This window comes from Kangiella koreensis DSM 16069 (assembly GCF_000024085.1).
Classification (GTDB): Bacteria; Pseudomonadota; Gammaproteobacteria; order Enterobacterales; family Kangiellaceae; genus Kangiella; species Kangiella koreensis.
Window position 1 is genome coordinate 1 of record NC_013166.1, and the last position, 115343, is coordinate 115343.

Sequence of the window (115343 nt, forward strand, 5' to 3'; positions counted from 1 at the left end):
TTAACATGTTACAGAAGTAATAACCCTTTGTATAAGGTGTCTTTAACTATAGGGATGAAACTTGTATAAGTATCGTTTTTTTGTGTTTTGTCATTCTGTTAACAGTTTTAAAGGTTTTTTATACAAGATATACCCACAATTTAATTAATTACTGGTTTTAAAGTTGTTTTTTGTATAGTTTTAATTCTGGCTTTGTTTATCATGATTTTTACTTCTATAGTAAAAATATATAGGTAAAGTTGTGGATTATTTTTCTATCTGGATCTACACTTAGCCATAATAATTGAAGTGACCAAAAGTGCGTTAGAAATTACATAATACTCAACGCTCTTGTATAACCAAGAACTAGGACTCTAATAATAATGACGGGTAATGTTTGGCGGAGTTGTTTACAGAAGTTGCAGTCAGAGCTGTCGGCTACTGAGTTCAACACCTGGATAAAACCGCTTCAGGTCAAAGAAACTGATTCTGAGATGGCTTTGTATGCACCCAATCCCTTTTTCGTTGATTGGATACGCCAACAATACCTTGATCGTATCAATGAATTTCTTATTCAGCGTGACAATAATCAGCAGAAACATATCTCGCTTCATGTCGGAAATGTTGCTCAAATTGTGAATCAGAATTCTAATTCACAAGCTGTTAATAATAACCATAATGCTGCAACTCCTTCTAATTCAAAGCCCGTTGCTCAAAACAACCATATCAACCAATCCTCTGGCTTTCAGCAAAACAATTTAAACCCCAAGTTCCTGTTCTCTAGCTTTGTAGAAGGTAAATCTAACCAACTTGCTCGCGCAGCAGCTCAGCAGGTGGTAGAGAATCCAGGGGAAGCTTACAATCCATTATTTATCTATGGTGGTGTTGGTTTGGGTAAAACCCACTTAATGCACTCTGTTGGTAATTCAATTCTCGATAAAAACCCTAACGCCCATATTGTCTATCTACATTCGGAACGGTTTATGGCCAATATGGTTAAAGCTTTGCAAACAGGCACCATGGATAAATTTAAGAACTTCTACCGTTCAGTGGATGCCTTGTTAATCGATGATATTCAATTTTTTGCTAACAAAGGTCGTACTCAAGAAGAATTTTTCCATACTTTTAATAATCTCATTGAAAAAAATAAGCAGGTTATTATTACCTGTGATCGTTTTCCGAAAGAGGTTGAAGGGCTTGAAGAGCGTCTTAAATCCCGTTTCGGCTGGGGCTTGACCGTTGCTGTTGAACCGCCAGAACTAGAAACCAGAGTAGCTATCTTAATGAGCAAAGCTCAAAGCTCTAAAATAGAGTTACCTAATGAGGTAGCTTTTTTTATTGCCAAAAGAATCCGCTCCAATGTGCGTGAGCTTGAAGGGGCTCTTAAACGAGTGATAGCTAATGCGCAGTTTACAGGTAGAGCAATTACCCTCGATTTTGTGAAAGATGCCTTAAAAGACTTGATTGCAGCCCAGGATAAACTGATTTCTATTGAAAATATTCAAAAAACGGTGGCTAGCTATTACAAGATAAAGGTTTCTGATCTATTATCTCAAAGGCGCAGTCGTTCAATTGCTCGTCCGCGTCAAATGGCTATGGCTTTGGCTAAAAATTTAACTAACCATAGTCTGCCAGAAATTGGTGATGCTTTTGGGGGGAAAGACCATACGACGGTTTTGCATGCCTGTCGTAAAATTGAGCAGTTAAAAGGCGAAAGCATCGATATTGAAGAAGACTTTTCAAATTTACTTCGGACTCTGTCCAGCTAATAACAAGGTGTCTATATGCGTTTTACCATAAGCCGGGATCAGTTGCTGGCGCCACTTCAATTAGTCAGTGGTGCTGTAGAGAAACGACAAACACTTCCTGTTTTATCCAATGTTTTAATGGTTGTTGATGATAGTAAGCTATCACTTACAGCTACTGATCTAGAGGTAGAACTTAAAGCGCAAGTAGACCTTGAGGGTGAATTTGAGCCTGGTGAGATCACTGTTCCTGCGCGTAAGTTATTAGACATTGTACGCAGTCTTGGAGATGGCGAAAACGTAAAGATAGAGCAGTCAGAAACGCGCTTAAAAGTGATTACTCCAAGTAGCCGCTTTAGTCTCTCTACCATGTCTGCCAATGAGTTTCCAAATCTAGACGAAACTGTCAGCTTGGCTTCTCTTGAACTTACTCAAGATGTGCTAAAAAGTTTGATTGAGAAAACTCAGTTTGCGATGGCGCAACAGGATGTCCGCTACTACCTTAATGGCATGCTGTTTGAGTTTGATAATGATAAATTAACAACAGTGGCTACCGATGGTCACAGACTTGCTCTCTCCCGTGCTAAGGCATCTATTGATGCGGATGATAAAATTAGTGCTATTATTCCACGTAAAGGTGTTACAGAGTTAGCTCGACTGCTAGAGCACAGTGACGATAATATCACCTTAAACTTGGGCTCCAATCACATTAAGGTTATTGGTCCTGACTATTCTTTCACATCCAAATTAGTGGATGGCCGTTTCCCTGAATATGAAAAAGTTCTCCCTCGTAATGGCGATAAGATCGTTATTGCCGATCGTGAGCTATTCAAGGAGTCTTTGTCACGTGCATCAATCTTATGTAATGAGAAGTTCCGTGGTGTCCGTTTCATGCTTACCAATGAGCAAGTTAGATTACATGCCAATAACCCCGAGCAAGAAGAAGCTGAGGTTGAGTTTGGTGTTGACTACCAAGGTTCGGACTTAGAAATTGGCTTTAATGTCAGTTACATGATTGATGTTATGAATACCATTAAAACGCCTCAGGTTAAGCTTACTTTTATTGATGCCAATAGCAGTACTTTGATAGAAGAGGTCGATGGTGGTGAAAGTGTTTATGTTGTTATGCCAATGCGACTCTAATAATTCCTCAATTGTAAATAAGCATCCTTGATGCATATCCAATCCCTTTCGATTCAAAACTTTAGAAATCTGCAGCCTTCGAGGCTGCATTTTTCTCCTCAACTCAATATCATTTACGGTAATAATGCTGCTGGCAAAACGAGCATCTTAGAAAGCCTGTTTATTCTGGGTCATGGACGCTCTTTTCGCACAAGTCGTCATTCTAAGCTGATTAACTATGAGCAAGATTCCTTTACCTTGTTCAGCGAGCTTTATTCTCATAACGTCCAACAACGTTTGGGGGTTCAACGCTTTCGCAACAATGATGTCAATGTGCGCCTTAATCAGGAGCCCCTTGCGAAACTCAGCGATCTTGTCAGCTTGATTCCAATTCAAGTACTGGCACCAGAACATTATGAACTTCTCACCAAGGGGCCCAGTGGCCGCAGAAAATTATTAGACTGGGGTGTGTTCCACGTGGAACATTCATTTCTTAAACGTTGGCAGGCTTGTCAGCGTATTATTTTGCAACGTAATAAGCTTCTTAAAGGGAGTCTTTCTTACAAGGATCTGGAAGCCTGGGATAGTCAGCTGATCCCTTTATCTGACCAGGTCAATCAGTACCGGCAAGATTACTGTGATTCGCTTAGTCCCTATTTTCATGAAATAGCCAGTCAGTTTTTGCCTGATGTTCAGTTATCTTTAGAGTTTTATAAAGGGTGGCAAGGGAAAGACCTTGAATCTTTGCTTGTAGAGCAATACTTAAAAGATAAAAAGCTCGGCTATACGCAGTCCACTATTCAGAAAGCCGACCTAAAAATTCTTTCAGGTAAAAGGCTAGCTGCTGATTATTTATCTCGAGGCCAACAAAAGCTGGTTACTACGGCCTTAAAACTGGCCCAATTAAGGCTTGCTCAAGAAAGAGGGCAGCAGTATCCTGTGTTTCTGCTTGATGATATTGGTGCCGAATTAGATGAAAACCACCAAAAGCTACTACTTAACTTCTTAGCTAAACAACCAGAGAAGCAACAAATATTTATCACTTGTGTGCATTTAGATCCTCTCAAAAGCCTCATAAACAGGTATAATAACGCCAGGTTGTTCCACGTGGAACATGGGGCTGTTTCAATAATAGAAGCCTCAGAAATGAATGCGCAATAAGCTCAACAGAACAATCATAAGGAATCCGTATGTCGGAAAATAACAGTTACGATTCGTCCAGTATTAAAGTATTGAAAGGTTTGGATGCTGTTCGTAAGCGTCCTGGAATGTATATTGGTGACACAGATGACGGTACAGGCTTGCACCACATGGTATTTGAGGTTGTCGATAACTCAATAGATGAAGCTTTGGCCGGCCACTGTACAGATATTTACGTTACCATCCACAGTGATAATTCAGTATCTGTTAGAGACAATGGTCGTGGTATTCCTACTGAAATGCATGAGGAAGAAGGCGTGTCTGCGGCCGAGGTTATCATGACGGTACTGCATGCTGGTGGTAAGTTTGATGATAACTCTTACAAGGTTTCCGGCGGTTTGCACGGTGTAGGGGTTTCTGTGGTTAATGCTTTATCAGAAGAGTTAAAGCTCACCATTCGTCGTGCTGGCAAGCGTTATGAGCAGATCTATGTCCATGGTGTGCCTCAAGCACCGCTTGAAGTAGTGGGAGACGCAGAAACCACAGGTACAGAAATCCGATTCAAACCTAGCGACAAAACCTTCACTAACACTGAATACCATTACGATATTTTAGCTAAGCGCTTACGCGAGCTGTCGTTCCTTAATTCGGGCGTGGGTATTCGACTTGCTGATGAGCGTTCTGGTAAACAAGACCACTTTATGTATGAAGGCGGTATTAAAGCCTTTGTTGAATACTTGAACAGTAAGAAAACACCTATCCATGAGAAAGTGTTCCACTTTACCCATGAGCGAGAAGAGGATGGGGTTACTGTTGAGGTTGCCATGCAGTGGAATGACGGTTTCCAGGAAAGTATCTTCTGTTTTACCAATAATATCCCGCAAAGGGATGGTGGTACTCACCTTGCTGGCTTCCGCGCTGCCTTAACTCGTGGCTTGAATAACTTCATGGAAAATGAGGGTTATAATAAGAAGGGTAAGGTTAATACTACAGGTGACGATGCCCGAGAAGGGCTTACCGCTGTTGTTTCAGTGAAGGTTCCAGATCCTAAGTTCAGTTCACAAACTAAAGATAAATTGGTGTCCAGCGAAGTAAAAACTGCTGTTGAGCAAGCTATGGGCGAACACTTGAAAGACTTCTTGTTGGAAAACCCAGGTGAAGCTAAGTCAGTTGTTAACAAGATGATTGATGCTGCTAGAGCGCGTGAAGCGGCAAGAAAAGCACGTGAGATGACTCGTCGTAAGGGTGCACTGGATATCGCAGGCCTACCGGGAAAACTGGCGGACTGTCAGGAGAAAGACCCAGCCTTATCAGAACTTTACATAGTGGAGGGTGATTCGGCGGGCGGATCTGCCAAGCAGGGCAGAGATCGTAAGAATCAGGCGATTTTACCCTTAAAGGGTAAGATCCTGAATGTAGAGAAAGCGCGATTTGATAAGATGCTTTCTTCGCAAGAAGTTGGAACCCTGATTACAGCCTTGGGTTGTGGTATTGGCCGAGAAGAATTTGATGCCGACAAGACCCGTTATCACCGCATCATTATTATGACCGATGCGGATGTGGATGGTGCGCACATTAGAACCTTATTATTAACCTTTTTCTATCGCCAGGTGCCACAGTTGATTGAGAGAGGCTACATCTATATTGCACAGCCTCCTTTGTACAAAGTTAAAAAAGGTAAACAGGAGCAGTATCTCAAAGATGATGATGCACTTGAAAATTACCTTACCCAAACTGCGTTAAATAATACCGAGCTATACATCAGCAAAGATGCACCGGCAATTAGTGGCGAAGGCCTCGAGCGCCTGGTGAATGAGTATCGTGATGTACAGACGACCATTCGTCGTTTAGCTCAATTGTATCCTTCTAATATTTTGAATAGCATGATTTACCATCCAACTTTGAAGACAGACGATCTCAAAAGTGAGCCAAAAGTTAAGGAGTGGATGGATACGTTAGCCGTTAAGCTGAATAAAGATCAAAAGAGCGGAGCTGTTCGTTTTAACTTCAATGTTCGAAAAGATAATGAGTTAGAGCACTATCTTCCACACTTTGTAATGTTCCATCACGGCGTTGAAAGTGAATACTTACTCTCAACAGAGTTCTTTGCTTCTGGCGACTACAAAAAAATATCGCTGCTAGGTGAAAAACTGGAAACCTTGATTGAGGAAGGTGCGTTTGTAAAACGAGGTGAAAAGATTCAGGAGATAGAATCGTTTAAAGAAGCGCTCGACTGGTTGATGTCCGAAGCGCGTCGTGGACAGGCAATTCAGCGCTACAAAGGTCTCGGCGAAATGAACCCTGGTCAACTCTGGGAAACCACTATGGATCCTGCTGGTCGACGCATGTTGCAAGTAACCATTGAGGATGCCGTCGCAGCTGATCAGTTATTTACAACATTGATGGGCGATCAAGTTGAGCCAAGACGAGAGTTTATTGAAAACAATGCACTATCTGTCTCTAACCTTGATGTTTAAATAAAGCTCAACTCATCAAGAACGCTAAATAAGAGACCGCCTATATGGCGGTCTTCTTTTTGTTGAATTTGATTATAAAAAGTAAGTACTCACTTTTTGTTTGTGTTTTGGCTGAGAAGCGACTCATAAATAGGCAAAGCTTCCTGATCTTGAGAGGATAATTCAGGGAAACTTAACGGTAATTGTCGAATATTTTGCAAAACAAGCTTAGACACAATGGCCCGCATAGCAGGCTTATAATCAGCAGGAATTATGTACCAGGGAGCCCAGGGTCGAGAGGTGTGGCTTAAAGCCTGCTGGTAGGCATATTGATATGTATCCCATAACTGGCTTTCTTCTATATCACCACTGGAAAACTTCCAGTTTTTTTCCGGATCTTTAATACGTGACAGGAATCGTTGATGTTGCTCCTGCTGTGAAACATTCAGAAAAAATTTAAGAATAATGGTGCCATTACGAGCAAGATGGGCTTCGTGATCATTGATTGACTGATACCGACCTGCCCAAAACTGATGATTGGAATTTATGGTTGCAAGGTTATCAAGGTGAATATTAGGCAAGTTTTGGTTCAATAGGTATTTTGGGTGAACCCTGACGACTAATACCTCTTCATAATAGCTACGGTTGAAAATACCAATACGACCACGTTCGGGCAAGGCTTTACTGGTTCTCCATAGAAAATCGTGGTCCAGTTCCTGAGCAGAAGGCTGCTTAAAATTATGAACCTGAAATCCGGCGGGGTTAATACCGCTGAAGACCTTTCTGATGGTGCTGTCTTTGCCAGCAGCATCCAGGGCCTGAAAGATGAGCAGGACTGAAAAACAGTTGTCCGCATACATTTTGTGCTGTAAGTGGTAGAGAGCATCAGAATTAACCATCAGTTGGGCTTTGTATTCTTCCTTTGATAATTGTTCAGCTGGTACTGTTGGCTGCTCGGTTAATATAAGTTTGCCATCAAATGGCATTAAATAAGGTGAATCAATACAGCAAAAGCTTGAAGGTCTTGGGTTATCAGAATTGCTCATTAGAGATGCTCCAGGGAAACTCTTACCTCAAGATCTAATAAATACTGCTAAATAACAAGGTTGAATTGTTAAACTTTTTAAAATGAGCTGTATATCATTGAGTTATGCAATAGCAGGAGTAAGATAAAAACGAATCGATAAGAAAAAGGAGTGAGTATGACTGTAGCAAAAGTTACTGAAATTATTGCTGATTCTAGTGAAAGTTTTGAAGATGCAGTTAAGCGAGGTATTCGCAGAGCTAATAAAACCCTCGATCAGGTAAAGTCCGCTTGGGTTAAAGAACAGCAGGTTGTCATTCAAGATGGAGAAGTTGAAAAGTTTAGAGTCGTGATGAAAGTTACCTTCTTACTGAAGGATTAACAACCTGACGCATCACTTGAAACAAAGCCCATGTTTAAGCATGGGCTTTTTTAATGGCAATAGCATTATTACTAATGCCTAAAGATAAAACGGGGTTACTTGCTACCCAGAATGGACCCAAGTAAACCGCGAACAATTTTACGTCCGATACCGGAGCTTATGGTTCGAACCAAGGTTTTGGTAAAAGCTTCGCCAACAGATTGCCGGTTTGAGCGACGAGCAGGCTTAGATTTCTTTCGGATGGCTTCAGCTTCTTTCATTTCTTTTGCTTGACGTTGCACCAGGTCCTGCTCTCGTTTAAGTAAAATCTCGTAAGCGGATTGTCTGTCAACAGCATCATCGTAGACGCCTTTAAGAATGGATTGATTAAAAGAGGACTGCCAGTCTGAATCGGATAATGGACCAATTTGTGAGCAAGGAGGACAAATCAAAGTCTGTTCAACAGGCGTTGGTCGCCCCTTTTCATCCAGCACGGAAACCAAAGCCTCACCAACGGAAAGTTGGGTAATAACCGACTGGGTATCCAGTTTGGGGTTGGGCCGGAAAGTATCGGCAGCGGATTTAACGGCTTTCTGGTCTTTGGGAGTAAAGGCGCGCAAAGCATGTTGCACACGATTGCCAAGTTGACCAAGGACAGAATCCGGAATATCGGTTGGGTTTTGCGTGACAAAGTAAACACCAACACCTTTCGAACGAATAAGCCGAACCACCTGTTCAATACGCTGCAACAAAATTCGTGGTGCATGATCAAATAACAGATGTGCTTCATCGAAAAAAAACACTAGCCGTGGCTTATCGGGATCACCAACTTCGTCGAGCTCTTCAAATAGCTCAGAAAGCATCCAAAGCAGGAAGGTGGAATAAATTTTAGGGTTGAGCATTAATTCACGGCTATATAAAAGATTGATAAAACCTTTACCGCTTTGATCAACCCTCATTAAGTCATTGATATTTAATGCAGGTTCACCAAAAAAGTGATCGCCGCCAGAATTTTCAAGAACCAGTAGTTTGCGGATAATAGCGGCCACTGTTTGAGGAGTAACATTGCCGTAGTCACGGCTAACTTGCTGGCGGTTATCACTAAGCCAGTTGAGCATCGAGCGCAAGTCTTTCAGATCCAACAGTAGCAAGCCCTCCTCGTCAGCAATATCAAAGGCAATATGCAGAACGCCGCTTTGAGTATCATTAAGTTCCAGAAGATTTGACAGCAACAAAGGTCCCATTTCAGAAATGGTGGTGCGTACTGGGTGTCCATGCTTACCATATACATCCCAATAAAGCACTGGGTTAGCTCGAGGCTGATAATCTGGTATTTGAATGCTATTGATACGTTCAGTAATTTTGGGGTGCGTGCCTGCAGCTTTAGCGATACCGCTAAGATCTCCTTTAATATCAGCCGCAAAAACGGGGACGCCTATGTTAGAAAAGGCCTCGGCCATCACCTGAAGAGTAACCGTTTTACCGGTTCCGGTTGCGCCGGCAATTAAACCATGACGATTTGCCATTTTAGGATTTAACAAGATATGCTGTTGTTCTTGATTGCCGCCAATTAGAATCATAGTATTAATCCTTATAAATACATTGGTTCAGAATAGATAATCAGAATAAAAAGGCAAGTAAAAGATTAAATAGCTAAGGAAGCGATACTTGATAAGGATCAAGAAAAAGCCTATGCAAGCGTGTAGAGTTAGCTTAACAAAGGAGAGGGTATGAATTTTAATCAATTGGTGGCCGAAGCCATTAGCTCTGACCAAGAGCAGGCGAACAATAGTGTATTATGCGATAAAAAAAACAAGCTGGAAGACACCAGGCTGACAACGGTTGATTTTAAAGAACAGATATTTATCACAGAGGATAAAAGCATACCTTTTGCAGACGTTCAATATATTGTCATTCAAAAACCTATCTATGAAACTCTGGAAGATTATCAAAAGCAAACGGGAAACTTGAACTACTCAAATTATCGAATTGAGATGAGCGATAAATTCACAATAACTGGCCAGTGTGTCTATTGTGAAAATGAAGATGGGCTCTGGAAAGTGTTGCGATTACACAAAAATCATATTTTTATCATTTTGATTTCTGAAAAAAATGTGACAAACATGGATATAATCCAGAGCAATGGCCGCTCTACATTTGGACGTGAAGAAGATCGCTATACTGGGGAAATAAAAAACATCGATCTAAGCACCGTAAAAATAGACGAAAAATGGGTGCGCAAATTCCCACCAGAGCTGCTTTTTAAATACCAGGCATTGCCTCTATTTAAGAAAAATAACTTTTTAGAAGTGGCTTTTACCAATCCCCAACAAATTGACGCTATGCAGGTTTTAAGCTTTATAGCGGGCTGCAATATCGAACCGTTAAAAGCGGAAAAACGTGAATTATTAGAATATTTAAGCGGCATCGTCCAGTTTCAGAATGAAAAAGAAGCTTTGGTGGAGTTGGAACGTGTGGGCATTGATGCCGGGAAAAATCTGGCAACTAATGAGATCGAAAGCTTAGGAAAAAAGAAAGGGATTATCAATTTAATGGCATCTATTATTACAGATGCTATTGAAAAGGGTGCTTCAGATATACACCTGCATCCAAGAGCAAAATACTTGCAACTACTCTACAGGATGGATGGTTCGTTAACACCTATTAGGAAATTAAACCTTTCTTTACACCAGGCTCTAGTCAGTCGCATCAAAATCATCGGCGGCATGGATATCTCTGAAAGACGTTTACCCCAGGATGGACGAATAGAATATGCAGGAAATGGTAAAAGTATCGACATGCGTATTTCGGTTATGCCAACGGTTTATGGTGAAAGTGTCGTTATTCGTATATTGGATAGTTCACAGGGACTGCGTGATATTAATGAGCTTGGATTAACAGAAAAGGACACAGAGCGATTTGTTAATTTACTACATTCAAGCTATGGAATGTTCTTAGTTACTGGGCCAACAGGTTCAGGTAAAAGCACAACGTTATATGCTGCTATTAATGAAAAAGTGAAAGAAGGACCGCATATAATAACTGTTGAAGAACCAGTTGAATATAAAATGGAAGGCGTTACTCAGATTCCGGTCAATCATAAAACTGGCTATAGCTTTGCGCGAGCCCTAAGGAATATTTTGCGACATGATCCAGATGTAATTATGGTCGGAGAAATCCGTGATGGTGAAACAGCAAAAATTGCAGTAGAAAGTTCACTAACTGGACATCTAGTATTAAGCACGCTACATACCAACAGTGCGGTCAGTACCATTACCCGTTTAGTAGAAATGGGCGTGGAGCCTTATCTATTGAAAGATGCGCTAGTAGGAATTTTAGCGCAACGATTGGTGAAGAAAAATTGTAAACATTGTCTGGTAGAAGAAAAAATACCTGGGTCTATCCTGAAAGAAATTCAAGCAGCAAAAAACGATAAATTTTACAAAGGTGCTGGTTGTGCAGAATGCTTCAATACAGGTATTGCCGGAAGGCGATCTGTATATGAATTACTGAGCATTACCCCAGAAGTAGCAAGAGAAATTAATGAAACTCTGGATATCAATAAACTAAACCAAATTGCTCAAAATCAGGGAATGGTAAGCTTAGCTCAAATGGCATTAGAGCTGGCACGTAAAAAAGAAATTTCAGCTTTGGAAGTTTATAAAATTAGAGCCAATGCAAGCCAGATAAAAACGCTTGAAGAAGAGTAGTTAAATAAAAAAAGGAGCCAATCGACTCCTTTTTATTACATAAAAGGGCTAAAGTTTGGCGTCAATATCAGCAAGTTTCTTCTCCAGTTCTTGCAGCATCAAACGTGTTCTCTGCAATACTTTTGTTTGTGCATCAAACTCTTCGCGAGTGACCAGATCAAGTTTTGCCAGTTGAGTCTGCAAGATTTGTTTAGCCTGTTTGGCAAACTCATCACCAGTATTTTTTACTGACTGAGGGATGGCATCTGAAAGCTTTGAGGCGATATCATCAAGTACTTTAGGATCGATCATTTGCTACTCCTTGATTACCAGAGTGGTGGTTTAACTCTTGCCAAGTAAAGAACGGCCAGGACACTGGCGAGCGCTAACGCAAAGAATGTTAATCGTTTTTTGCTTTCGGTGGCGTGGAACATTTTGATGCCAAACAGAATATAGGTAACGATAAGTAGGATTTTAACTGTCAGCCAAGGTTGATGATGTGGATACATTTTTGTTTGTACCATCAAGACTATTCCGCTGGCCAATAAAAAGGTATCAATAACATGTGGCAGGATTTTAACGACTTTTTTCTGCAGTAATTGACTGCCTCTGAATAACCAGACGCTACGAATCAAAAATCCCAGTACGGTCAATGCCGCCAAACTCATATGAAAATGTTTTAACGCTAACATGTAACTTTGGTTACCTCTATTTGATTACGGTTAATATAGGCTTCTAGTGCTGCTTCTAATTCGGGCAAGGTATTCACTGGCACCTGAGCACAAATGGTCACCTGCGCTGCAAAATCAGTATGCACTATTTCAGCCTGGGCTTCCTTGAGCAGGTATTCTACCTGCTTTTGTAGCTCATAAGCACAGGTTAGATCAAGTTTCTCGGTGTAGATACGAGAACCGAGCTTAATCTGATCCATAGCCTGTTTGACCGATCCACCATAAGCGCGAGCCAAACCTCCGGTGCCTAATTTAGTGCCGCCATAATAGCGTGTAACAACAGCCGTTATATCGCCGACATCACTATGCTGCAAGACATTGAGCATTGGCATCCCGGCGGTACCGCTTGGCTCGCCATCGTCTGAGCAGGCGATCAAGGTGGTGCTGGCTGGGTTACCGACAATGTAGGCCCAGCAATGGTGAGTTGCTTCTGGTTCTGTTTGGTTGAAATGGTTAATAAAGGCCTTGGCGTCTTCAACTGTTGGGGTAAATGCTACTCGGGCAATGAATCGACTGCCTTTTATAACTTCCTCAAATGAAAACGGGTGCTCAACGCTATGTTGAGGCACCCGGTAACCAGCAAGTGGTTCCTTAACAGCATCTGACATGGCAGGGGATTAATCCAAATGCTCACGAGTCAGATTACGCGGACCTGTTGCGGTGACTAGCACTTCATCTTCAATACGAATACCGCCGAAAGGCTTAAACTGTTCGATTTTGTCCCAGTTAATGCTTTTTGCGTGGTCGGTTTGCTTGAGATCACCTAGCAAGGAATCGATGAAATAAAGGCCTGGTTCAACGGTAAGAATATTACCCACTTCAATATCGCGGGTATTACGAAGGAATGGGTGCGACTTAGGTGGCGGAGCTGGATCGCCTTCTACATTAGCTTGGTGACCGCCGACATCATGTACCTGTAGACCAATGTGATGGCCAAGCCCATGCGGGAAGAAAGTAGAAGTAACACCAGCTTCAACCATTGATTCAGGAGACATATCACAAAACTTGTACTTGTTTAAAAGTTTGGCGATTTCATGGTGAGTTTCGATATGCAAATCAACGTAGGATTGGCCACTAGCCACTTTACTGCAAATGCGTTGTTCCAAAGCGTCCATATCACCGATCAGTTCAGCAAATTCATTTTGCTCGTAAGCATAGGTACGAGTGATATCAGCGGCATAGTTGTTATAACGAGCACCGGCATCAATCAGGAAAGTGCGATGATTATCAGGCGCCTGATTGTTATATAAGGTGTAGTGCAAGATGGCGGCATGTTCATTAAGAGCTACGATGCTGCCATAGGGAAGTTGGTGTTCAGCATGACCAGTTGCCAATAGGTAAGCTAAATGAATCTCAAGCTCCGACCCATTCTTGAAGAACATATCGCGGGCTGCCATGTGGCCTAAAGCAGCACGCTTGTTGGCCCGTGAAACACATTCAACCTCATAGTCAGACTTGATAGCGCGGTGCCAGTTGATTTCGTTCATGAAATAGCCTGGATTAACAGCGGCAAAACCATCTTCATCAAACGGACGCCCCATTTCACCAATATAAGCGACATTACCTGTAGTAGGCACGTGAGAAAGAACTTCATCTTTAGTGCGAGTCATCACAATATCAAAGTGCTCAACCCAGAAGCCTTCGGGATCGCCAGCTACATAGTGCCAGAAGTCAACAGGCTGGTAGTAACATAGCTTGCGAGTACCGTCCGCTGAGATAATTAACACGCTATCGTGCAGATCGTCCAGGGGGACAAAGCTATTAAAGTGGAAGTTAGACTTGAAGGGATACGACATGTCATCGAGGAAGATGCCATGCTGTGAGCCAGCCGGAATGACCAGGTGATCGAAATCATGATTTTCCATGGCTTTTTGATAGCGCTGGGTAACAACATCAATATGATGCTTGAATAAAGGCGCCAACGAAGAATCGTGCATATAGTATCCGAATGTGGTTAATCAATAGTGGCACCATTATTCCAGAAATCACGCCCGATCAGAAGGGTAGTCGGGGGCTTTCGTTTCCGATTAAACTTCGCTATGATTGGTCAGACCAGAAGTTTGAATTGTGTCTGCTGACCTGCAGCAGTACACTGGTTTCCTTTATTTTAACGTTTGATTTTAATAAATAAGAATCAAGCGTTTAAACAATTACCGCCAAAGCATTTTTTGCTGGAGCGCGTTGCACCGCAAAGGTCAACAGGCTCTAAGATTGGCAGCCAGCAATGGAGATTAAGAATGATATTTGAAGGTCAATCGATTCAATGCAGATTGCACCCAACTGGGATTGCTGAGGTCTGTTTTGATAATCAGAAAGAGTCGGTCAATAAGTTCGATCGTGCCACCTTGGAAGAATTAAGAGACGTGATTAAACTGCTGAATGATAACTCAGATGTAAAAGCAGCGATGGTCACTAGTGGTAAGCCAGTGTTTATTGTTGGTGCCGATATCACTGAGTTCGTACAGTTATTTGCCTTGCCTCGTGAAGAGCTTATGAAATGGACTGTTGAAGCAAACGATATATTTACAGGCTTTGAAAACTTACCATTCCCAACGGCCGCCGCGATTAATGGTATTGCCCTGGGCGGTGGTATGGAAATGTGCTTAAGTTGTGATATGCGTGTCGCTTCAAGCAAAGCACAGGTAGGATTACCTGAAACAAAGTTGGGATTGATTCCCGGCTTCGGCGGAACTACGCGATTGCCAAGAGTGATTGGTGCCGATAATGCTTTTGAATGGATTGCGGGCGGTAAGCCGAGCAAGCCAGATGCCGCATTAAAAATAGGCGCAATTGACGCAGTGGTTGATGGCGACAGTTTATTTGCGGCAACAGAAAGAATGCTGCTCGAAGCTATTGAAGAGAAGCTGGATTGGAAAGGCCGCCGTGAAGAAAAAACCAGTCCACTTAAGCTCAACAAAATTGAAGCGACCATGTCCTTTATGACCTCTAAGGCTTATATCGCTGGACAAGCGGGTCCACATTATCCTGCTCCGGTTAAAGCTGTTGAAGCTATTGAAAGGGGGGCTGGATTACCGTTAAAAGAAGCGATTAAGTTTGAGCATGAGGCTTTTCTTGATGTGGCGCAAAGCCCGCAAGCTTCAGCCTTGATTCAATTATTCCTTAATGATCAGGTTCTGAAGAAAAAAGCCAAACAAGCCTCTAAAGCGAAGAATGTTGATGTTAAAGCAGCAACCGTTTTAGGCGCCGGCATCATGGGTGGCGGCATTGCCTATCAGTCAGCTTCACGTGGCGTGCCAGCAATTATGAAAGACATTCGCCAGGAAGCGCTTGAACAGGGTATGAACGAAGCTATTCAACTATTCGGTAAAGGTGTCAAGTACGGCAAAATCAGTACTGAAAAAATGGCACAAGGTATTGCCAGTATCAAACCAACATTAAGCTACGAAGAAATCAAGCACACCAATATAGTTGTTGAAGCAGTTGTTGAAAATCCAAAAGTAAAAGAAGCGGTGTTAAAGGAAGTAGAAGAGGTGATGCCAGAAGACGCCATCATTTGTTCTAACACATCTACTATCTCAATTGATCGTTTAGCCGGTGCTTTGAAACGGCCAGAAAAATTCTGTGGGATGCACTTCTTCAATCCAGTTCATAAGATGCCATTAGTAGAAGTCATTCGTGGAAAAGACACTTCAGAAGAAACGATTGCCAGTGTCGTGGCTTATGCCAGTGCAATGGGAAAATCTCCGGTAGTGGTTAACGACTGTCCAGGTTTCTTTGTCAATCGTGTATTGTTCCCCTATTTCGGTGGTTTCACCAAGCTATTGCGCGATGGTGCCGATTTCCAGCAGGTCGACAAAATCATGAGTAAGAAGTTCGGTTGGCCAATGGGTCCAGCTTACTTGCTTGATGTGGTAGGAATGGATACCGGTAAACATGCTGCCGAAGTGATGGCCGAAGGATTCCCGGATCGGATGAGCAAAGAAGAAAAAGATGCGATTGATGTGATGTTCGAACATGATCGATATGGGCAGAAAAACGGCAAAGGTTTTTATGTCTACGGAACCGATAAGCGTGGTAAGCCGACCAAAGAAGCTGATCCAAAAGCTTATGAACTATTGAAAGAAGTCTGTGCTGAAACAAAAGACTTCAGTGATGAAGAAATTATTGCGCGCAACATGTTGCCGATGATTATCGAAACCATTCGCTGTCTTGAAGAAGGCATTATTGCTAGCCCGGCTGAAGGTGATATGGCACTGATATATGGTTTAGGTTTCCCTCCTTTCCGTGGTGGTGTCTTCAAGTATGTTGATGATAATGGCATGCAAAACATTGTTGATTTAGCAAACAAGTATGAACACCTTGGTAAAGCTTATGAGCCAACAGAAGGCATGCTGGCAATGGCTAAAGACAACAAAACATTCTACAACGCATAACCAGAGGGGAATTAATGATGAATGAAGTAGTAATAGTAGATGCCATTCGTACCCCAATGGGGCGTTCGAAAGGTGGTATGTTTAGAAATACACGGGCAGAAGAATTATCAGCGCGATTGATGCAAGGTCTGTTAGATCGTAATCAGGCGCTCGACCCGGCAGATGTGGAAGATGTTATCTGGGGTTGTGTGCAACAGACCTTAGAGCAGGGTTTTAATATTGCGCGTAATGCGATGTTGAAAACCAGTTTGCCACATACTGTCGCAGGACAAACGGTAAACCGTTTGTGCGGCTCTTCGATGCAAGCATTGCATTCAGCTGCCCGCTCAATCATGGTCGGCGATGGTGATGCGTTTATTATCGGTGGTGTAGAACACATGGGTCATGTGCCGATGAATCACGGTATCGATTTTGATCCGGAACTTGCAAAGTACACTGCAAAAGCGGCAGGCATGATGGGGCTGACGGCAGAAATGTTAGCTGTTATGCATAAGGTTTCACGACAGGAACAGGATGAATTCGGTTACCGTTCTCACCAATTGGCCCACAAAGCGACTATTGAAGGACGTTTCAAAAAAGAAATTTTAGCAATGGAAGCTCATGATGAAACAGGTGGTCTTCGCTTATATGATTTTGATGAGGTGATTCGTCCAGAGTCAACCGTCGAAGATATGGCAAAATTACGTCCAGTGTTTAATCCTAAAGATGGGACAGTAACAGCAGCAACCTCATCAGCTATTTCAGATGGTGCAGCAGCAATGCTGGTTATGTCTCGTGAAAAAGCAGATGCACTTGGTTTAAAACCGATTGCCAAAATTGTTTCCATGGGTGTGGCAGGTTGCGATCCATCAATCATGGGGTTCGGTCCAGTGCCAGCAGTTAACAAGGCACTAAAACGAGCAGGGATGAAATTGTCAGATATTGACTTGTTCGAATTGAATGAAGCCTTTGCAGCACAATCGATTGCAGTATTGGATGGTTTAGGTATGCGTGACAAATGGCAAGACAAAGTGAACCTTAATGGGGGAGCAATTGCTCTTGGTCATCCATTAGGTTGTTCAGGTGCCAGAATTTCAACAACATTGTTGCGATTGATGGAAGACAAGGATAAAGAGTTTGGTATTTCGACTATGTGTATTGGGTTGGGGCAGGGTATTGCGACTGTGTTCCAGCGGTTGAATTAAGCGTTTGCCTCAATAAAAAAGGCTCCTATGGAGCCTTTTTTATCAGAATAATAAGCAAGAAATCACGGTTTATTTTTGAGTTTATCTTCAGATCGACTTTGATTGCGTTCGCTATCAAAGAATATACTGCCGGTTACGCCGGCCAGGCCAAATAGAAATATCAGTACTGATACAAGGATGACTATTATCCACTCAAATATTGTCACGAGGCACCTCCTGTGCTTTTCTTTCATATTGGCGAATAAAAGAAAAGTTGGCAACTAAAAGAATGTAAAAGTTTAATTGTAGTCTATACTTGATTAAGTGAAGCGTAGGTGAACAGGAAAAGGAGAAATGTGATGCAGTCGAACTGTCAGAAGATAACAAATGTGATTGTGGTCAAAAATTTAGATAAAGGTATCTTATTTTGGGAGAATCTGGGTTTTGAAGTTGTTACTTCAGTCCCGCAAGATGATGAAATCGGCTTTGTGATTCTGAGTAATGGTAAAGCTGAAATTATGTATCAAACTACGGCCAGTATCGAAGATGATATTAATGAAAAGTTACCAGAATCTAAGACATTTTTGTTTGTAGAAGTTGAGGATATCAAAAAAACTCAGAAAGCTTTACAAAACGAAGAGCTATTAATTCAAGAAAGAGAAACTTTCTATGGGGCAACCGAAACGATTTGTCTCGACCCGTACGGGAATTGGATTTGTTTTGCTGAGTTTAAGGAAGGCAAGAAAGAGTAGATTGTGCTAATCGGCAAAAAGTGACTTCAGCATAGAGATGTTATCAGTAGCAAGCTGTTCCTGTTCTTCTTCGGTTAATGGCTTGCGTTTCGCATCCCAATCGAGATCATCTTGTGGAAGCTCCTCAAGAAATCGACTGGGTTCACAGGTCATGACTTCTCCATACTTTGAACGCTTCTTACATAAGGTAAACGTCAAGGTTCGTTGGGCGCGAGTGATACCAACATAAGCAAGGCGACGCTCTTCTTCAATGTCATCATTTTCAATACTGGATTTGTGGGGCAGGAATTCTTCTTCCATGCCAACCAGGTAAACGTGGTTAAACTCCAAACCTTTTGCAGCATGCAGTGTCATCAGCTGGACTTCGTTAGATTCTTCTTCTTCCTTTTCATTTCGGTCAAGCATGTCGCGCAACATTAAGTTAGCAACAGCAGCAGCGAATGGATTTGGATCATTAGAATTATCGTCAATCCCTTTTTCTACCCAGCCCAACAATTCTTGAATATTATTCCACCGGAATTCAGCAGCTTTTGGGGTGCTGGATGTTTCGTGAAGCCATGAATGATAGCCAATACGGGCGACTAGATCATGAATGACGCCGACACTATCGCCGCGCTCGGCATTATCTGCAGCTCGTGAAACTAGATCAGAAAAACGACGAACATTGTCTAAGCCTTTGCCTTGTAGATGTTGTTCTAGACCTATTTCATGACAGGCAGCAAATAAGCTGATATGACGAATTTGTGCATAGGTACCTAACTGTTCAAGGGTTGTTGGACCAATTCCTCGCCGTGGTGTATTGGCAATCCGAAGGAAAGCATTATCATCGTCCGGATTTGTGAGCAGTCGCAGATAAGCCATAATATCTTTAATTTCAGAGCGGGCAAAAAATGATGTGCTACCTGAAATTTTATAAGGAACGTTATTGGCGATTAAAGTTCTTTCGAAAATCTTAGATTGGTGGTTACCACGGTATAAAATGGCAAAGTCAGAATAGCGACCATTTTTTGTGCGTACTTTCCGGCTGATAATCTCAGTAACTACTTTTTCGGCTTCAGCATCTTCGTTCGGACAGGTAACAACTCTGAGTGGATCGCCATAAGGTTTATCTGACCATAACTTTTTTACAAACGCATGCGGGTTGTTATCAATTAAGACGTTGGCAGCTTTTAGTATGCGTCCATAAGAACGATAATTTTGTTCGAGTTTAATAACTTGAAGGTGTGGGTAATCTTTTGCTAGTTGATCGAGGTTTTCGGGACGTGCACCACGCCAGGAGTAGATCGACTGATCGTCATCACCAACCACGGTAAAGTGTCCAAATTGGCCAACTAGATGCTTAATCAATTCATATTGGCTGGTATTAGTATCCTGATATTCATCGACTAATAAGTAGCGAATTTTGTTTTGCCATTTTTCACGTACCTCAGGGTCATCTCTTAACAATAAAGTTGGAATCAAAATAAGATCATCAAAATCTACGGCATTGTAGGCCTTCATACTACGCGCATACTTTTCATACACTTTGGCAAATATCAGTTGTTCCTGATCCTTGGCCTGATTGTATGCTTGCTCAGGAAGAATGAGTTCATTCTTCCAGGCAGAAATTTGTTGTTGCAGTCTAAACAGCAGTTGCTTATCACTTTCAGCTTCTTTAAAGCCAAGATCTTTGATAAGAGCAAGCGAGTCCTGATCATCAAAGATCGTAAAGTTGGACTTCATACGGAGTTTTTTATATTCGCGACGAATGAAATTCAAACCAAAGTTATGAAAGGTTGATACGGTCAGACCCTGAGTGGCTTTAGCCCCAGCTAATTTACTGACGCGTTGTTTCATCTCGCGAGCAGCCTTATTAGTAAAGGTCACTGCAACAATATTGCGGGCAGGAATGTCCTTTTCTTTGATCAGGTAAACCATTTTGCGCGTGATAACGCTTGTTTTACCACTACCTGCACCGGCCAACACCAGGATGGGACCCTGAGTTGCTAAAAGTGCTTCGCGTTGTTTTTCGTTAAGTTGTGGTAAAGACAAAGTTGCGGGACGATTAATCAAAACTGGCGGCAAGTTTAGCAAGTCGCCGCCAGCAAAGACAATGGAAAATCAGAAAATCACGAGCGAATAAATGATCAGTTGGTGTCATTCTCAACAAACAGAGGCAGTTTCAAATAGTTACGGCCGTTTGACTCAGGAGCAGGTAATTCAGCTGCTCGAATATTGAGCTGAACCGATGGGTAAATCAGCTTTGGTACCGCCAGAGTTGAATCCCGTTTAGTACGTATTTGAACGAACTCCTGTTTACTATTATGAGCCTGCTGCAAATGAACATTGTCTTTCATGTGAGCAACACTAATGCCGGTTTCTGGCTCACGACCATCGGGGTAGTCGTGGCATAACCAGAGTTTGTGATCATCAGGGAATGAAATCAGGAATTGCAGGCTATCAAAAAGCTTGTCCGCATCGCCGCCTGGAAAGTCGCAGCGTGCTGTGCCGGTATCTGGGTGGAAGAAGGTGTCGCCAATAAATAGATTACCCTCAATCAGGTAACTCATACTGTCATTTGTATGACCAGGAGTGGGGTAGGCGGTAAAACTGTTCGAGCCAAAGGGAAGTTTTTCTCCGCTTTTCATCAATCGGTCAAACTGACTGCCATCAATAGGCATATCAATATTGAAGAAGTCGCTAAATTGAGTTTGCACCTCTTTGATGCCCTCGCCAATGACTATTTGGCCGCCCAAAGCCTGTTTAATATGCTGAGCAGCGGAAATGTGATCTGCGTGGGCGTGGGTTTCCAGAATCCATTGTAAGCTGAGTGAGTTTTGTTTAATGTAATCAATAAGTTGGTTAGCGGATTGATAGCTTACCTGACCAGAGCTCAAATCAAAATCTATGACTGGATCGATAATAGTGGCTATTTTTTGATCAGGATCAAGAAGGATATAACTCCAAGTGCCAGTATCATCATGATAGAAGGATTTAATTTCGATAGACATGCTATATTGAATCAATGAATTTGCTCACCAGCATAGATTATTGTTTGAATATTAGCAAATACTAATCTATACTATATTAGATTTCCCTAATAAATGCTTTAAATGGAAGGACGTATGAAACAATTTCTGCTTACATTTTCAATGACGAAGCCCAAGTGGATATTCATCATAACATTGCTCTTAACAGCAATTACCGGAGCCATGATACCGAATATTGTTGTAGATACGGATCCGGAGAATATGCTGGCCGAAGACCAGTCGTCACGGTTGTATCACAATGAGGTTAAGGACCGTTTTGATTTATATGACATCATTGTGGTGGGGGCGGTCAATAACAGTGAGCAAGGAATATATAACCCAAGGTCATTACAGGCTATAAAACAGTTGACCGATGGTATTGCTGAGATTGAGGGTGTGGTTGCCCCAGACATGATGGCACTTTCAACCGTAGATAATATCAGTCAAGAGGGCCCTGGCACGATACGATTCGAATGGTTAATGAGTGAAGCACCTGAGAGTCAAGGTGAAGCGGATTGGATTAACCAGCAAGTAGAACGCTTACCATTATTGCAAGACACCCTGGCATCGAGTGATGACAAAGCAACAGCAATTTATGTGCCTATTATAGATAAAGATGAAAGCTATCGGATTTCACAGGAAATCGAGGCTTTAATTGGGCGGTTGGATTCAGATGATGAATACCACATTACCGGGCTTCCGGTTGCCGAGGATACATTTGGTTATCAGATGTTTGTGCAAATGGGTATTTCAGCACCATTAGCGGCTTTAGTGATCTTCATTTTGATGTGGGTATTTTTCCGTAATTTAAAATTTATTGCCGCGCCAATGATTATCGCGATGGCCACTGTGATTATCACTATGGGCTTATTAATTGGAATGGGCTTTACCGTGCATATCATGAGTTCGATGATTCCGATTTTTTTGATGCCGATTGCGGTGGTGGATTCGATTCACATAATGTCGGAATTTTCTGATAACTATAAGCCGGGTCGTGACCGTAAAGAAGTAATCAAGGAAGTCATCGGTCATCTATTTACACCCATGCTGTATACCAGTGTCACATCAGCGGTGGGCTTCTTCTCATTGTTGTTAACACCAATTCCTCCGGTACAGATTTTTGGAGCTTATGTTGGCTTTGGTATTTTGTTGGCATTCTTGCTAACCATTATTTTTATACCAGCTTATTTGATAGCGCTAAAACCAAAAGCATTAGCATCATTGCAGACCGAAGCAAAGCAACAAGGTAGGCTGCAAAAAGGGTTAAAGAAAATAGGTAAAGGAAGTTTAGCTGCAAGCAAACTAGTCACAGTATTATTTATGGCTGTGGTGGCATTAAGTATCTGGGGAATAACTCAGATCCAAATTAATGATAATCCGGTGCGTTGGTTTAAAGCAGACCACAAAATACGAGTTGCTGACAAAGTCTTAAATAATCACTTTGCAGGAACTTATGATGCGTATTTAGTTTTGGAAGCCGATGAGTCAGAGGCAAAAGAAACTTGGATGCGTGCAGTTAATACTATTGAAGATAAGTCGCTAAAGAATGAAGTTATAACCATCATGCAAAATGACAATCAACTAACAACGCAGTTAAATCAGGTCATGATGTTGTTAGAGGATAAGTTGTTTGATGCAACTGGTGAGCAGGCTGAGGTTTTGGAAGACTTGATCATGCGGGCTGATGAAGCGCGCATAAAAGTTGCCTACTTCCAGCGGCCAGAAATTCTGCATGAAATTGAGCAATTGCAACAGGCATTGGCGGACAGTGGTTATGTAGGAAAAAGTAACTCGTTGGCAGATGTTGTAAAAACAGTGACTCGTGAATTAAAAACCGGTCAGCCGAAGGACTTTGTGATTCCAAATAACCAAAATGGTGTGGCACAAGCATTATTGCAGTATCAATCGTCACACCGGCCACAAGATTTGTGGCACATGGTAACCAAGGAGTACAGCTCAACGGCAGTATGGTTGCAGCTTACTAGTGGTGATAATCAGGATATGACGCAAGTAGTAGAATTTGTTGATCAATATTTTGCGGATAATCCTTTACCTGAAGGCGTCAAAGCACAATGGGCCGGTAAGAGTTATCTCAATATGGTGTGGCAGGACGAAATGGTTGCCGGAATGTTAGACAGTTTAATGAGTGCCTTTGTAGTGGTGCTGCTGATGATGATCATTTTGTTCCGTAGTGTTCTGTTTGGATTATTGGCCATGCTGCCGTTGAGCATCACGATATTGTTTATTTATGGTCTGATAGGTTGGGTCGGTAAAGATTATGATATGCCAATTGCGGTTCTATCGTCGTTGACTTTAGGTTTATCGATTGACTTTGCAATCCATTTCTTGGAGCGGGCAAGAGAAATCTTTAAACAAACTGGTGATTTTAAAAAGACCATGGTCAAAATGTTTGAAGAACCGGCATCAGCAATCAGCCGTAATGCGATTGTAATTGCCGTTGGCTTTACCCCACTACTATTTGCGCCACTAGTGCCATACATTACTGTTGGATTCTTCCTGGCGACCATTATGGCTGCATCAGCAGCGGTAACTCTGGTCTTATTACCGGTGGCGCTAAAAGGTACGCGTCGGTGGGCATTCAAACCACAAGATCAGGCAAAAATATAGGAGGCTTTTATGAAAAGCTTGCACAGTAACATGAAACACAAATTAATAGCATTGTTAGCAACAGGTATGATTTTACCATTGCTAATGGTTAGTTCGGAAGCATCTGAAGCAGAAAGTGAGTTAACTGTTGAAGAGATCATAAGTAGAGCAAACACGGTATCGTATTATGCTGGCGATGATGGCCGTAGCGATGCACGAATGATGATTATGGATAAAGATGGTAATCGCCAATTGCGACAGTTTGCTATTCTGCGTAAAGATATTGAAGATGAAGGGGATCAGAATTTTCTAGTGGTGTTCAGTCGTCCGTCTGATGTTCGCGGAACAGTATTTCTAGTCAATAAGCATGTAGATCGTGATGATGACCGTTGGTTATATTTACCCGGTCTTGATTTAGAAAAACGTATTTCGGCGGGTGATAAACGTACCAGTTTTGTTGGTTCAGATTTTTTCTATGAGGATGTATCAGGTCGTAATCCTGCGCTGGATAATCATGAGCTGCTGGAAGTGACTGATACTGCTTATATTGTGAAAAATACGCCGATGGATAAAGCAAATGTCGAGTTTTCCTACTACATTGCAAACATCAATAAAGAAACATTTTTGCCAATGACGGTGGAATACTTTAACAATAAAGGCGAAGTCTATCGTCGAATGGATGTTGCCGAAGTGGAAGAAGTGCAGGGTATCCCAACGGTTATGAAATCAAAAATATCTAACCTGGAAACCGGCAGCGTAACCTATATGGAATTTCGTCGTCCGGTCTATAACATTGGTGTACCGGAGGATGTGTTTACGTCACGTTCGCTAAGAAATCCTCCACGCGAATGGTTAGAAGCTGAGCAAGAGTAAGCTCGTGGCTTAAAGGGAAGAATGATGAGTAACAAAACCAAAATTGCGAAATGGCTATTTGTGGGTGGCTTACTGGCCGCTCACGGATTGCCAACCAGCATGGCCGCTGAAGAGGATGAGTGGGGTGATGTCTGGGAAGATGAATGGGATGAGAAGGAATCATCCAACTGGTCATGGGCTGGCTTTCTAGAGGCAGGCTATGGTCGACGACTGCAAACTGATCTATTGTTCGAGGACAAAGAAACCTTGAATGAGCTGCGAGGACACCTGGAAGCAGATTATAAAGGCGATGAAGTGGACTTCAGTTTTCGGGGTGACACCTGGTATGACGGTGTGACTGATGAGATGGAATTAGACATTCGTGAACTAGCCTGGAGTTTTTCTGCGTTTGGTAATACCGATTTCAAGATTGGTCGTCAGATTAGCACCTGGGGAACTGGTGATTTGGTTTTTTTAAATGATCTGTTCCCAAAGGATTGGCAGTCATTTTTCGCAGGTCGAGAAGACACTTATTTAAAAGCACCAGCAAATTCGGTTCGAGTTACTAGCTATTTTGATGCAGTTAACGTGGATCTGGTGTGGACGCCAGTGTTTGAAGAAGATCGCTATATCAATGGGGAAAGGTTTTCTTTGTTTAACCCGATAGTGGGCGACAATATTGGCGGCTTTGATGTTGTGAATCCAATAGAGCCCGATCACAACTTTGGCAATAGCGAAATTTCTTTGAGACTGTATAAAAATGTCGAAGGTACTGAGTATGCCTTATACGGTTATCGAGGATTCGATAAGCAGCCGGTTGGAATTACCAATAGTTTTCAACCAACCTTCCATCGTAAAGATATTTTTGGTGCAAGCGTTCGAGGTAGCATTGAAAGTGGACTTTATAATTTTGAAGTGGCTTATCATGATGCGGTAGAAGACAGTAACGGCACCAACCCCTTTGTGAAAAATTCACAATGGAGATTGTTAGCCGGTTACGAAACCGAGGCGGCAACCCGATTAACCCTAGGATTGCAATATTATCTGGAGTGGACACAAGATTATGATCAGTTGATCGCAAATTCACCGTTTCCACAGTTCGAAGGGGAAGAAAGGCGACATCTGGTTACAACGCGGATAACGTACAGAACAGCAAAGGATCAATTTGTATGGTCTTTATTTGCGTTTTATTCGCCCAGTGACGAAGACAGTTATTTACGCCCAAGTATGAATTATCGTTTCAGTGATGAATGGTTATTCACAGTCGGGGCAAACTTATTCAATGGACAGGAAGCTCATACCTTCTTTGGCCAGTTTGAAGATGCAAGTAACGCGTATTTGCGTGTGAGATATCAATTTTAGGAGGTAATCCTATGGCACAGAAAAAAATGACTGCTGAAAGAGTACTGATGGCTTTCGCTGGTTTTATGGTTTTATTATCAGTGGTGTTAACCTGGTACGTACATCCTTACTGGTTATGGTTAACGGTATTTGTTGGTGCGAATCTATTTCAGTCTGCATTTACTGGATTTTGCCCAGCAATGATGGTGATTAAAAAATTAGGTTTTAAAACAGAAAGACAGGCTGCTCAGGAATCTTAGTAAAGTAACTCTAGATGGGATAATTAACGGTAAGGGCGATTCATAAATCACCCTTACCGTTAAAAGGTCAATTAAGGCTTAACGATATTGCCGCCGGATTCAGCCCACTGTTTAATTCCACCTGCAACAGAAAAAACATTTTTAAAACCAATTTGCTCAAGAGCATGAGCTGAACAAGCTGATCGTCCACCAGTAGCGCAATAGATATAGATCGGTGTATTAAGGATTTCTTCTTCAGATAATCCTTCTAAAAAAGGATGGCTAAAAAGTTTAAACTCAAGAACACCACGAGGAATCGGTAAGGCGCCTTCAATAATACCTTCAGCATGTTCCGCTGGTTCACGAACATCAATAATTAAAGCATTAGAACAGTCTGTGCATTTGAAATCATCAATACTAACTTCTTTGATGTTCTGTTTGATAGAGCCTATGTAATTTTGTAAACAAGGTTGCATTAACAAGTCTCCTGACAATAAATCTCATGCAGTAAATGAATGATACGAGCGACTTCGGTCGAAGCTAATGAATAGTAAATGGTTTGCGAATGACGACGAGTCGTAACCAAATCACTTTTTCTTAATAAAGCCAGGTGTTGCGACAGCGCCGACTGACTCAGTTGTGGTAATAAATCGTTAAGCTCACCAACCGATAATTCTTTTTCAAGAAGAATACAAAGAATCATCAGTCGCTGTTCGTTGGAAATATTTTTTAGCAACTGTGCTGCTTCGGCAGAGTGCTTTTGCATTTCGTCTGTAAATGCCATGGTGCTTGAAGTCGTTCGTTGATCCATAATTAAATTCTGCCTTAAACTATACTAATGCGCAATTAACTGACTCTACAAAAAAGAAAGTTACACAGGTGAAAAATCACCCAGGGTTTTTAATTTTGGTTGCTGTTGTTTTGGTATGAAGTCGCCAGTAGCAGGATTAAAGTTATAGTCCTGCGACCAGTCTTCAGCATTTTCAACAACTTGGCGCAGCGCATCAACAATCGAGAGTGCTTCATCATTATTGTTAGTAGGATGAAGAGACACACGAACCCAGCCGGGTTTGTCAGTGAGATCGCCCTGATCAATTCTATTCGTTATTTCATGACTTTGCAGTTGATCAACATCAAGTAGTAAATGACCGTAGGTACCGGCGCATGAACAACCACCTCTGGTCTGTATTCCAAACCTATCATTTAGTAAACGAACAATTAAATTATGATGAATGCCTAGTACGTAAAAAGAAACGATACAAAGTCGTTCTTTCTGTTCTCCTTCGAGAATTTGTACACCTGGAATTTGGGAAAAGCCATCCAATAAGATTTTTGCTAACTCTTCCTCGCGAGCCTGAATCTTATCGACGCCCATAGCATCTTTAAGTTTAAAGGCTAAAGCTGCTTTGATGGTTTGCAGGAAACCTGGTGTTCCACCATCTTCGCGTGCTTCAATATTATCGAAGAAGCGATGCTCACCCCAAGGGTTAGTCCACGAGACAGTTCCGCCCCCTGGCTGATCTGGCACTTTGCAGTCATAAAGAGCCTGATCGAAAATCAAAATACCGCTACTGCCCGGGCCACCCAAAAATTTGTGTGGAGAGATAAAAATGGCATCCAGTTTCTGTTCAGGATCAGCAGGATGCATATTGATATCTACATAAGGCGCAGAAGCAGCAAAGTCCACAAAGCAGAGGCCATTGTGTTGATGCATGATTTTGGCCATTTCATGATAAGGCGTTTTAATACCGGTCACGTTACTGCAAGCAGTAAAAGAACCAATCTTAACCAGACGATCCTGATATTGCTCCAGCAACTCACGCATATGCCCTAAATCAGGACGGCCTTGCGCATCAGAACGAATAATTTCTAAAGTCACTTCACATTCGTGCCAGGTGGTTTGATTGGAGTGATGCTCCATGTGAGTCACCAGCACTAGTGGTTTTTCATGTTCTTTGATATCAAGACGTTCACGCCATTTCTCAGGAACGCGCAATCCCAACATGCGCTGGAATTTGTTGATCACTAAAGTCATGCCCGAACCTGCAGCAATCAATACATCGCTCTCATTGGCGTTAACATGACGCTTAATAATCTGCTGCGCATCATGGTAAGCATTGGTCATGGTTGTACCGGTCAGCGTAGTTTCAGTATGCGTATTAGCCACATAAGGACCTAGGGTATTGCTAATAAACTCTTCAATTGGACGATATAAACGGCCACTCGCGGTCCAATCGGCATATAAAATAGAATCACCATTCGGCGCAGCGTCGTAACTATGGTTCTCGCCAATGATTTCCTGACGGAAAGATGAAAAATGTTCAATGAGGTTCATTATAAGAATAATCGTCTGACAAAATATGCAAAGAAGCTAATATAGACAGGGATCTACAGATAAGCAAGTAACTGCTAGGCATAAAGCCACTGGCTAGACCAATCTAACCAGTGACGGGACCTTTGTAAGCACAATAAACCGATTAAGAGTCTTGGCTTTTCAAACGCTTATGCACTTCAAGCGCATCATAACTGTTATCGGACTCCGGACGGACACCTTTGCCCATTCGAATGGCAATGATGCTTTCGACCATACTTTGTGATGACTCCAGCTGAGTGCCAAACGTGGTCTGGTGTACGGGGTAGCTACGAGTTTTACAGCCGACCAGACCACAGTCACGAGTGACAACCATGGTCTCACTATGCGAAATACTGGGATCGGCATTTTGACGGGTATGGGTCAGAGTTTGCTGATCGTTTATCACAAACCAGTCATAGCCCTTTTCAAGAGTTAGCTGGGCGGCACGGCGCATGGCATAGTCCATCGCCTGCTTGGAGTCATCACCGCGCATTTTAAAATGCACTCGATAACTATTACTGTCCAACTGGCTGTGACTGTAGCCAAAGCCGTTGTCCGATGCCGGACTGTATACCGGGCTGGAAGCACAGGCCATTAGCAAAAAGGTAACCATCAGCGAAGTGATTAAAAATTTCATACAAACCTCCTTAGTGGTTTAAAGGTTGAGCCCAACCTGAGTCTATTGCTTCTTGTTCCTGCTCAGCGTTAAGAAAAGTACCTGCAGCCATGGATTCAACCAGGCTGTTAATAGGTTTCTGTGAGCTGGCGGTTTGATAACTACCAGCCTTGATGGGCTCATCAAAAAGTGTAGCCTCGAGTTGCCAGCTATTGCCATCATGGCAGGCAATACTGTGCTGACTATTTTCTGGTGTTTGCAAAACAAACTGGCGACATAGCTGTTGATCACTATTCATAAAAGAAACCCTGGCAGTCAACTGATAGCCTTCGGCTAGAGTGATAGATTGACCACTGACGTGATCATCTAAAGCGGTGGTTATCTGAGGCCAGTAAATGGTTGAATGTGTATCTTGAACTTGTGTGAGCAAACCAATCGCCAAGCCAAGGACTAGGGCTGCGGCGGTAGCTAACGGCGCTTGCGCCTGCCATGCAGACTTTGCCCGACGCCACAGACTTAAATCAACAACGGTATCATTAGCTTGTGAAAGATGTTCATTGTCTGCAACCAGCTTTTGAATAGATTCAGGCAGGGGTACCTCATCAATGTCATGATAAGTTGCAGAAACGATGGCATCGACACTGGCTAACTCGGCAAGACGAATAACCAAATCTTCATCATCCGCAAGTTGATCACGAATCAACTTCATTTCATGTTCTGGCAGTTCAGAATCCAGAAACGCAGAAAGCTTTTCGTCAGTTAGCAGCTCGTTAACATTCTGTGTCATGCAATAATCCTCATATCATGATCGTCAAACCATTGAACCATGGTATTTCTTGCTCTGGATAGTCTACTCATAACAGTGCCCACAGGAATATCCAGCATAGCAGCGACTTCTTTGTAACTTAAATCTTCAACTGCAATTAAAGTCAGTATCGATTTTTGTTCTTCAGGCAGTTGAGCTAGAGCTTTCTGAACCTGTTCAACAGTAAGCTGATTGGTCATAATCTTTTCACCATCAACAATGTCGTGTTGTTGCAACTCTGGTTTCTGTGTCGCATCCTGGCGCACTTTTTGTGAACGATGGTTATCGATCCACAAATTACGACAAACTCTGAAGGACCACTTGGTGAGATCAACGTTGTCCGGAAGTTCTTTCGTAAGAATTCGCTCAACGGTTGATTGCAACAAATCATCAGCATCGTGATGGTTACCCGTTAGCGAATAGGCAAAACGCCTAAGCATTGGGATAACTGTTTCAAGCTGTTGTTTCATTTGCAGTCTCCAAAGTCATTGCATGTTTCTTTACTACATAAAAAAACAGGCAAATAGACAATAAGGGTTTTCCCTTATATCAAACCAATATATGGCTCATTTAATATGTTGACGTCTCAAAATCGGAATTTATTCCAGGAGAATCGGAATTTTTTCACAACAATAAACGTCAACTTAATACAATAACGGTATTAACAACACTGAGTATGAAAATGAAAACATTCAAATGGTCAGGTTTATTATTGATGGCTGGTGCTATAACAGTTAAAGCCGCAACGCCAATTGATAATGTGGTACGCAGCGTAGAACAGCGAATCCCAGAAATACGGCAATTACCAGAAGATACAATAGATATTCAACGACCAGAAATTGAATTTAAATTACCGCAGGAGGCAATAGATGATGCAAAACAAGGATTGTCGGAACTGGACAAAGCAGCATTAAAAACACTAGATCCTTTGCAAGAGCTTCCCAAGCAATTGGCAATCGCTGATGTCAACGGTAAAACGGTCCTTATTGAACAGGAAGTAGAAAATGGCTGGCGGGCAGTGGCCAATGAATGGCTGTTAATTATTGAAGAACAAGAGTTAAAACAACTAAAGAAGATCGGCGCTGAAGTTGTGACTACAACCAGGTTGCAGCATCTAGATATGGTGGTTGTTGTTTTCAAAGTTCCGAATGAGATGAACTCAAGAAAAGCATTAGAAAAAAAACTGCCAGAAAACTGGAGCAGTCAGTTAGGGCGAAACCATATATATGAAGCCAACACACAACAAGCTACCGATACAGAGCACAATCATTCAGAAGAAATAGGAGTTAAAAAACCAGCATGCGATAAGCCTGTTTCAATTGGGTTGATCGATACCGCTATTGAAATAAACCATAGTGCTTTAAAAAAGGCGACTATAAAAGCTAAAAACTTCATGCAGAGCAACGTTTCAACCCCCTCAGGCCATGGAACTGCTGTAGCCGGACTATTAGTTGGGGGTCAGGACCAGTTAAAGCCGTTACTGCCTAAAGCAACACTTTACTCAGCATCAGTTTTTTATTCCCGTAATCAATATTCTCAGGGAGCTACATTGGTGAATTTAGTCCGAGCTTTGGACTGGATGGTAGCCAATAAGGTGCGGGTAGTTAATATGAGTTTGACCGGCCCGAATAATCCTGTTCTAAAAAATGCAATCCAGACAACTGCTGCACGGGGCGTGATTATAGTGGCAGCAGTCGGTAATCAAGGGCCTGCATCTCGCCCATTATATCCGGCAGCATATCCACAAGTTATCGGCGCAACAGCCGTGGACAGTAAGCAACAGATTTATCGCTGGGCAAATCAGGGAGAGCAAATAGATTTTTCCGCACCTGGCGTTTCGGTAATAACCAGCAGAGCAAACAATCAAATAGGCCACGAAACAGGAACATCAATGGCGGCACCGGTAGTGAGCGCTTTTGTAAGTTGTGAGGTTAGTGACGATACAACAAAGGATGGAGTTGTTGAAATATTGAGACAGAAAGCGATAGATTTAGGAGAGAAAGGCAAAGATAACGTATTTGGATATGGACTATTACAACCATAAAAAAGGCTCAACATCCATGTGGAGCAATTTAAAAATCAAATAAATGGTAATATTAAATATCCAGTCTGTAAATTAAACTCAGTTGAGTTGCGTCATAATCGGCAGAAGACAGGTTGGAATCTGCATCAGTTTGTTCGAGACGGGTAATCATCGAAAAGTGATCAGTAAAAAAGAGATCCCAGGTCAGGCTGATACTGTTTTTAGTGTCAGCGCGTGATTCTTCAATCTCTGGATAGATGCCGAGATAATCACGGCTTGAATAGCGACCGTTCAGTTTCAGACGGTTGCGTTTATCAAGCCAGTTAAACTCATGAGCAAAAGTTGCACGATAATTGGTGGCATCATAACTAAAGTGTTCGACTTGGGCTGTTTCTTCTTCCTGTTCGATACCCAATGAAAAAAAGCTAAGTCCCTGATTAAAAAAGAAGTATCCATCTGTAGCAACACTATCACCAGAAGCATCTCGATCGCTCAAATTATCAAACCTTTTATCAATATCCAAAAGCTCTGCCCTAAGATAGAAACTATTGGCAAATAATTTACCGGCATAAAATCCTGTACGTGTCATATCAAGAAAGCCATCACCGGCTAACTTTGCATCAATTTTGTGCTGGTTGGCACCCACAGTCAGTACGGAAAAATCGTAAGAGACATCACCAAAAACTCGACCGATATCAAGATCAAAATCTTCATTGTCCTGATAACTTTTACTCGTGTAATGATAGCCACCTTTGAGGGCTAAGCGTGATGTGGCTTGCCAGTCGCCTTCTGCTTCAAACTGAAGGTGAGTGGCCATATCACTTGCAGCTTCGTATTGGTCAATTTCCTCCACCGTGAGCTGAGAATCACGTTCCATACCAGTTTCCAGTGCGATGGAAAAGTCGCTTTGAGAGTCTTGTGATGCAGAAGCGATGCTAGCCATCAATAGTGGACTGACTGTCAGAGCGCATAGAGAAATTATATAACGCTTCATAGTTCTCTCCTCTTGAATGAAATTAGTAATAAAGGATGAGGAAAAGGCCAGCGAAAGCTGGCCTTGTGTGGGTTAGCGGTCAAGTGGAAGTTTGTCGGTGATTGAATCACGAATGTTGTCATCAATCGCATCTTCTACCGTTTCGGTAACCTGCTCTTTGATTGAAGAGTCAACTTGAGCATCAACCGATTGATTCAAGGCAGAATCGACAGTTGCACTCACCGAATCAGAGACACTGCCATTAACATTGGCCTGAGCTTCAGTATCAGACTCGGCATTGGCACTGCTTGAAGTTTCAGAGTTACTAGCCTGGGCCTGTGAAGAGCTGCTGGCGGAAGCATCAACAGTTAAAGATGCATCTGAGTTAGTATCGGCCTCATCAACTTCAGCCCGTGCATTGGATGTGGCATCGCCAGCAGTTTCAATGCCAACAGTTGCCGCAGAATTTGCTTGCTCTTCAACATTTTGAGTGGCTTCACCGGCTACGTTTAAACCGTATTCTGCAGAAGACTCGACAGTTGCTTGAGTTTCCTGTTGCATGTCGCTGGCTTGTTCTGCGGTTGCATTGGCTTGTGCCTCGGCATTGGCAGATACATCCGAAGCTGCTTCAGCACCTGTGTTAGCGGTTGAGTCCGCAGTATCTGCAACTTGTTGTGTTGCGTCTGCAGCAACTTCAACACCAGCTTGAGCTGATGCGTCGACCTGACCATCAACGTTTGCGTTTTGTGCAAAAACTAAACTTGAAGCAAAAGTTAAAGTAGAAAGTAATAAAGCTGATTGTGTAAATTTAGACATAATCATCACCTCTTGTTTTATATGCATGTCATAAAGGTGACGAATCATCGTCGAAGATTATTCCGACAATATTTGAAAAAGAGAAATGGTTCACAAAGAGACGGTGAGACAGAATTTAGCGCTCAGAAGCCGTATAAAAGAAAGAATCAATAGAGAACTAAATACAAAGGGCATGTCATCCTGAACTGTGACCAACGGGAATGCCTTGGGTAATTCAGGCCCCGCTCTTCGAATAAATGGATATCGATATATAGGAATTTAAAACCAGCACATTTGATAATTACAAACATGACTTACAATCAACGAAGGCTGTTTTATTTTAAATTAATAAGAGCAGATCCTGATTTTCATCAGGATGACAAAACTTAAGCTTGAAAAACTATTATTATTGAGCATTCCTCCAATTAACAAACCTCATGGCAACTGCGCCATATAACGCTCCATCTTTCTATAATTCAATGTCTCGCTAATATGATGTGGCTGAATCATTTCCTCATTCGCCAGATCGGCAATCGTTCGTGACACCTTAATAATCCGATGATAAGAACGTGCAGATAAATTAAGTTGTTCAAGCGCCTTATTCAAAAGCAGCTTCGCTGAGTCCGACAACCGACAATGATCATCAATTTCCCCTGCCTGTAACTGACCATTCAACTTTCTTTGTCTTTGGTATTGAGCAGTCTGACATTCTATTACGCGCTCACGTAGAAAACTGCTGGTTTCCTGTGGCTTGGTTTCTTTCGGTTTGCCATTGGTTAATTCCTGCTGACTTAAAAGAGGCACTTCAACCTGCATATCAATCCGATCCAAAAGTGGCCCGGAAATTTTACCAAGATAACGACGAATAACATCCGGAGTGCAGCGACAGGCGCCTTTCGGGTTACCGTAGTGACCACAGGGGCAGGGGTTGGTCGCTGCAAGAAACATGAAGTTAGCAGGATACTCGGCTTGATGGGCCGCACGAGAAATAGTGACTTTTCCGCTTTCCAGCGGCTCACGTAAGTTATCTAAAACCTGACGGGAAAACTCTGACAGACATCAAATTATTTGAGAATATATAAACCAAAATCAGTGGGTTAGCTTGATCTCAATCAAATTAAGTGAGAATCTTAATCATGCTAATTGAGAATGGCTTGCAAATAATCAATATAAATGAGAGTGCCCGACAACCATGCCATCAAGAGTCATAAAAGCAACATATTCGAGCCTTACTGGAACCTTTCCGAGTCGTAAGATGAATCGCCCTATTTCGTGGGAATCTTCTCTTGAGCGAGACTTATATTACCTCTTAGAGAATGACCCAGCAGTGACATCTTATGAGGAGCAGCCTATAGAAATCATCCGGGGTAAAAGGAAGTATACACCTGATTGTATGGCTGTGGTTGAAGGTGAATCCTTCATTTTTCCTTACTTAAAACCTGGAAATAACCTTATAGAAGTGAAATATAGAGAAGATCTCTATTTCAACTGGAAGAAGCATAAGCCGAGACTGAAGCTGGGTTTGAAGGAAAGTAGGGAAAACGGATGGTTCTTTAAAATTATTACCGACTATGAGATACGCGGACAATTCCTTGAAAACATTAAGAAGATAGATCATCAGTTAAGGAGAGTCTCTCAATTCGAAAATGAATTCAGAGAAGCTCTCATAGATGCCATGAAACAGGTAAAGATTTGTACTCTAGACCAACTACTCGCCTTATGTTTTCGGAACCAGGAGAGCAAATTAAGAGCTATGCCTGTCATTTGGCGGATGCTAGGCGATCAAACTCTTGGTATAGACATGTACCAGAAAATAACACCCCACAGTGAAGTTTGGCTAATGGAATAAAGCGCAATGAGAACGTTAAAGATAGAAAAAGATGCTGTTGTGAAATACAACAGTAAGATTTGTACGATAACTCATATTCTGAGTCTTAAAACGGTAATCCTTCGTGACAATGAAACCGGCGAATCAATTCGTGCAACCATATCCGAGCTAAGTGAAATTGATCCTTCTGAAGAACCGGTACAAACCGATAACAAAGAATTATTAACCCTCTCTGATGAGGAGTGGGCTTTGGCTGAACTGCGATATACGATTATAGAGCCCTTGTTGAAGGATGTTACGAAAAGAAACCTTCAGATTGTTCGAGAAATAGCTAAAAAAAATAAAATAAGCCCAGCTACACTGTATCGCTGGCTAGGAAGTTATGAAGGCACAGGACTTAAATCATCCCTTCTTAGACGTAAACGAAGCGATAAAGGCAAGTCAAGGTTAAGTCCAGAATCCGAGTCCATGATTGAAGAAGTTATAGAGAGTTACTACCTCACAAAAAATAAACGGAAGATATCCCAAGCTTATAATCACTTGAAAGTCATGGCAAAAAGAGCGGGCATTAAAGCTCCTAGCTCGGCAACATTCCAACGTAGAATTAGCGAATTAGCCACTCAAAAGACGGTCGAGTACCGAATCAGTAAGGCGGAAAGACGCGCTAAATTCAGTCATGTTGGCGAAGGCTACAAAGAAGCTGACCATCCTCTATCGGTAGTCCAAATTGATCATACGCCAGTTGATTTAATGCTGGTGGATGAAGAAGAGCGGATAAGTATTGGTAGAGCCTGGGTTACAGTAGCAATCTGTGTGTTCAGTCGCATGGTTTGTGGGTATTACCTGACGCTAGAGCGCCCAAGTTGTACAAGTGTGGCCTTGTGTCTGGAGCATGCCATATTAAGTAAAGACAAATGGTTAGCCGAGAGAGACATTGATGCGGAGTGGCCGGTGTGGGGAGTAATGGACAACCTGCATGCGGATAATGCTCCAGAATTTAGAAGCAAGGCATTGAATCGGGCAGCATCAAATTACAATATTAGTATCAATTGGCGGCCACTGGGCCGCGCAGATTTTGGTGGCCATATCGAAAGGCTGTTAGGTACCTTTAATAAAGATATCCATGAAATTGAGGGCACTACGTTTTCAAACATCAAAGAGCGAGGCAGATACAAATCTGAAGAGTTGGCTATTTTTACGCTCAATGAGTTTGATAAATGGTTAGCCACCTATATTTCAAAAGTTTATCACCAGTCTCCTCACTCAGGGATTGATGGCATGACACCGATTGCTAAGTTTAATGAGGGGATGCTTGGCGGAGACGATGGATTTGGTAGTGGGATCCCTGAAGTCATCTTGGATGAAGAGCGATTAAGAATGGACTTCCTTCCAGTATACGAAAGAAGTGTTCAACGATATGGAATTGAAATAGACGGACTCTTTTACTATCACCCTTTGCTTGCAAAGTGGATAAAGCAGAAGAATCCTCACTCAATAGACACTCATGGGAAGTATATTGTTAAACGTGACCCCAGAGATATATCCAGAGTGTATTTTTACGATCCTGATCTGAATGATTACTTAGAAATTCCCTGCCGTAATAGAGGTATGGTTTCAATGACATTATGGGAGTTGAAGGAGCTGAAGAAATCGATCAAAGAAAAAGGAAAGAAAACAGTAGATGAAGATGCGATTCTAGCGGCTCGCGAAGAATTACAAATCATGGAAGAATCAGCTAAAAAGAAGACCAAAAAACAGCGTCGTATGAACGAACGTAAACGAATAGCAAAAAAGCAGATAAAAAAATCAAAAGAAAGGGTCGAGAACGCTAAAGCAGATGTGGAGATTGATATATTTAATGTTGAGGTTGATGAGTTTGAGGAAATCCAAGGATGAATGATATCAGCATGACGGAAAGAAATGTGACGAGAATAAACAAGCTCAAAGAAGACAAGTGGATTGGATATACCCAAGCTACTTTAATACTGGAGAAATTAGAAGATCTCATGTTCCACCCTAAAGTTCATAGAATGCCAAATATGGTCATATTGGGTGAAACGAATAATGGAAAGACTTCAGTTATAAAGCGATTTTTGAAGCGACATCCAATTATCAATGACTCTTTTGAAGATGCGACGCAAGTCCCTGTGGTAAGTATTGAAATGCCACCCGAAGCTAACCAGGACAGCATCTATATTTCAATATTACGAGAGTTATATGTGCCCTTTCAACGAAATGCCAGAAAAGATGAAAAGTTTAATCAGATAAAGTCCATCGTAGAACGGCTGAACATTCGAATGCTGATGATTGATGAGTTTCATACCTTATTGGATAACAATGTTCTAAGGCAGACTCAAGTACTCAATACAATCAAATACCTTGGTAACAGTTTACAAATCCCAATAGTAGCTGCCGGTACCAAAGAGGCTCACCGTGCCCTTCTCTCGGATTCGCAGCTTTCCAATCGATTCAAACCCTATGAGCTTAGTAGGTGGAAGCTGGATATTGAATTTAGAAAATTATTAAAGAGTTTTGAAAAGCTAATAGACCTTGATAAACCCTCTAATCTAGATCAAAGGGATCTGGCTATTGAGATAATGAATATGTCTGAGGGATGGATTGGTGAAATTGCAGAGATCATAAAAAGTGCAGCAATCAATGCTATTAAAGATGGAACTGAGCAGATCACACTTGATGGCTTAAAGAAGCTGCATTGGATAACACCCACAAGAAGGCGTCAGCTATAAGTCACCCTATTAGACTTAGAATCTATGATGATGAGCTTTTAACCTCATATTTGTCAAGGTTAGCTCATTCCCAAGGCGTCGTTGTGCATACGCTGGCAGTGGCGCTTTGGGGGAACGGAAATCGATTGTCCCAGGACATCGATAGATCAGTGCCTACAGAGTATTTAAAAGTTCTTAGAGAGCACTATGGAGTTGATAGGCATCAAACGCTTGAAAATGATTTAGCCCAGCTAAGGTGTGATGATAGGAATACTTATCAAGATCCAAATCTATTGAACCTATGTCTTAGAGGCAGAATGAGAAATAAGGCAGGTCAACAGTACTGTCCTGCTTGTCTTGTAGAGCGTTGTTATTTTAGAAGATCATGGCGGCTATCAATCCATCCTGTCTGCACAGAACATCATTGCCTGCTATTAAATAGGTGCCCACACTGCTCGAGTGTTATAGACCCAACAAAAACCAGCCCTATGTCGAAAGATATTGGGTACTGTGCTTTCTGTTGGAATAATCTAAGGGTAGATAACACTGTTTTAGAGTTCGAAACACCCAAACTACTATTGGCAATACAGGATTCAGTAAAAACGGGCTGGTTCGAATATGAAAATTTGAGACTAAGAGCTTGTATATTTATGCAGGGATTATGGCGAATAGTTTATGCGCTGTACGGAATAAGAAGCGAGAAACTCAATATATGGGAAACGTTATGCAGCTCTTTCGGTACCAATTACCAGCCTCTTACTAAGAATAGACCATATTACAACTTTAAAGATGAGTCCCCAGAGGTGAGATTAAAGATATTAAGTGTGGTGGATCGACTATTGGTGGGTTGGCCCGATACCTTTATAGCAGTAGGTAAAGAATTGGGGCTAGGGATAAGTCATTTTGATCCCGCAAATAAAGGCATGCCCTATTGGTTAGATGAAATTGTACGTAGGGATCTAAACAAAGGCTGGTATAGGGTTAACACAGAAGAAATGCAGAGCTGCTTGTTGTATATGCAGAAAAACCAAATTCCTATCACTAGATCTGGGTTAGCAAGAGAACTAGGCTTAGATGTTTCAAAGAAGCTTAGTCCTAATGAAAAACTCCTATTCGAAGAGTTCAGAAGAAGACATTAATGTATCGTAAATATGTTGGGCTTTACGTTCCACATCAGTATTTTTGGGGTGGGTAAAGCGATGGGCAAATTTTGCGGTAGATCCTTCAAAGTCCGTTGCACGTGATTTGTAGGTTTGTCCAAATTTACTGTAAATAGAAAGTTGCTGAACAATGAAATCTTCTGAGTAATGAGGGCTAAATTCAGAGAAGAATAAAGTGGAGATCCCCGCATGTGTACTACCATCATATGATAGAAACTCAATCAGATAAAAGTAATACCCATTATAAATTAATGTGAATAGTGCAATTGGGCGTAAGTATTGGCTATGGCGTTCATTTTCGTAATATTGGCGTTCATAATAGCTATCTGGAAAGATCAGGCTTTTCTTAATATCAGGCACAAGAACAGGTAGAACAGTTGTATGTGGATAAAGCGGATGGCTGGTATTGAATAAAAGAGTAGATTGAAAATCATCCAGCTCCATAGATTGTAATTTCTGATTTACAAAAGGGATCACATCAAAAATAGACTCAATTGACTTGTCAATATTATCTTCATGATCTCGGATTACGGATAACTGGAAAGTCCGTTTATTGAATAACCCACTACCCTTTGCTGTTGAAAGAGCTTCTATAACCTCACTACCAGTATAAATAACAATAGTTTTGGTTTCTGGATTAACCAGGTACATCTTCTTTACTTGATCTATGCGAGAGTCTTGAAGCCCTTCAAATACGGGGTTATTAACATCACTTTCAAAGGCTAAAGGTGTCAGGTTAATAGCTGGTGGAGGAAAATTACCTAATAATGGCCCAGAAGTATCTTCCGGATCAGGGGAAGATAATGGATCAGCAGAATCACCAGGGCTACCCTCAACAAGTTGAGGTCTAGAATTGGTGATATAGCGAAACTTTGTGATAGGAGTATCTCTTATTCCTGACTGGTTATTGTTATCACGGTTAAAGATTAAGTTATGGTAAGGAAACTCTCCAGCACAGGAAAGAATATGAGTAACGAATATCCCCTCTTTACGATTAATGCAATTAATATTCCAGCGAGTCACTTGATTAAGTGGGGGATAACAAATTAAATGCTTATCTGTAGAGTTATCTGTTGAGTGAAAAGATTTCTCGTAAATGTTCTCAAATGCCCTTAATGCATAAGTGTCGAAGGCAATTCTACCGACAAAAGGTGCATCAATATTTCTTACTCTAGAGCGAAGCATCAAAAAGTGTTGGTTGAATTTTTCATAGGTATATTTTGGATTGAACAAACATTCTTCTGCTTTTTTGCCTGAAAAGGCTTGTTGAGCCAGACTTGTGGATGAAGAATAATAAAATCGAAAGACCTCTACGCAAGGAACATAGAGAGATTTGGTTACATGATTATGAGTAATACGGTATTTAAGGTATTTGGATTTTGCCAAGTCAGCAATCACAGGGTTAGATTTTGACTCAGGCAAGTGGATAATTGATCCAAGCTCAACGATTTCAAATTGGTCTGCTTGGATATAGAAAGCAAGATTCTCATGTTTTGGCTTTCGATAGTAATAATCACTTCGTTGCTTTTGATGCCAGGCTTGTCGTAACTGATACAGTTCAATGCCACCAATAGGAAGCTCAAAGAATTTGGCTTCATGAATTATTGTCTCGTTATTAACTAAAGGCGCGGCAATTAACTTCAATAACGGCTCAGACTCATTAACATCTCCATGTTTTAATGATCCATATCCTATGGTGGTCCAAGTGGGATAGCGACTGTCACCAATAGCTAATGAGATATTCTGAAGGTAGTAATCAAGTCCTTGTTTTAACATGATATTTATTGTTGTTCTAAAAGTTTCATACCATACAACTCGTTGGAAACAGATGCAATTAGTGACTGTAAGTTGATAAAGAAGCTTGGGTTGCAGGACAGGCGAATTCATATCCGTATCAATACGCAGAGAAGGCAACCCAAGCCGAAAGCATTATATTTAGCCTGGAATTGGAGGCTAGCAGATATTGCGTAATAACGTGTAAGAGATCTCTTATACAAGCAGCTTGTGTGTTTTAGGATTAGACTCGGCGATGTTCATCGCAATGATGAATTGTTCTAATCAAAATTTTCATATGTAACCAAATAACCATTACCATATTGCTCAATATAGGTCCCATACTTTAATTTGCCCGCCTTATGGCCATGTATTAATACTGGCCAACTATGTTCGGAAAAGAAGTCAAAAGGAACTTTTCTTCTACTCTTAATGGTGAATTTGAGATCGTCTGGCATTCCTGCTTCTAGTAGCTCAATCTGTACTGTTTCATATAAAGCAGCAGATGGTTCGGCATATCTTTGATTTGCAGGGTTAATAATACCAACAATGACTACGCCAAGCGTACAAAAGAATAAGCTTAAGAAGAAATGCTTCTTCTTATTCTTATGAAGCATAAGACTGAGGATTGATACAATTAAAAAGCTGGCAGCGATGGAGCTTAAACCATATATAAGCTCCTGATAAAACATGCCCAGCCCCCAGCTATGGGGGGCGGAGATATAGAAAATGATCCCCCCCAAAAGAAATGAGAGTAAAATTTGGAAAATTATTCGATCATTCAAATTTGATCCGCCATGAATCTAAAGTGCCGACAACGCCCTTTTTTTGGTCCGATACTTTTAATGACCATATTCCTTTACTGGAAACTTTATCGAGAGGTAAAGTCCAGATTTGGCCAGGAGAATATTGCCCTGGATTTACTAAGTTATAGTGTTTACCAGCAGGTGAAATCAATTGGATTGAAATGTCATTACTACTATCGTGAACGATGTCTGCATAAACACTGATACTGGTTGCATCGAGCTCCACAGGTACATTGATACTAGAAACAACGCCATAGCCTTTATTATCCGGGATATTATGACTGATCGAGTTTGTGAACTCAGTACCATTTAACGGCTCAACAGTTATATCAATACTATTGGATACAGTATTGTCGTTGCTGTCAGTGATGGTAGCAGTAATTATGTGATCGCCGACGGATAATACTGCCGTGACATGCTGGCCTATACCTAAGCTTCCATCAAGGTTTGACTCCCAATGAATGTTACCGGAAATATCACCATCTTCGGGATCATTAGCTGTACCACTAAAGTGTATAGCGTCTCCAAAAAGAAATACTTGGCTATTCATGGGGGATTCAATTCTTAAAGTAGGACTTTGATTTAAAGGCTCCTTTATGTTGACGGTAACCATAGCTGAAGACTCAAGGGTGCCATCAGATATTGAATATGAAAAGCTATATGTCCCTAAAAATCCAGTAAAGACCGTTAACTGGATTTTGTTATTTACAATACTAGCTTCACCAAACTCAACAGGGGCGACACTAATTAAATTAAGAGGATCTCCGTTGGGGTCAAAGTCATTGGATAAAACATCAACTACTATAGTTTCCCCGGGAAAAATCTCTAAATAATCATTTTCAGCTACAGGAGCAAGATTATCATCAACCACAGAAACACTGACAGTTGCGTTAGCTTCTCCAGATATATCATCAGTAATGGTATATCCAAATTGGTCGTTACCTGTAAAAAGCTCATTAGGAGTATAGACAATATTAGAGCCAAGAATCTCTACTTGTCCATTCGAAGGACTGGTAACCGATAATATTCTTAAGCTGTCGCCATCAGGATCGGAGTCATTCGCCAAGACATCTATACTTATGGGATTATTTAAGTTGGTTGTTACATGGTCATCATTCGCAGTAGGGAGCGAGTTGGTATTAGTAACAGTGATAAAAACAGATGATGTACTCTCATAACCTGACGTATTACTAATGGTATATGTAAATGAATCATCACCAGTGAAGTCCTGATTTGGTTGATAATTTAAAATATCATCGCTGTTAGTAACAATACCATTAGAAGGTTGGGTAAAAGAAACAATGAAAATAGATTCGTTATTAGGATCTTCATCATTGGTTAATACTTCAATGCTAGCACTTGTATTTTTACTAGTGGTGACATAATCATCGTTACTGACTGGAGCGGAGCCAGTTTGAAGTAGATAAAGGGTAACTTCTGCAATAGCTTCCCCGCCCTTCGTATCAGTAATCTTGTATACAAATGAATCTTGACCTGTTGCATCTGAGTAAGATGTGTAGATGAACTTATTATCAACAGCGTCGATGCTACCTTTGATGGGCAAAGAATATTCAACGATATATACCGAATCACCATCCATATCGTAATCGTTTGCTATGACATCTAAAATCGTTTCTTCACCCACTTCAACACTGAACTCATCGTTTACAGCAGTAGGTGCTGTATTAGTAATGGTTCCGACATTGAGGGTTACTGTAGCAGTGTCGACTCCACCTTTTGCAACGTTTGTATCTACGTCGACATCTACAATCGTGTACTCAAATGTGTCAATACCAGAAAACCCAGCATTTGGCTTGTAAACAATGATATGCCCGTAATTTGTAAGTGTGCCATTCTCGGGCGAAGTTACTTCATTTATATAGAGTCTATCTCCATCTGCATCTGTATCATTATCCAAGACTGGTAATTGAGCTTCTCCATCTACTGCGACGTCAAACGTATCGTCGTTAGCTATGGGAGGAGCATTTCTTAAAACAGTAACAGTGATGACACCTGTATCTTTACCTCTTTTCCATACATTGTTTACTGGATGGACATCTAGAATCTCATACTCGAATGACTCGTGGCCTTCAAATGTTTCATTAGGAGTGTAATGGATAGCATTACCAACAATAGTAGCCGTTCCGTTGATGGGCTGAGTGATAGCATTGACTTTGATTAGATCCCCATCATCATCAATATCGTTTGAGGCGGCATTAATAGAAACAGTCTGACCATCAGTGTATGCAGTGTCATTTACTGCAATAGGTGGAGTGTTTGGGCCATTAGTACATCCTGCAAAGTACCAACAATCATATACATTGGTGGTTCCGACATGATCAACTTCTAGTAAAGCGTCGGCATTAAAAAGTGGATAAATGAACAGGTTTTTAAATGTTAGATTTGTTTTTTCGCCAAGGGCAGAAAAATCAGCTGCACCGACAATTAACTCAATGGTGTTTAGGCCTTCATTAAGGGTGAAAGATGGCACTCCAAGTACATCCGTTTCAATATTGAGTTCTGTAATAGCGTGTGTTGATAGGCCGTAATTGCCACTCAAGATAGAATCGACATCAAAGGTTATTCTTATTTGATCGTAAATACCGTCGTTGTTTAGATCAATTGGCTCGTCAGTAAAAGAATCAGCATATATTAGATTGGACCTTTCCCAAGTACTATTGGGGTAATAGGAGGTGTCTCTTAAATTCTCATATGCAATAACAGGTGTGTCAATGTATTTTAAGTGAAACTTTTCGAAGTGATAACTTCCAGAATAATTAAGCTCTCGAAGTTCAGATCCGTTAAATTTGACATAGATTTTATTTTCTGTGATTTCGATTCTTCGAAAGTCTTCGAGTACATCTCCTTCAGCACTTTTCAACTTAGCGTATACGCTAAAATACCCTTCTGAGACTGTGCTATCAAGTATTGGGAAACTAATTATAAGCTCATCATTAAAACCATTAGAGTTTGTATCGTTTACTTCCTCTATATAGTTTTTATCTATTACTATCGTTGAAGAATCAACTTCAAAATTATCTTGTATATTAAAGCTATAGTTAAGGTTGGAGTCATCTATATTCTTGATGGCCATTTTAACCGTATATACCCCTGTGGTATCAGGCTTGAACATCAATGTATATAAGCCATCAGAGCTTACTAAATCAGTATCCAGACCATCATCCTTCACTATTTTATCTGTCAGTAAATTACCGTCTTTAAATATTTGGTAATGAACACTTGCATCAGTGTACTTACTAGATGGGGAGGTTAGGTATAATGAAATAGGTGTCCATGAGTTGTTTGTTATTCTCTTATTGGGCTCTCCGATAAATAGAGCAAATTTAATCGGAGAATCGACAACCTCAATATTAATTGGTACATCATTTGTTCCAGAGACGTTTCCAGAAATAATAAACTTGCCTTCAGGTACGTTGTTGAGTGTTATTATCCAACTGTTAACAAGCCCGAAAAATTGTTCTTGTTTATTTTGAGGTTGATGGTAGTAAAAACTTGCATTAAAGCTGTTCGCATTATCTTGATTAATTACGTCACCACTGGGTGTCTGTATTGCGATATTGCTTGTGTGCAGTTCAGCTACATCGGGTATCCTAATTCGAATGTTATTGCTAAATGGTAACTCTACTTCTTGGCTAAAAGTCGAGCCATCGTGAGAAGTTGATATGTTTATTTGTGGATTTAAAAGCGGCACATTAGCCCAGATAGGTAGCGATAAAATAAACAGGATCAGAAAAATTATATACTTTATTATTCTCATTATTTAGTCCTCCATTGTAACATTCCATTTATACCTTCATCTTTGACCGTATCTTGCATCCCGCTTTGGGGTTGTTCGGGATCGGCGGAGAGAACGATTGTTCCATGATTACCATCGCTGTCTAGTTTCAAGTCGGCATCATAAGGTAAGGCGCTGTTAACAGTAACGCTTGTGTCATTATACTGAGGTTCAGAAGCTATTACTTCGCTTATGACTGGTAATTTAACAGACACACAAGAACCAAATGGATCATAGCAATATGGGTTATTGTCAGTATACCCAGAAATGCCTATGTACATCGTATCTTTCAAGAGATCATACATTTGTTGAGAAAGAGGCAAGAACGGGATCTGATTCCCAACATTCTCATGCTCGCTAATTACCCCATCATTGTCGATATCAATATCGGCGCCAATGGCTAAGAAATTCATATCGTCTGGAAAGGGGTTAAAATATGAAAATATAGTAGAAACGCCGACATCTAAATCACAATAATCGGTTTCGAACTCTATAATGAGATGTCCCATCGGGATGCGACCATATCTCATCGCAGTAGCCGCAACAGATCCTTCAAACGGCGTGCCTAAACTAGCAATTGAATTGAACTTCAATGGATTTTTAATTCTAGTACCATCAAGCGTGCCGGTTTCTACTAGCTCATGATTGATTATAGTATCATTGACTAACCATCTTGAGTCTAATCCACTCTTTGAGTGGGCTACCAGGTTAAATGTATTGGTACGGTACTTTATGCTTAAGCTTTTTATCTGTTCTTTGAATTCTTCGGCATGTGTTCTAAATGATATTGGTGTATTTGAGCAACCAGGATCAGAAAATGGTATTTGAGCATTTATTGAATGTCCAATCACATCACTTGGAATTCCATCTTCGGCTAAAGCTTCTTGGAAATTACTATCTACAAACGCTTGCTGATTACCTGACAGGCCCGCTAGAAAGACTACTGGATCTACTAAATCAAAATCAATTGCAACATAATCGATTTCAGTTGCCCAGACTTTGCATCCAACACCCCCACCACTGAGAGGGACGTCTTTATTAGCGGTATCACTCTTAATTTGAACAAGATTGGTTGTGCGTTCACCAACTTGAGTAGGAACATTTAACTTTTCAATTGGAAGAGTGAAGGTATTTCTTGATAATTCCCAAAGATTATCGTTTCCTTGAAGTGTTCCTATCAACTCTCCATTAAAATAAACTTGATTAATTTCCGGATAAACACTCTCAAGAATGTCATCACCATCGCAGTCTTGTTCGCCACCATTTGGATCCACATCAAAAGCTGGAATGATCACTTTGAAGGTTTCAGATATAAGATCATTTTCTTTCAGTAAGGCTACATTTCCAACATACCTATCAATCTTTAATTCAAAAGAGAAATCATATTCCTTGGTATCATCTCTATATTTATAAACATCATTGTCTACTCCGGTATCTGCAACAATGAAAGTGCCAGATGGAATTCGGATCTTATCAAAAGGTTTTGGGGATTTTCCCGAGTGTGCAGGGTACTGTGAACTGCTAGATAAAGTTGTAGAAGTAGTTTGAAAATTAGTTTGTTTATAATCTATAGGTGCTTTTCCCTCTAGAGTTTGACTGTTAGCACTAGTAACTAAAGGTGTAAGCAGTAATAGAATAGCTATAGCTTTCATATATCCTTCCTTCCCTGATATTAATTAATATTTATTGGATATTGCTATGATTAATAATGCAATAATAATTATGTTTGAGTCAAACTACACAATAAGGTCAGAGATATCAAGTAATACTCAGAGCCTATAGAGATGGAAATTTAGGGAATTAGCTTAATTACTTCTTTGTAAGATGCCCCGGAGCAAATAGCATTGATTTAACATTCGCTAATTCTTCTCTATTGCTCAGAGCTAGAGGGTACTCATTATAATTTAGACGGTGAGTACTAGAGCAATCTACCCTTAAGTCGGTCAATACAAATCCTAATAGAGCTTCTGAAATTAGCAACTCTTTGATGGTTTTGTCACTGATACCTAAGTCAAGAAATAATGCATCAGGGTTAGGGTTTTTAGGATGCGGACGCAACAGCACTTTTCTAATTCTATGCCAGGCATCGTCGTGTTTACTACTATACTTACGGGAATGCGAACTGCCTAAGTCAATCGCTGAGGTAACCCTGCTGAACCGGAAAGTTCTAAATTCATAGTTACTAAAATCATAAGCACGAAAATACCAAGTGTTATTAGCGTAAAAAATAGCATGGGGGGCTAAACCCCGTGTCGTGACTCCGGAAGTAGTGGATATGTAGCGAATATCAGCTTCAAGCTCATTAACTACTGCTCTAGTAATGGCCGAAACAATATTAATATCCAGCTCTTTCTGGAATCGATATTCTGGGGGACCGTATTGTTTAACATTAAAGTGAGATTGGACAAGCCCAGATGTAATATACAGCAACCCTTCAATTGGGTTGTGGTCAAATTTAGGATTGATCCCTTTTTTAGCAATATACCCCTTTCTCGGACCAAGATAATTTACGGTATCTGGAAATAAATCAAGATAGCCTGCAATGGTGCGGCTTGCGGTTGCTTCACCGATTTCAAAACGAGTAACTAGCTCCGACCTGGTAAACCCGCCTTTGAACAAGAGGAGGAAATCGAGAAATGTATATCGAGCCAACAGAGATGGGTCTAAATCTTTCATCATATGCACAAACAATCCAAAAAAGCATTTTTACATATCATATGGTATATAGGAAGAAGAATATATGCTATTTGATTTAATGAATATAAACGCTTCACAAACGATTTTACATATCATATGATACATAAAAGTTGTTTGTAAGGTAAGAAAATGGTTAAAAACCTTAGAAAAGTGTTGTTTCGTATTGAGCGGGGACTGCCTGTAGATTGGACCAAGGCAAAGAAAAACCTTTTATCCTTGGGTATCAGCCAAAAGAGTATGAGCCAAGCATTGAGTGTTACGGCATATGGCGGCAATGATTATAGAGTTGAAGTTAAAGACAAAAAAATATTTGACGAAATACTGTTATTGATTGAGCCAGCTAATAAAAGTACACGAAGTGCCGCAAGCCTTAGCGGCAATACGCACTTAAGTCAGGTTAATGGAGCAATGCTAGCTGTATGGTATGCCAATGAGGCCATTCCTATTAACAGAGTTTTCAAAGATGAAGAGTCCTGCCCTTCTCCAGACAGAAAGAATGCGCTTATCATAGAAAATGAAGAGTGCTTTTTGTTTAAGGAAGATACTTTTAAGTTTGTTAGGGACTTTTGTAATGTTGATATGGATGAGGATGATGTTGAATTTATCTATGGCTCTGGAAACAGCATTACAAATCGTAGAATAATTCCTTATCTAAAAGCATTTAAAGGAGAAGTATATTGCCTCTTTGACATCGACCTCGGAGGATTAAGAATATACGCCAATCTAATTTCTGCCGGACTCGAAAAAGAAAAAATACATTATCTAATCCCAGAGGATCTAGAGGAAAGGCTGGTGAAGTCAAGGAGAGAAGCGACAGAAAAGGAGTTGGGGGAGTTAAGCCAAGTGTATGGAATTACTGAAAAAACAGACAGGATTATCAGCGCTTTACGTTACTATAAAAAAACTATTGAGCAGGAGAGCTACCGTGCAGAAAAATAATTTTAGTTTGGAGTTTAATAGAGAATATAAAATAAAAGAGTTAATCTTCGTAAATAGTGGATCCAACTATTATGTGAGATTACCAGTAGACTCACATGCTGCCATTATTGCTGATAACAATAGCGGTAAGACCTCAACCTTATCCGCACTTAAATTATTTTTGTTACCTGAAATTAGCTTTAAAAGACAAAGTGAGAAATTCGGATTTTCATCAGGAAGAAAGTTTTTTGAAGATCTTGACTCGTATTTGTACTATTTTCCCGGAGCAGATTCATACATTATTTGTAATGCATCAAATCCTAAAGGAGATTTTTGTTGGGTATTGTACAGAACGACAGAACTAAGATATGAAAGAATTGCATTGCCTGTATCTTATGATGAGATAGAGCACTTGTTTTGGGATGGAAGATCAAAAAATAACGAGAATGCAGGAAAGTTACATAGCGATATAGAAAGCAAAGGAATCAAAAAAACGTTAATAACAACCTATAGCGGGAAACCCTTTAATGATAGAAAAGCCATAGGTGAATCTATATACACGAGAACGTCCAATGATAATGATGATTCACGATTCTGCTTACTTCCGATGATAAAAGGCTATAGTTCTAATAAGACAGAAACTATCCGCGCTCTTTTAAATATGGCTTTTGATCTAAGCAATGCAGCAACAACATCACTGCCTATGGCCATAGCGTCAATTCTAGATGGACAATCAATGAGTGCAGTGAAAAGGAATAACAGCGAGGGAATTCTGTTGGATCTTGAGGCCCAATTAGATGAATGGCGTGAACTGAAACAACTAAATTCAAAATTAAATGTTGTTAAGGACAATAGCAATCTGTGGATATCATTGGAAAAGAGTAGAGAGAGTTTTAAAGAAACGAAACGCGAGTTTATAGAGAAATTTAAAAATATTAATTACTTAGTCGAATCAGAGAAAAACAAGAATCAGAAAGAGGTGCAAGAAGTAGCAAAAAGAGTTGAGGAAGCAGACAAGCATCATCAATCAGTGGAAGAAAACTATAAGATGGTTAAAGTGAGTTATGACAATGCAAAAATAAATGCTAAATCGGAAAAGAAAAGCCTGGAGAGAAATAAAAGTATTATAGAGAAAGTTGAAGAAACAAGGCGTCATCTTAAGCCTTTAAATCCAAATGATGGTAGTGATGAGTCAATATTGTTAGCTTTAAACGAACAGATAGCATTATGCCAGGAAGATATTGAAAGTTTAAAAGATAAGAATAAAGCAATAAGACGAATGGAAGAGCTGAATAAAAGAGTTATAACCAATAAGCATAGAGTTAAATGTTTGACTGAAACAATAGAGCATACTGAGAATAAATCATCATTATTCGATGAATTAGAAGCAGGCGCAGGTAGTAAACTGCTTAGTTTAAATAAAGACTTTGGTAAAGTTTCTGTCAAATTAAGCCAAGAACAAAAGAAAATCACGGAGTCATTTTGTGAGCTGATAACCCTGTCAAAGCAAAGGGTGTACTTTTGTGATTCTGAACTGATAACCACAGAGTTTATAGAAACAAATAGCGATGACTACATAAAGCAATATAAAGATGAAATAGAAGAGCTCAATAGTTGGATACATAAAGATAGCCTAGAAATCAAGAAAAACAAAGAATATAGTTTACTAACAAAAGAGGCTCAGGCTAAAAAGCTACAGGAATGTGAAGATGAACTAGAGGAGTTAAAACAGAATAGAAATGACTTGAAAGCGTTTGATTCAATAATGGCCAGTATCAAAATAGGAGTGGCTAACTTACAAATAGCCGAGGAAAAATATAAAGAGGAGAATGATAAGTTTGAAAAAGTGAAGCGTCACAGGGTAGAAACACGAATTGCTATGGAAAAAGAACATTCTCGTTCTTCAGAGATTAAAAAATATCAGGCAGATATTCAGAATTATGTCCAGAAGTTACACGCGATAGAGCTCTCAACTGGGCATTTATGTAAATTGGAGCAAGTATTAGATGAACATGAAGAGTCATGCGAGAAAGAAAGAGCTGCTATGCTCATCGAGAGTAAAATAGAAGAGCTTGAGGAATTGAAGGGGAAGTTGATAAATGAGCACGAAGAGACAATAAACAAAACTAGGGAGCTCTTGGATAAAGGGATCGTTGAATCAGAGGTTGATGATAGGTATCGACTAAAAGAGAGTGATGGAAGTTTAGATAATTATTATTACAGTCTGGAGTCAGTGTTTAGAAACATAGACAAATCTTTGGAAAGCTTTAAGCAAAGATTAGAGCATCATAACAATCAAAATGCCACGGTGACAAAAATTATTGAAAATGTTGAAAGTTGGATTAAGGCATTCTTTAAACAGTTAAATGATGAAATGAAAAAATATAAAATCTCTAATTTAAGTTCGGTTGAATTAATTGCGGAGCTTCACCCTCAATACACCGAAGTAATTAAAACGCTGAACTCAACAGGCAATAGAACAGATATATTAAACACACAGGATTTTTATACACAAATAGCTGATTTTCAGAATAATTTCTATATCAAAAGGGCTGGAAAGATTGATATTGCGAGAATTATTGAAAAGGTAAGCTACCGATTTACGCGAAATGGTACTGTTGAAGTTATACCACAATCGAATGGTACAAATTGCATGGTTAATGCAGTGTTATTAGCACTATTGTTGAGTGACATGGTGCCAGAAGATATAGGATTAAACATGCCGGTTGTTTTTGATGAGGTCGGCAGCCTTGATGAGAAGAACTTTAAAGAGATATTAAAAGTAATGGAGGAACATGGATTGTTTTTGTTTGCCGCAAACCCAGAGCAAAATGGGATAATAGCAAGTGTTCTGAGCGTATATCATCCAATTTCAACATTCAGAGTCGTAGATGATGAAATCATTGGAAAGGCTGAAATTATTTACTATCCAGGAATGGAAGAGCGTTTAGAAGAAATCGGTCATAGTGCATAGCATGAATTCTAGGGCGAAATAAGAGTGGGATATGGATACTAATGCACAGAATACCCTTGTCACGGTTTTTCAACATGTGGATATATTTTGCACTATGTTGGACCATTATTCTGATCAGACCAAAACAGTAGTGGGATTTGAAACTGCCGCGTATGAATCAGTGGTTAGCCAATATGTTATTAAGAGGATAGAAAGAAAGACTGATCAGAAAAGAATAAAGGCAGCCTTAAGTATTGCCAACATGCAAGAGTGTGGACTGTTAAGCTTCATTAATCATAAGCGTGGTCAGTTTGGCTTGAATAGAGGGCTTCTACAAACCATACAAAACCTAGACTCCAGAAGAATAAGAGAGCTAGGAAAGCCTGATTTGGATATCATATATGTTCAAATGAAGAAGCTTTATGATTACTTCATACCTCTAGGTGGAGCATATGAACGAGGAAATGACACGTTTAATGAAAATCTGGCTTCACTTATGGATACCCTTCAAGAAGTCCTTTCAAAAATAGATCACAATGCCAAAGCATTAGATGGAAGTTCTAAGCGGCTATCCGAAATATTGGATAGTCATAACTTTAACAAGATGGTAATGACTGATCAGGTTAGTAGTGCATTGGATGAGATTATTCGAATATCCCAAAGAACCATTAAGCCGACTTTGATATTTCTCAATGAAAAAGGAATGGTACAAGATAAAAGTGCTATGTATTTAATACGCAGGATAAGGGAAAGTTTTGAGAGAACAAGCTTCTATAATGAATATGGAAATATTTACACTATCGAAATGAAACTTTTATCGTATGCTGAGGTAATAGGAGAAATACGAAGGAAATTAAGTAGATATGTTGAGATGGATAGACTTCAACGTCAGATATACAATAGCATAGAAAGTAGATTTAACAGGCTATATACGGAAGTGGTAACTAGGCTAGACACAAAATTAAAAGGGAAAAGTATTCCATTCGAGCACACTATATTTTCAGAGGCAAAGAAGTTTAAGGGGTTAGTAAATTGGAATTCATCAAAAATAACAGGTGCATTAATTGAATTGCCTGAGAGCTCTCGAACGAAACACCTAGAGGAATATATACGAGCTAAAATGCAGCATGCAAGTGCTCTTAATGCAAAGAAGAGAAAGCCTGGAGAGAATGGGAAGACTGCTAGAGAACGACATGAAAACTATCAGAGGGTGAATCGAATAAAGAAAATTATGGAAAGGTTTGAGCCAATGAAAGATGTTAACGACTTGTATTTTGCAATTCATGAACATTTAAAAGAAGGTCTTAAAGGTTATGATTTGCGGGACATATATGATGCAGTACCCTTCGTGGATGAGACGATAAAGAGAACACAGACGTTCAAAAGGGGCACGATAGAGTATAAATCTAAAAGACTTAGCTATTTAGTTAAGTCGTTGGAGTTTGAAAAAAATGAATGACTTTGATTTAGGACTAGATGTTTTTGACTCAAGAGCTATCTATAAGGACTTCATGGCCGGGAAGATTATTAATAAATATGAGATTATTGAAGGCGAACTACAGCGATCACCAAAATTTGGTGCTTTAATAGGTAGTCTAGATATATACCGCTATCTATATTCATTAATAGGGTTTGAAATTAAGCAGATTAATGACGAAGCTTATTTCATTACGCGTATTGATAGAGCGGATGAGTACAATGAGGTTGCTGCTAATATCCAGGTGCTTTTGACTGTTATTTGCAGAGGTGTGTATTCCTTGGGCTTACCGCCAGGTATCTTATTAGATCAAGATGCTGGGTTAACGTCAAAGCAGATAGATGAGATTGGGTTAATAGATGAGCAAAAGCGAATATTAAAAGCATGTGGTTTAAAGACACCCCTATCAGAAACGGTTAATGGAAAATTGGTAGATCGTGGGGTATTTCTTAAAACACAAGCTGAGCGTTACATCCTGTCCTCAGCTGGAAAGTATCTGTATGAAGAAATAATAAGTGACACAGAAACGAGAGCATTAGAAAGGATAACAGAATAAACTAATTTACTGAATCGTTTAAAGCTGCCGTTGATTTTTGATTTCATTACTTATATAGAAGATAAGAGTGGAAGAAATCAAGAATAAGGAATGACCTTATTAGATAGATAATGTATAGAATATTAAAGATAAGCCTGGTACTGATGCTGGCTTGCTCTCTAAGCATACCAATTCATTATCATCCGTCATCTTTTGAATAGTAGTTACGAGATTAGGATCATCAATTAGAGTGAAATCATACTGGCCTTGCCCAGCCAATCCGATCCATGCCCATGATGCTTCATTCTCAACAAAGGCCAGATAGAATACTCCAGGATGTGCAGTTAACTTTTTTATGATGGTTTGTTTGTGATTACTCATTAACTTTGCTCATTCGAAAATATCTAATTTAGGAGCAATTCTTGTCTAAATTGTTCCTCGGGTTTAACCTCAGGGGACGTATCATTGAAAATCACATAATGCTCATCTGTATTTCGGATATTTATGACTTTATGTGTGTATTCTTTCGTAGGATCTGGCTTGATGAAAACAAACTTTTCAGTAGGCTTTTGATAGTGTAATACAATCCAAACATTTTCATCTGAGTGGTTCTGACAGTAGGTAAGCTTGTCTGGGCGCACCCAGTAATCACTCCCTCTCATCGCTTCTGTACCTGTGACTTCCACACGCATCACAATGCTACCGGTATCATTATTGACTACCGCTAAATCAGGAGCACCTGATTCGTCTGGATGTTGTGGTATAAATTCATCACTATCAGCACCAAACCCCACAATTGATACTGATAAGTTAGGGCTGACGGATTCTATTATCTCTTTTACTTTGTCAATTCTCACCTTTTCTTGTTGCCATGACTTTTGCCCGTATTGATGTTTAAAATGATGATTTTCGAGTTCTTTTAACTCAGGGCAAGTTATCTCCCTTCCCACCTCAAGATCCATAGCTTTAAATGTTCTTGCTCGGACAGAGGTACAGTAGTCATTGTCGATGTAAATCCAATATTTATCACTAGACTCCTTGTAGAATATTTTGGTAATTACTGGCATAAGAGCTCCTGTTATCATTTACTTTAAGTGTTCCATACTCATTTCCCCAACCATCAAAGCCTTCTCTAACCTGTCGAGCAAAGACATCCAGCTTTTTTCCTTCAAATAAAGTATTAATTTGCTGGTAGAAGCTATCGGGCTTTACAGAGTGTATGGTCGGAGTCTCTGTAAAGAGTGTCTGCATTTTTCCAAGAGTTTCTCGTTCAAACTTAACCTTACCTTTATAACCAAACAATACGTGTTCAGTTGTAATCTGATAAGGACCAAATGGACAGGGCCCCGTTCGTTTGTTCCAGGTGATCATTGTGTAAAAAGTAAATCCCCAGTGCTCCATCAGATCAAAGGCTGACTTGAGAATAGGTTCTTTTGTACTTCTGTCTTTACTGTTTGTCGCCCACAACCATAAGAAACTTTGGTCTTCTGCCCACTCCTCGACTGGAAGTTGCATGAGTTCCTCTTTTGTCATAGTTTCATAGTCTAAACAAACATTTTGATTTGGTCTAACTTTTCTCTTACCTGTCTTCCCTTGGTTCCAAGGTGGATCAATTACTAAAACTTTATACTTGCTTCGAGGGTATTTCATAATACAACTCCTACTTATTGAGGTAGAGAATTCTGAATAGAACCGGCAAACCTGCCTTCTTCAGCTGCTCCGCGTATTTTTTTGGGCTCTATGTCTAACGAACTTAATTTGGGCTTAAAGTCAATCTGATGATCTGCTAGCTCACCCATCAAATGGGCAATTACAGCAAGATGTGAGGGAATTTTATCTTGGCGCGAGTAATTAGACAGTGAACGTGGATTGATTTTGACGAGCCGAGCGAATTCACCCAGGGTAATCCCAGCTTTTCCAACGTTTCTTTTAAATTCGTCGTATTTCATATATGAAAATATTACACGATAAACTGATTAAAATACATACTTTTATATGAAATTATAATATTTTTAAGGAAGTAAGTCATAAAATTAACGTCTTTGACCATAAATTTATGTATAAATGGCTGCAAAGACCATTATTACTGAAAGATGGTTACAGTTGAGGTTTGTAGTGATTTATTTGGGGAAAGATACATCCATGTGAAGCCACACTAGAATCAAGTTGAATGTTGAGTGTTGGAGATGCAGCATATAAGCTTTAATGGACAGGCTACTTGAAAGACTGTATTTGAATAAGCTGGGTAGGTATTTGGCGTTGCGCTAGCCATTCGTATGTAATGTTGTGCAAAGTATATCAATGAATAGGGAAGAAAAAACTTTAAGGATAATTACTCAATTAGTTTTGAGCTTAGCTACAGGTACTGGATTATTTTATCTTGCAGAGCCACACTCAGCCGTTTACGGCGCGTTATTTATAGAACCAAGACTTATAATATCGATGATATGCATAGGCTTGAATGCAACAACAGCGTTTAAGCTAATTTTTTAAACAAAAGATTGCTTGTATGAGTTTTGTGATGAATTTGGTAGGGGAAATAGTAACTCAGCAAGACTACCCTGTAAGAGATGGGATTGAAGAGCCCTTGATGGGTGTAGAGAATAGAATAAGTTTAATTCCTGGAGAGGAACTCCCAAATATTAAGGGCATCATGGTAAGGAAGAGAGCAAAGAAATCATTTGACCCTTTTAGGTCTAAGATATGACATACAATTGTTCATAATGGTGACGAATCGTATTATTCGAAAGTGTATTTAAAATAAAGTATTTTGGGGTAGTATAGCTTAATGAGTTCACTACCTTATTAAGTAGTCATATACAATAAATTAAAGACGCTGGGCTCTGGGTAACTGGAAGTATCTACTATACAGAGTCTGGCCGTAGAATTGTTAAGCAACCATAATCTCCTAAAGGAATAGCTTGTTCGAGTAGAATGGTATTGCGGGCAGACCAATTAGCAACCCGCTTGAACCATGCCGAGCGAGTTGTTCCGCGCGAAAGATATCCACATTCAGGAACAACCCCACCTCTTAATAATTCTTCTGTGGCTGAACCAGGAATGAGCTCATCGGCATTCTTAATACTTTTAGCAGGGAGTTCAAACCACCAATTATAATCCATTTTTTGCCAGCGGACATGGGTTGGCCCCCATAGAACTAATGCACTATTACCAGGCAGAGATGATTGGCAGCGTAGTGCTGCACAAGTAATTGAGGTTTCAAAGTGTCTAGCGGCATCGATAATTTCCTTGGCACCCCAGTCCTGATTACGATAGCGTTTTTGCAATGCTTTTGTCGGTACTAAAAAATGTGCAGCAAAAATGTCGGCTTCACGTTCCATCGGATTTCTTGAAGAAAAGCCAGTAATGTCTTTGTGGAATCCATCACCGAGCATTATTGCATTTCGATGTTCGCTAATACTGAAATGCCCAAACTCGTGGGCGCCCGTAAATCGACAGCGACCGATGGTTCTAGGAACGCCGGCGCTTCCTGTATTGATAAAGACCTGAAATTCCTCATCATGAAAGCGCAACAACCCTTCGAAAGCATCGTTAAAGTTAGCTTGTGCCACTGGAACCTCATAATCATTAAAAGCAATGAAGGGGTCTCCCCCACCAGATTTTCCTTTATGTTGTTCGGCTAGCCCTTCTGCAAACTCTATAATATGCTCTGGGTTAATCATTCTTCTGTCTGTCCTTGGCTAGCTGTATAGCTTCTTCCATTAGCTGTTCCGTTTCCTTAGTTATTTCATTTCCATTACGAGCAGCCATTCTATAGCGCGTTTCGGTTACAGGGTACGCTTTTGGATAAATGGTAGCTGAGTTAGAACTTTTTATCTCTTGCGCTAATTGCAGAATGTCATTTAAGCTAGGACGAAAATTGTTCGCTTGAACAATATCATCTGCAAACTTGTGTTCAAAAGCAGCGACCTCATCTGGTGTTTCAGGTGCTTGTAAACCATTAAGAACAGCGACCTCGTGTAGCAAGAGACTGTATTCAATATCTGAAATTGATATGAATTTACGTTTGGGAATTTTATTCATGCTTTGACCTCCTGTTCAAACCTTTCAAGAACCTTCTTAAGCAGCCTATTTCTACAGGTTCGAATTGCTCCGGGTTTATAACCGTGCTTTGTTGCAATCGAAGCTGCCTCACCTTGTTTGCCACGTGCATTAGGGTTTTCTATACTTTTCAAATCTTCGGATTCGAGTAAGGCTTCTTTCATTGCTGGCTGGAGCTTATTCAATTCTTCTTCGAGGATTCTTAGCTTTAAAGCCTTTTCGGTTACAGAACGTGAGACAGGTGTATTAGAAGGAACCTCAGTTATTAGGACTTCCTCAGGAGAAGGAGAGGTTGATTGGTAAGTCTCTTCTATTGTATCAGGGGCTATACTAATTTCGGTTTGTGTGAGCTGATATTTAGGATTTGACCATTCTCTTTCGCTGCACTTTAAGGCCCAGGCTATAAAGGCTTTGCGAATACCTGATGATGTATCTTCAGGAATAGTAAATTTTGAGATCTCTTTAAATATCTTATCGATACCTATGGCAGTTAAAGCTCCATCATGTGCTTGAGCAAGATGGTGGTTTTCTAACCACTGCTGAGCGCGAACTGTCATTAGTCCGTAGATGGCAACATAAAGAATACCATGGCTCTCTGTTAATCCGTCTACTGGGGCCGTTTGAATCTCTAGAATGAGTTCCTCCCAATCAACTTCCGCTTCTCTATTTCGTTTTATAGCTTGTTGCGTCATTAATTTTACCTCTTCCTTGTAAAGCCAAAAGCGTTACAAATCCAAGTGTAACGCTATCAGCTTTAATAAGTGTAAACAAAATTTCGCATATTTGTAATTATAGAGGACCAAACAATGAGCAACGATAACCATGACAACAACGGGTCTCAATGGAGATTTCGTGTTGATAAAAACAACTTTACTGTAGATTCACCGAGTATCACCGGTCGAGAAATACTGATAATGGCGGGAAAAACTCCCGTAGAACAATATCTACTTATTCTTAGTGGACATGGCCAACCAAAGGAAATATCACTTGATGAAAAGATTGACCTCTCCCAACCGGGGATAGAACGCTTCAGAACACTGGAACGAGAGTGTCGTGAAGGATTTCAAGGGAGAAAGGACTTTCAGCTTCCGTCTGAAGATACCGAGTTCCTAGAGGCGTCAGGACTACAATGGGAGACCACTACTGAAGGTCGAGTAATGAGGGTGGTTATATATAACTACCCTGTGCCTGATGGCTACAATGTAAGTGAAGTGGATATGTATTTGAGGATAGACACTTCGTATCCGGATACACAGATAGACATGTTTTACGTCTATCCTGCCCTTTCATTAGTGTCAGGACACACTATAAAGGCACTTGCGACGGAATCATTCGACGGGAGAATATGGCAAAGATGGTCAAGACACCGTGCCAATCAGAACGTTTGGCGGCCAGGCGTAGATTGTATTGAAACTCATCTAGCCCTTGTAAACCAATGTTTAACAAGAGAGGTCAAATGAGATGGATAGGGAGTATACGATAACCTTTAGATATGAAGAATTTAACCAGTTAAAACAACATCTTTTCCCTGGTGATAAAAAGGAAGCTGTAGCATTTGCTCTTTGTTCGATTGCCCAGGGAGTTGATAAGACACGGTTATTAGTTCGTGAAATCATTTCCTTGCCCAAATCCGCCTATATAAAGCGAACCCCGCAGGAAGTGTTATGGGAAACCAGTACATTGATACCAGTTCTAGGGAGGTTGGAAAAAGAGAATATTTGTCTTATCAAGTGCCATTCACACCCAGACGGGATTGCTGAATTTTCAGCAGTAGATGATAAAAGTGATAAAAGCTTGTTACCAAGTTTCTATGAATGGAATCCAGTGGGGCCTCACGCAAGCTTGGTGATGTGTGAGGATAATGTGAGTGCTCGTATCGTATTAGATGATGGCAGTTTTAAGCCGGTCAATTGTATACAAATCATTGGAGAGAGGCTCAGTTGGTACCGGAACGGTGTTACTAAAAAGGTAGAACCGGAGCAGCAACGTTTAGTTCAAGCGTTTGGTGAAGGTACATATAGCGCTTTAAGTAATCTTCGTGTTGCTGTAATAGGTGCATCGGGAATCGGAAGCCTTGTAAATGAATCCTTGATGAGAACTGGAGTTGGTGAAATTGTTACTGTTGACCCAGATCACGTTGATTTTGTAAATCTTAACCGAATACTTTACTCGACGAAGAAAGATGCTCAGAACAAGGTTAACAAAACGAGTTTGTTAAGAATGAGCGTAGCAACTACGGGCTTAGATACAAAAATCACCGAACTACCTTACGACTTAAAAACACCAGATGTCATTAAGCATATAGCTGGTTGTGATTTGATCATGGGCTGTGTTGATAATAGAGAAGCACGCCAAATACTTTGCAGGATAGCTGCATTTTATTTACTTCCATACATAGATGCTGGTGTGGCTATTAGAGCAGAATCAAAGGGAGAGATTGAATCAATATCGGCAGCTATCCACTATATACAGCCCGGACAATCCTTTTTATCAAGAAGAATATTTGATATTGAGGCACTACGCTCAGATGCCATGCAGCGTGCGAATCCAGATCACTTCAAAGAACAGTTAAATTTAGGTTATGTGTCGGGGGTGGATGTTGAGCGACCGGCAGTAATGCCCCTAAACATGATCGCAGCAGGCTATTCTGTAATGGAGCTTTTGGCGAGAATACATGGATATCGCGGGGATATTGAGGACGAAAAGTGCGCAGCGGAGACGTTAATCTCAGTTGATATAGGTTACATTAAACAAAGACCTGATACAGCTCTTTGCACCAGTCTAGCGCGTTATATAGGCTTGGGAGATGTAGTGCCTTTATTGGGGATGCCCGTACTTAGCATGCAAGAAGAGGATGCAGCGTGAAGATCTTGAGAAAGTTGTACTCGTATTATTATCGTTGGAGATATAAGAAGTATACAGCTGTTAGATGTGAAGAGCTGCCAGAGAAATTACGGAATGGAAAATGTTACTATCTAATGGATGCTGGATTTGCATGGGGTCTTTCATTCAAATGTCCTTGTGGCTGCGGTGAGTTGGTAAATTTGAACCTTGTGGGATCTCGACCAGTATGGAATGCTTCAATTTTAGATGGTGAATTAAATATTACGCCCTCAATTTGGCGTAATGCTGGATGCAAGAGCCACTTCTGGATTGTAGGAGGTGAAATCAAATGGGTTATATAAATAATTTGAAAATTACATAAGACTATTGTTGGCTATCAGAGCCGGACACATAATGAGATCGCTATAATGATAGATATAAGTGAAATCAGAGCGCAGATAAAATTGCTCAATCCAGAAATAAACTTTGATGGTGCTTACACTTTCTACTATGACGAAACGAATAATATAAGAAAGTTCCGCATCAAAGAAACGGGGTTTAATTCAGCATTTACAAATAACTTTGTGTTAGGTGGCTTGGTTTTTGAAGGAGTTTCACCTGACGTACAACCACTCAAGGATAGTTTGAGATTACAGAGTACTGCCAAAGAAGTGAAATTTAACCATATCGCACGGGGGAGCTTCATTGATTGCTTGAAATCACAAAATCTGAACCTCTTTCTGAAGTATCTAGTCAGTAATAATTTATATATCCACTACTCAAGTATAAACATTCTCTATTGGTCACTTGTGGACATTGTTGACTCAGCCATTGTAAATTCAGAGATAAGCCAAAAAATAAGCGCACAGTTTATTAATGTATTGAAGAATGATTTGTATAAATTGGCCAGGCTAGAAATAAACTCTATGGTTTCATTGTTCCGAAAGTACGAATATCCGAATATAAAGCAAAATAGAGTGTTATCATTTATAGAAGAAATGAGCGAATTGTTCTTTCCATATATTAATGAACCGGAGTTTCACATTGGGTTAGAGTCGCTTAGACAAATATTGCAAGAATGCAGAAGGAAAGGGTCTTTGCCATTTGTCATGGGGGAAGAGGACTTTATCCTAATAAATGATTTCTCACAGTTCTATATGCGCCCTATCTACACGTTTATAAACTCTACACATATTTTTGATAAAGAAAACTCGATAGAGGAACTGTTAGAAAAGCAGATAATTATGGATGGCCCAAGACAAATTAATAATTACTCATTTGCTGATTCTAAATCAGAGCAATTAATACAGTTATCAGATGTTGTAGTTGGTATTCTGGGGAAATTAGGTTCCTACTGTAATACTAATGATAAAGAGAAAATATATTCGGATATGCACTCATTAAACTCATTGCAAGAAGAAAATATCGATTTACTCTTGAATCTAATTGCTGAGTCGCGTGATAGAAATATGGGATTCTTGCATGCAATAGACTGTTATGAGGAAATGTCAAAAATGGATATAATTATAGAATGTAGACAAGGGATATGCGCATAATAATTAGCTACTATCTGAGGGTTATTCTTGAGAAGGTTACCGACTAATGACAATGATTGTTGCGCTACAACTTGATGCTTACGTATTAATTGCTGCTGATAGACGTGAGACATATCAAGTAAATGGTGAGGTTGCATACGTTATTAGTGACGACAGACAAAAACTTATACAATGGTCAGGTGGCATAGTTACCGGAAGTGGCTATGTCCCACTTCTTAGTGAATTTAAGTCGAAAATAGCTGACGCAAAAATTACTTTTGTCGATGAGATAATAGAAATAGCACAAGAGTGCTGTAATAACCTTTCAGGTGATCAGTCTGAGTGGAAAAAAACGACGAATTGGCTTTTTACTTATGGTGCTGATAGTCCAGAAGGTGAGGTAAGCAGGGTTGCGTTTATCAAATCACAAGAGCCCGAAGGGATTCATGTTTTAGAAGTGGGGGAATCATTGATTTGGGCTAAAATACCTGACTATAAGGAGGAGTTATCCAATCTCAAGGCAAAAATCAGACCAGAAAAAGACTTATCGAATATTAACTGTAGTTTATCCTACCATACAGAAATTCTGAAAGAGCTTTACGCTTATGTTGCAAAGGTGAATCCCAGTGTGTCTGAGGCATTTGATTGCTATCTTCATTCTGTTGAGGTAAGAGGAATGGTACCAGTGGAGTATTGGAAAACTTAAGTTAGATCGAAGTTGTTATGAAATAAGTATATTGTACTATAAAAGGAATTTTATTTGATTATAAACATATGGCTTCAAGCAATACTATCTCTCCTCTTAGGAGGGATAGTATTTTACATGGTTGCTCCATTTAGCAGCGAGTTAGGTGTTATTGCTTACGAACCTAAGGTAGTTCTGATTGTATTAGGTTGTTGTCTGTTGATTTTGTCTATTATTAAGTTCTTTTACAGGAAGCTTAGTTGGGTTTTATCATCAATCAGTACTTTTATAGCCGTAATTGCGATGGTCTTTTTATATCCGCCCTCTTCACGACTTGCTGAGCCGAATGGTGCTTTAAGGGACAAGGTAAGTTCATACTTAGTGCAAGTAAAAAAAGTAGAGGCAGAGGTTCTAAATATCAATCATAGACCAAAGAAGATGTTTGATCTGATCAGAGAAAAAGATTGGTTGGTATCGATCGACTGTTCAGGTAAAAGGCAAGCACTTTACATAAAAGAACCCTTGTTCGGAGAAATGTATTCTGACGTGGAGCCAGTTTGTAAGAAATAATGACTATATTTTCGGAGAGTTAGTAATGAAATGAAAAGAACAAATAGAGTAGTCTATTTGAAAAGTTGGCTAATACAATCTGCATTATCCCTCCTGGTAGGAGGATGGGTATTCTATATTTGTGCTCCACATAGTTGGGGAGTTGGGATTGTCTTTCAAGAGATAATCTATGGAGTAATATCACTAGGAATTAGCCTTGCTATATTAATTCCTACAGCTATTCTATTCTTTAAAGGTAGAAAAAAATATCCTTTCTCAATCCTCATATTCAGTATTATAGGTTGCTTACTGTTAGTTTATTTCTACCCGGCAAATTATAGATACTCAGCTCCTTCTGAAGCTATTAGCAACAAAGTTGAGGCTCTCTTAATAGATAAAGGAATGCCATCAACCGTTGACTTCCAAGTTATACGTAGGAAGAAAGTACCTTTTGATATTTTTGCAGAGCATAATTGGGAGGTGGAAGTCTCAGGCAACAAAGCTGGGGAGTATTTGTACTTCTATTATATAGAACGCTTTGGAGAGGGTGAGCTGGTAACTTATGGAGAAAGCAATTGGTCAAAACTTAATTAAGTTTAACGTTGATTTATGGTGTGAATTTAAAACAAGGAGATGAAAATGAAAGGCAAATACGAGATATTTCAAAGTACCGCTAATAATGAATACTACTTTCGGCTAAAGGCATCTAATGGAGAGCCTATATTAGCTAGCGAAGGGTATACCGCTAAATCAAGTTGTCAGGGAGGAATAGAATCAGTGAAGAAGAACTCACCAGACGATAATAACTACGCAAGAAAAGACTCTAAAAATAATCAGTATTATTTTGTTCTTAAAGCACAGAATCATGAGCCCATAGGTCATAGCGAAATGTATACGACCAAGGCCTCAAGAGACAATGGTATAGAGTCAGTTAAGCGGTTTGGCCCTGATGCTGACGTTGTGGACTTAACTTAGACTTGGCTCTTATCGTCTGACCCTAAGTTAATACAATGGCAAACTAGCACTATTTTAGTACGATGTTGATAGTAAATGACCGTATGAGCATCATTGATGTTCGTACGGTTAAAGCTGTTATACAATAGTGGAAATTGCGAACAGTGATTGAATTATGATCATCTATATTGATATGGACGGAGTTCTGGCAGATTACGATGCTGCGTACGCTCAAATCAAGAAACAGGAGCCCACTGTAGCTTATCCTCAATCCCTACCAAAGTTCTTTGAAGACCTGGAGCCTATAGACGGTGCTATAAAAGCATTCTTCAGGCTGTGTGAGAAGAACGATGTGTATATCCTAACCGCCCCTTCTAATAGAAATCCTTTGAGCTATACTGAAAAGCGACTGTGGGTTGAAAGGCATTTGGGCTTTGAGGCTACTGAGCGACTAATCATCTGCTCTAATAAAGGGCTGCTTAAAGGTGACATTCTGATTGATGACAATATCGACGGTAAAGGACAAGAAGCATTTGAAGGTAAAGTGTTACACTTTGGGAGCAAAGGCCTTGAAACCTGGGCTAGAATATTAAAGCAAGTGGGCTAGCCTCTAGCTTCTATGGTGAAGTTTATTGCGTAATACCGTTCAAAGCCAATAATAATGTTATTGAAGCTACGTTTAAGGAGTTAGATTCAGGAGTTAGTTTACGGAGATAGGTATGGCCATAGTTCGAAGTAACATATTGCCGGTTAAGCACCCTGGCATTGTCTTTAAAGAAAAATGCATGAATGCTTACAATCATACCGACCTGAGCAAAAGGTTAAATATGACCAGGAAGGAGTTGCAGAGCTTTACTGATGGTATAAGTTCAGTAACGATTGAGCTTGCTAAAGGATTAGAGCAAATAACAGGCATTAGCCTTGAGTACTGGATGAGTCGTCAAAAGAAATATGATGCGTATAAAGGCGATATAAAGTAAGTATTGTGGTGTAAAGCTTGAGCATGACTATTCAAGCCAGATAATTTGGCTCAGTATAAATATCATCGACACTTACTGTTTTAAGTCCCGCTGCTGTCCCCACTGCAACAATCGCAACGATAAGAATTGCCTGAGCTGCAATTAAAACCGATAGTAAATATCCAGATCGCAAATGACCTAATCCTATAGCTATATGGCTTAAGTTAGATATTATTTCAATTAAGTATTTTTATCTATTTTTAATTTACTCTGATGAAATAATTTTCAAAAGTAGATATATACCCAATCATATAAAATTTACACTTTAAACTTCAAAGGTAGTGGGTCGATTTAATAAGAATAGTAAGAAATGCCTTTATGTAAGAAGTCAGAGAACCACTGTAACTTAATATAGAAATTTATATGTGTTAATAGATAGGCTTATGTAGAAATAACAGGTTCCAGAAATTGAAGTCTCACATAAATCAGCAAGCACCGCGCTTAAGTGAAATCAATATAATTAAAATTTATTACTTGCACTTGTTAAAACTGAGTAATAGTCTTTGCATGAAAATCAAATTCGGAGAAATATTTATGACTACAAATAAAAACAAAGAAGTGCAAATAAGACAGTTGGCTTTGGGTACTTTGGGCGACGTGGACATGAGATTTGCCAGGCACGAGCTTGAGGAACGTAGAGCAAGAGAAGTCAAAGAAAGAATAATTAATGGAGAGTTTACTGCTGAAGAATTCTGCGCAGTTTTAGAGGAAGTCATGATAAATGCAAATGCAACTAGAGAGCATATTGATTATGAGATTCACTTAGCTCGAACATTTTATGACCTTTAATCAAGTAAGCAATGAATAGACTCAAAACTGTGAGAAGTACTTATGGATATCAATACCTCTCGCATTGTTTCTAAGAGATAACTATACAAACTAATAAAGTACTAGGTAAAGTTATTCTGAGGTTATGTGGTAGAGTGCCCGCTAAGGAAAAACAGCTATAGTGAAATTAATAATTCGACTTTCGATATACAACACACATTGAAGCTATAAGCTTAGCTATAGATGCATTATTGGTTTATGTCTGCTCGACGGCTAATGAGGCTTTAGCTGAAATAATACATATGCAATCATTGGGTAAATAATGGAAATTGAAAAAATATCAATCAGTAACTTCAGATGCTTTTCAGAGGCTGAGGCTGTCATATTTATGGAGTCTGATATCACATGTTTTGTTGGAAATAATGGAACAGGAAAATCAGCGCTAATACTGGCTTTAAAAAGAATATTTGGATCAACTAGAGAAGAGAGAACCGTTATTCGGGAAGACTTTTATGTTGGGTCAGGTGAAGATTACAAAGAAATATCTGGTCGAGAACTGTATATAGAAATCATTTTTTCATTTCCAGAGCTTCAAACAGCTGTTGATGAGTCGCGGGAGGTGTGCCCCGCATTCAGTTCAGTAATTTATGCTGATCAAGATGATAAAAGACTTAAAGCAAGAATGCGATTAGAGTCTAAATGGGATGAAAACGAATACGAAGATGAGGTGCAATCCCAGTTGTATTGGATAACAACTTCTAACAAAGTAGACTTCGGGGATGATGCTGAAAATAAATTCCCTGTTTCGGTATATGATCGAAAACACATCAAGCTAAGATACATCCCTGCTTTCAGAGACTCAAAGTCAACACTTAAGAATGAAGTGAAATCGTTAACAAATCTACTTGATGGATATACAGATTTAAATATTTCTTCTCAAGAAAAAATAGAAGCTATAAGCAGAGACCTTAGCAATGAAATCCAAAGTCTTGAATCTATCAAAACAGCCACAAGTTTATTAAAACAAGTCTGGAATAACACTCATGACAAAACGCTAAAGCACTATCAAGAGCCTAAACTTGAAGCAGCATCAACTGAGATTGGGGAGCTTCTAAGAACAATGACTGTGAAACTTTCACCCTCAGAAGATGGTGGAAGCAGAGATATTAACGAATTAAGTGATGGTCAAATATCACTTCTTTATTTTACGCTTTCGGTTGTTCTATATATTCTAGAACAAAAGCATCATTCAGGAGAATTAAGAGGTTTTAAATCTCTTGATAGAGATATTCCTGTATTTACAATATTTGCATTCGAAGAACCAGAAAATCATCTGTCTCCATTTTACTTGGGACGGGTAATAGAGGTTTTGTCCACTCAAACAAATAGTTTAAAAGCAACAGGTATTATCACGTCACACTCAACGAGCGTGGTACGTCGAATGCAGCGAGTGGAGCAAATCCGACATTTTAGGCAAGAGGTAAACTCAACTGATCGCTACTCAATTGTTAACCAAGTTTTACTTCCGTCAGAAAAAGCAGAAGATGATTATAAGTATATAAATCAAGCAATACTTGCTCATCCAGAGTTATATTTTGCTAAACTTGTAATACTGGGTGAAGGCGATTCAGAAGAAATAGTCATTCCAAAATTGGCAGAAGCGTTGGGGTTTGACCTAGATCCATCATTTGTTTCTTTTGTAAAACTAGGTGGCAGACATGTAAATCATATGTGGAGGTTATTATCAGACTTGAATATTCCTTTCTTAACCTTAGTTGATATGGACTTAGGAAGGAGCGGTGCTGGTCCATTACGAATCAAGTACATAATTGATGAATTAGAAAAGATAGATAGGCCCTTTGCCTTTCCAGAAGGTGTAAGCACTCAAAAACTACAAGAGAAGCAATTAACATACAGGCAATTAAATGAAATGGCGATATTGCTTGAAGAATATGGCGTCTTTTACTCTTTCCCTCTCGATCTAGATATGGCTATGATTTTCGCATACCCTGACTATTATGATGCCTCAAATGCGCAAGATAGCGATAGAGAAGTGCTAGATAGAGCCGTCTTAGGCGAGAATTACGATGACTATGATGATAATGGGGTAGAAATATACTCGGATGAAGAATTAAAAAAATATAGATATCTGTTTTGCACCAAGAGTAAAGTCGCATCCCACTATAAAGCAATAGCTGATTTATTAGAACTGGAGGTAGACGATGTCGTGACAGAATGCCCTGATTTTCTAAAACGTCTGATTAATAAGTCATCGAATTTGCTATCGGAATCAAAAGAGAATGAGTAAGTACCAGTCTGTAGAATCATGGAAACCAAGTGACGGCTTTATATCTACAGAAGTCGCAAATGAGGTTATTAAAGAAAAAAATAACAATCTAGCAATCCTTGCTGGTCCAGGGGCTGGGAAAACAGAAATTTTAGCTCAGCGCGCAAATTATCTATTGCAAACTGGACTATGTAAATCTCCACAAAAAATATTAGCCCTAACTTTCAAAGTGGACGCTGCCAGTAACATCAAAAATAGGATTGATTTACGCTGTGGAAGAGAGCTAGCCAGTAGATTTGAATCATCAACATTCGATGCGTTCTTCATATCACTGGTACGTAGATTTTCTACCCTCTTACCAAGTTGGATTGATATACCTTCTGATTTTGATGTTTATCCTTTTGATCATAACTGGTGGTCAGATTATGAGCAAAATCAATTAGGGGGTCGTCCTTTTGTCTTCAAAAATAACTATTCTCCGCTTGATTTAACAGCTAGACCCAATGATGAAATAACGAGACTTTGGAAATACTGTGCTGAGAATAAAATTGCGGATTACAAGATGTGCCGCTCAATGGCTTTTACCATTATTAAGAACTATAGCCAAGTAAGGTACTTAATTCTATCAACCTACAAATATTTATTCCTTGATGAGTTTCAGGATACTACGGACGAACAGTTTGCATTTATACAAACAGTTTTTAAAGGTAGTAATACTATAATTAGTGCGGTTGGAGATACAAATCAAATGATAATGGCATGGGCGGGAGCCAACCCCCAAAATTTTGAAAAATTAGCGAAGGATTTTAATTCCAAAACTGTTCATTTGATGGTAAACCATAGGTCAAATACCAAAATCATTAATCTTATTAATCATGTTATTCAAGATTTAACAACTTCAATGGAAACTCCAGTCGTTTATGTAGGGACTAGGAAAGGAGCTCCGCCTTATAACTGTATAGGTGCAAAAGCCTTCGATAGCCCGGAGAGTGAAGCCGCGTATATCTCCAAGCATATCAATTTAACTCTGAGTGAAAATCCCACATTAGCACCTAGTGATTTTGCACTCATATTGAGACAGAGGGCTCAGGATTATTATAAGAATGCAATTGGGGAATTTCTAAGTAACGATTTAAGCCTCAGAAATGAGGACGCATTAGTTGTTAGTAATGGCGTCAAAATACAAGACCTGATGGTTGAACCGTTATCTATATTTTGGATGCTACTGATAAGATATAAGGCAGGTCTTATAAACTACTCACAAGAGAAAAAGCTTGATAAAATAGCGTCGTTTTTTACAGGATATAACTTAGGTCAAGAGCGAGAGCGCAAGAAGTTAAAGGCATACATCGCACGCCTGATGTCTTGCATTAATTTCTCAGAGCCAGTAGAGAATACTATAACTAAAATTTTTGATATTGTTGGAAGTGCAAAAATTAAATTGGTGTACCCTCAATATAGATCGCAGTATTTCAATAAGGTTAAAGAGTCATTCTGCATTCTTTTTCAAGATGCGCTCAATAACAACCCGAAAGATCTTAAACAAGCAATAAATGATTATGAAGGAACAAATCAAGTCAAACTAATGACTATACATAAAAGTAAAGGGTTAGAGTTTGATACAGTTTTTTTTGTTGACTTCCATGATGACTCCTGGTGGGGACTTAGACGTGCTGTGCAGGAGAAAAATGAAAAGTCTCAAAGAGAAGAAAAAAACACCTTTTTCGTAGGCCTGTCTCGTGCAGAGGAGCGACTATATTTTACCAAGAATCGTGGAAACTGGCCGCCTGTTCTTGTAGGTTTACTCAAGGATTCAAACTTGGTAGTTCAACTGCCTGATATATAAAGATGAATATAGCGAAAATGGGAACTATATCTTTGTCTACTCATCAGGCTTTCATGAAGAAGACTGAATAGACTTAGAAGTAAGCATAGATATAGACAAGTTATAACATGATGTCTGTGTCCGAGCAGAACTTTGTTAGCTTATTTTGATGATCCCGGCCCTTTTTTCTTGTTTATACCCTTTGTCAACTCCCTGAGCCTTTTTAGTTTTTTTACAAATAAGTGTTCGATCACATGGTCAAGTAGTTCAAAGGCTTCCAACACATTATTGGTGTTAAGCGAACCAGTGTGACTGCCTGCATTTCCTAGCCATTTAACCGCCAGCATAATTTCTGCCAATTGGGGATCTTTTACTTTAAACAATTCAATTCTTTCGTGAAGAGAAAGAATTCTACGCTTTCGTGAATTTGTTAATTTTGTTTTATTGATTTTTTTATGAGTTAAAATTAACTCCAATGCTGTTCTAATTCTATTGGCACTCGCAGACAAATCAGACCAAAACAGTGAGCTTGCCGATATTAATTCTGTTTTAACATCATGAGGACACTCGTCTGGAATAGGTATTATTTGAATAGGAGGCTGGAAGTAAAGTGGCTTTAAAGCGCTCTCTAAATACAATCCGTGTTCGTCATCATAAGCTTCGACAGGCTGCGTTTTTCCTACAGAGAAAACATGCTCATCACAATGGAAGCATTTTAATAGTGCTGAGTAGTTGGCTTCTGTCCAATCTGGCTCCCAATTTTCATGTCTGTGATATGACAGTGAGCGTACGGTTTCTTTTATAAAAAGCGATTTTGGTACAAGCTTTAGCGACCCTTCGGCACAGCTTGGGCAGCGCCAAGCCGGTAGAGATGTTCTATTAAAAGGTCCTATATAACGATCTCTGTTCAATTCATGCACCTCGTCTTGTAGTTAACTAACACTTTATAGCAGGGAGCAGGGGCAGGTCCCTTGCCTGCATCTGTTAGCTACTATAGCAAATTGTATACAAAGGAATGGCCGTACCGTCCCATGTCAGTCCCTTTAAAATAGGCATCTCCAACATTGAGGAGCCTTGGCAACGTAAGCAACTCGCCATTCTCTGCTTGAGGTTGGTAAAGATACAATACTGACGCGTAGAGCGCCGCAATTGAATTCAAGCAATTCTTCAAATTAGCTTTTTGGAAATGCTCGTGTCGATGATGCTTGACCTTGTTGTGGTCTCGCCACCAAAAAGGCGGTTCTCCTTCTTCCCAATCAATCCAAGGGGTCAGGGTCAGACCGTGGCGTGGGAGAATAACCTCAAACTCTTTGAATCTCGGAAGGTTGTTAGCTACATGGCTGTAGTATGAGTTGATTGAAGAAGCATCCGACCCAGTGTTCAAGGCGGCACACAACTGTTTAAGAACCACGTCTACCTCCGCACTCGCACCGAGGAATAGCCGAGCGATTTCTATGGAGTAGACCTCGTCGTTTGCCGAGAAATCGACAAAACGTGAAAGCCTGTCTAAGTCTTCCTCTATTGAGAGAAAGAAATTCCAGTGGATCAACGTTTCCTGTCTAATTATTCCCACACATTCTCCTTGTAGCTAACGCCCGCAGCACGCGCGGCTTTGTAATGGAGGCCAGCCGCAATAAAAAAGCCGTCGCTGTGCCTGCGATTGTTAGGCATTACGCCACCACCTTCGTTAAAGTTCTTGGTTCAGAAATTATTTTGTTTTCAGCTTTACCATGAAAAGTAGCCATGCCGATCATGGTCGTACCGTCATTTTGGACAACAAAAACATATGTGCCGGTATCAAATCCGGCTCCTTTTTCGTCCTCAAATGTGAGAGTAATTTGCTTGCCGCAAGTAAATCCGTGATACTTGAATTTCCGCTCAGACTTTTTACCATCGCGGGTTCTTGTTCTAGTGCTTGAGCCAGTTATGATGCGGCCTTTTTGATTTAAATGAATCTTACCCGCTTTAACAGTTTCTCCATTTCGCAGTTCCGAAATTTCCCATGTTCCAGCCACCCTAATGCCCTTGTATAAGCACCTGTCCTGAAAACTAGGCCATAACCATTTGGTAACCGCTGCAATAATAATTGCTGTTGCGATACCTGCGAGTAAGGCTATAGCAAATTCAGTCATATTTGATAGTTCCTCGGATTAAAGATGCCTAACATTATATTACCGGACAACGTCGATAACCATTTGATATTTAATTGTTTATTTTTATTTTTTTTTTACGGATAACACCAGGTAAACCGGACATTAATGTCATGTTTACTTCAATGGATAGTAGCAAAATCGGTATGTTAGAGAAAGAATATATTAGAGCCTGGGTTTTCGTCCTCCATTACTGTATTGCAGGCTTCAGTTAATGTTAGTCACTAATATTCTCAATTATTGTGACTGATTCTCATTTAATTTGATTCCTGACAAACTCGGTCAGCTCATCCAGAAATAAAACCCCATTATGCGACAAAGAAATCTCGCCGGGCTTGGGATGACTGCCGCCACCGATTAACGCTGGTGCAGAACAGGAATGATGTGGAGCGCGGTATTTACGCACAAAAAACTGACTGGCATCGAATCCAAAATGACTAACCGAATAAATGGATGCCGACTGTTTGGCTTCCTGTTCGGTCATGGGCGACAAAATGGTCTGCATACGCGAAGCGAGCATACTTTTGCCCGTACCAGGAGGACCAATGAATAAAAGATGGTGCTTGCCCGCTGCGGCGATGGTCAAAGCGCGCTTGGCTGACTCTTGAGCGATGACATCCGACATATCCATATCAAAGTCATAATCGTTCACCACCGCATCGTTAACGCACTCAGATAACGGCGTATTGCGCATTAACGAATGACACACATCCAACAAGTGCTTGGCGTGAACCGCCTGTACCGAAGGCACCAAACCTGCTTCCGCCGCGTTAGATTCGGGCACAACCAAAGTGCGCGAGTCTTCAGTGCAAGCCAAAGCCACCGGCAACACACCCTTAACAGGGCGCAATTCACCGGTTAAAGCTAGCTCACCAATAAATTCATAATTGGATAAATAATCAGACGGCAGCTGACCGGACGCCGCCAGAATCCCCAATGCAATTGGCAGATCAAAACGCCCGCCTTCCTTCGGTAAATCCGCAGGTGCCAGATTAATGGTGATGCGCCGCGCGGGAAATTCAAAATTAGAATTGATAATGGCGCTGCGCACTCGATCTTTGCTTTCTTTAACCGCCGCTTCAGGCAAGCCCACAATATTCAAACTGGGTAAACCGTGCGACAGATGCACTTCAACGGTAACTAATGGCGCTTCAATCCCAACCCCGGCACGGGAATAAACAATAGCGAGAGACATAAACTTCCTTATTTAATTTATAGATGATCCAATGGGCTTTTCACTGCATTAGCCCCTTTATTCATAACGTGGGTGTACGCCACACAGGGAAGTGTCAGTGCCGCGAGAGGTCAGGATGTCCGTAGCGGTGAGCTGTGTGGTTGCAACTTGATAGCTGTAATTATTCGTTCGCAGATAATGGCGAATAGATTGTAAAAAAGGAGAACCAGACATTCCTTGTCCTATTTACTGGGTTTATCGGCATACTAAAAAATCCGTTGCAATTACAAAAGAGCCAATTACTATAAGGCCTGTAGGTCATTGACCATGGTATCTGTAAACTCAATACAAAAAGAGATACCAGAACAGTAATGTCCGGTTTTACATGGTATTAGCCGGAAAAAAGGACATTAAAAATAAATCATTTTAAATCAAAAGGTTATCGGCGATGTCCGGTAATATAATGTTAGGTATTTAGAGTATGCATCCAGTTTTGGATCAAAATTTTTGGAATAGTATTTGGTCATCTTTATTATCTAATTTGATATTTACGTTCGTGATCGCAGTTTTAGTTGCACAATTAATCAGTTACTTGAGAAAGCCTAAATTAGAAGTTGCGATTGATATTGGGCACAGAGCTAATGGTGAGAAAGTATTTCATTTCATGCTAAAGAATCTCGGAAAGCAGGGTTTAATGCAAAATGAAATGCAATGGCACTTATATTTTGAAGGTTCCTTTATGCCAAAATCTAAGGAATTTAATGGTGTTATATTTAATAATGATCACTATTGGGAGTTTATAGGGTTTAATGAATCACCTATTTTACCCGGTAGTTGTATTACCCTTGATAATATTGTTGTTAATGTTCAAGAAGACTTTCCCTATGAGTGGTTAACTGATGCAAAGTTTTATTGTGCAATAACCACTAGAAATGGCACATGGAAACCTTTTAAAAAACTATTTTCAGCAAAGCCTGAAAAAGTAGTGTTTAATAATGGTCACATTGATATAAATACTTTTAGGGTAAAAAGTATCACTCAATAAAAATACCTAACAAGAAATTAAACAAGGACAAAAAACAGTTGGCTTTTGCTCCTTCGTCGCTCATTTTAGCCAACAATTTTTTGCCTGTTAATTGGGCGTTATACGAATAAACCAACGGAGAACGCATGAGTGACAAGCCCAATGTATTTATAGCTTCATCGGTTGAAGGACTTTCTGTGGCTGAAGCTGTAAATATAAAAATGGAATATGATGCCCAAGTAAAACAATGGGATAATGCCTTTGATTTATCGTCAGTCACTATTACATCTTTGATCAAGCGAGCCAAAGAAACTGAGTTTGGTATTTTTGTATTTCATCCTGATGATAAGACCATAATCAGAGAGAACGAATACAGTACCGTCAGAGATAATGTACTTTTTGAACTTGGCTTATTCATAGGTTCGCTGGGCATCGAACGCTGTTTTGTTTTGATCCCAAAATCAAAAGAAACAGAATTTAGATTACCAGCTGACTTAGCGGGAGTTACTACTACAAGCTACGACGACCAGTTGGAAGACAAAGTGGATGCTGTTGCTACGAGTTGCGCGAAGATAAAGCAAGCAATTAAGAAAATTAGGAACTCAGAAATTGAAGTTGTATCTGAGCCGGAAGCCGAGCGACTTAAAAAGCAGCTCGCTGATGTCCAATCGCAATTATGGATGCAAAACCATGAAATTCAACGTGCAAGGGAAGAGGCATCAACGCTTTTATCCTCAATAATGAGCTACTTTCATGCGGTTGCAAAGCCTGCTACCGAAGCTGAAATTGTTGCTTGGGAAGAAGGGGCAAAAAGTAGTTATTTAAAAGACATAAAGATCTCTCGCCGAAATGTTTTCTATGTGGATAAGGAAATTGTTATTCCACCGCTGGCTGGAGCTAGTTCAATTTCAGTAATCGTTGCTGAAGGCGTCAGAGTTCATGGTGCGAACCGAAGAAGTCATAACTCAATCTACTATATGGACGGCTTCAGAACTGATGCACGCGTATAACAATTTTCTCCTGTTTGGCCGAAACAGAGCAAGGCGTTAACGAGTAAGTAGGGCTACATAGCGAACTATGCAGCCCCTTGTGAGCTATTAAATAATAAAACATAAAACTAAAAGTTAGTCTTTGTTTTTGTCAGCGCATGGTTTGCGAGGGCGTTTACCATGATCATTAGGAACTGCAGCCAACACGCCAGACACTTTCTTGCAGGTGGCTTCCAAATTTTCACCATTCGGTGCTTCAAAACTCACAGAGTCACCTTCAATATAACCTTCGCAAGCTGCAATGGCTTCTTCCGGTGGTCCGTGGCGTTTGCCGGACTCTGATGGATGCGCCATAGCACTCGTCATTGAGATGCTCGTTAATAGTGCGAACCCGGTTAAAAACATCTTAGTTTGAGTCTTCATAATATTACCTCTTAATAGATTGTTAGGGGTGGTAATGGCTGACGCGTTACTGCCGACCATTAACGGCTATTCTAGAAGTAGTATTTGCAGAAATTGTTCAGCTAATGTGGAAAAAAATGACAAGTTATTGATTGCGAGTTGGTTCACGGCTGTGCCAGGTGTATATTTCTTACAGATGTTTGAGATAAGCTGTTCAAAGCATGTTAGGGCTTAGCTTCAGGCGTAAAAAAGTCAAACTGGCGGTGCAGATGCAGATTCGATACAAGCAATTTTTAGTCATACTGGTGGCCAACCTGTTGCTGGCGGGAGCGCTGTTTACGGCTGTGAGCTGGAACTTCAATCGCAGTTTTCGAGATTATGTGCGCAACGATCAAGCCAAGGAGTTGCAGCCATTAGTGGAGGGCCTGGCCGAGGCCTTTCAGCAAAATGGCAATCAATGGCAGTGGCTGCAAGATAATCGGCGGCAATGGCAGCATCTTGTACAGCGTTATTTGATACTCCGAGATAGCGCAGAAAACCTTTCGCCAGTAAAATCCGAATCATCAAAACGGCCACCGCGTATGCCGCGCCCACCTCACCCCATGACTCAGCGATTACTGCTAAGCGACGAGAACGATAAACCGATTATCGATTTACCTATGATCAATCCTGAGCACAGAAAACCAAGTATCCAGTGGTTGCCAATCAGGGTAGATGGAGAAATGATAGGGCGGCTGGGTGTGGCGCATTCAACGGAGCTGGAGCGGGAGATGGATCGGCTGTTTGTAACCCATCAATTGCAGCAACTGGCCTGGATTGTGCTGGGCATATTGCTGATATCTGTGGGTCTGGCTTTCCCTTTTGCGAAGCGGTTGGTGCGGCCAGTGACTCGTCTACAACAATCCATGCAACAGTTAGCTGCCGGTGAAATAGAGCAACTGGAGCCGTTGCCTGTAACCTCCGACGATGAGCTGGGTCGGCTTGCTCATGCTTTTAATCTGCTGACGGACACCTTGAAGGATAACTTAAAGGCACGGCAACAATGGATAGCAGATATCTCTCATGAATTACGGACGCCGGTGGCAATTTTGCAGGGGGAACTGGAAGCCCTGATCGATGGCGTCAGACCTATGCAACCCTCTGCGCTTGAATCCCTGCATGCTGAAGTGGGACGACTGACTCGCCTGATTAACGATCTATACGAGCTTGCGCTGTCGGATCAGGGAGCACTGGCTTATCATCGTGATGAGGTTTCACTGAATAGACTGCTTAGTGATTTTCTTGAGGAAAGCCAGCCTCGGCTGTCAGAAAAAGATATTCAATTGGATTTCGAGGCATCCAAACACCCTTTGATTTTATTCGCAGATGAATCACGTCTTATTCAGTTGTTCCGCAATCTGCTGAATAATTCGCTACGCTACACCAATGCGGGAGGACAGCTGCGAGTGCGTCTGCTCGAAGACAGGCAAAAGGGGATGGTGACCGTGCTTTGGGAAGACAGTCTTCCCGGTGTGGCAAATGAGGATTTGGAAAGACTATTTGAACGGCTGTATCGGACCGATAGCGCCAGGGATCGAATCAGCGGCGGGGTCGGTTTAGGGCTTGCCATTTGCCGAGCGATTGTAGAGGGCCATCAGGGTTCGATTGAAGCCCGCCACAGCGAATTGGGTGGCCTGGCCATTGCAGTACATTTGCCGCTTTACCGGTAACAAACTTATAGAGACCTGTGATATGAGTACACCTATTTTAATTGTCGAAGACGAGATAAAACTTGCGGAACTGATGCGCGATTATTTGATTCGTGATGGTTACGAGGTGGAAATGCTGCATCGGGGAGATGAAGTGATGCCGTGGCTGAAAAACCATCAAGCCCGATTGATACTTCTGGACCTGATGTTGCCGGGAATCGATGGATTGAGTCTGTGTCGGGAAGTGCGGAAAAATTCCAACCTGCCCATTATTATGGCCACAGCGCGAGTGGAAGAAATAGACCGGCTGCTTGGGCTGTCATCGGGCGCCGATGACTATATCTGCAAACCGTTCAGCCCACGGGAAGTTTGTGCGCGAGTAGTAGCGGTGCTACGTCGGGCAGAAGGTACGCCAGCCTTGCAGGACAAACTGGAGATAGATGAAGATAAATACCAGGTTCGTGCCGGTGGCCAGGTGCTGGAACTGACTGCGTTAGAGTTTCGTCTGATAACCACATTAGTGAAACAACCTGGCAGGGTGTTTTCACGTGATCAATTGATGGATGCCATCTATACCGATCAACGACTGGTTTCCGAGAGAACCATAGACAGCCACGTTAAAAAATTACGCAAAAAACTAGAGCTGCTACCATTAACGGAAAACCCTATCCGCTCGATTTATGGTGTGGGCTATAAGTTCGATTAAAGGAGGGACTATTAGAGTTCCACAATCCTTGCACATTGTTTGAAAAATGGATCGTTAAGCTGTGAAGGTAAATAACAATTACCAAGCAACTCATGGAGCAGCTTATGAAATCCATCAAGCAATACCTTCCCTTATTATTGATAAGCGGAGCCTTAACCGCCTGCGACAGCAGTTCAGATACAGAAACGACCTCAACTGACGAATCTAGTTCGAGCCTGGACGTGTTACTCGAAGTGACTCCAGACGAAACCACCTCGTTGCGCTACGCCCAGTTTGAATTTAGTGCACCGGATGCCTCTGGTTATGAGTGCGCCATAAACGAAGAGAACTTTAGCGATTGTGAGTCACCATTTTTTAAAGAAGAGATTGCGCTTGGCAGCAACTGGTTGAGCGTACGAGCTTATGATGAAGCGGGAGACTTCGGAGAAGTAACATCATTCAGTTGGTATGTTAACGATGTCTTTTTTGAAGGACACGAAGATCTAGTCGCCACCAATATATCGCCAAGCCCGGTAGAACCAAATAGCTGGCGAGGCATATTCCGTATCAATTGTGATTTTGCCCATAGCAGCTACGATGACCCGATTGTATTCCCTGGCCAGAATGATGCAGCGCACTTGCACCGTTTCTACGGCAATACCGAGGTGGATGAGAACACTACCATGGCCTCGCTTTATACTGAGGGTGAATCCACCTGCCAGGGCAATTTGCTGAACCTGACTTCTTACTGGGTACCAGCTTTGCTGGCTCCGGTGTACGATCAGATTACCGGCGAACGGGAGTTGGATAACAATGGTGATCCAGCCTGGCAGGTGGTGCCAGCAGTAGTCGGTAATGACGATGAAGCGCATGAGGTCTTCTATTATTCTGCCGGAGTCGATGATCTGGACTCCGTTCAACCGCTGCCACCGGGCTTACGCATGATTGCTGGTGTTGCCAGTACCCGGCCTGGTGAAGAACAGGATAGTACCGTAGCCCGATGGCACTGCCAGACCTGGGAGTCGAACGACGCAACAAATCCGCAGTTCAGCGCAACAATACCAGAATGCCACGAACCGGATCGCCTAAGAATGGATCTGTTTTATCCCAGCTGTTGGGACGGTGAAAATCTTGACTCAGAAGACCACCGCAGCCATATGGCTTACCCGATTAATGAGGGCGGAATTGAAGGTACTCATTGTCCAGATTCGCACCCGGTTCCTGTAGTTCGTGTCAGTTATCATTACGCATTCGGCGTGCTACCCGAATACACCCACCCAGTAGAGAGAAGCAGTAAGGGCTGGCGCTTGGCCGCTGATATGTATGACGTCACCGATGAGCAGGCCGGTGGACTTTCCCTGCACGGCGACTGGTTTAACGCATGGCATCCTTCAGTAATGGAAGCAATCTTGAGCAATTGTATTAAGGCGGGTCTGGATTGCCATGACGGAAATCTGGCCAATGGATACCGCCTGTCTGGAACCCGAGAAGGAACTCAGGAAGAACCCCCCATCATAAATAGCGGAATGGGTTACTAACAAACACAGCTGTATAATTATAAAAGCCGACAACAAAAGTTGTCGGTTTAAATCCAAGTAAAACAACTGACATCAGCAGTAAATCAAAGACATTGAGCTGGTTTTTCGCCTTGTGGGATCTACTCTTACTGGTAAATGCCGGGCTTGTAAAAAAAGCTCAATGAGAATAAGGTCATAAGAACGAATTCGAAAAAATGTTATGTGTTATAGGGTATGGATAAGACGTTCAGAATGTATTTGATGGCACAAAGCAGATCATATTCATAATAAACGAATGCATTTTGATAGAAGCAACTTGGAAAGCAAAAGATGACATCGACTCATAACCAGGCCGCCTAAAGCGAAGGCCATGTAACAATAGGAGTTGATTATGTTTGAAAGCTTTATGGCGGGTGCGCACCGTCTGTCACGCGTCAACTACGCTCCGAGAGCGGTTGCCTTTGCTATCAGCTTCGTCATTATTGCGCTTTTAGCTCAGGAACGAGGATGGGGGGCCTGGTATCTCGCTTTCCCGGCATTGTATCTATTGTTGTACCCACACCTGCTGGTGGTGGCTGGTGGGTTCCTTTCGGCGACTGCACGATTCGAAACAAGAGCCATCCTCGCTGATTCCCTGATTCTCGGTTTCCTCGCTGCCTTTGTTAACTTTTACCTCTGGCTATCCTTCGGCTTTATGGTAGCAATCGCCCTGAATGCGTCGGTTGTTGGAGGTAGCCGTCAGCTGTTGTTGGCATTGCTTCTATACACAACTGGCGCGATTGCTGGTGGAATCCTTAATGACTGGCAGGTGCAGATCGATGGTCCCTTTTATCTAGACATAATGACCATGGCCTTGTTACTGGGCTATGTTCTTGGTGTGGGTTTCCTAGCGTACAACCAGAATGCCCGATTGGTCAGCACTACGCGTGGGGTTGAGGAGCGTAATCGTGTATTTCAGGTGTTGGTGGAGATTTCATCAAGTGCCGATCTGGTAGGGGAGGTGCAAGACTTCATCCATGATGCGCTGCAACGAATTCATGATCTTTATCCGAAGTATGGTCTGGGGATGGTGGTACGTGACGTGAAACGCCCCGGGGTTTTGCGTTTCGTGGAATTCGTGGATATCTCTGTGGAGGAACAGGATGCGCTGGTTAAGTATTTATCTACCACTCGCACACCAGACAGCCGGGAGTTAACCTGGATCAACCCGGATAACGGGGCGATCTTCCAGATGGTATTCGATAATAGCCGCGTTCGTGGTAATGAAGGCATCATAGTGGTACGTGCGCGAGCGATAAGTTCGTTGCTTCGCGAGGCAGCCCGGTTAGCACTCGAAATGCTCGGTGTTCACGTCGAGAACAAGATGCTGGCACTCGATCTCAAACACGCCGCAGAGCGAGATCCCCTGACGGGTGTTTTCAACCGTGGTCGCCTCGACGCCGAGTTGGCCTCCGCCATACGCAGCCGCAAGCAACATGGCGCTATGGAGTTTGCTGTATTGATGATCGATGTGATCGGCTTGAAGGGTGTCAACGACAAGTACGGTCACGTAGCTGGAGATTCGCTGATTCGAGAAACTGCGGTGGTACTGCAGGAAGTATGTCGCGCCACAGATGTTTTTGGGCGTTATGGTGGTGATGAGTTTGTCATTATCTGCCGAGGCAGTAGCCTCACAGATGCACAAGGACTGCGTGAACGCATCAAGCGCGATGTGTCGGGCCGCAAGATCCGCCTGGCTACCGGAGCGCAGGAAACGGCTACAGCATATCTTGAACTCAGTATCGGACTCGCCAGTTCCAGTGAAGTCGAACCCGAAGAAGTGCTAGCAGCCGCAGATGAGGATATGTACCGCGACAAAAAAGAATGGTACGCAACGCACGAGCGATACAGATGAGCGGCGGTGATAAGTGTGTGTCTAATGCTTTAAGACTTTGCTCGCAAATTATTTTCCGATATGGAAAGAGTTAGCTAATTTAAATCAAAAAAAGAAAATATTTTAACAAGGAACTTGTATGCAAATATCATTAAAATTGTTGCTATTAACTGCTTCACTTTCAATCCTGTCTGGAGAGGCAATCGCTTCTGAAGCTATTGGAATTAACCCAACAAGCAAGACACCTCTTTTCGATGGCCATTGCGATAAAGAAGAATGGCAAGCTTCAACAAAGATTGAATTACCAGCACAGACTGCTATTTATCTTATGCACGATAAAGAGTCTTTATTCGTTTGCGCCAAAGGAAAAGCTGAAGATTACACGGCTATTGACCTTTACATTGAACACGCAGAAACGGGTCATCTCTATAATTTACATGCTTCGGCTCAATTATCAGAGCGAACTCTCAGTGATAAAGACTGGAGTGAATCTGCATTTTGGAATCACAAAGATTGGAGTGGATATTGGGTTCCATACGCAGGTGAAGAAGAAACTGATGAAGGCAAACGCACAAAATTCTTGGAGGGATCTCACAGAGAAGTTCAGGTATTGAGAAAGAAGTTTGTCGGTAACACCTGGAATATGATGATTCGTCTCAGTGCAGTATATCAAGATGGAGAGTATGGCGCAGAGTTCTTTTATCCAGAAAAAGCAGCAGATACCGAAAAATCGACTTGGGCTAAATTTTTCTTTTCTAAATAAAGACGAAACAATGGGGTCAAAGTATATTTATAATTAATTAAATATACTTTGACCCCATTGTTGGTAACGTTGTAAAAATGAATTGGTGATGATCAAGTAGAGTAATTTAAAAGCTGGAGCTTGCCAAATATTCGGGAATGAACCCGACAAATTTCAGTTCGCATTGGAAATCAAAGATGACTGTGAAATCGCTAACTATAAAACAAGTACTCCTACGGATTGTGATCATCATTGCCTCAGTGGAGGCGTTGATTATGGTGTGTTTTGCCGTGATTCCGAATAAATTAAATGTCTATTCTCTAACTAGTATTGATGTTACAGCACTTGCATTTATTTCTACTCCTTTGATCTACTTTTGGATTATTAGACCTTTTGTAGTCGCTCGAGACAATGCGATCACGCAACTAGAAAATATGGCAAATACCGATCCATTAACAAAGTTGGCAAATCGCCGACTTTTTTTAAGACACTTGGAACGGGATATAGCTGGCAATATCAGGCACAAGCATTATGGAGGGTTACTGCTAATAGATTTAGATGGTTTCAAGCTTATAAACGATCACAGTGGACATGATGCCGGTGATGCTGTACTCGTCGAAGTTGCTAAACGCTTTCAATCTCTCACTCGATCCGAGGACATTGTCGCTCGTCTGGGCGGAGACGAATTTATTCTTCTGCTGAACCGTCTTGATGAAGACGAACGAATAGCAAAGGAAAAGGTATTTCACGTTGCCGAAAAATTAATTGCTACAGTGAACAAACCAGTTAAGTTTAACGGTGAAATGTTACAAGTTAGCGCGAGTATAGGAATTCGCCTTCTGGGATTCGAAACCTTGAATGGGGAGAGCGCAATTAGAGAGGCAGATATCGCCATGTACGAAGCGAAAGAAAGAGGAAAAGGATGTGCTGTTTTTTATGATAAATAAACCTCTAAATAATCCTCCACACCTATGTATCCATAATAATTGGTTCTAAAAAAACGTTCTTCTGGTTTTAGTAATGTTTAAAGCCGGTGCTATCTGAACAAAAAAACAGTGATCGAGCTATACAGACATTCAATAACACACACTTGTTGGAAGATTACTAAAGGCGTATATTTTCTATATTGCCATCTGGCATAAAGGAGATGTCACATGTCTAAAGAAATTATATTAATGCTGCATCCTACTTTCGGCATTCTCGCATTAATTGCGGCTGTATGGGTGTTCGTTGAAACGCTTAATGCTAGCGACGCCAACTATAGTCGTATCAGAAGTGCAAGTGTACTGGTAGCAATTCTAATATGGCTTACTTATATCGTCGGCGGCTATTGGTATGTGACTTTCTACGGGGGCGATAAAGCCATTATAAAAGAAGGCCCTTGGCCTTTTGCTCATTCGTTTTTCATGGAAGCGAAGGAGCACCTTTTTCTAATGTTATTGCTTCTTGCAACCTTTCTTCCCATTGCTGCGTGGGGTGACATAGTTAAGCAAATTCCAAGGCGAAAGGTCGTTCTTTGGAGTTCGGCGCTAGTGGTTCTTCTGACTCTTACAATGGAGGGTGCGGGCGCCATTATTAGCTTAGGGGTTAAACTCGCTTTGCATGCTAAGCAACTATAAGGAGCAGGGAAAATGCCGACTAATAAATCTACAACAGAGATGACACAAGAGCTTTCCGCAAGTATAAGCGGATTTGGCCTCTCCTACGCTATCACAAGTATTTTGAGTGCGCTTCTAGTCGTTATCAAGGAGAGTAGCGAGGCCGTGCACCACTGGTTGGCCTCGATTACAGGCCATCACTGGGTGACTCATGGAATAATAGATGTAATTGTCTTTCTGATACTTGGCTTTGTGCTCTATAGAATGGAAGCGGGCGCGCGAATGAAGGCAAATACGCTCATCACGATCATCGTTGGGTCAACTGTCATTAGTGGGCTAATTATCAGCGGTTATTTTATCTAAAGTATCCATAGACACTACTAAACCACCTATTGATCAGAGAGTTACAAATATAAACAAACAGAAAGTTTAGGAAGACACAAAATAATCCTCTTTTTATATCCCTTCTGTAGGGTTGAGTCTGATTAAAGTCACTGAATTGCCGAGGCAATGACAGTAGATGTTAAGGATGATAGTTTGTCGTTAAGACATCTGAAAAATGAATAGCTGATGCTATACTGTTCTCAATCGCATCTATAATGATGCAATGTAACTCCTTCTTTTGCTGGATATGTGTATGAACTCTGAAATAAATTACAAGAACAACCCTTTGAATGGTGTCGGTTTAAAAGCCTTAGTCACTGAATTAGTCGATCACTATGGTTTTGAGATCCTTTATGCATATCTAAACATTAACTGCTTTAAAACCAATCCGAGCGTCGAATCGAGTATTAAGTTTCTTAAGAAAACACAATGGGCGCGCGAAAAAGTAGAAGCATTCTATATGTACCAATATAAGAATTTGCCGCGTGCGTCTTCGGAACAATTTAAAGTACCGCCCAGAGATCGCATAATTTCAGATGATGAAAAGCCCGGTGAACCTGCCGAATTAAGTTTGGAAGATGCTGAGCGGTTAAACGAGAAACGAGAACAAAAAGCAGCAGAATACGGGAAAGGTGGCGGCCATCGCCCTCGTAAGAAGAGAAAAGACTCGGCGGACTCTTCAGATTCACAAATCGACAAGAGTAACGATCCTTGGGGAAAATGGAATTAAAGGGTTCGGCTTACGCTAAGATTAATAATGAGGCCAAACTAGATGTTTATCTATACTAGTGAAAAAGTTTATGAAAATAATATCTAGTTTATTTCTAATAAGCTTTTTGGTGGCTTGTACTTTAAACTCCGAGAATTCAGAGAGTTACCCTACCCAAACAATTGAACATTATTGTGACGAAATGGTAGGGCCTGAATGGGTTAGATCCGAGAATCCTGTAAAACGAGATAAACTTATTAGTATGGCAAACTTTCATGTCAAACCCACAGGGATTATCTGGTATACATCTTCAACCGAGAATTACATGGTATGCGCATTTACGAATGATCCGAACGGATGTGGATATGGAACACATGAATTCCGCAAGTTCGATGGTCGCTGGTTTTACGCACCCGTTTCTATGCAAGAGAAAATCTGTGTTGTTGAATAAACAATAACACTTCCACTCTAATTTCTGGGCGTGTATCGACTGGTGTTGGGTCATGGGCAGTACCTAGAAACTCAGTATTTCCCGTTACCTCCCAATGCGTCTGAGCGACGTGTATCGGCACGCAGCATTGTGCCTCCGGAATAAACCTCTCCATCTTGACAACCCATAGCTTTGTCTTTATATTTGCTGTACCAATACAAATAGTACAGTTGATACAAAGGCAGGTATGGCAATGTCACGAACAGTCCCATTGATGCTCAAGCTTAGCGCGGCAGATCCGCGCCCCATCACCCGGCAGATCACTGACGGTATCCGTCGCCTGATTGCCACAGACGAGATTCCAGTCGGCGCGCAGCTTCCCAGCGTGCGCGGCCTGGCGAAGCAGTTGATGGTGAATCCCAACACTATCGCTAAGGCTTATTCTGAATTGAACAATGAGGGCTGGCTGGATTCCCGTCAGGGACTTGGTCTTTTCGTGGCCGCACCGCAACAGCGGCTTTCCGATTCGGAACGCGAGCGACGCTTGGCGTTGGCAATAGACACTTTCGGCGCTGAAGTGCTAGGCCTCGGTTACACAACAGACGAAATTGTTAACCGCCTGCAAGTCGACCTAGCACCGATGCTCGACAAGCGTTCCGCCTGAGGCGAACCGGACAAAAGCACCAATACAAAAGGAAAAGATCATGTCCACCCCCGAACTTAAAGTTATTGAGCAGCCCGTCAGGCCGTCAACATCGCAAAACTTGCCCTATGTGATCGAAACCGAGAATCTCGAATTGCGTTACGGCAAGAAGTTTGCATTGAAATCGCTAAGCCTGAAAATTCCACCAGGCCGCATTCACGCACTAGTAGGAGCGAATGGTGCGGGCAAGTCATCGCTATTTCGCATCCTGCTTGGCTTCCAGTCGCCGACGGGTGGTGAAGCGCGAATACTCGGCCGTGATTGCGTTTCTCTAAATGAGCACGACCGCGCCCGTATCGGCTTTGTGAATGAGGAGCACAGCCTACCTGCTTGGCTGCGCGTGGAAGACGTCGTGAAGATGCAGCGGAATCTCTATCCGCAGTGGGATCAAAAGGTGTATCGCAGCATCGTCGGACATTTTAATGTCGGCGAAGAGCAACGCATTCGCGAACTCTCGCGCGGTGAACGCGCCGGCGTAAATCTGGCGATGGCGATGGCGCAGAAACCGGAGCTGCTGATCCTGGATGAACCGACGCTCGGGCTAGATGTGGTTGCCAAGCGGGCCTTCTTGGAAGCGGTACTGGCATCTGTTGAGGCTACTAACTGCACCATCATCTATTGCTCACACCAGATGGAAGAAATTGAGCGGCTGGCCGACAACCTCATAGTGATGGAATTGGGCGAGCTGGTGCACATGTCCTCACCGGATGAATTTTGTGAGCGCGTCAGCCTGTGGGTGGCGGAATTTCCGTTTCAAACATCCGGCGCTGAGTTCCTGCCCGGTGTGTTGCAGGTCGAACGCATTGATGGATTGTTCCATTTCATCGTGCTCGACCAGGATGAAAATTTCGGCGAGTTGCTGGAGGACAAGGGCGCACGATGTGCCTGGCAGGGTGCGGTGGATCTCGACCGTGCGGTCAATGCATTCCTCACCCGCAACCATGCACGACCATTGCCGGATAATGCCGAGCCGGACATTGCCGGAGAAAATGGAGGAGACGCACAATGAAAGACCTTTATTTTTCGGAACTGAGGCGTTTTCGCTGGATTGCGATGGCAGCCGCTGTTGCCAATCAGCTGTTGCTGATTTTTCTTAACCGCATCGGCGATTTGTTGCAGAACTCGTATTTTCATGGCCTGCTGCTGTTGATCGCAATGGTAAGCGCGGTAGCACTGGCTATTTTCCAGGTCGGCAGTTACCGTAAGCCCAGCCAGTGGGCATGGCTGATTCACCGCCCTCTATCAACGTCGCGTATTTTCGGCGCGCTGGCTTTGTCAGCCACTACCATACTGTCACTGGTGATACTCCTACCGATGCTAATCGTATTGATCAGCACGGATATTCTGACGACGCGCGTCGCGGATCTGCACCATTATGTGTCACTTTTGCACGTGCTCGCATTTTCGATGATGGCGTGGATGGCCGGTGCACATGCCTGCATCAGCCGCAGCCGAGTTGCCATCGCCGTCCTGTTTGCACCATTACTACTGGCCTTGCACATGGTATCGGTATTTGTACTGTTGCTGCCTGTGTCACTGGCGCTCGGCTGGCTGTCATGGATCACGCTGAAGAGTTTTCGCGCAAACCGCGAAGGCCCCATTCATGGTAGTGGCACCCTGCTGCTTACGACGCTTCCCTTGCAGATCGGCCTGTTCCTGTTGTGCCTTGTGCTAGTGCGTTTCCTGATGGTCAGTGGTGGGATTCTGCTTGGCACGGATCCGCTGAACACCGATTACCCGCCGAAGGGTGGCTTAATCGAAACAGAGCGCTCCGAACCGAGCGAAGAATTTGTTCTTGGGCTGGCGGAAAGTGATGATCCGCGAGCCGAGTCTTGGCGCACGCAGATGCCGTTGCTCGAACCGCTGCGCTTCGGTCCCTGGCTCAAGCGCTTTCCAGTGCGACATCAGTTCAGCAAGCTGCCCCTGCCGAGCAACTGGTATGACAAAGAGCGAAATATCTTCTGGTCGTTCAGCCATGACCGCATGCTGTTTGTGGGGCGTAATCCAGAAAGTGGTGTCGCACAAGGCGTCTTCGGAATGAACGGTGGTGGAGATGACACGCCTTTCGCTTCCGTGCCGGTCGTGGCGGAGCATGGTGATCTGCTGACAACGAATACTCTGTATGGAATCGACGAGCAGGAGCAGAGCCTGTTCAAGCGATTCGAACTGAGCGAAGGTGAAATCTTCACGGCATTGCCGCAGCGTGAATTAGGACGCTTACTGTTGCTGACCAACCAGCGACTGATCGTGTTGCGCGAGGATCGGCGTGCAGCTGCAACCATTCCGCCATTGTTACTGGATTGGGAAGTGAATCTGCCCGATGGTCCGCAACATATGGAATCTGTCAGCGTCGCCGAACTGATGGACGGCTGGCTGGTGTCTTTTGTATATAGTGATGGCATGCGCCAGATTGGATTGAGCCAATTCCCCGATATTGTTCCGCCATGGCAGCAGGTCATCTGGATTGATACGGACGGCAATACAGAGGTTGTGGCAGAACGTCGTATCGAGCCTGACTTCCCCGTGCTGCAACGAAGTTTCTGGTGGTTGTCGCCTACATTGGAAGTGCTGACGACCTGGCCGGAAGTTGCACTGGACAAGGGGCTGACCTGGCCAATGAAATTGAAGCTTGTACCTGCTGCATCATCGCAATGGATCGCCGCCGCTCTACTAATATTGCTTTCTGTCATTGCTGCCTGGTGGTGGCTACGCAAGTCGCGGATACCTGTATCGCGTCAATGGCTGTGGATCGCAAGTTGCGCAGTGATTGGCCTGCCAGCCTTGCTGAGTATGTTCCTGCTGGAGCCGCGGGAGCGGCAGGCATGATGCAGAAGAATCTTTCAGCTCTGGTCGCCACCATGTTTGCCGCGATTGCTTTTAGCACTGCAAGTGTAGGCGAGAGTCAGAGTCGAGTCGTGGACAATGATCCTCAGGAATTGACTTTGCAGGTAGCAGCGAGCAGTGCAGAAAAATCGGAACGTCCCATTCTGATTCCGCGCGATGATCTCATGCAGCGTGCCGACCTCTACGATATCAACCTGTCGCCGGACGGTCGCTGGCTGAGCTACCGCCGTGAGAATGACCAGCGTAACGAACTTTGGCTGCATAACATCGCTTCTGGCGAAGACAATCGCGTGATGGCCAACAGTGAGGACGCTGAAGTCGAATGGTCCGGTGATGGCAAGCTTCTCTGGTTGCCGGACAACAAGGGGCTGGCCGTGTTCGACATCGATAGCATGAAAGGACGTCGCATTGTTCGTTATGACGCCGATCGCGGCCAGAGGTTCTGGGGCGTGGATCATAATGCTCCGAATGTTGCAATTCTTCGCGAAAAGATACCGGTGAAAGGTGAGTGGCGGTATCGCTACCTGGCCGTGGATGGCAGTGGTAAGACTCGCCTATTGCGTGAAACGGAGCGAACATTACTGCATTTGCTGCTCGATCAAAAAGGCAAATTGCGTTACGCCTCCGGCTACGATGGAGAAAAATTCGACACCGTGATCTGGCGGTTTGAGAAAAAAGGCAGGCATGAGCTGATGCGCTGTCCGCTGCCGCAACAGTGCCGGCCAGTAGCATTTCATGAAAGCGACGCTGGCGAGATTCTGTGGGCATTGGCACACAACGGTGAAAACCTGATGTCGTTGCAGCGACTGAAGGGCGGTGCGATTGAATGGCATATCGTACATTCCGATCCGCGTGGCATTTCAGACGCGGTATCCTTGCTGATGCAGCCCGGTAATTCGGACTGGCTGGCGTTGGCATATCGCCCCGACCGTGTCGAATGGTATGGCCGCACACCAGCAATGAAAAGTCACCTGGAAAAACTGCGTAAACAATTTCCACGTGCCAATCTTGATTTCACGACAAGCAATGATAACGAACGTTGGCTGCTGCGTGCTTCGAAAGCGAACTGGCAGTACGACCGCTATTTTCTTTATGACGTCGAGCATCAATCCTTAGCGTCTATATTTTCGGAAGAGCGAAAGGCTCTTATACCGTCAGCGCACCTTATTGAATCTGTTGCGGTTAATTGGCAAGGCAAGGATGGCATGACCTTGTATGGCTATCTGTACCTACCGAAAGGAATTCCGCTGGCAAGGGCACCATTGATCGCGATCTTGCATGGCGGACCCTACAATCGTTCGAACGGCGACAATGATGTCGCTACTCAGCTACTGGTCAATCGAGGCTATATCGTCTTCAAGCCAAATTTTCGAGCCTCCACCGGCCATGGCGTAAATTACGTCACTGCAGCGCGCGGTGATTTCGGCAAGGAAGGTGTGCTGGATGATATTATCAGTGGCATGGATTACCTGCTTGCCAATGGCATCGGCGATAAAAACAAGCAGGCCGTACTTGGACATTCTTTTGGCGGTTACGCGAGCTTGCTGGCCGTCACACATTATCAGGATCGTTTTGTGTTTGCAGTACCAAGTGCGGCGCCGGTAGACATGGCATGGACAATGGCGGACATCGCTATTGAAGGAGGCAGCGCGATTTCATCTGAAGGTCCGCCAATTGATATTCTATTTCCGGGATACGGGGTGCCTTATGGTGAGCCGACTTGGCATGAACTCATGCACCGTGACTCACCGATTGCCCACGCTGACGAACTGAATGTTCCAGTATACCTCTGGGCAGGTGCAAAGGATGATCGCGTCGCATTGGAAAGCCTGGTTCGTTACTTTGCCGAGTCGAACGCGGAATTCAAACCGGCGCTACTTATTGATCCGGAGTCGGGTCACAGTCCGCGTGAACGTCTGAACGTGGAGGCACTAGCCTGGTTAATCGAAGCAAGTGCAGACAAGCACTTCGGCGGCGGTGTCACGCCACCTTCGAGAGAGTTGGAAAAATTCCTCAACAAGAACTTTCAGAAAGGAAGCGCAGGCTTGCTGGAAAGTAACTGACGTTGGCATGGACAATAAAAGGGTGGCACATGAGTGTCCGGCCCGAACCGTCGACATCGGTCAACGCTGATCCAGGAAGTACTAGCGAGCCGTAATTTAGTTACAGGCTACTAGAGTCAATTACTAGTGCTCGCTTTTCTTTCCACTCTTATTAGCAGGCTTATTTTTTCTAGGCTTACCTTTGTTTTTCACTGCGCCGGGCTTTTTATTCGCTTGGTTCAGTTTAGCTTTAGCTAATTTCTTTTTGTGCGGCTTTTTCTTTCCGGCACTCTTAAGTGGTGTTTCAGGTAGCACATGTTGCGGTTCGTAATCTTCTACAAATCTTCGTTCCAAGGGTTTGCGGATTAGATCCTGGATGGCACGCAAATCATCAACTTCATCGGCGCTGACCAGCGATATGGCAGTGCCTTTTTCGCCCGCCCGTCCAGTACGACCAATGCGGTGGACGTAATCCTCTGCTACATTCGGTAAGTCATAGTTAATAACTAATGGCATCTGTTCGATATCCAGACCACGGGCTGCCACGTCAGTTGCCACTAAAACAGTCACCTTTCCAGATTTAAACTCAGAAAGTGCGCGATTACGTGCGCCCTGACTTTTACCGCCATGAATGGCTGTTGCTTTAATGCCACGCTTTTCAAGATCAACACTGAGTTTATTGGCGCCTCTGCGCGTTCGGACAAAGACCAGCAACTGATCCCAGCGATGGTGACCGATAAGATAGCTCAGTAAAGCCGGTTTCTGTTTTTTGTCGACTGGATGAATCCACTGCTTGACTGTTGCTGCCGTGGTATTGGTTTGCTCAGTTTCGACCAAAGAGGGATTGGTTAGAAACTGCTGGCTTATCGCTTTGATTGATTCCGAGAAAGTAGCGGAAAACAATAATGTTTGACGCTTCTTGGGAAGTTTGCCAATGATGCGTTTAATACTGGGGAGGAAACCCATATCGAGCATTCGGTCCGCTTCATCCAGAACCAGAAATTCAAGATCGTTAAAACGGACGGCGTTCTGTTCCATCAAATCCAACAATCTGCCCGGAGTTGCGACTAGCACATCAGTACCGCGACGCAGCTTCAACATTTGCGGATTAATCTTAACGCCACCGTAGACCACGATTGAATTCAGATGCAAATTCGCCGCGTACTTTTGCACGCTTTGATGAACCTGCTCGGCCAGCTCTCGGGTCGGCGTCAATATCAGGCAACGTGCCGAATTCGCGGAAGGCCTTTTACCCTCAGACAGACGTTGCAAAATAGGGAGTGAAAAACCAGCAGTTTTACCGGTGCCAGTCTGCGCAGCAGCCATCACATCCTGACCATTCAGGATTAAAGGAATAACTTTTTGCTGGATCGGGGACGGGGTTTTATAACCACTCTTGTGTAGAGCGTCTAGTAAGGGCTGAATTAAATCGAGTTTCGAAAAAGGCATAAAGGAAGGATTGGATGCATAAGGCGCACAGTTTAGCCTTTTCAAGGGCAAACTACGAGGACTTAAGGAGTGTATTGATTAATGTCGACTGGGCCGAAACGAGCTGGATTACGTATTTTATTCTCCTATGCGATATAAGAAGACTAATTTTTATATTAAGTAAAAAGGTGCAATAACCAGCCTGATAGATACAGACCCAACCCAAAAGTTGCATGTGCTATAAGGCTGTGAAATCGGGCAGAGTTCGGGTTTTGTGTGTGTGAAGCGGCAATACCTGCCCCCATGCTAGGCTGCATCAGTAGGAAAGGTGCGATAACTGTTCCAATACCGACAATTAATGAAGGACCAAAGGTCGGGTTCTCGATCCATGACCCGCCCCAGATACCGATTAATAAGGCGGCGAACGCGATGCCTGTCAGGTAGTGGATTGCCCAACCTATGATGTGTTCTCCAGAAATGGGGGAGAGGCGGTAATAGTATCATGGCGAAATTGGCCGTGAGTCATATGGCCTATCCATCGTCCCACCATCCCATAGTTTGGGGCTGGAACGCCTAGCAGAGTTTTGCGTACGATACTCCATAAATCCATCATTGCCGTAGCCCCAGCCCCTATAAATACTATGAGTAGCAGAGTTTTCATAACTTGCTCCTTTGCTTGTTTTGTTGTTGAACGGGTGATAGCGTACAACTTCAAGTTGGCTTGAGGTCAAGGGGAAATTATGGATATCGCCGAGGTTGTTAAACGTTCCGGTGTTCCTGCATCGACGCTACGCTTCTATGAGGAAAAAGGTTTAATAAACTCCATTGGTAGGCAGGGAATACGTCGACAGTTTAATGCTAATGTGTTGGAGCGGTTGGCGCTGATTGCACTGGGGCGATCGGCCGGTTTCTCGCTGGAGGAAATAGCGCATATGTTCAATGATAACGGGCAACCCAGTATTGACCGACAACTGCTATTAGATAAGGCTGAGGAACTTGATAGTAACATTCGTAAGCTGACTGCGATGCGCGATGGACTACGACATGCAGCCGCCTGTTCAGCACCAAGCCATATGAAGTGTCCAACCTTCCGACGCTTGTTGGGATTGGCAGCAGCTGGTGTGATAGGTGGATATAAGAATGCACCCCAAAAGAAGCGTTCCAAAAAAGCGTTGTACCGGACAAGGGGATGAAATTGACGATAGAGTAGTAGCTACAAGTGGAACCTTTAATTTAGTGTGCTGGGATATATACGCACTGCTAACATATCAACCAGAGTTAAAGCTTATGACTAAATACACAATAACTAATGCAAATTTAGATGAATTCAAATCAATTGGAGATCTCATGGTGCGTGTCTATTCGGCTCTAGAGGGTTTTCCAAAGCCTGAGGAGCAACCCACGTATTATCAAATGCTACGCAATGTGGGTAGTTTAACCGAGACGCCTTCAACGGAGCTTTTCGTAGCCAAAGATGAACAAAAAGAAATACTTGGGGCAGTCGTGTTTTTTGGTGACATGAAAGACTATGGTTCCGGCGGTACTGCAGTTCAAGAAAAAGGTGCCTGTGGCTTTAGGTTGCTGGCTGTAGCTCCTGCTGCACGTGGATTAGGTATTGGCAAAGCTTTGTCTATTGCCTGTATAGAACGAACAAAACTTTTGGGTAAGAAAACCGTTGTGATTCACAGTACTGAGGCAATGAAAGTTGCTTGGGGAATGTACGAGCGACTGGGTTTCAAAAGAGAGTTAGATTTAGATTTTACGCAACAAGACTTGCCAGTATATGGCTTTAGGTTAAAATTGAATTAGGATCTTGAAAAGTAAAAAAAACTATAAACATAAAAAATATTACGTAAAACATAATAATTTGATTGAAATTCATACTCCCCTGATCTAAAGTACCTCCAATCTTATTGGTGACACTCTAGATCAAGTGAGTATGATAATGACCGCTCGAAGTTTACATTTTCTATTAACATTAGCTCTGGTGGCATCGGTCTTGATTGCAGCGCTGGCCATTGTTTTTGCTATTGCCTTACCCCTTCTGAACGAGCCCCTTTTAACAACATGGTCGGTGTCTATTGATTCGGATCAGCCTCTGGCTCTTGCTAACGCGATGCCAAACACCGCTTGGACGATTGAGCAAAATCAAGGAACTTTATCGGTGGATACCACCGCTATAGGATTAGGCCTGAGCCGAGCACTTTACATACTGGTGTTGTGGGGAATCATTGTTGCCATCATTTGGTACTTGCGGCGTGTAGTTGATGATGTTCGACACGAAAGACCGTTCAATGTCAGGAGCAGCCAATACCTGAAACGAGCGGGTTATTTATTGGTTGCGTTACCATTGTGGTTATTCATTGAAGAGTTTGTTCGCTTTTATATTTTTGTTCCTAACGCTATGGATATTTCGGAATATAAATTTACCCATATTCAGCTGCTAACAGAGAGCAAAGCGGAAGTAGCCATTTATCCAGATTTCAATATTGGGATTTTAATCGCTGGCTTATTTGTTTTAGTGATAGCAAAGGCTTTTGAGATCGGTATGGAACTACAACGCGATAGTGATGAGATTATCTGATGGCGATTATTGTTAATTTAGATGTGATGATGGCGCGCCGCAAAATGAAGATGAAAGATCTAGCGGATGCGGTTGGGATTTCCACAACAAATTTGTCATTGCTTAAAAACAGTCATGTTCGCGGTATTCGATTCGCAACGCTGGAAGAAATATGCCGAGTGCTCGAGTGTCAGCCAGGCGATATATTAGAATACAAGGAAGACAAAGAATGAAATACGTAAACACCATTATTATTTGCCTGCTGTTGGTAGGGTGCGGAAATTATAAGACAGAAGAATTAACCGAGATACCGCCAGAGGTGAAGAAAAGCATTCAAAGAGCCGTTGACGGAAAACATCGTCCCGGTGTTGTTGTCGGATTAATCAATCCTAATGGAACCTACTTCTACAGTTATGGCACAGCTGTGGTGGGTCAGAAGAAAGAGCTTTCCGCTGACTCGCAGTTCGCCATAGGGTCGTTGACAAAATTATTTACCGCAGAAGTTTTTCAACGTTTAGTCGACAATCAAACACTTTCTTATCAAACCAAGGTTAAAGACATCTGGCCTGATATTGTTGATGGTGGAGACACTGAGCTGTGGCATCTGGCGAGTCATAAAGCTGCGTTACCGAGAAAGATACCATATGAAGCTATAGCGAATAATGATCCGCAACTATTGCTGGCAACATTAAAACGCAGAGAGTCATTGCCTGCTGAATATGAGTATTCGAATACTGGAATGGCAATATTGGGTTTGTCTCTCGCACAAGTACAAAAGAATAATCTTGCTGGTTTAATGGAAAAGGTTGTATTTAAACCAATGGGTTTAACTCAGACAAGCTATCAGCCCAATCAAGAATATTTAGTGGGCATGCATCAAGTGATGGAGCCTGTAGAGCAGCGCAATACTAGCTCTGTAGAAATTGCGCGCGGAGCAGGTGGGCTATATTCAACAGCAAAAGACTTAGCAAAATTTGTCAGCGTTCAATTAAATAACACAGAAACTGCGACTAAAGCACGCTATGAAAAAATTGGCTGGAAAAAATACAAGAGCGAGGACTTTGTCAGTTATTACCATGGTGGCGATGGCAATGGTAATCAGGCGTTCGTTGGCTACCGCCCGGATAATAAAGTTGGTGTGGTTTTGTTAAGCAATTCGAGTACCGATGATGACTTACAAACCATCGCGCTGCATTTGCTTGATCCAGCTATAGAGCTACCGAAATTTGATCATCAGCCTGCACGAAAATACAGTCATGAAGAGTTGGCATCATTGGTCGGAGTCTACTCCATAAAAGGTGACACAGAAGGCAATTCATTCACATTTGAAGATAGTAACGGACGATTGATCTACATAGAAAAAACCGCAGAGGGCGAACTAGTACGTCGAACACGGATGTTAGGAATAGGTAAGGACAAATTTCAGCTAGCAGAAATGCCATTAACAATTCATTTCTTATACACTGAAACAAAAAACTATAATGCAATCATGACATTTCAAGATCAGGAATATTATTTAGTGAAGAAAAGTGATAACTAAACCTTTTGACTCAATTAAGCATCATAAAAGTTAATGCTAAAAAATTATCTGCTTCAAGGGCAAGAAAAGGAATGATAATTTATGCGACCTATACTAAAAATCTTCGGAGTTGCTCTTATTGCAGTGATTGCCGTAGCACTGGTGATTGGACTTAACCCTTTTATTGACAGAGATGCAGTAGCGACAAATCCTATATCACTCGACGAAGCTCCTATAGCGGAAGCCGAAGCCGAAAAAATCAGAAGCTTTATTGAAACTGAAGCAGATGGTATTGATGCATTCATTGCTTTGCGTGGTGAAAAGATTCTGATGCAAAACGGTGAGGTTGGAACGCCAATGAATCTGGCTTCGGCGCGTAAAAGTGTGGTTAGCCTACTATTTGGCATTGCAGCGGACCGTGATTTGATCGATATACAAAAGACGCTTGCTGAACTAGGGATAGATGAAAGCGGTAAGTCGCTGACGGCAACCGAAAAGAAGGCTACCGTAGAGCAGCTGTTAAAAGCACGTTCAGGTGTCTACCTGCAGTCGGGTGCAGAGACCGTTGAGATAAAGGATGGTCGTCCACGTCGGGGGCAATATGCACCAGGCGAATATTACTTTTACAACAACTGGGACTTTAATGTTCTGGGAGCAATTTTTGAACAAGAGACTGGTCTGTCAATTGGAGAAGCTTTAGAACAATGGCTAGCGGTGCCATTAGGCATGCAGGACTTTAATACAGAACATGTGTTTTACGACAAGCAGGGATCAGACTCTGACTATAGGACTTATCGAATCCACATGAGTGCACGTGATTTGGCAAGATTAGGAGCACTAGTCGCGCAAGATGGTATCTGGAATGGGAAGCAAGTAGTTTCAAAAGAATGGATTGAGAAAAGCACCTATCCTTATTCAGCAACCAACAATTACTTTTACGATGGATTTGGCTATTCATGGTGGCTGAACTCAGAAATAAATGCAGTCGCCGCCGATGGCTGGGGTGGGCAATATATGCTGATTAATCGTGAACAAGGTTTAACGGTAGTGACACGCCGTGATACCGGCAATTCGATGCTCGGATTTTTGATATTTATTGGATTTAAGAAACAAGGTCATCCAGCAGATATACAGAAAATCTATAAACAGATGCTGGAAATAATAGAAAACAAAATATGATGCAAGAATAGTTGGAGTTAACAATGAAAAGAGTAGAGCAGCTGGTTGCGATTCTAACATGCTCAATAATCGTGATAACGGCTAGTGGCAAAGAAGTTGGTAATGACCAAGATTTGAGCATCAGTGCGATTGACAGAATAGAGAAAAACTTACTACCCAATCATTATCTAGATGGGCATGTAACGCCAAAGTCCATACCCCAGGTTATGCTAGAAGAAAAAATACCGGGCGTGAGCATCGTATTCATCGATGATGGAAAGATTGCATGGTGCAAGGCTTATGGGTATGCGGATTTAGAAAAGGCAAAATTAGTAACATCTGAAACCGTATTTACTGGAGCCTCGTTAAGTAAACCGATAGCTGCCGTAACCGCATTGCGGCTGGTTGATAAAGGTCTGGTTTCACTGGATGAGGATATAAATCATAAGTTAGAAGGTTGGACAATACATGAAAGTGATTACACAAAAGACAAAAAAGTAACATTGAGACACTTGATTGGTCATACAGCTGGTGTAAAAAACTTCGTATATGGCTCATATGATGAAGGACAAGCAATTCCAACGACAGTACAGATATTAGAAGGAACATCACCATCTATTAATCCTTCTGCTGAAATGATGGCTGTACCTGGTGAGCAATATAAGTATTCAAACCCAGGCTACACCATCATTGAGCTATTAATAGAGGATATTACCGGCAAGGGTTTCGAGGAGGTCGTTGAAGAAGGCGTTTTATCACGCGCAAACATGAAAGATAGTTCTTTTGTGCAACCAGCTCCGCAATACTTGATGAAGCGAAAAGCAACAGGCTACTCAAACGAACTAAAAGCATACCCCTATAGGCTTTTTCCATTCCAGGCAGCGGGAGGGATTTGGACGACTCCACAAGACCTAGCAAAATTCATGATTGCGCTTATGGATGACTATCACGAAAAAAATAATACACTAGTGTCGAAAAAAATAGCAGACCAGATATTTGCAAAGGACAAAGCTAGACTTGGTTTTACAAAAAAGTATAACGAAGAAAGCGGTGACTTGGTCTTTGACCATTGGGGTAGCAATGAGGGATTTACTTCTTATATGGTCGGCTCTTTAGGTGATAAACAAGGACTGGTTATCATGACCAATAGTGATAATGGCTTTGGACTGATGGCTGCAATATCAAGAGCGGTAGCCCAGGAATATGATTGGGATTTACATAAGCCAAGAGTTTATAAAGCTACATCGATAGAAGAAAATAAATTAGAAGCCTTTGCTGGCAAATTCGGAGATGGCAAAGACGATGGTGAGGTTAACCAATTCACCATAATAGATGATGTATTGAACTTATCATTAAAAGAGTCAAAGGCGGCACAAGAATTGGTACCGATTGGCGATAATATATTCATAGCGCCATCACAATATGTCACGTACGAATTTTTGAAAGGAAAAGACGGTTCTATAAAGTGGGTGCGTGTAACGCATGAAAGTGGCTGGAATTATGACCTTATTAAATATCAATAAAGCAGTTATAGTACTTAGCCAGTGGATGGCTTTGCTTTGTAGCATAATAATACTGACAGCTTGTCAAACCGTACCACATAGCATTGAAAAGGTAACTGGAGAGCCAGTTGAAATAAAAGAACTAGAAAATTTTGTAAGCCATCGAATGGAAGAACTGAATGTGCCCGGGTTGTCATTGGCAGTCATAAATGATGGAGAGATTGTGTATCAAGGTGCATTCGGAGTAAAGAATCGTTCTACAGGTGAAAAGCTAACTAACCAAACAGTGTTTGAGGCGGCTTCTTTATCCAAACCGCTATTTGCCTATTTTGTAATGTTGCAAGTTAAAAAGGGACTGATTGGACTTGATGAACCTTTATATCAGTATCATCCCAATAAAAATCTATTAGTAGATAAGCGGCACCAACTAATTACGGCACGCATGTTATTAACCCATACTTCTGGGTTACCAAACTGGAGAAAACATTCTGGCGCTGAATTGGAGTTATCGTTCATGCCAGGTACTCAGTTCCAATACTCGGGAGAAGGCTATGAGTATCTAAGGCGAGTGTTACAAGAGTTGCTGGCAACCGATGATGATGGTCTTCAAATGTTATTAGAAGAAGAGGCAGTAGAAGCTATCGGCTCAGACTTTATGAAGTACAACTGGGATGAAAGAATTCCATCACGAAAAGCATTTGGACATCGCAATGATGTGCCGACTGACAACCATAAACATGATCATAATTTTGGAGCATCCTATAGTTTAAATACGACTGCAGAAGATTACGCGAAGTTTTTAGTGGCCCTAATGCGACCAGTGCCAGCGAAAAAGGAAATGGTAGAAACCTTTCTAAAAATCCAAGATCAGATGCCAAATGAAGAAGGCGAAATGCACCGAAGCCTTGGCTTTCCAGTTAAGCAAACAGAGCATGGCATAAGATACTACCATTCAGGTAATAACGGAGACTTCAGGGCCTATTGCCATTTTTATAAAAAGAGAGGGTTTGGAGTAGTCCTTTACAGTAATTCCGATAAATTATTCTCTTCTAATCTTGCCGAAGAAATAGTCGAGTACCTGGGAGATACCTGGTTTTATATGTAAAGGCCATACAAAATGTCGACTAGGTTCATAGAATATTTTTATTACAGTGTTCTTAGGTGAGAAATAACAAACATTTATGATATAACAATCTCATAGCTTTAAAGCTACTGAGCCACAAAAGCCTTAGCTTATATAGTCAGTAGTGGACACTCAGTTACAAGGAGATTGTTATGTCAGAGAAAAAATGTCCGGTGATGCATGGTGGCGTCACCAAAAGTGATCGATCCAATATGGATTGGTGGCCGAACGCTTTAAACCTCGACATTCTCCATCAACATGATCGAAAGACTAACCCGATGGGGGAGGATTTTGATTATCAAAAAGAAGTCAAAAAACTTGATTTCGATGCCCTTAAAAAAGACTTACACGATCTAATGACCAATAGTCAGGAATGGTGGCCCGCAGACTGGGGGCATTATGGTGGCCTGATGATCCGTTTGAGTTGGCACGCAGCTGGTACTTATCGGATTGCCGATGGTCGCGGTGGCGCGGCAACCGGTAATCAGCGCTTTGCCCCGATCAACTCGTGGCCTGATAACGTCAGCCTCGATAAGGCGCGTCGGCTGCTATGGCCCATTAAAAAGAAGTATGGAAATAAACTCAGCTGGGCGGATTTAATCACTTATGCCGGCACTATTGCTTATGAGTCCATGGGTCTTAAAACCTACGGATTTGCTTTCGGGCGCGAGGATATCTGGCATCCTGAAAAAGATACTTATTGGGGCTCGGAAAAAGAATGGCTGGCGCCGAGTGATAATGAGCATAGTCGTTATTCGGGCGAGCGTGATCTGGATAATCCGCTGGCGGCAGTAATGATGGGGCTGATTTATGTTAATCCAGAAGGAGTTGATGGTAATCCTGATCCAATCAAGACCGCACACGATGTGCGCGTAACTTTTGAGCGGATGGCGATGAATGATGAAGAAACAGTGGCCTTAACTGCTGGTGGTCATACGGTCGGTAAATGCCACGGCAATGGCGATGCTGAATTACTGGGACCGGAGCCTGAAGCTGCTGATGTTGAAGAGCAGGGTCTTGGCTGGAATAACAAGACTAAGCGTGGCATCGGTCGTGATACTGTAACCAGTGGCATTGAAGGAGCTTGGACGACTGAGCCCACTAAGTGGGATAACGGCTATTTTGAGATGCTACTGAATCATGAGTGGGAGTTGAAAAAAAGTCCTGCTGGGGCCTGGCAATGGGAGCCTATTGAAATCAAAGAGGAAGACAAGCCAGTTGATGTAGAAGACCCTTCTATCCGATTAAATCCAATCATGACGGATGCCGATATGGCAATGAAAGTAGATCCAGAATACCGCAAGATATCTGAGCGTTTCTATAAAGATCCAGAGTATTTTTCGGAAGTGTTCGCGCGTGCCTGGTTTAAGCTGACGCACAGAGACATGGGGCCAAAATCACGCTACATAGGCCCGGACGTACCGCAGGAAGATTTAATCTGGCAGGATCCTGTTCCTGCAGGTAACAAAGATTATGATGTAGCTGCGGTAAAAGAAAAAATCAAAGCCAGCGGTTTGTCGATTAGCGAGATGGTAACGACAGCCTGGGACAGCACAAGAACCTTCCGCGGATCGGATGTTCGTGGTGGTGCCAACGGAGCGCGAATTCGTTTAGCGCCACAAAAGGACTGGCAGGGCAATGAGCCTGAGAGGTTGGCCAAAGTGCTTAAGGTGCTTGAACCGATAGCCAAAGAAAGCGGTGCCAGTGTTGCCGATGTGATTGTTCTAGCGGGTAGCGCAGGAATTGAGATGGCTGCCAAAAAGGCGGGCTTTGACATCAAGGTTCCATTCTCGCCTGGTCGTGGCGATGCAACCGATGAGATGACGGATGTTGATTCATTCGAGCCTTTAGAGCCACTGCATGATGGCTACCGAAACTGGCTGAAAAAAGATTATGTGGTCGCGGCTGAAGAAATGCTGCTGGACCGCACTCAGTTGATGGGATTGACCGCGCCAGAAATGACGGTATTAATCGGTGGGATGCGTGTGCTTGGAACCAATTATGGTAATAGCAAGCATGGCGTGTTTACCGATCGCGAAGGAGCTTTAACCAATGACTTCTTCGTCAATTTGACCGACATGAATTACACATGGAAGCCAACTGGGAATAATCTGTATGAAATCTGTGACCGTAAAACGGGTAAGACAAAGTGGACCGCAACTCGTGTCGACTTAGTGTTTGGCTCAAACTCAATTTTGCGTGCGCTTGCAGAAGTCTATGCACAGGACGACAACCAAGAAAAGTTTGTCAGAGATTTCATTGCAGCCTGGACAAAAGTCATGAACGCTGATCGATTCGACCTATAATAATACTCAAAATGCCGCATCAGTCCTCTGATGCGGCAACTCTTACGAAATCCTTTTAATAAATCAGTATTAGCTAACAGAGTATTAGCCAGCCCGACTTATAATACAGGTACCGACTAAATATAAATATAAGGAGAGTGCCGTGAATAAAAAAATTGCACTGATAACCATTCACGGAATGGGGGATACTGAACGAGATTATTACACAGGGTTCTATGACCAAATTAAAAAAACTTTAGGTGAAGATCTGTGGGAGAAGGTCATATTCAAACCACTTTATTATCAGGATATCCTACAGGCGCAGCAAGAAACCATTCTTGGACGTATGCGAGATCAGGTTGACTGGATGAGGATGCGGCGGTTTTTGCTCTATGGGTTTTCTGATGCAGCGAGCCTTGAATACAAGAAACGGGTGAAGAACAGCCCCTACTATTTAACCCAGAAAATGATTCTGGAAAGCATGGATGAAATCTTCGATGAGGTCGGCAATAAACAAATTCCGGTAATTGTAGTTGCACAATCCCTCGGTTGTCAGGTGCTATCAAGCTATATCTGGGACGCGCAGCGAATAGCTGCTTCGGTCGGCATCTGGAGCATGGCAAGGAATGACGATGTAAAAGAGGGATCGCCACGAGATCAGTTTAGGCGAATGAAAAGTCTTCAATCCTTCTACACCTTAGGTGCCAATATTCCAATCTTCGTTGCTGGACATAAAAAAATAGACGCAATAAAGCCAACCAATCCTGATTTCAATTGGATAAACTTTTACGACAAAGATGATGTGCTTGGTTGGCCATTGCAACCATTAAGCCCCTCCTATGAGCAGCTTGTCGAAGATATTCAAATTAATGTGGGTAGAGGATTTTTCAGTAAACTATTTAAATCATGGAATCCTTTAAGTCATGGCCAATATTGGGAAGATAAAAAGGTTATTCGTGATATAGCAAATAAGGTTACAGAAATAATATAAAACTAAACAATTGGAAGAGAAAACAATGAGACAAGAACTAAGAAATAGAATAATCGAAATCTGCGAAAAAAAAATATTAGCTAAGGGTGAGTCGGTAGGTGTTTCATTTTATGCATTCTTTGCCAACAAGAATGATAATCCAGAATTACTTATGGAGGCTGCAACTTGGTGGATAAAAATGCATAAGCTCGATCACTTTGAAAAAGCAGTAAAAGTAAAGGAAATGGTTGAGACAGGACTATAGAATATAAAAGTGAATCTAAATAAGACAATTAATAGCATACAATATGCTGTACAAAGAAAGTCTGTGCTATATTTAATTTATAAAAAATAATGTTGGGGACAAATCATGCCATTAAAAGATAACCAAAATCAGTATGGGACAGTCAGCCGAGTATTACACTGGGGAATAGCGATATTATTGTTATGGCAATTTCTTAGCGCAGCATCGCATTTCTTTTTTGATGATACAGCCATTGAAGCTTTCTTTTGGCCAACGCATAAACCAATGGGCTTTTTGCTGTTTGTATTAATCTTTATTCGAGTTATTTGGGCGTTAATCAATGTAAAAAATCGTCCACCATCTATCAACTGGTTTGCAAGACTCGGCCATATCACGCTTTACCTATTAATGTTAGCCATACCAGCGTTAGGCTTGTTGCGTCAATATGGGTCGGGAAGGTCATTTGAACCATTTGGTATCCCATTGTTCAGTGGATTTGAAAGCGGAAAAATTGAATGGACGTTAGATCTGGGTGGATTATTACATGGCGAGCTTGGATGGTTACTGTTCGTGCTCACCATCGGCCATATCATTATGAGCTTCTGGCACAAAAAATCAAAAACAACTGAAAACGTCATGCCACGTATGTGGGGAAGACAAAGTAAAGAATAAAGCTGGAAGAAATTAATGGAAAAGTTCGATAGTTTACTAATTTCAGTATTGGTGATATTGCCATTGGTATTACTGGTCATTCTAATGGCACAGAAAAGACGAGGTGTCACTGTTATTGTAAGCTGTGTATTAATAGGTTTAGTCGTTGCCACAATATTAGAAATATCGTTCCAGCAGCACCCGCATATACCAGTGCCGATTTGGGCTATGCTACAAGTGGTAATAGCCTTTGTAATTCCAGTGTTAGCAATTGCAATAAGGTTTATGATAAAAAATACAGGAATAATAGGGAGATAGAATGAGTAAAAATATTCGAAATATTACAGCGTTTATAATTTCGTACTTTATAACGCGACTAGGATTTTATTTATTAGGCTATAACCCCTTTGAGCACAATACCTTCTGGGTTGGATTATTGATAGACTTTGGTATCTGGGTGTTAATTTTTGGCTTGATAAGCTGGATCATTCATAAAGTTGGTCCCAGCAAGAAAGGCTAGAAAGATACAAATTAAAGGAACTCAAAATGGCTAAAGTGAAAGAAGGGATATCCAAAGTTGATTTTAGCCATTTGTCAGGATTGCCAGAGCCAGTACAGCGTTATTTCAGGCATGTATTGGTGGATGGCCAGCCCTACATCAACGAAGTCATCATTAATCAAACCGGTGTCCTTAGAACCAGTACCGAAAAGAATAAATGGTTCTCTTTCAGTGCCCAACACCAGGTCACTCCTCTCAGCAAAAGTTTTGAATGGAACGCACGAGTAACATTATTCCCTGCTTTATGGATTAGCATACAAGACCGTTACCTTGATCGCGTTGGCTCTGGTCACATAAAGCTATGGTCAATAATCCCAGTAGCCAATGACGGCGGACACATGGAAATCAACTCAGGTGAATTACATCGCTATTTAGCGGAAGGCGTCTGGTATCCGACAGCATTGCTGCCGGAATCAGGAGTAACATGGAAAGCGATTGATGGGGGCAAAGCATTAGCGTCGATAACCATCGACAATATTACAGTCGCACTTGAGTTTACCTTCAATGAAAGAGGCGAAGTGGTGGCCGTTTATACCGATGGGCGCTATGGACGATTTGGTGAAGGCTATCAACAGAAACCATGGGAAGGACACTTCAAAGACTATCATGAAGTTAACGGCATGAAAGTCCCGAGATATGGTGAAGTCGGCTGGTGGGTCGATGGGCAGTATGAATTGGTCTGGAAAGGCGACATAATTAAAACTGAGATTGTTTTTAAGGATTAAGATAAGAGCAATGAAAATCATTCTACTAGTTACTGCTTTAATACTTTTTACTGGTCAGGTAAATGCACAAAAACTTAGTGAGCAACTAGTCTATGCTGCGATAGACAGAACGGAATTAGAAATAACCTACGATGGACGTTATATTGCGATTGATTATCCAAATGGCGACGTACCTGCAGAGATTGGGGTCTGTACCGATGTGGTGATTCGTTCCTATCGAGAGCTGGGGATTGATTTGCAACAACTAGTTCATGAAGATATGCGCGATAACTTTGAATTGTATCCTTCAAAAAGAATTTGGGGACTAACCTCAACCGATAGAAATATTGATCATCGAAGAGTCCCCAATCTGCAAACATTCTTTAAGCGGCAAGGGGAAAGCTTGAGTATCAGTGAAAACCCCGAACACTATCAGCCCGGAGATATAGTTAGTTGGATGCTGCCGGGTAACTTGCCGCATATTGGCATCGTAACCAATCAAAAGAATCCAGATAACGGTAACCCATTGATTGTGCATAATATTGGCGCAGGTCCTAAGCTTGAAGATATGTTATTTGACTATGATATAACAGGTCATTACCGCTATTTCCCGCAAACACAAGAATAAGCCTTAATAAGCTTTAGTATTCCATCAGAAAGGGCTAATCTATAGCCATTAAACTCGATAAAACTATTTGATCTGTAAGTGAGCAGAATTATGTCTACAAAACCTGATATTGTGATTTCTTCGCTGGATGTGGAAAGGCTGGAAAAACTGTTGGAAACACTACCACACGATGCGGTGGGAAAAGAAGAGTTGGAAATTGAATTAGAAAGAGCAGAAATCGTAGAGCCTAAAGAGGTTCCCGCGAATGTGGTGACCATGAACTCAACAGTGCGTTTTAAAGTGGCTTCGTCAAAAGAAGAGTTTGAATATACTTTGGTGTATCCAAAGGATGCGGACGGAAGTAACAACAAGATTTCAATTCTCGCTCCAGTAGGTAGCGCTATGCTAGGTTTGAAAGAAGGCGATGAGATCGAGTGGCCGAAGCCGGGTGGCGGCGTATTAAAAGTACATATTGATAAAGTTGTTTACCAGCCTGAAAGGGAAGGACTGTATTATCGATAATCGATAAAAAGTGATTATGAGCTAGAGTAAAGAAAACGAAATAAGGAGTCAGTTATGTCGAATGAAGGTTATCACGAACCGTATGAAGAATTATCCGATGAAACGAAAGATATGCACCGTGCGATTATTTCGTTGATGGAAGAACTCGAAGCGGTCGATTGGTATAACCAGCGTATTGATTGCTGCAAAGATAATGATCTGAGAAAGATCCTGCGTCATAACCGCGATGAAGAAAAAGAACATGCGGCCATGGTTCTCGAATGGATTCGTCGTCGCGATCCAAAATTTGATCAGCAACTTAAAGATTATTTATTTACTGAAGATGAAATTGGTCATTAATATAATCTTAAGTGAGCGTAGCCGAGAAGGAACAGCTGTGACTTCGTGGTAATAACTTAGAAGGCAGATCTTTGTCACAACAAAAAACACGCAATGAAATACATTGGCTGACGGGGCAGTTTCGTGACCGTAGTAATGAGTCGAAATACCGCGATTATATTGAGAAAAGCGTACGCTTCGAATCTCGCTTTGCGTTGATTGTAGTAGCGGTGATATTTGGGATGTTTGGGATAACCGACTACAACCTGTTGGGGTTAACTCGCGACTATTATCTATTGTTAACCATGCGCATTATAGTAGTGAGCTCATGTTTGATTTTAGCATTTATCATTGGGCGTAGTGGCGGTTATGCTCGAAACGTTTGGTTGCATGCTTTGCCACTGTGGATAGTAGCGACCGGTATTGTTTTAATTGTTCCCTTACGCCCAGAAAGTCTCTCCACCCAGGTCACAGCAATCGTGGTGGCGATAATGGCATTTTACCTACTCATTCCCAATTTGCTTACTGTGGCAGCGTTAGCCAGCTTATATTTAAGTATCAGCTTTTTATCAGCAGCAGTGGCTTTTGCAGAATTGTCACCCGTAGCTACGGTAACTATAGGGCTCTTGATAATGGTGGCGAATATTGTGGGTTACACCGCTTTGTTGAGGATAGAGTTTCTGCAACGTAAGCAATTTGCGCTACTTAACGAGGAGCGTGAACAAAACAGACATCTGGAAAAAGAAATAACGCATCGAAAGTCCTTGGAAGAACGATTACGTACGGCTGCTGAAAGTGATGCGCTGACAGGCGTCGACAGCCGAGGCCATTTTATGCAGCGGGCCGAAGCACTCTTGCAACGTTCGCGATTCGAAAAAGCACCTTTCTGTTTATTCATGATCGATGTCGATTATTTTAAGCGTGTTAACGACACCTGGGGTCACACCTGCGGCGATCAGATATTGAGCAAAATCGCCGAAGTTTGCCAGCATTCGCTTCGCCCAAACGATATTATCGGACGCTTCGGCGGCGAAGAATTTGTGGTGGGTTTGCCGAATACAAATACCAGTGAAGCAAAGGCCGTGGCAGATCGATTAAAGGACAATGTCGCGGCACTGACACTGGACGGTGAAATGAGCGAACTAAGACTAAGCGTCACCATTGGAATAGCAGTCGCCGATACCGAAGATGATGATCTCGATGTTCTCATTACGCGAGCGGATAACATGCTCTATGTGGGTAAGCGCGAAGGTAGAAATCGGGTGGTGATTTAGATTTAAAAATGTGATTATTCACTCGTTATAAACCTGAATACGTACTTTAAAAACTCAATTCAAAAGACTGTCGGGTTTGCCCGATAATAATGTTATCGAAAAAGGAAAATCATGAAAATATTAAGTTTATTAATGACGATCGCTATTCTTCTATCTGGGTGTGCAACTGGGCCGTATGCAATTATTGATGGAAGTCAAAGTAAAATTACAGCTAAAAATAGCTATGATGTAATTATTACAGGTATTAATGGGAAAATGTATTTTAATGGACAAAAGATTAAGAATATTGATGTAGGGCCTCATTATGTTCAGCTTACTTCAACTAAAGCTGGAAGTAGAGGAGATATATCTTACCAATCTTGGTACTTTAATGCAGAACCGTGTAAAAGGTATGTGGTTGTTGCAAATCATGATAAAGATAAACAATTTAGTAATAATTACTGGGAAGTGGAACTTCTGAGGGTTGAATCGATAGGAGGCTGTAAAGTATCCGAGGATGACAAAGAAGAATCACACGAATAAAGCTAAAATTTTTATTACGATAGAGTGAATAGCACAATATATAGCATTCAAAGGAGTGCTATTGACTTTGAAGTTTGTGAGTTAAAAAAGTAGCCTTGATTAGTGTTGGGTAATCGAGGTTACAGGTTATGTAGAGTGCGCTTTTTAGTTCTGTATATAGGATGGGTTAGCATTTATGTGTGACCCATCACTAACGTCATTGATGGGTTACGGCTAGCGCCGGGTCTGCCACCTTGGGTATAACCCATCCTATAAAGTGAAGGAAAAATATGACTGTTGAGATGCATGTGGTGGATGCGTTCACTGAGCAATTGTTTGGGGGAAATCCTGCGGCGGTTATTATGACCGAGGAATGGTTGGATGATTCTTTAATGCAATCGATTGCTACTGAGAACAATCTTTCCGAGACGGCTTTCCTTAAGCCTGTTGAACATAACCATTATCAAATCCGTTGGTTTTCTCCTTTAACTGAAATTGATTTTTGTGGCCATGCGACGATGGCTTCTGCTTTTGTGGTGTTCTTGAATAATCCTTCGTTATCGGAAGTTAAGTTTAGTGCGCCTGCGGTAGGTGAGCTGATTGTGACTAAGCAGGCGGATGGTGTGATTGATATGAGTTTTCCGAATCGAAAGCCGGAGCCGGTCGGCGATGTACCGCAGGCTTTGTTGGATGGATTGTCAAAAGAACCGCGACAAGTGTTACGTAATGAACAGGCTTATTTTGCGATTTACGATGGTGAAGAATCTGTCAGAGCGATTGAGTACGATAGTGAGAAGTTGAAGTTGTTGGCGCCGTTTGATGTGGTAGTGTCGTCGCCAGGTAAAGATTATGATTTTGTGTCACGTTATTTCTGGCCAGCAAATGGGGGTGATGAAGATCCGGTGACGGGTTCGATTCATGCCGGACTTGCGCCTTATTGGGGTGAAAAAATGAGTAAGCAGGAGCTGGTTGCTTTTCAGGCTTCGCAACGCGGTGGTGTGGTGCATTGCCGTTTAGCAGACAATAGAGTGCATGTGGCGGGGAAAGCGGTTTTGTACTTGAAGGGTGAAATCGTTATTTAGGTTAGGTTCAGAAACCCGAGCGTATGCTAAATTCGGTCAGTTCATCATGAACAGGCTTAAAAACAAGACAAAGGAGTACGTTATGAAAACAATTAATAAAGTAACCGGGGTAATTTTTGGAGTTAGCTTGTTGTTGGCAAGTGGTACGATTGTTGCCAATGACAAAAAAGTTGAAATCGAAAGCGAAGCTAATGCTCGCGGTATCGAAAAGTCAGACATAAAGCGTGGTATGCAAGTTGAGAAGCAGCAAGATGCACAAGATGGTGGACCTAAGCGTGCGGGAGATCCAATTCCAGGTATCGATATTACGGTCAATCAGGGCCATAGCGTGTGTCAGTCCGGCTCGGATGACTGTAATGTTGGCAACGCATCAGCGGAGCATGTGATACAGCAAAAAGGTGGCGTTAAGTTGAAAGGCGGTAAGACATTAGCCGAAACCGTTAAGTCCGTCGATAAGGGCGATGATGTTAAGCATATCGATGAAGACAGCGATGATGATGGTCTCCCTGAGCAGTAACAACCAGTAGAAAAAATATCACTATGAAGTACTTATTATTTCTTGGTACTGTTCGTGACAGTACACCTCCGAAACCTGCGCGACTTGGTCTTCGAGTCGTCAGGGCTTGCCTCAATCATCTGCAAGAGTTTCAGTCGGAACATGAAGTCGAGTTGATTGATCCCATGGATTACGATTTAAGTGCGCCTTTTAAACCGCACTTTTCTTACGCAAAAGGTCAGGCACCGAAATCTCTTGATGAGTTAGCCGAAAAAATCAAACAGGCCGATGCCTATATTATGGTGAGCCCTGAATACAATCACACCATGAGTCCCGCCTTATCTCATCTGTTGAATCACTTTGGTAGTTCGCAGTTTTCCTACAAGCCCAGTGTGATCGTGACTTATTCCGCTGGCCAGTGGGGCGGCGTTCGAGCGGCTATGTCAATGCGGGGCATTTTGTCGGAATTGGGTTGTTTGCCAGTGTCCGCCATGACCAATATTCCCAAAGCGCAGGAAGTCTTTACTGAGGATGGTGATTTTGAGGAAGGGGAGAATGTAGAAAGGTGGAATACATATCTGGCGCGAGGTTTTTTACAGCTGGAATGGTGGGCGCAGGCGACTAAACAGCACAGAGCAGAAATTGACCCGGATAAAGTGATTCAGGCTTTTAAAAAGGATCCATCACAACGAAATGCACCTGAAAAGAGTTAAGCTACAAAAGAGTGCATGAAAAATGAACAATCTAATGATATAACTAATGTCAGGGTAGATAGAATCGAAAAAAAGGGAAAAAATGATAACCAATAGGGATTCGATTACGAATAAAAACTATTTGTAAGCAATGGGGGCCCTATGGCAAATCCGGGTAAACGGACACTTCTATTACTGACGAGTATCTGTCTGTTGATACTTGTTATCGCATCACCGAAAGTAAAAGCAGAAACCTATCAGGACATCATTCAAGATATTGGGCAGACTGGCCGCGTATCACCTAAAGCCGTGCTCGATCGACTAGAGTGGGCTGATGCAATCCCGGATGAGCGCTCATCGATGGACGACAGAGCGAACTATTACCTGTGGCTTGGAAAGTTTGCTGCATTATCTCGCGACTACGACAAAGCAGACCTTGCGCTAAAACAGTTAGCCAGCCTGACTGAGACATTTGATTGCAATGTGTGTGGGGAAAACCGTTATATCGTTGAGGCTTATATAGCGGCAAGACAGAATAATGTGTCGGCCCTGGAAGCGCTCCTTAAAGAGATAGAGGCGTCGAATGACGAGCCTCTAAAAAAATTACAATCACTTGAGTTGCATGCCTTTCTCTATAATGCAAAATCAATGATCCCTGAAATTATTGAAACTGCATTCGAAGCTGCTGAACTTTCTGAGCAACTCAATCGTCCTTCCGACCACATCAGGGCACTCAATTATATTGTATTAGCCAATATTCATCGCCGCGATCTGGAGCGGGCAATGATTTTGGCAACAGAAGCTTATGAAAAAGCAAAAAAGTTAAATGATGTTGAGCAAATGGTGAATACACGCGGTAATCAGGGCTGGATATATTCATTACAGGGAGATTATGAGAAGCAGGCTGACTGCTTGCGCGATACCATAGCCATAACCGACCAATATCCAGATATGGAAGTGGCGGCAATGACCAATCGGATCAATCTATCGCATAACTTAATTGAGCGGAAATTGTATCAAGAAGCAATTGATGTTGCGGATGAAGCTGTAAGCAGGGCAGAGACATTAAAGCATCCGGTTGGGCGCGCGGTGGCGATACATAACCGGGCAATTGGCGTCGCTTATGTTGAGGATAGAGAGCAAGGAATTAAGGAGTTACAAGCAGCGATACAGTTAGCGGAATCGGAAGGCGCAAAGAGTTATGCCTTGGATATGTATCGTTCCTTGGCACAGTTGTATGAAGAGTTTGAGGAACACCAAAATGCGGTTACGGCTTATAAGAAAATTATTGAATTGGAATCTGAGCTGATAAAGTCAGAACGTGAAGATGCGGTGCAGGCTCTGCAAGAGCAATATGAAACGGAAAAAAAGAATCGTGAGATTGAGCGTTTATCATTAGAAAAAGTAGCTGCTGACGCAGAGATTGCAGAAAAAGAAGCCCGACAAAAACTGTGGATTGCATTAGCCATTGTATTTTTACTGATAGCGGTCATTCTCATTCAGTGGTTGAGGACCAGTCGTAAGCGCAATAAAGATTTAGCCGATGACAATGTGCAATTAACAAAACAAACCGATCGTGATCCCTTAACAGGAGCCTATAACCGCCGCTTCCTGCAAAAGACAATGCAAGAACTTCATCAGAAATTAAAGAATCTAGATCGACCAGGTCGAGCCGATGACGTCATGGGAATCATTCTTCTAGATGTGGACTTCTTTAAAAATGTGAACGATACCTATGGTCATGCAGTTGGCGATGCAGTGCTGGTTGAGATAACAAAGCGATTTAGAAAGTTATTGCGCGAGCGGGATATGGTGGTGCGTTGGGGTGGTGAAGAGTTTGTGCTGCTTCTACCTAATGTCAATGGTGCTTTATGTAACGTTGCAGATCGGGCTATTAATAAAATTGGTAACGAAACCTTTAACTTTGAAGGGCAGCAGTTGCGAATTACCATTTCTGCAGGTTGCGTAACCTGGCCAGCTTTTGAGGAACAGAGTTGGGAAGAGGCGCTGCATTTGGCCGATATGGCTGCTTATCTTTCAAAATCTGGCGGACGAAATCGTGCTACCTGTATTACTAAAATCAATCAAGATTCGGACAAAAAGGAATTGGCTAAGGATTTATTGGAAGCCGAAAAGAAGAGTTGGATAGAGCTCACCAGAATAGCTGGACCGCGAGCTGAGTAAAATAACATCATGGAAAGATCAACCAATACGATTGCCTGGCATGCTTTGGATACCGAAACAGTGCTCAATAAGCAAGACTCAAGCCCGCAAGGTTTGAGTGCCCAGCAAATTGTAGAGCGACAAAAAAAATATGGTGCCAACCGTTTGCCTCAACCAGCTCGCCGCAGTTGGCTGCTCCGTTTTATTCTGCAATTTCAAAATACACTCATCTATGTCCTGATCATCTCAGCTGCGATAACCGCTTTGCTAAATCATTGGGTTGATACCTCGGTGATTGTTGCTGTGGTATTGATTAATGCCATAGTGGGAATTCTGCAGGAAGGCAAAGCAGAACGCGCATTAGATGCAATAAAGAAAATGTTAGCGTTAAAAGCGGCTGTACTCAGAAATGGTCAGCGAATAACTCTTGATGCAGAAGCCTTAGTGCCAGGCGATATCGTTATTCTAGAAGCTGGTGATAAAGTGCCGGCAGATCTTAGATTGTTTAATGCTCATAACTTGAATATTCAAGAGGCTATTCTAACCGGTGAGTCATTAGCGGTAGAAAAACAAATAGAGGCTGTTGAGAACAGTGCGGCACTTGGCGATAGAAGCTGTATGGCTTTTAGTGGCACAACGGTTACTAGCGGGCAGGGAAAAGGAGTTGTTGTTGGTATCGGTGTT

At 41.8% G+C, this 115343-nt stretch carries 111 protein-coding genes and 3 pseudogenes (1 of these 114 running past the window's edge); 77 read left to right on the plus strand and 37 right to left on the minus strand.

Annotated features, from left to right (window positions below):
• Positions 1-362 precede the first annotated feature (362 nt).
• Genes dnaA through gyrB form a run of 4 tightly spaced genes read left to right on the plus strand, consistent with a single transcriptional unit; the run spans position 363 to position 6463 of the window.
• A complete protein-coding gene (dnaA, locus tag KKOR_RS00005) occupies positions 363-1748 on the plus strand; it encodes a chromosomal replication initiator protein DnaA (RefSeq protein WP_012799939.1) in 1386 nt (461 codons plus the stop codon).
• Positions 1749-1763: 15 nt separating this feature from the next.
• Positions 1764-2867, plus strand: a complete 1104-nt coding sequence (dnaN, locus tag KKOR_RS00010) for a DNA polymerase III subunit beta (protein WP_012799940.1) — start codon at positions 1764-1766, stop codon at positions 2865-2867.
• A 30-nt stretch (positions 2868-2897) separates the two neighbouring features.
• Positions 2898-4007 (plus strand): DNA replication/repair protein RecF, encoded by a 1110-nt coding sequence (gene recF / locus KKOR_RS00015; protein ID WP_012799941.1) that lies wholly within the window; start codon positions 2898-2900, stop codon positions 4005-4007.
• A gap of 29 nt (positions 4008-4036) precedes the next feature.
• Positions 4037-6463: a DNA topoisomerase (ATP-hydrolyzing) subunit B gene (gene gyrB, locus KKOR_RS00020; RefSeq protein WP_012799942.1), complete on the plus strand. Its 2427-nt coding sequence runs from the start codon at positions 4037-4039 to the stop codon at positions 6461-6463.
• Between the two features lie 89 nt (positions 6464-6552).
• Here gyrB and KKOR_RS00025 read toward each other — a convergent pair whose 3' ends face one another.
• The gene (locus tag KKOR_RS00025) at positions 6553-7488 is read right to left on the minus strand and encodes a PPK2 family polyphosphate kinase (protein WP_012799943.1); all 936 of its coding nucleotides are present in this window, start codon (positions 7486-7488) and stop codon (positions 6553-6555) included.
• Positions 7489-7644: 156 nt separating this feature from the next.
• Here KKOR_RS00025 and KKOR_RS00030 point away from each other — a divergent pair, with 156 nt between their 5' ends.
• Positions 7645-7848: a dodecin family protein gene (locus tag KKOR_RS00030; protein ID WP_012799944.1), complete on the plus strand. Its 204-nt coding sequence runs from the start codon at positions 7645-7647 to the stop codon at positions 7846-7848.
• Between the two features lie 95 nt (positions 7849-7943).
• Here the strand turns inward: KKOR_RS00030 and KKOR_RS00035 are convergent, their stop codons facing one another.
• A complete protein-coding gene (locus tag KKOR_RS00035; protein ID WP_012799945.1) occupies positions 7944-9407 on the minus strand; it encodes a helicase HerA-like domain-containing protein in 1464 nt (487 codons plus the stop codon).
• A gap of 150 nt (positions 9408-9557) precedes the next feature.
• Between KKOR_RS00035 and KKOR_RS00040 the strand changes: the two genes are divergently transcribed.
• Entirely contained in the window at positions 9558-11537 is a 1980-nt protein-coding gene (locus tag KKOR_RS00040) for a GspE/PulE family protein (RefSeq protein ID WP_012799946.1), read from the plus strand.
• 48 nt (positions 11538-11585) lie between these two features.
• Here KKOR_RS00040 and KKOR_RS00045 read toward each other — a convergent pair whose 3' ends face one another.
• Genes KKOR_RS00045 through pepQ form a run of 4 tightly spaced genes read right to left on the minus strand, consistent with a single transcriptional unit; the run spans position 11586 to position 14184 of the window.
• A complete protein-coding gene (locus KKOR_RS00045; protein ID WP_012799947.1) occupies positions 11586-11828 on the minus strand; it encodes an accessory factor UbiK family protein in 243 nt (80 codons plus the stop codon).
• Positions 11829-11842: 14 nt separating this feature from the next.
• The gene (locus KKOR_RS00050) at positions 11843-12208 is read right to left on the minus strand and encodes a SirB2 family protein (RefSeq protein WP_012799948.1); all 366 of its coding nucleotides are present in this window, start codon (positions 12206-12208) and stop codon (positions 11843-11845) included.
• Complete coding sequence (locus KKOR_RS00055; RefSeq protein WP_012799949.1) at positions 12202-12855, minus strand: YigZ family protein; 654 nt, start codon at positions 12853-12855, stop codon at positions 12202-12204. Before KKOR_RS00055 ends, KKOR_RS00050 begins: the two co-directional genes overlap by 7 nt.
• 9 nt (positions 12856-12864) lie before the next feature.
• Positions 12865-14184, minus strand: a complete 1320-nt coding sequence (pepQ, locus tag KKOR_RS00060; protein WP_012799950.1) for a Xaa-Pro dipeptidase — start codon at positions 14182-14184, stop codon at positions 12865-12867.
• 11 nt (positions 14185-14195) lie between these two features.
• Here pepQ and KKOR_RS13485 point away from each other — a divergent pair, with 11 nt between their 5' ends.
• From KKOR_RS13485 to KKOR_RS00075, 4 genes are all read left to right on the plus strand, one after another.
• On the plus strand, positions 14196-14378 hold the full coding sequence (locus tag KKOR_RS13485) for a hypothetical protein (RefSeq protein ID WP_143715012.1): 183 nt from the start codon (positions 14196-14198) through the stop codon (positions 14376-14378).
• A 106-nt stretch (positions 14379-14484) separates the two neighbouring features.
• Positions 14485-16641, plus strand: a complete 2157-nt coding sequence (gene fadB, locus KKOR_RS00065) for a fatty acid oxidation complex subunit alpha FadB (protein ID WP_012799951.1) — start codon at positions 14485-14487, stop codon at positions 16639-16641.
• Positions 16642-16658: 17 nt separating this feature from the next.
• The gene (fadA, locus tag KKOR_RS00070) at positions 16659-17825 is read left to right on the plus strand and encodes an acetyl-CoA C-acyltransferase FadA (RefSeq protein WP_041296068.1); all 1167 of its coding nucleotides are present in this window, start codon (positions 16659-16661) and stop codon (positions 17823-17825) included.
• A 338-nt stretch (positions 17826-18163) separates the two neighbouring features.
• The gene (locus KKOR_RS00075) at positions 18164-18556 is read left to right on the plus strand and encodes a VOC family protein (protein ID WP_012799954.1); all 393 of its coding nucleotides are present in this window, start codon (positions 18164-18166) and stop codon (positions 18554-18556) included.
• 6 nt (positions 18557-18562) lie between these two features.
• On the opposite strand, the gene rep is transcribed toward KKOR_RS00075, so the two are convergent.
• Positions 18563-20587 (minus strand): DNA helicase Rep, encoded by a 2025-nt coding sequence (gene rep, locus KKOR_RS00080; RefSeq protein WP_012799955.1) that lies wholly within the window; start codon positions 20585-20587, stop codon positions 18563-18565.
• Between the two features lie 95 nt (positions 20588-20682).
• Positions 20683-21546, minus strand: a complete 864-nt coding sequence (locus KKOR_RS00085; RefSeq protein ID WP_012799956.1) for an MBL fold metallo-hydrolase — start codon at positions 21544-21546, stop codon at positions 20683-20685.
• 114 nt (positions 21547-21660) lie between these two features.
• On the opposite strand from KKOR_RS00085, the gene KKOR_RS00090 reads away from it, so the two are divergent.
• The 4 genes from KKOR_RS00090 to KKOR_RS00105 are packed head-to-tail and all read left to right on the plus strand — an operon-like array spanning position 21661 to position 26624.
• Positions 21661-24192, plus strand: a complete 2532-nt coding sequence (locus tag KKOR_RS00090; protein ID WP_012799957.1) for an efflux RND transporter permease subunit — start codon at positions 21661-21663, stop codon at positions 24190-24192.
• Between the two features lie 9 nt (positions 24193-24201).
• Positions 24202-25044, plus strand: coding sequence for an outer membrane lipoprotein-sorting protein (locus KKOR_RS00095; RefSeq protein WP_012799958.1), 843 nt, complete (start codon positions 24202-24204; stop codon positions 25042-25044).
• A 24-nt stretch (positions 25045-25068) separates the two neighbouring features.
• Positions 25069-26385 carry a hypothetical protein gene (locus KKOR_RS00100; protein WP_143715017.1) on the plus strand — a complete coding sequence of 439 codons (1317 nt, stop codon included), beginning with the start codon at positions 25069-25071 and terminating at the stop codon, positions 26383-26385.
• A 26-nt stretch (positions 26386-26411) separates the two neighbouring features.
• On the plus strand, positions 26412-26624 hold the full coding sequence (locus KKOR_RS00105) for a YgaP family membrane protein (RefSeq protein WP_041296071.1): 213 nt from the start codon (positions 26412-26414) through the stop codon (positions 26622-26624).
• A 71-nt stretch (positions 26625-26695) separates the two neighbouring features.
• On the opposite strand, the gene KKOR_RS00110 is transcribed toward KKOR_RS00105, so the two are convergent.
• From KKOR_RS00110 to KKOR_RS00135, 6 genes are all read right to left on the minus strand, one after another.
• Positions 26696-27079: a rhodanese-like domain-containing protein gene (locus KKOR_RS00110; protein ID WP_012799961.1), complete on the minus strand. Its 384-nt coding sequence runs from the start codon at positions 27077-27079 to the stop codon at positions 26696-26698.
• Positions 27079-27387, minus strand: coding sequence for an ArsR/SmtB family transcription factor (locus tag KKOR_RS00115; protein WP_041296072.1), 309 nt, complete (start codon positions 27385-27387; stop codon positions 27079-27081). The genes KKOR_RS00110 and KKOR_RS00115 overlap by 1 nt, the downstream gene beginning before the upstream one ends.
• Positions 27388-27474: 87 nt before the next feature.
• A complete protein-coding gene (locus tag KKOR_RS00120) occupies positions 27475-28938 on the minus strand; it encodes an aminotransferase class V-fold PLP-dependent enzyme (RefSeq protein WP_012799963.1) in 1464 nt (487 codons plus the stop codon).
• A 142-nt stretch (positions 28939-29080) separates the two neighbouring features.
• Positions 29081-29593, minus strand: a complete 513-nt coding sequence (locus KKOR_RS00125; protein ID WP_012799964.1) for a CC0125/CC1285 family lipoprotein — start codon at positions 29591-29593, stop codon at positions 29081-29083.
• Between the two features lie 10 nt (positions 29594-29603).
• Positions 29604-30359 (minus strand): anti-sigma factor family protein, encoded by a 756-nt coding sequence (locus tag KKOR_RS00130; RefSeq protein WP_012799965.1) that lies wholly within the window; start codon positions 30357-30359, stop codon positions 29604-29606.
• The gene (locus KKOR_RS00135) at positions 30356-30847 is read right to left on the minus strand and encodes an RNA polymerase sigma factor (RefSeq protein ID WP_012799966.1); all 492 of its coding nucleotides are present in this window, start codon (positions 30845-30847) and stop codon (positions 30356-30358) included. The genes KKOR_RS00130 and KKOR_RS00135 overlap by 4 nt, the downstream gene beginning before the upstream one ends.
• A 206-nt stretch (positions 30848-31053) precedes the next feature.
• On the opposite strand from KKOR_RS00135, the gene KKOR_RS00140 reads away from it, so the two are divergent.
• Positions 31054-32421: a S8 family serine peptidase gene (locus KKOR_RS00140; RefSeq protein ID WP_041295967.1), complete on the plus strand. Its 1368-nt coding sequence runs from the start codon at positions 31054-31056 to the stop codon at positions 32419-32421.
• A 52-nt stretch (positions 32422-32473) separates the two neighbouring features.
• On the opposite strand, the gene KKOR_RS00145 is transcribed toward KKOR_RS00140, so the two are convergent.
• From KKOR_RS00145 to KKOR_RS00155, 3 genes are all read right to left on the minus strand, one after another.
• Positions 32474-33394: a porin family protein gene (locus KKOR_RS00145; RefSeq protein WP_012799968.1), complete on the minus strand. Its 921-nt coding sequence runs from the start codon at positions 33392-33394 to the stop codon at positions 32474-32476.
• Between the two features lie 72 nt (positions 33395-33466).
• Positions 33467-34189 (minus strand): hypothetical protein, encoded by a 723-nt coding sequence (locus KKOR_RS00150; protein ID WP_041295968.1) that lies wholly within the window; start codon positions 34187-34189, stop codon positions 33467-33469.
• A gap of 414 nt (positions 34190-34603) precedes the next feature.
• On the minus strand, positions 34604-35224 hold the full coding sequence (locus tag KKOR_RS00155) for an ATP-binding protein (protein WP_083777347.1): 621 nt from the start codon (positions 35222-35224) through the stop codon (positions 34604-34606).
• 199 nt (positions 35225-35423) lie between these two features.
• On the opposite strand from KKOR_RS00155, the gene KKOR_RS00160 reads away from it, so the two are divergent.
• From KKOR_RS00160 to KKOR_RS13625, 5 genes and pseudogenes are all read left to right on the plus strand, one after another.
• Positions 35424-36017: a TnsA endonuclease N-terminal domain-containing protein gene (locus tag KKOR_RS00160; RefSeq protein ID WP_041295969.1), complete on the plus strand. Its 594-nt coding sequence runs from the start codon at positions 35424-35426 to the stop codon at positions 36015-36017.
• Positions 36018-36023: 6 nt separating this feature from the next.
• The gene (locus KKOR_RS00165; RefSeq protein WP_012799971.1) at positions 36024-37892 is read left to right on the plus strand and encodes a Mu transposase C-terminal domain-containing protein; all 1869 of its coding nucleotides are present in this window, start codon (positions 36024-36026) and stop codon (positions 37890-37892) included.
• On the plus strand, positions 37889-38743 hold the full coding sequence (locus tag KKOR_RS00170) for a TniB family NTP-binding protein (RefSeq protein WP_012799972.1): 855 nt from the start codon (positions 37889-37891) through the stop codon (positions 38741-38743). Before KKOR_RS00165 ends, KKOR_RS00170 begins: the two co-directional genes overlap by 4 nt.
• A pseudogene (locus KKOR_RS13740) lies at positions 38710-39144 on the plus strand (TniQ family protein); the annotation flags it as partial. The gene KKOR_RS00170 and the pseudogene KKOR_RS13740, both read left to right, overlap by 34 nt.
• A 66-nt stretch (positions 39145-39210) precedes the next feature.
• Positions 39211-39861, plus strand: coding sequence for a hypothetical protein (locus tag KKOR_RS13625; protein WP_041295970.1), 651 nt, complete (start codon positions 39211-39213; stop codon positions 39859-39861).
• Here KKOR_RS13625 and KKOR_RS00180 read toward each other — a convergent pair.
• The 5 genes from KKOR_RS00180 to KKOR_RS00200 form a co-directional block, all read right to left on the minus strand.
• Positions 39832-41658, minus strand: a complete 1827-nt coding sequence (locus tag KKOR_RS00180; protein ID WP_012799974.1) for a hypothetical protein — start codon at positions 41656-41658, stop codon at positions 39832-39834. The two genes, KKOR_RS13625 and KKOR_RS00180, sit on opposite strands and share 30 nt — an antisense overlap.
• 278 nt (positions 41659-41936) lie before the next feature.
• A complete protein-coding gene (locus KKOR_RS00185) occupies positions 41937-42440 on the minus strand; it encodes a hypothetical protein (protein WP_049756746.1) in 504 nt (167 codons plus the stop codon).
• Positions 42433-46239 (minus strand): Ig-like domain-containing protein, encoded by a 3807-nt coding sequence (locus tag KKOR_RS00190; protein WP_012799976.1) that lies wholly within the window; start codon positions 46237-46239, stop codon positions 42433-42435. Before KKOR_RS00190 ends, KKOR_RS00185 begins: the two co-directional genes overlap by 8 nt.
• Complete coding sequence (locus KKOR_RS00195) at positions 46239-47909, minus strand: esterase/lipase family protein (RefSeq protein WP_012799977.1); 1671 nt, start codon at positions 47907-47909, stop codon at positions 46239-46241. The genes KKOR_RS00190 and KKOR_RS00195 overlap by 1 nt, the downstream gene beginning before the upstream one ends.
• Positions 47910-48066: 157 nt before the next feature.
• Positions 48067-48936, minus strand: coding sequence for a WYL domain-containing transcriptional regulator (locus KKOR_RS00200; RefSeq protein WP_012799978.1), 870 nt, complete (start codon positions 48934-48936; stop codon positions 48067-48069).
• 147 nt (positions 48937-49083) lie between these two features.
• Here KKOR_RS00200 and KKOR_RS00205 point away from each other — a divergent pair, with 147 nt between their 5' ends.
• The 4 genes from KKOR_RS00205 to KKOR_RS00220 are packed head-to-tail and all read left to right on the plus strand — an operon-like array spanning position 49084 to position 54858.
• Entirely contained in the window at positions 49084-49893 is an 810-nt protein-coding gene (locus tag KKOR_RS00205) for a hypothetical protein (protein WP_012799979.1), read from the plus strand.
• Positions 49802-52846 (plus strand): hypothetical protein, encoded by a 3045-nt coding sequence (locus KKOR_RS00210; RefSeq protein ID WP_143715019.1) that lies wholly within the window; start codon positions 49802-49804, stop codon positions 52844-52846. The genes KKOR_RS00205 and KKOR_RS00210 overlap by 92 nt, the downstream gene beginning before the upstream one ends.
• Positions 52847-52877: 31 nt before the next feature.
• The gene (locus KKOR_RS00215) at positions 52878-54284 is read left to right on the plus strand and encodes a hypothetical protein (RefSeq protein ID WP_012799981.1); all 1407 of its coding nucleotides are present in this window, start codon (positions 52878-52880) and stop codon (positions 54282-54284) included.
• Positions 54277-54858 (plus strand): condensin complex protein MksE, encoded by a 582-nt coding sequence (locus KKOR_RS00220; RefSeq protein ID WP_012799982.1) that lies wholly within the window; start codon positions 54277-54279, stop codon positions 54856-54858. The genes KKOR_RS00215 and KKOR_RS00220 overlap by 8 nt, the downstream gene beginning before the upstream one ends.
• Positions 54859-54957: 99 nt before the next feature.
• Here the strand turns inward: KKOR_RS00220 and KKOR_RS00225 are convergent, their stop codons facing one another.
• The 7 genes from KKOR_RS00225 to KKOR_RS00260 form a co-directional block, all read right to left on the minus strand.
• Positions 54958-55218, minus strand: coding sequence for a hypothetical protein (locus KKOR_RS00225; RefSeq protein ID WP_012799983.1), 261 nt, complete (start codon positions 55216-55218; stop codon positions 54958-54960).
• 23 nt (positions 55219-55241) lie between these two features.
• Positions 55242-55904, minus strand: coding sequence for a hypothetical protein (locus KKOR_RS00230; RefSeq protein ID WP_012799984.1), 663 nt, complete (start codon positions 55902-55904; stop codon positions 55242-55244).
• On the minus strand, positions 55867-56487 hold the full coding sequence (locus KKOR_RS00235) for an MT-A70 family methyltransferase (RefSeq protein ID WP_012799985.1): 621 nt from the start codon (positions 56485-56487) through the stop codon (positions 55867-55869). The genes KKOR_RS00230 and KKOR_RS00235 overlap by 38 nt, the downstream gene beginning before the upstream one ends.
• Positions 56488-56501: 14 nt before the next feature.
• Complete coding sequence (locus tag KKOR_RS00240) at positions 56502-56786, minus strand: hypothetical protein (protein ID WP_012799986.1); 285 nt, start codon at positions 56784-56786, stop codon at positions 56502-56504.
• A gap of 915 nt (positions 56787-57701) precedes the next feature.
• A complete protein-coding gene (locus KKOR_RS00250; RefSeq protein ID WP_012799988.1) occupies positions 57702-58520 on the minus strand; it encodes an ImmA/IrrE family metallo-endopeptidase in 819 nt (272 codons plus the stop codon).
• Positions 58513-58881, minus strand: coding sequence for a hypothetical protein (locus tag KKOR_RS00255; protein WP_012799989.1), 369 nt, complete (start codon positions 58879-58881; stop codon positions 58513-58515). Before KKOR_RS00255 ends, KKOR_RS00250 begins: the two co-directional genes overlap by 8 nt.
• Positions 58878-59591, minus strand: a complete 714-nt coding sequence (locus tag KKOR_RS00260) for a hypothetical protein (RefSeq protein ID WP_012799990.1) — start codon at positions 59589-59591, stop codon at positions 58878-58880. The genes KKOR_RS00255 and KKOR_RS00260 overlap by 4 nt, the downstream gene beginning before the upstream one ends.
• A gap of 114 nt (positions 59592-59705) precedes the next feature.
• On the opposite strand from KKOR_RS00260, the gene KKOR_RS00265 reads away from it, so the two are divergent.
• The 13 genes from KKOR_RS00265 to KKOR_RS00320 all read left to right on the plus strand — a co-directional run bounded on the left by KKOR_RS00265 (position 59706) and on the right by KKOR_RS00320 (position 71365).
• Entirely contained in the window at positions 59706-60359 is a 654-nt protein-coding gene (locus KKOR_RS00265; protein WP_012799991.1) for a multiubiquitin domain-containing protein, read from the plus strand.
• Between the two features lies 1 nt (position 60360).
• Complete coding sequence (locus KKOR_RS00270) at positions 60361-61764, plus strand: ThiF family adenylyltransferase (RefSeq protein WP_012799992.1); 1404 nt, start codon at positions 60361-60363, stop codon at positions 61762-61764.
• 113 nt (positions 61765-61877) lie between these two features.
• Complete coding sequence (locus tag KKOR_RS13745) at positions 61878-62084, plus strand: DUF6527 family protein (protein WP_407635489.1); 207 nt, start codon at positions 61878-61880, stop codon at positions 62082-62084.
• Positions 62085-62150: 66 nt separating this feature from the next.
• A complete protein-coding gene (locus KKOR_RS00275; protein ID WP_012799994.1) occupies positions 62151-63278 on the plus strand; it encodes a DUF3800 domain-containing protein in 1128 nt (375 codons plus the stop codon).
• A 46-nt stretch (positions 63279-63324) separates the two neighbouring features.
• A complete protein-coding gene (locus KKOR_RS00280; protein WP_012799995.1) occupies positions 63325-63963 on the plus strand; it encodes an Ntn hydrolase family protein in 639 nt (212 codons plus the stop codon).
• A 117-nt stretch (positions 63964-64080) separates the two neighbouring features.
• Positions 64081-64512: a hypothetical protein gene (locus tag KKOR_RS00285; RefSeq protein ID WP_012799996.1), complete on the plus strand. Its 432-nt coding sequence runs from the start codon at positions 64081-64083 to the stop codon at positions 64510-64512.
• A 30-nt stretch (positions 64513-64542) separates the two neighbouring features.
• A complete protein-coding gene (locus KKOR_RS00290; protein WP_012799997.1) occupies positions 64543-65085 on the plus strand; it encodes a hypothetical protein in 543 nt (180 codons plus the stop codon).
• Between the two features lie 45 nt (positions 65086-65130).
• Positions 65131-65466, plus strand: a complete 336-nt coding sequence (locus KKOR_RS00295; RefSeq protein ID WP_012799998.1) for a YegP family protein — start codon at positions 65131-65133, stop codon at positions 65464-65466.
• A 154-nt stretch (positions 65467-65620) separates the two neighbouring features.
• Complete coding sequence (locus KKOR_RS00300; protein WP_012799999.1) at positions 65621-66052, plus strand: 5' nucleotidase, NT5C type; 432 nt, start codon at positions 65621-65623, stop codon at positions 66050-66052.
• A 112-nt stretch (positions 66053-66164) separates the two neighbouring features.
• Positions 66165-66425: a helix-turn-helix transcriptional regulator gene (locus KKOR_RS00305; protein WP_012800000.1), complete on the plus strand. Its 261-nt coding sequence runs from the start codon at positions 66165-66167 to the stop codon at positions 66423-66425.
• A 546-nt stretch (positions 66426-66971) separates the two neighbouring features.
• Positions 66972-67253, plus strand: a complete 282-nt coding sequence (locus KKOR_RS00310; RefSeq protein ID WP_012800002.1) for a hypothetical protein — start codon at positions 66972-66974, stop codon at positions 67251-67253.
• Positions 67254-67554: 301 nt separating this feature from the next.
• A complete protein-coding gene (locus KKOR_RS00315) occupies positions 67555-69540 on the plus strand; it encodes an ATP-dependent nuclease (protein ID WP_012800003.1) in 1986 nt (661 codons plus the stop codon).
• A complete protein-coding gene (locus KKOR_RS00320) occupies positions 69533-71365 on the plus strand; it encodes a UvrD-helicase domain-containing protein (protein WP_012800004.1) in 1833 nt (610 codons plus the stop codon). Before KKOR_RS00315 ends, KKOR_RS00320 begins: the two co-directional genes overlap by 8 nt.
• A 140-nt stretch (positions 71366-71505) precedes the next feature.
• On the opposite strand, the gene KKOR_RS00325 is transcribed toward KKOR_RS00320, so the two are convergent.
• The 5 genes and pseudogenes from KKOR_RS00325 to KKOR_RS13545 all read right to left on the minus strand — a co-directional run bounded on the left by KKOR_RS00325 (position 71506) and on the right by KKOR_RS13545 (position 74902).
• A complete protein-coding gene (locus tag KKOR_RS00325) occupies positions 71506-72255 on the minus strand; it encodes a DUF4145 domain-containing protein (RefSeq protein ID WP_012800005.1) in 750 nt (249 codons plus the stop codon).
• An 80-nt stretch (positions 72256-72335) separates the two neighbouring features.
• Positions 72336-72917 (minus strand): hypothetical protein, encoded by a 582-nt coding sequence (locus KKOR_RS00330; protein ID WP_012800006.1) that lies wholly within the window; start codon positions 72915-72917, stop codon positions 72336-72338.
• Between the two features lie 97 nt (positions 72918-73014).
• Positions 73015-73476: a hypothetical protein gene (locus KKOR_RS00335; RefSeq protein ID WP_012800008.1), complete on the minus strand. Its 462-nt coding sequence runs from the start codon at positions 73474-73476 to the stop codon at positions 73015-73017.
• 286 nt (positions 73477-73762) lie between these two features.
• Positions 73763-74689 (minus strand): annotated as a pseudogene (locus tag KKOR_RS00340) (YifB family Mg chelatase-like AAA ATPase); the annotation flags it as partial.
• A 57-nt stretch (positions 74690-74746) separates the two neighbouring features.
• Entirely contained in the window at positions 74747-74902 is a 156-nt protein-coding gene (locus KKOR_RS13545) for a hypothetical protein (RefSeq protein WP_012800010.1), read from the minus strand.
• A gap of 247 nt (positions 74903-75149) precedes the next feature.
• Here KKOR_RS13545 and KKOR_RS00345 point away from each other — a divergent pair, with 247 nt between their 5' ends.
• Complete coding sequence (locus tag KKOR_RS00345) at positions 75150-75713, plus strand: hypothetical protein (protein ID WP_012800011.1); 564 nt, start codon at positions 75150-75152, stop codon at positions 75711-75713.
• Between the two features lie 125 nt (positions 75714-75838).
• Positions 75839-76702, plus strand: coding sequence for a TIR domain-containing protein (locus tag KKOR_RS00350; protein ID WP_012800012.1), 864 nt, complete (start codon positions 75839-75841; stop codon positions 76700-76702).
• A 114-nt stretch (positions 76703-76816) separates the two neighbouring features.
• On the opposite strand, the gene KKOR_RS00355 is transcribed toward KKOR_RS00350, so the two are convergent.
• Positions 76817-77104 carry a hypothetical protein gene (locus tag KKOR_RS00355; RefSeq protein WP_012800013.1) on the minus strand — a complete coding sequence of 96 codons (288 nt, stop codon included), beginning with the start codon at positions 77102-77104 and terminating at the stop codon, positions 76817-76819.
• A gap of 200 nt (positions 77105-77304) precedes the next feature.
• Between KKOR_RS00355 and KKOR_RS00360 the strand changes: the two genes are divergently transcribed.
• The 13 genes from KKOR_RS00360 (at position 77305) to KKOR_RS00425 (ending at position 92319) form a co-directional block, all read left to right on the plus strand.
• Positions 77305-78792, plus strand: coding sequence for an ATP-binding protein (locus KKOR_RS00360; RefSeq protein WP_012800014.1), 1488 nt, complete (start codon positions 77305-77307; stop codon positions 78790-78792).
• Positions 78793-78814: 22 nt separating this feature from the next.
• Positions 78815-79477 (plus strand): response regulator, encoded by a 663-nt coding sequence (locus KKOR_RS00365; RefSeq protein ID WP_012800015.1) that lies wholly within the window; start codon positions 78815-78817, stop codon positions 79475-79477.
• A 104-nt stretch (positions 79478-79581) separates the two neighbouring features.
• A complete protein-coding gene (locus KKOR_RS00370) occupies positions 79582-80994 on the plus strand; it encodes a DUF1996 domain-containing protein (protein ID WP_012800016.1) in 1413 nt (470 codons plus the stop codon).
• A gap of 370 nt (positions 80995-81364) precedes the next feature.
• Positions 81365-82867, plus strand: coding sequence for a sensor domain-containing diguanylate cyclase (locus KKOR_RS00375; protein WP_012800017.1), 1503 nt, complete (start codon positions 81365-81367; stop codon positions 82865-82867).
• 118 nt (positions 82868-82985) lie between these two features.
• Complete coding sequence (locus KKOR_RS00380; protein ID WP_012800018.1) at positions 82986-83609, plus strand: hypothetical protein; 624 nt, start codon at positions 82986-82988, stop codon at positions 83607-83609.
• A 176-nt stretch (positions 83610-83785) separates the two neighbouring features.
• Complete coding sequence (locus tag KKOR_RS00385; RefSeq protein WP_012800019.1) at positions 83786-84535, plus strand: GGDEF domain-containing protein; 750 nt, start codon at positions 83786-83788, stop codon at positions 84533-84535.
• A 207-nt stretch (positions 84536-84742) separates the two neighbouring features.
• Complete coding sequence (locus KKOR_RS00390) at positions 84743-85207, plus strand: hypothetical protein (protein WP_012800020.1); 465 nt, start codon at positions 84743-84745, stop codon at positions 85205-85207.
• A 12-nt stretch (positions 85208-85219) separates the two neighbouring features.
• The gene (locus KKOR_RS00395) at positions 85220-85549 is read left to right on the plus strand and encodes a hypothetical protein (protein ID WP_012800021.1); all 330 of its coding nucleotides are present in this window, start codon (positions 85220-85222) and stop codon (positions 85547-85549) included.
• A 274-nt stretch (positions 85550-85823) separates the two neighbouring features.
• On the plus strand, positions 85824-86300 hold the full coding sequence (locus KKOR_RS00400) for a VF530 family protein (protein WP_012800022.1): 477 nt from the start codon (positions 85824-85826) through the stop codon (positions 86298-86300).
• Positions 86301-86962: 662 nt separating this feature from the next.
• Positions 86963-87373: a GntR family transcriptional regulator gene (locus tag KKOR_RS00410; RefSeq protein ID WP_187287321.1), complete on the plus strand. Its 411-nt coding sequence runs from the start codon at positions 86963-86965 to the stop codon at positions 87371-87373.
• Positions 87374-87413: 40 nt separating this feature from the next.
• Positions 87414-88421, plus strand: a complete 1008-nt coding sequence (locus KKOR_RS00415; protein ID WP_012800024.1) for an ABC transporter ATP-binding protein — start codon at positions 87414-87416, stop codon at positions 88419-88421.
• Entirely contained in the window at positions 88418-90238 is a 1821-nt protein-coding gene (locus KKOR_RS13550) for a hypothetical protein (protein WP_012800025.1), read from the plus strand. The genes KKOR_RS00415 and KKOR_RS13550 overlap by 4 nt, the downstream gene beginning before the upstream one ends.
• Positions 90235-92319: an alpha/beta hydrolase family protein gene (locus KKOR_RS00425; protein WP_012800026.1), complete on the plus strand. Its 2085-nt coding sequence runs from the start codon at positions 90235-90237 to the stop codon at positions 92317-92319. The genes KKOR_RS13550 and KKOR_RS00425 overlap by 4 nt, the downstream gene beginning before the upstream one ends.
• A gap of 123 nt (positions 92320-92442) precedes the next feature.
• Here KKOR_RS00425 and KKOR_RS00430 read toward each other — a convergent pair whose 3' ends face one another.
• Together KKOR_RS00430 and KKOR_RS13750 are read right to left on the minus strand one after the other, a co-directional pair.
• A complete protein-coding gene (locus KKOR_RS00430; RefSeq protein ID WP_012800027.1) occupies positions 92443-93747 on the minus strand; it encodes a DEAD/DEAH box helicase in 1305 nt (434 codons plus the stop codon).
• A gap of 155 nt (positions 93748-93902) precedes the next feature.
• Positions 93903-94387 (minus strand): annotated as a pseudogene (locus tag KKOR_RS13750) (DUF2938 domain-containing protein).
• Between the two features lie 79 nt (positions 94388-94466).
• Here KKOR_RS13750 and KKOR_RS00440 point away from each other — a divergent pair.
• From KKOR_RS00440 to KKOR_RS00560, 25 genes are all read left to right on the plus strand, one after another.
• The gene (locus KKOR_RS00440; protein WP_012800028.1) at positions 94467-94919 is read left to right on the plus strand and encodes a helix-turn-helix domain-containing protein; all 453 of its coding nucleotides are present in this window, start codon (positions 94467-94469) and stop codon (positions 94917-94919) included.
• Positions 94867-95535 carry a GNAT family N-acetyltransferase gene (locus KKOR_RS00445; protein ID WP_228638675.1) on the plus strand — a complete coding sequence of 223 codons (669 nt, stop codon included), beginning with the start codon at positions 94867-94869 and terminating at the stop codon, positions 95533-95535. Before KKOR_RS00440 ends, KKOR_RS00445 begins: the two co-directional genes overlap by 53 nt.
• A 136-nt stretch (positions 95536-95671) precedes the next feature.
• Entirely contained in the window at positions 95672-96310 is a 639-nt protein-coding gene (locus tag KKOR_RS00450) for a DUF2975 domain-containing protein (RefSeq protein ID WP_012800030.1), read from the plus strand.
• Positions 96310-96522, plus strand: a complete 213-nt coding sequence (locus KKOR_RS00455; RefSeq protein ID WP_012800031.1) for a helix-turn-helix domain-containing protein — start codon at positions 96310-96312, stop codon at positions 96520-96522. Before KKOR_RS00450 ends, KKOR_RS00455 begins: the two co-directional genes overlap by 1 nt.
• Positions 96519-97829 (plus strand): serine hydrolase domain-containing protein, encoded by a 1311-nt coding sequence (locus KKOR_RS00460; protein WP_012800032.1) that lies wholly within the window; start codon positions 96519-96521, stop codon positions 97827-97829. Before KKOR_RS00455 ends, KKOR_RS00460 begins: the two co-directional genes overlap by 4 nt.
• An 81-nt stretch (positions 97830-97910) precedes the next feature.
• Positions 97911-98987, plus strand: coding sequence for a serine hydrolase domain-containing protein (locus KKOR_RS00465; protein WP_012800033.1), 1077 nt, complete (start codon positions 97911-97913; stop codon positions 98985-98987).
• Between the two features lie 23 nt (positions 98988-99010).
• Complete coding sequence (locus KKOR_RS00470) at positions 99011-100489, plus strand: serine hydrolase domain-containing protein (RefSeq protein ID WP_012800034.1); 1479 nt, start codon at positions 99011-99013, stop codon at positions 100487-100489.
• Entirely contained in the window at positions 100467-101573 is a 1107-nt protein-coding gene (locus tag KKOR_RS00475) for a serine hydrolase domain-containing protein (protein ID WP_187287322.1), read from the plus strand. Before KKOR_RS00470 ends, KKOR_RS00475 begins: the two co-directional genes overlap by 23 nt.
• Positions 101574-101743: 170 nt before the next feature.
• On the plus strand, positions 101744-103897 hold the full coding sequence (gene katG, locus KKOR_RS00480) for a catalase/peroxidase HPI (RefSeq protein ID WP_012800036.1): 2154 nt from the start codon (positions 101744-101746) through the stop codon (positions 103895-103897).
• A 142-nt stretch (positions 103898-104039) separates the two neighbouring features.
• The gene (locus KKOR_RS00485; RefSeq protein WP_012800037.1) at positions 104040-104867 is read left to right on the plus strand and encodes a hypothetical protein; all 828 of its coding nucleotides are present in this window, start codon (positions 104040-104042) and stop codon (positions 104865-104867) included.
• A 25-nt stretch (positions 104868-104892) separates the two neighbouring features.
• A complete protein-coding gene (locus KKOR_RS00490; RefSeq protein ID WP_012800038.1) occupies positions 104893-105111 on the plus strand; it encodes a DUF6500 family protein in 219 nt (72 codons plus the stop codon).
• 105 nt (positions 105112-105216) lie between these two features.
• Positions 105217-105762, plus strand: a complete 546-nt coding sequence (locus KKOR_RS00495) for a cytochrome b (protein WP_012800039.1) — start codon at positions 105217-105219, stop codon at positions 105760-105762.
• Positions 105763-105777: 15 nt separating this feature from the next.
• Positions 105778-106059: a hypothetical protein gene (locus KKOR_RS00500; RefSeq protein ID WP_012800040.1), complete on the plus strand. Its 282-nt coding sequence runs from the start codon at positions 105778-105780 to the stop codon at positions 106057-106059.
• 1 nt (position 106060) lies between these two features.
• Positions 106061-106261 carry a hypothetical protein gene (locus tag KKOR_RS00505; RefSeq protein ID WP_012800041.1) on the plus strand — a complete coding sequence of 67 codons (201 nt, stop codon included), beginning with the start codon at positions 106061-106063 and terminating at the stop codon, positions 106259-106261.
• A gap of 26 nt (positions 106262-106287) precedes the next feature.
• Complete coding sequence (locus tag KKOR_RS00510) at positions 106288-107025, plus strand: DUF6920 family protein (protein ID WP_012800042.1); 738 nt, start codon at positions 106288-106290, stop codon at positions 107023-107025.
• A gap of 10 nt (positions 107026-107035) precedes the next feature.
• Positions 107036-107632, plus strand: a complete 597-nt coding sequence (locus tag KKOR_RS00515) for a DUF1287 domain-containing protein (RefSeq protein WP_012800043.1) — start codon at positions 107036-107038, stop codon at positions 107630-107632.
• A 90-nt stretch (positions 107633-107722) separates the two neighbouring features.
• Entirely contained in the window at positions 107723-108133 is a 411-nt protein-coding gene (gene rnk, locus KKOR_RS00520) for a nucleoside diphosphate kinase regulator (RefSeq protein ID WP_012800044.1), read from the plus strand.
• Between the two features lie 54 nt (positions 108134-108187).
• Positions 108188-108472, plus strand: coding sequence for an encapsulin-associated ferritin-like protein (locus KKOR_RS00525; RefSeq protein ID WP_012800045.1), 285 nt, complete (start codon positions 108188-108190; stop codon positions 108470-108472).
• Between the two features lie 71 nt (positions 108473-108543).
• A complete protein-coding gene (locus KKOR_RS00530; protein ID WP_012800046.1) occupies positions 108544-109725 on the plus strand; it encodes a GGDEF domain-containing protein in 1182 nt (393 codons plus the stop codon).
• A 111-nt stretch (positions 109726-109836) separates the two neighbouring features.
• Positions 109837-110247, plus strand: a complete 411-nt coding sequence (locus KKOR_RS00535) for a hypothetical protein (protein ID WP_012800047.1) — start codon at positions 109837-109839, stop codon at positions 110245-110247.
• 269 nt (positions 110248-110516) lie between these two features.
• Positions 110517-111308, plus strand: coding sequence for a PhzF family phenazine biosynthesis protein (locus KKOR_RS00540; protein WP_012800048.1), 792 nt, complete (start codon positions 110517-110519; stop codon positions 111306-111308).
• An 82-nt stretch (positions 111309-111390) separates the two neighbouring features.
• Positions 111391-111825, plus strand: coding sequence for a hypothetical protein (locus tag KKOR_RS00545; RefSeq protein ID WP_012800049.1), 435 nt, complete (start codon positions 111391-111393; stop codon positions 111823-111825).
• Positions 111826-111848: 23 nt separating this feature from the next.
• Positions 111849-112517, plus strand: coding sequence for an NADPH-dependent FMN reductase (locus tag KKOR_RS00550; protein WP_012800050.1), 669 nt, complete (start codon positions 111849-111851; stop codon positions 112515-112517).
• Positions 112518-112658: 141 nt separating this feature from the next.
• On the plus strand, positions 112659-114680 hold the full coding sequence (locus KKOR_RS13300; RefSeq protein ID WP_012800051.1) for a GGDEF domain-containing protein: 2022 nt from the start codon (positions 112659-112661) through the stop codon (positions 114678-114680).
• A gap of 9 nt (positions 114681-114689) precedes the next feature.
• Positions 114690-115343 carry the beginning of an HAD-IC family P-type ATPase gene (locus KKOR_RS00560; protein WP_012800052.1) on the plus strand. It continues 2073 nt past the right edge of the window, so the window shows 654 of its 2727 coding nt (coding positions 1-654); it begins with the start codon at positions 114690-114692; the stop codon falls past the right edge of the window.

What these genes read in the sequence shown, in the direction of transcription:
- dnaA (WP_012799939.1), top strand. Translation starts at nt 363, where the DNA reads ATGACGGGTAATGTTTGGCGGAGTTGTTTACAGAAGTTGCAGTCAGAG.
- dnaN (WP_012799940.1), top strand. Translation starts at nt 1,764, where the DNA reads ATGCGTTTTACCATAAGCCGGGATCAGTTGCTGGCGCCACTTCAATTA.
- recF (WP_012799941.1), top strand. Translation starts at nt 2,898, where the DNA reads ATGCATATCCAATCCCTTTCGATTCAAAACTTTAGAAATCTGCAGCCT.
- gyrB (WP_012799942.1), top strand. Translation starts at nt 4,037, where the DNA reads ATGTCGGAAAATAACAGTTACGATTCGTCCAGTATTAAAGTATTGAAA.
- KKOR_RS00025 (WP_012799943.1), bottom strand. Translation starts at nt 7,488, where the DNA reads ATGAGCAATTCTGATAACCCAAGACCTTCAAGCTTTTGCTGTATTGAT.
- KKOR_RS00030 (WP_012799944.1), top strand. Translation starts at nt 7,645, where the DNA reads ATGACTGTAGCAAAAGTTACTGAAATTATTGCTGATTCTAGTGAAAGT.
- KKOR_RS00035 (WP_012799945.1), bottom strand. Translation starts at nt 9,407, where the DNA reads ATGATTCTAATTGGCGGCAATCAAGAACAACAGCATATCTTGTTAAAT.
- KKOR_RS00040 (WP_012799946.1), top strand. Translation starts at nt 9,558, where the DNA reads ATGAATTTTAATCAATTGGTGGCCGAAGCCATTAGCTCTGACCAAGAG.
- KKOR_RS00045 (WP_012799947.1), bottom strand. Translation starts at nt 11,828, where the DNA reads ATGATCGATCCTAAAGTACTTGATGATATCGCCTCAAAGCTTTCAGAT.
- KKOR_RS00050 (WP_012799948.1), bottom strand. Translation starts at nt 12,208, where the DNA reads ATGTTAGCGTTAAAACATTTTCATATGAGTTTGGCGGCATTGACCGTA.
- KKOR_RS00055 (WP_012799949.1), bottom strand. Translation starts at nt 12,855, where the DNA reads ATGTCAGATGCTGTTAAGGAACCACTTGCTGGTTACCGGGTGCCTCAA.
- pepQ (WP_012799950.1), bottom strand. Translation starts at nt 14,184, where the DNA reads ATGCACGATTCTTCGTTGGCGCCTTTATTCAAGCATCATATTGATGTT.
- KKOR_RS13485 (WP_143715012.1), top strand. Translation starts at nt 14,196, where the DNA reads ATGTGGTTAATCAATAGTGGCACCATTATTCCAGAAATCACGCCCGAT.
- fadB (WP_012799951.1), top strand. Translation starts at nt 14,485, where the DNA reads ATGATATTTGAAGGTCAATCGATTCAATGCAGATTGCACCCAACTGGG.
- fadA (WP_041296068.1), top strand. Translation starts at nt 16,659, where the DNA reads ATGAATGAAGTAGTAATAGTAGATGCCATTCGTACCCCAATGGGGCGT.
- KKOR_RS00075 (WP_012799954.1), top strand. Translation starts at nt 18,164, where the DNA reads ATGCAGTCGAACTGTCAGAAGATAACAAATGTGATTGTGGTCAAAAAT.
- KKOR_RS00085 (WP_012799956.1), bottom strand. Translation starts at nt 21,546, where the DNA reads ATGTCTATCGAAATTAAATCCTTCTATCATGATGATACTGGCACTTGG.
- KKOR_RS00090 (WP_012799957.1), top strand. Translation starts at nt 21,661, where the DNA reads ATGAAACAATTTCTGCTTACATTTTCAATGACGAAGCCCAAGTGGATA.
- KKOR_RS00095 (WP_012799958.1), top strand. Translation starts at nt 24,202, where the DNA reads ATGAAAAGCTTGCACAGTAACATGAAACACAAATTAATAGCATTGTTA.
- KKOR_RS00100 (WP_143715017.1), top strand. Translation starts at nt 25,069, where the DNA reads ATGAGTAACAAAACCAAAATTGCGAAATGGCTATTTGTGGGTGGCTTA.
- KKOR_RS00105 (WP_041296071.1), top strand. Translation starts at nt 26,412, where the DNA reads ATGACTGCTGAAAGAGTACTGATGGCTTTCGCTGGTTTTATGGTTTTA.
- KKOR_RS00110 (WP_012799961.1), bottom strand. Translation starts at nt 27,079, where the DNA reads ATGCAACCTTGTTTACAAAATTACATAGGCTCTATCAAACAGAACATC.
- KKOR_RS00115 (WP_041296072.1), bottom strand. Translation starts at nt 27,387, where the DNA reads ATGGCATTTACAGACGAAATGCAAAAGCACTCTGCCGAAGCAGCACAG.
- KKOR_RS00120 (WP_012799963.1), bottom strand. Translation starts at nt 28,938, where the DNA reads ATGAACCTCATTGAACATTTTTCATCTTTCCGTCAGGAAATCATTGGC.
- KKOR_RS00125 (WP_012799964.1), bottom strand. Translation starts at nt 29,593, where the DNA reads ATGAAATTTTTAATCACTTCGCTGATGGTTACCTTTTTGCTAATGGCC.
- KKOR_RS00130 (WP_012799965.1), bottom strand. Translation starts at nt 30,359, where the DNA reads ATGACACAGAATGTTAACGAGCTGCTAACTGACGAAAAGCTTTCTGCG.
- KKOR_RS00135 (WP_012799966.1), bottom strand. Translation starts at nt 30,847, where the DNA reads ATGAAACAACAGCTTGAAACAGTTATCCCAATGCTTAGGCGTTTTGCC.
- KKOR_RS00140 (WP_041295967.1), top strand. Translation starts at nt 31,054, where the DNA reads ATGAAAATGAAAACATTCAAATGGTCAGGTTTATTATTGATGGCTGGT.
- KKOR_RS00145 (WP_012799968.1), bottom strand. Translation starts at nt 33,394, where the DNA reads ATGAAGCGTTATATAATTTCTCTATGCGCTCTGACAGTCAGTCCACTA.
- KKOR_RS00150 (WP_041295968.1), bottom strand. Translation starts at nt 34,189, where the DNA reads ATGTCTAAATTTACACAATCAGCTTTATTACTTTCTACTTTAACTTTT.
- KKOR_RS00160 (WP_041295969.1), top strand. Translation starts at nt 35,424, where the DNA reads ATGAATCGCCCTATTTCGTGGGAATCTTCTCTTGAGCGAGACTTATAT.
- KKOR_RS00165 (WP_012799971.1), top strand. Translation starts at nt 36,024, where the DNA reads ATGAGAACGTTAAAGATAGAAAAAGATGCTGTTGTGAAATACAACAGT.
- KKOR_RS00170 (WP_012799972.1), top strand. Translation starts at nt 37,889, where the DNA reads ATGAATGATATCAGCATGACGGAAAGAAATGTGACGAGAATAAACAAG.
- KKOR_RS13625 (WP_041295970.1), top strand. Translation starts at nt 39,211, where the DNA reads ATGTCGAAAGATATTGGGTACTGTGCTTTCTGTTGGAATAATCTAAGG.
- KKOR_RS00180 (WP_012799974.1), bottom strand. Translation starts at nt 41,658, where the DNA reads ATGTTAAAACAAGGACTTGATTACTACCTTCAGAATATCTCATTAGCT.
- KKOR_RS00190 (WP_012799976.1), bottom strand. Translation starts at nt 46,239, where the DNA reads ATGAGAATAATAAAGTATATAATTTTTCTGATCCTGTTTATTTTATCG.
- KKOR_RS00195 (WP_012799977.1), bottom strand. Translation starts at nt 47,909, where the DNA reads ATGAAAGCTATAGCTATTCTATTACTGCTTACACCTTTAGTTACTAGT.
- KKOR_RS00200 (WP_012799978.1), bottom strand. Translation starts at nt 48,936, where the DNA reads ATGATGAAAGATTTAGACCCATCTCTGTTGGCTCGATATACATTTCTC.
- KKOR_RS00205 (WP_012799979.1), top strand. Translation starts at nt 49,084, where the DNA reads ATGGTTAAAAACCTTAGAAAAGTGTTGTTTCGTATTGAGCGGGGACTG.
- KKOR_RS00210 (WP_143715019.1), top strand. Translation starts at nt 49,802, where the DNA reads ATGGAATTACTGAAAAAACAGACAGGATTATCAGCGCTTTACGTTACT.
- KKOR_RS00215 (WP_012799981.1), top strand. Translation starts at nt 52,878, where the DNA reads ATGGATACTAATGCACAGAATACCCTTGTCACGGTTTTTCAACATGTG.
- KKOR_RS00220 (WP_012799982.1), top strand. Translation starts at nt 54,277, where the DNA reads ATGAATGACTTTGATTTAGGACTAGATGTTTTTGACTCAAGAGCTATC.
- KKOR_RS00225 (WP_012799983.1), bottom strand. Translation starts at nt 55,218, where the DNA reads ATGAGTAATCACAAACAAACCATCATAAAAAAGTTAACTGCACATCCT.
- KKOR_RS00230 (WP_012799984.1), bottom strand. Translation starts at nt 55,904, where the DNA reads ATGCCAGTAATTACCAAAATATTCTACAAGGAGTCTAGTGATAAATAT.
- KKOR_RS00235 (WP_012799985.1), bottom strand. Translation starts at nt 56,487, where the DNA reads ATGAAATACCCTCGAAGCAAGTATAAAGTTTTAGTAATTGATCCACCT.
- KKOR_RS00240 (WP_012799986.1), bottom strand. Translation starts at nt 56,786, where the DNA reads ATGAAATACGACGAATTTAAAAGAAACGTTGGAAAAGCTGGGATTACC.
- KKOR_RS00250 (WP_012799988.1), bottom strand. Translation starts at nt 58,520, where the DNA reads ATGATTAACCCAGAGCATATTATAGAGTTTGCAGAAGGGCTAGCCGAA.
- KKOR_RS00255 (WP_012799989.1), bottom strand. Translation starts at nt 58,881, where the DNA reads ATGAATAAAATTCCCAAACGTAAATTCATATCAATTTCAGATATTGAA.
- KKOR_RS00260 (WP_012799990.1), bottom strand. Translation starts at nt 59,591, where the DNA reads ATGACGCAACAAGCTATAAAACGAAATAGAGAAGCGGAAGTTGATTGG.
- KKOR_RS00265 (WP_012799991.1), top strand. Translation starts at nt 59,706, where the DNA reads ATGAGCAACGATAACCATGACAACAACGGGTCTCAATGGAGATTTCGT.
- KKOR_RS00270 (WP_012799992.1), top strand. Translation starts at nt 60,361, where the DNA reads ATGGATAGGGAGTATACGATAACCTTTAGATATGAAGAATTTAACCAG.
- KKOR_RS13745 (WP_407635489.1), top strand. Translation starts at nt 61,878, where the DNA reads ATGGATGCTGGATTTGCATGGGGTCTTTCATTCAAATGTCCTTGTGGC.
- KKOR_RS00275 (WP_012799994.1), top strand. Translation starts at nt 62,151, where the DNA reads ATGATAGATATAAGTGAAATCAGAGCGCAGATAAAATTGCTCAATCCA.
- KKOR_RS00280 (WP_012799995.1), top strand. Translation starts at nt 63,325, where the DNA reads ATGACAATGATTGTTGCGCTACAACTTGATGCTTACGTATTAATTGCT.
- KKOR_RS00285 (WP_012799996.1), top strand. Translation starts at nt 64,081, where the DNA reads ATGGTTGCTCCATTTAGCAGCGAGTTAGGTGTTATTGCTTACGAACCT.
- KKOR_RS00290 (WP_012799997.1), top strand. Translation starts at nt 64,543, where the DNA reads ATGAAAAGAACAAATAGAGTAGTCTATTTGAAAAGTTGGCTAATACAA.
- KKOR_RS00295 (WP_012799998.1), top strand. Translation starts at nt 65,131, where the DNA reads ATGAAAGGCAAATACGAGATATTTCAAAGTACCGCTAATAATGAATAC.
- KKOR_RS00300 (WP_012799999.1), top strand. Translation starts at nt 65,621, where the DNA reads ATGATCATCTATATTGATATGGACGGAGTTCTGGCAGATTACGATGCT.
- KKOR_RS00305 (WP_012800000.1), top strand. Translation starts at nt 66,165, where the DNA reads ATGGCCATAGTTCGAAGTAACATATTGCCGGTTAAGCACCCTGGCATT.
- KKOR_RS00310 (WP_012800002.1), top strand. Translation starts at nt 66,972, where the DNA reads ATGAAAATCAAATTCGGAGAAATATTTATGACTACAAATAAAAACAAA.
- KKOR_RS00315 (WP_012800003.1), top strand. Translation starts at nt 67,555, where the DNA reads ATGGAAATTGAAAAAATATCAATCAGTAACTTCAGATGCTTTTCAGAG.
- KKOR_RS00320 (WP_012800004.1), top strand. Translation starts at nt 69,533, where the DNA reads ATGAGTAAGTACCAGTCTGTAGAATCATGGAAACCAAGTGACGGCTTT.
- KKOR_RS00335 (WP_012800008.1), bottom strand. Translation starts at nt 73,476, where the DNA reads ATGACTGAATTTGCTATAGCCTTACTCGCAGGTATCGCAACAGCAATT.
- KKOR_RS13545 (WP_012800010.1), bottom strand. Translation starts at nt 74,902, where the DNA reads ATGTCTGGTTCTCCTTTTTTACAATCTATTCGCCATTATCTGCGAACG.
- KKOR_RS00345 (WP_012800011.1), top strand. Translation starts at nt 75,150, where the DNA reads ATGCATCCAGTTTTGGATCAAAATTTTTGGAATAGTATTTGGTCATCT.
- KKOR_RS00350 (WP_012800012.1), top strand. Translation starts at nt 75,839, where the DNA reads ATGAGTGACAAGCCCAATGTATTTATAGCTTCATCGGTTGAAGGACTT.
- KKOR_RS00355 (WP_012800013.1), bottom strand. Translation starts at nt 77,104, where the DNA reads ATGAAGACTCAAACTAAGATGTTTTTAACCGGGTTCGCACTATTAACG.
- KKOR_RS00360 (WP_012800014.1), top strand. Translation starts at nt 77,305, where the DNA reads ATGTTAGGGCTTAGCTTCAGGCGTAAAAAAGTCAAACTGGCGGTGCAG.
- KKOR_RS00365 (WP_012800015.1), top strand. Translation starts at nt 78,815, where the DNA reads ATGAGTACACCTATTTTAATTGTCGAAGACGAGATAAAACTTGCGGAA.
- KKOR_RS00370 (WP_012800016.1), top strand. Translation starts at nt 79,582, where the DNA reads ATGAAATCCATCAAGCAATACCTTCCCTTATTATTGATAAGCGGAGCC.
- KKOR_RS00375 (WP_012800017.1), top strand. Translation starts at nt 81,365, where the DNA reads ATGTTTGAAAGCTTTATGGCGGGTGCGCACCGTCTGTCACGCGTCAAC.
- KKOR_RS00380 (WP_012800018.1), top strand. Translation starts at nt 82,986, where the DNA reads ATGCAAATATCATTAAAATTGTTGCTATTAACTGCTTCACTTTCAATC.
- KKOR_RS00385 (WP_012800019.1), top strand. Translation starts at nt 83,786, where the DNA reads ATGACTGTGAAATCGCTAACTATAAAACAAGTACTCCTACGGATTGTG.
- KKOR_RS00390 (WP_012800020.1), top strand. Translation starts at nt 84,743, where the DNA reads ATGTCTAAAGAAATTATATTAATGCTGCATCCTACTTTCGGCATTCTC.
- KKOR_RS00395 (WP_012800021.1), top strand. Translation starts at nt 85,220, where the DNA reads ATGCCGACTAATAAATCTACAACAGAGATGACACAAGAGCTTTCCGCA.
- KKOR_RS00400 (WP_012800022.1), top strand. Translation starts at nt 85,824, where the DNA reads ATGAACTCTGAAATAAATTACAAGAACAACCCTTTGAATGGTGTCGGT.
- KKOR_RS00410 (WP_187287321.1), top strand. Translation starts at nt 86,963, where the DNA reads ATGTCACGAACAGTCCCATTGATGCTCAAGCTTAGCGCGGCAGATCCG.
- KKOR_RS00415 (WP_012800024.1), top strand. Translation starts at nt 87,414, where the DNA reads ATGTCCACCCCCGAACTTAAAGTTATTGAGCAGCCCGTCAGGCCGTCA.
- KKOR_RS13550 (WP_012800025.1), top strand. Translation starts at nt 88,418, where the DNA reads ATGAAAGACCTTTATTTTTCGGAACTGAGGCGTTTTCGCTGGATTGCG.
- KKOR_RS00425 (WP_012800026.1), top strand. Translation starts at nt 90,235, where the DNA reads ATGATGCAGAAGAATCTTTCAGCTCTGGTCGCCACCATGTTTGCCGCG.
- KKOR_RS00430 (WP_012800027.1), bottom strand. Translation starts at nt 93,747, where the DNA reads ATGCCTTTTTCGAAACTCGATTTAATTCAGCCCTTACTAGACGCTCTA.
- KKOR_RS00440 (WP_012800028.1), top strand. Translation starts at nt 94,467, where the DNA reads ATGGATATCGCCGAGGTTGTTAAACGTTCCGGTGTTCCTGCATCGACG.
- KKOR_RS00445 (WP_228638675.1), top strand. Translation starts at nt 94,867, where the DNA reads ATGCACCCCAAAAGAAGCGTTCCAAAAAAGCGTTGTACCGGACAAGGG.
- KKOR_RS00450 (WP_012800030.1), top strand. Translation starts at nt 95,672, where the DNA reads ATGACCGCTCGAAGTTTACATTTTCTATTAACATTAGCTCTGGTGGCA.
- KKOR_RS00455 (WP_012800031.1), top strand. Translation starts at nt 96,310, where the DNA reads ATGGCGATTATTGTTAATTTAGATGTGATGATGGCGCGCCGCAAAATG.
- KKOR_RS00460 (WP_012800032.1), top strand. Translation starts at nt 96,519, where the DNA reads ATGAAATACGTAAACACCATTATTATTTGCCTGCTGTTGGTAGGGTGC.
- KKOR_RS00465 (WP_012800033.1), top strand. Translation starts at nt 97,911, where the DNA reads ATGCGACCTATACTAAAAATCTTCGGAGTTGCTCTTATTGCAGTGATT.
- KKOR_RS00470 (WP_012800034.1), top strand. Translation starts at nt 99,011, where the DNA reads ATGAAAAGAGTAGAGCAGCTGGTTGCGATTCTAACATGCTCAATAATC.
- KKOR_RS00475 (WP_187287322.1), top strand. Translation starts at nt 100,467, where the DNA reads ATGACCTTATTAAATATCAATAAAGCAGTTATAGTACTTAGCCAGTGG.
- katG (WP_012800036.1), top strand. Translation starts at nt 101,744, where the DNA reads ATGTCAGAGAAAAAATGTCCGGTGATGCATGGTGGCGTCACCAAAAGT.
- KKOR_RS00490 (WP_012800038.1), top strand. Translation starts at nt 104,893, where the DNA reads ATGAGACAAGAACTAAGAAATAGAATAATCGAAATCTGCGAAAAAAAA.
- KKOR_RS00495 (WP_012800039.1), top strand. Translation starts at nt 105,217, where the DNA reads ATGCCATTAAAAGATAACCAAAATCAGTATGGGACAGTCAGCCGAGTA.
- KKOR_RS00500 (WP_012800040.1), top strand. Translation starts at nt 105,778, where the DNA reads ATGGAAAAGTTCGATAGTTTACTAATTTCAGTATTGGTGATATTGCCA.
- KKOR_RS00505 (WP_012800041.1), top strand. Translation starts at nt 106,061, where the DNA reads ATGAGTAAAAATATTCGAAATATTACAGCGTTTATAATTTCGTACTTT.
- KKOR_RS00510 (WP_012800042.1), top strand. Translation starts at nt 106,288, where the DNA reads ATGGCTAAAGTGAAAGAAGGGATATCCAAAGTTGATTTTAGCCATTTG.
- KKOR_RS00515 (WP_012800043.1), top strand. Translation starts at nt 107,036, where the DNA reads ATGAAAATCATTCTACTAGTTACTGCTTTAATACTTTTTACTGGTCAG.
- rnk (WP_012800044.1), top strand. Translation starts at nt 107,723, where the DNA reads ATGTCTACAAAACCTGATATTGTGATTTCTTCGCTGGATGTGGAAAGG.
- KKOR_RS00525 (WP_012800045.1), top strand. Translation starts at nt 108,188, where the DNA reads ATGTCGAATGAAGGTTATCACGAACCGTATGAAGAATTATCCGATGAA.
- KKOR_RS00535 (WP_012800047.1), top strand. Translation starts at nt 109,837, where the DNA reads ATGAAAATATTAAGTTTATTAATGACGATCGCTATTCTTCTATCTGGG.
- KKOR_RS00540 (WP_012800048.1), top strand. Translation starts at nt 110,517, where the DNA reads ATGACTGTTGAGATGCATGTGGTGGATGCGTTCACTGAGCAATTGTTT.
- KKOR_RS00545 (WP_012800049.1), top strand. Translation starts at nt 111,391, where the DNA reads ATGAAAACAATTAATAAAGTAACCGGGGTAATTTTTGGAGTTAGCTTG.
- KKOR_RS00550 (WP_012800050.1), top strand. Translation starts at nt 111,849, where the DNA reads ATGAAGTACTTATTATTTCTTGGTACTGTTCGTGACAGTACACCTCCG.
- KKOR_RS13300 (WP_012800051.1), top strand. Translation starts at nt 112,659, where the DNA reads ATGGCAAATCCGGGTAAACGGACACTTCTATTACTGACGAGTATCTGT.